Here is a 113,729-nt window from a genome sequence, read left to right on the forward strand (position 1 = left end):
CGCCGTGCGCCGCGGCGAGGTGGCGCTCGCCGGCCTGCGCGGCCGCAGCGGACACAAGCCCGTCGAACAGGTCGCCGAACTCGCGGTGCGTGCCGAGATCGCGGCGGGACTCGACGACCTCACAGTCCGATCCGAGAACGAAAATGCCTCGTCGGCAACCGATCCCACGTATGCGGGCGACGCGCTCGTCACCCACCGGGATGGCAGGAGCTGGCGGGTCACCGCGCGGACGGTCGCCTACGCCCCGCGTCAGGCCAGCTGCGGCGCGGCTCCGAAACCGGTCACCGCTCTCGTCGCCGACCCCATCCAGCCGCTGCCCTGATCTCCTGGGGCTGCCGCCTTCCTCGCCGCTATCTGTCGTCGCTTGCCGACGCGACACCGTTCGCGGCCCGAATATCTTGCGCGTCAACGCGCTTGCGACGCATCCAGCCCCGTACGACGCTGTCGGCGTCCCCTTCGCAACCGGTGGCCACACGTCGATTCGCAGACGTAAGTGCTTGTGCCATGGCAATTTGCGACAGTTCGGTGCCGAGTCGCTTCCCGGGTCCGTTGGTCCGCCGAGGTGCGGCTTCGGATACCGGCGCGGTCGGGTGCGGTGCGAAGCAGGTAATGTCCGGCGGAATCGCGCCGGTCGAGGGAGGGACGAGATGACGACACCGCCGTGGGGATCGCAGATGCCGGGGTACCCGCCCGGCCCACCGCACGGCGTGCCGGGATATCCGCCGCAACCCTACGGCGGGCCTCCTGCCCCGCCGCCCGGTGGATATCCCGTTCCGCCGCACGGCCATCCGGCTCCACCGCCGCACGGGCACGCGGTTCCGCTGCCCGGATGCCCTGCCCCGCCTCCGCAGGCCCCCGCGCTGCCCGGCTATCCGCCGCATGCCGCTCCACCACCTCCTGGCTACCCCGCTCCGCCGAATCTCGAATTGCCCGGCAGCACCCCTGCGGTCAAGGCGTATCTCGCCGCGGTGACGCACCACATGACCGTCGGCCGCATGCAGATCGCGCAGCACATGGTCGGTCCGCTGATGAGCATGGTCGGCGTCACCGCGGTGATCGCGACCGCGCTCAACCCGATCGATCTCGTGCTCTGCGTCGCCACCCTGGAGGAGATCTCCCCGGCCGCCGTGGACGACTTTCCGCGCCAGGTGAACGGTTTCGCCAAGAACCAGCGCAGGAGGAGCGTGTTCGGGGTGAAGGGCGGCGCGATGGGCGTGGCCGCGCTGGTGTCCGAACGCGTACATCCCGCGGCGGTGCAGGCGCTGCGTAATCGGCCGATGAGCTTCGGCTCGGTGGTGACGCCCGCGGTGGTGGATCTGGGGAACCGGCAGCTGCACATCGCCTCGAACACGCCCGCCATCGGCCTGGCGATGTGGCACGGCGTGCGCTCGCAGGCGCGGTCGTATCTGCCGGAGCCGCGCTTGGTGCTGGGGTAGTCCCTCGTCACCAGTGGGTGCCGGGGACCCAGCGCGCGGCGCGGCGCAGCACGGCGCCGGTGGCTCGGCGCGCGGTCGACGACTGCCGCGGTTCCGGTGACGTGGCAACGGGTTCCGCGTCGTCCTCGGTGTCGGTGACCTCGCCCTTGGCGGCGGGAGAGTCCGGCAGCGCGCGGTAGTAGCGGTGCAGGATACGGTCGCGGAGCTTGGGCGTCAGTAGCGCGCCGTACTCGGCGAAGGTGCCGATCGGGACATCGATGCGCTTGGGGCGCTCGGTGAGCGCGCGCACGATCGTGGCCGCCGCCCATTCGGGCGATTCCGACGGGCCCTGGTCGCCGCTCGGTGTGATCATCGGCGTGCGCACCAGCGGCATGTGGATGGTGGTGAAGGTGACGTCGTCGGCCATGGTCTCCACGGCGGCCACCTCGGTGAACTTGTCCAGCGCCGCCTTGCTGGCCAGGTACGCGGCGAATCGGGGGGTCGCGACCTGCACGCCCGCGCTGCTGATCTGGACGACGTGGCCGAACTTGCGTTCGCGCATCTGGGGCAGCAGGGCGAGCGTCATGCGTAGCGCGCCGAAGTAGTTGACCGCCATGGTGCGCTCGAAGTCGTGCAGGCGGTCGGTGGAGCGGTGGATGGCGCGGCGGATGGAGCGGCCCGCGTTGTTCACCAGCATGTCGACGTGGCCGTGCTCGTCGAGGATGGTCTTGACCGTGTGGTCGACGGAATCGGAATCGGTGACGTCGCACTGATATCCGTACGCCGAGCCGCCCGCGGCGCGGATCTCCTCGACCACGGTCGCGAGCTCGTCGCCGCGGCGGGCCAGCAGGAACACGGTGGCGCCCTTGGCGGCCACGGCCACCGCGGCGGCCCGGCCGATGCCGGAGGAGGCGCCGGTGATGAGAACGTGCCTGCCGGTCAGGTCCCGGTTGCGGCGGTTGTGTCGGATCTGCCCGCGCGCACCGGCGTCGTCGGCGGAAGCTTGGGTCATCGGGATTGCTCCTTTGTCGCGTCAACGGAGACGGCCAGGGTCGGCACGAACTTACTCTGAAGTAAGTTTACCCGCCAAGTGGCGCTCGTCACGCGCGAGGACGTGTTCGAAGGAACGTCGAATAGATCGAACATATGTGCGATACTCGTGCGCATGGCGGACGATCGGATGGCGGACATCTTTGCCGCGGTGCGGCTCGGCAGCGGAAACCCGGAAGCGGCGCGGCGTGCGCTCGGCGCGCTGTGGGCGGAATTGGGCCCGTCCGGTGATCCCTTGCAGCGCTGCGTGATCGCGCATCATCTAGCCGTCCTACAGGAAAAGGACGAGGACGCGCTGAGCTGGGATCAGCGCGCGCTCGCCGCGGTGTTCGGTCCGGGCATCCCGCTGGACGAGGGCCTGCGCTGCTTCCTGCCCTCGCTGTACCTGAATCTGGCCGACAGCCACCGCAGGCTCGGCGATTTCGACGGCGCGCGAATGCAATTGGCTATCGCTCGCGGCCACTTGCGGATCCTGGCCGACGACGCTTACGGCGAGATGATTCGCGACGGGCTCGACCGGGTGGACGCCGCGGTGGCGGCAGGCTCCACCGAACGCGTTCGCGAGGGCTGATCGTCCGGGGCGCGGACGGGCGGCGGATCGATGAGGGGTTCGCCGTCCGTCTGTTGCGACTCGGTATCCGTTGGGTATGCCCGTGCGCGTCCCTCCTTTATCGAATGTATGTTCGACGATGGAGGTGATACGTCATGGGTTGGAGCAACGGCCCCCCGACCTGGGCGGAACTGGAGCGGGTGCTCTCCGGACGACCCGGCCGGACCAGCCCCGACGCCATGTACCCGGGCGACGGCGGCGACAGCCCGGCGTGGTCGCGCAAGCGCGAGCCGTACGTGGCCGAGCCGATGCGCCCCTGCGGCGCGGCGGTGCCGTACGCGGAACTGCACGCGCACTCGGCCTACAGCTTCCTGGACGGCGCCAGTCAGCCCGAAGAGCTGGTGGAGGAGGCAGTGCGGCTGGGGCTGGAGGCGATCGCGCTCACCGATCACGACGGCTTCTACGGAACCGTGCGCTTCGCCGAGGCGGCCAAGGAATGGGGGATGGCGACGGTCTTCGGCGCGGAGCTTTCGCTGGGTCCGCCGGACGCGCGGCGGCGCGCGGCGAAAGCCGCCACGCATGCCGACGCGCCGGACTCGGCGCCGCGCACGGGCGCGCCTGACCCGGCCGGACCGCACCTGCTCGTGCTTGCCCGCGGCCAGGAGGGCTATCGGCGACTCTCCCGTGAGATCGCCGCCGCCCACCTGGCCGCAGGGGAGAAGGGCATCCTCCGCTACGACCTCGACGTCCTCACCGCGGCGGCGGGCGGGCACTGGCACATACTGACCGGCTGCCGCAAAGGTCATCTCCGCCGAGCACTCGCCGAGGACCTACGCGCGGGCGACACCCGCCTGGCGCGAGCCGAGGCCGCGCTGCGCGAACTCGCCGAACGCTTCGGCGCCGAACGGGTCGGCGTCGAACTCACCCACCACGGCGTCCCGGAGGACGACGAGCGCAACGCCCACCTGATCGACCTGGCCGACCGGCTCGGTCTTCCCGTGATCGCCACCACCGGAGCGCATTTCGCCGCTCCTGCGCAACGCCGCCGCGCCATGGCGCTGGCCGCCATCCGGGCCAGGCAGAGCCTGGACGACATCGCGGGCTGGCTGGCGCCAACCGGCGGCGCGCACCTGCGCTCTGGCGCGGAGATGGCGCGGCTGTTCGCGGCCTGCCCCGACGCGGTGGCCAATGCCGCGGCGCTGGCTCGCGAGTGCGCCTTCGACCTGCGCCTCATCGCGCCGCAGCTGCCGCCCTTCGACGTGCCGGACGGCCACGACGAGAACACTTGGCTGCGCGAACTCGCGCTCAGCGGCGCGGCCCGCCGCTACGGCTCGCCGCGGGAGAACCCGGCGGCCTACCGCCAGATCGAACACGAGCTCGAGGTGATCGAGCAGCTCGGCTTCCCCGGCTATTTCCTGGTGGTGCACGATATCGTCAGCTTCTGCGCGGACAACGACATCCTGTGCCAGGGCCGGGGTTCGGCGGCCAACTCCGCGGTCTGCTACGCCATCGGCATCACCAATGTCGATCCGGTAGCCAATCAGCTGCTGTTCGAACGCTTCCTCTCGCCGGAACGCGACGGGCCGCCCGATATCGACGTTGACATCGAATCCGATCGCCGGGAGGAGGCGATCCAGCACGTCTACGCCAAGTACGGCCGTGAGTACGCCGCCCAGGTGGCCAATGTGATCACCTATCGCGGCAAGTCCGCGGTGCGCGATGCCGCACGCGCGCTGGGCTTTTCGCCCGGACAGCAGGACGCGTGGAGCAAGCAGGTGAGCCGCTGGACGGGCGTCGGGGCCGAGACCGGCACCGATATCCCCGAGGAGGTCCTGCATTTGGCCGCCGACATCGAGGGTCTGCCGAGGCATCTCGGTATCCACTCCGGCGGCATGGTGATCTGCGACCGTCCCATCGCCGATGTGTGCCCGGTGGAGTGGGCGCGGATGGCGGGCCGCAGCGTATTGCAATGGGACAAGGACGATTGCGCCGCGGTCGGGCTGGTGAAGTTCGACATGCTCGGGCTCGGCATGCTCTCCGCGCTGCACTACATGATCGATCTGGTGCGCGAGCACAAGCGCGTCGAGGTGGAACTGCACAAGCTCGACCTGAAGGAAGCCGCCGTCTACGAAATGCTTTCGCGCGCCGACTCGGTCGGCGTCTTCCAGGTGGAGTCGCGGGCGCAGATGGCCACCTTGCCCCGGCTGAAGCCGCGTGATTTCTACGACCTGGTGGTGCAGGTCGCGCTGATCCGTCCAGGCCCGATCCAGGGCGGCTCGGTGCACCCCTACATCCGCCGCCGCAACGAGCGGGAGAAGTGGGACTACGACCATCCGGCGCTGGAGAATTCGCTCGGCCGCACCCTCGGCGTGCCGCTGTTCCAGGAACAGCTGATGCAGATGGCGGTCGACGTCGCCGGTTTCACCGCCGCCGAAGCCGATCAGCTGCGCCGCGCGATGGGTTCCAAACGTTCGCCGGAACGCATGGAACGGATCAAGGCCCGTCTTTACCAGGGCATGCGCGAGCTGCACGGCATCACCGGTGAGGTCGCCGACCGCATCTACGAGAAGCTCTACGCCTTCGCGAATTTCGGCTTCCCCGAGAGCCATTCGCAGAGTTTCGCCGCGCTGGTGTTCTACTCGGCGTGGTTCAAGCTGCACTATCCGGCCGCGTTCTGCGCCGGATTGCTGCGCGCCCAGCCGATGGGCTTCTATTCCCCGCAATCCTTGGTCGCAGACGCGCGCAGGCACGGGGTCGCGGTGCACGGCCCTGACATCAACGCCAGTCTCGCCGATGCCACCCTGGAGGCGACGGGCGACGAGGTCAGGCTCGGGCTGGCCGCGGTCCGTCATCTCGGCACGGAGGTTGCCGAGCGCATCGTCGCCGCTCGCCGCGAAAGTGGTCCGTACACTTCGTTTCTCGATCTGACCGGGCGGGTGCCGCTCACCGTCGCCCAAGCCGAATCGCTGGCGACCGCCGGTGCGCTCGGCAGTCTCGGCGTCAGCAGGCGCGAGGCGCTGTGGGCGGCGGGCGCCGCGGCGGGGGAACGCGCGGATCGGTTGCCCGGCACCGGGGCGGCGACCACAGCGCCCGCCCTGCCCGGCATGAGCGATCTGGAACTCGCCGCCGCCGACGTGTGGGCCACCGGGATATCGCCAGGCCGCTACCCGACCGAATTCCTGCGCCCCCAGCTCGACGCGCTCGGCGCCGTCCCCGCAGCCGGACTGCTCGCCGTCCCCGACGGTTCCCGCGTACTGGTCGGCGGCGCGGTCACCCACCGCCAGCGCCCCGCCACCGCCGAAGGCGTCACCTTCCTCAACCTGGAGGACGAGACCGGCATGGTGAACGTGGTCTGCTCGGTGGGTCTGTGGACCCGCCATCGCCGCTTGGCCCAGAGCGCCACCGCCCTGCTCATCCGCGGCCGGGTGCAGAACGCGGAGGGAGCGGTGAGCGTCGTAGCGGAACATCTTCAGCGATTGCATCTCCGGATCGAGGGGAAGTCACGCGACTTCCGGTGAGCGTGTCCACGTGAATCGGGCGCCGGCCAGCCGGCGCCGCACACGCTGCGGCGCATTTCGCGGGTGGTACCCTATATGGCATGATCAAGACGACCGTGTACCTCCCCGAAGATCTGGAGGTCCGGCTCGACGCCGAAGCCGCCGCGACGGGGGTGAGCAAGGCGGAACTCATTCGACGGGGGATCACCATGCTGCTCGACTCATCGGACAGGCCCAAGGATGATCGACCGCTGCCGGTCTTTCGCAGTGGTCGATCGCGTAGTGCGGACGAGATGGACGACGCGGTCTACGACCACATCAAGTCGCGGGCGGCGCGGCGGTGATCATCGTCGCCGATACTTCAGCCCTCTTCGCGGCTTTCGATCAGGACCAGGTGGAGCATGAGCAAGCGCTCCTGGTGATGGAAACCGAGACGTTGGTGATTTCGCCACTGGTCATGACCGAACTGGATCACCTCGTCCACCGCGACCTCGGATTCGAGGCGGCGATGCAGGTCACCGATGCTCTGCTGGGACGTCTGATCGACGGGCGCTACAAGCTCGCGGAGTTGAAGCACGTCGATCTTGCGGCCGCGCAGTCGATTCGCGCCAAATACGAGGGTCTCCGGCTCGACTTGGCGGACGCTGTCGGCGTCGCACTCGCCGACAAGTATCGGACGGATTGCATATTCACGTTGGACCAGCGCGACTTCCGGGCGATCGAGCCGCTGACGCCAGGCGTGGACACCTTCCGAATCCTGCCCGCGGACCTCTGACACTCCGGATCGAGGGGAAGTCACGCGACTTCCGGTGACCGGATCCACGCCCATCCGGCTCATGAACGCGGCGAACGAGTTCGGTGACCGGGTGCACCGTGACGGTTACGCTGCGAGCATGCGGAAGCTTGCTGTGCTGTGCGTCGGTCTGCTCGGGTTGGCGCTGCTCGTCGGCTGCGGCGCCGACAAGAATGCCGGGTCGGGGGGTTCGACGGCAGTGACGGCCGGGCCGGCGCCGGTGTCGCCGCCCGGGTTCAAGGAGCAGGCGCCCGCGCCGGGCGAGGGCCGCGGGCAGGACACCGGCACCGTAGACCGCAAGGAGGTCGTCACCGGAAGCATCGCGCTCACCGCGGGCGATCCGATCGCGGCCGCGGCACGGGTCGCCGAGCGGGTGCGCGAGGCGGGCGGCAGGCTGGACAGCCGCACCGAACAGCCCGGCACTGACGACATCGACCCCAGCGCCTCGCTGACCGTGCGGGTGCCCGCGGACAAGACCGACGCGTTCGTGAACGGTCTCGGCGGGATCGGCACCCTCACCAGGGTGAGCGTCAACCGCGACGACGTCACCATGCAGTGGGAGGACCTCGACGCCAGGATCAAGGCGCTGCAAGCCTCGGTCGACCGCCTGCGCGCGCTGATCACCAGCGCCGCGAGCACCGCCGACCTCATCGCCGCCGAGCAGGCGCTGTCCAGCCGCCAGGGTGAACTCGACAGCCTCACCGCGCAGAAACGTCTCCTCGACGATCAGGTCGCGCTTTCCACGCTCACCATCGAGATCACCACGACCGCAAAGGATTCCGACGAGGGACCGAGCAACTTCTGGGACGGCGTCGTCGCGGGCTGGAACTCCCTGGTCGACTGGCTGAAGGACGCGATCGTGTTCATCGGCAAGGCGATTCCCTGGCTCGGCTTCCTCGCGATCATCGGCGGCCTGGTCTTCGGCCTCGTCCGCGTCGTGCGCCGCAAGCGCCGAACCCCTTCCGCCCCCACCGGTCTCGCGCAGCCGACGACCGTGGCCGCCCAGACAGGAGCTCCCGATGCCACCGACAGTGGTCAGGGCGATCATAAAACCGAACAGCCGTAAAGGCCCGCTCGTGGAAGCCCTTCCCGACGGGACGCTCCAGCTCTACGTCCGCGCGCCCGCCGTGGAGGGCAAGGCCAACAAGGCCGCCATCGAACTGCTGGCCGACCACTACGACGTTCCCAAAACCGCCGTTCGCCTCACCGCGGGCGCCACGTCCCGGCACAAGCGCTTCGAAATCGGGGAGTGAGCGTCTCGCTCAGAACTCGAGTTCGGTCCACGGGATGCTGATCGGGAACGGGAAATCGAACTCGATACCGTCCAGGTCCTCACGGGTCCATTCACCGGTCAGCAGATAGTTGGAGGGGCGCAGCGGGCGAATTCCTTCGGGAAGCTGTCCGTATCCGGTTTCGAGTCCGTAGACCCGGACGGTGGCTATGGCGCTGTCGTCGCGGGCGAGTGTGATCTCCCAGTACCAGGGGATGCCGCCGCTCGCGTAGCGCGCTTTCTTGGCCTCGATGTCGGATTGAGCATTGCCCGGGGACAGCACTTCACCGACCAGCAGGACATCACCGGCGCGAACATCCTGGTAGGGCCGTTCCAGGCAGCGATGGACCAGGAAGTCGGGTGTCACGAAGTCGGACTTGCCGGTCCTGCCGAAGAAGACGTTGGTCTCGAGGTTCGCGCGCAAGCAATGCTCGGTATTCGACGACATGTATTTGCGTGCGCAGCGTTCGAGTGCTGCCCACATTCGGCCGGTGAATATCTGGTGTTCGCCGGGGCCGCGACGCAGCCAGACCACCCGCCCGTTCCACAGCTCGATCTGCGACGCGATCTCGGCAGGTAGCTTCTCCAGCTCCTCCCACGTCAGGTGGGTCGGGAGATTCGGCTGCTTGCGGTCCGGCTCGGTCATGCGTAAATGGTAGCCGCGCCGCGCTCAGGTCCCCCCGGAAAAGCCCAGTTGACGCCACGCTTCATAGACGGTGACGGCGGCGGCGTTGGACAGGTTCATCGAGCGGCGGCCCGGCAGCATCGGGATGCGCAGGTGTGCGGTGACGTGCGGGTCGTCCAGGACGTGATCGGGGAGGCCGGTGGGCTCGGTGCCGAAGAGCAGGACGTCGCCGGGCTGGTAGGCGACATCGGTGTACCGGGTCGTCGCCTTGGTGGTGAAGGCATAGACGCGCTCCGGGCGCAACGCCTCCCACGCCGCTGGCAGACTCTGGTGCACGGTCACCGAGGCCAGATCGTGGTAGTCCAGTCCGGCGCGGCGCAGCTTGGATTCCGAGAGATCGAAGCCGAGCGGCTCGATCAGATGCAGCTCGCAACCGGTCCCGGCGACCAGACGGATCGCGTTGCCGGTGTTCGGTGGAATGCACGGCTCGTGAAACATCAGGCGGAACACGGAATCAGTCAATCAGGCGCCGTCACCGCCCGGCCGCCGGGTCCACCGATGCGCCCTCGATCGAGGTTGCCTCCTCGGATTCCGCCACTGCCCCGCGGGTGTAGGTGTGATCGAGGCATATTTCCACAACCGCGGAAGAGGTGGGGATTGTGTGCGGACGGGCCTGGATGACTCGCATATCGACGGCGGTTTCCTGAAATTGCCGACTATTGTTTTCGCATCGGTCTCGCTGCCGTCTATCCATGTCCGGTATACGCGGTATGCGCCGCCGGGTCGGAACTTTCTGGAGCGAGTCGGCGAACAGCGATGGGTAGACTGCTCCGGCGGTAACGACAAAAATCGCCTAGCAGGCGGTGATGCATGACGTGACGTTCACCGAAACAGGTAGTCGTCCGACGCGCTCGCTCACTTCTTGGAAATGGGTCCGGGCATCGAATATCTGGGAACTCCGTAAAATCATCGGGTCGGTGGTGGGCGGGCGGCGGTAGATATTGCCTGGCGCAGGGCCGCTATACGTCTCGCCTGGTAAATGCCGCGGCGTCGAGACCGATCTTCTCGAAAGCGCGATCGATACTCTGGATGACGGCATTCGAGTGCGGGATTCGGGTGTCGTCGGTGTTGAGCGCGATGTGTATCTGATCGCGAGATCGCATCAGCCCGAACACGAAGGCCGCTCCGATGCAGGGTGCGACGGCGTACGCGGACCGCACCGGAACCGATCCGACGTCCATACTCGGAGGTGCGGCCAGATTGGTCGCGGCCACCGCGTTGCGCGCCGATCGCCCGTGCGCACATCTCGCGCGTAATCGGCCGGGCCAGACGCGGGGGCCGAAATCGAGGGCCTGGGCCCCGCTCGTAGCTATCTCGCGCGCCAAGGTCGCGTCGATGCTGATGGACGCGACGTTGTCGAGCGCAGGGCGTGCGGTGTCGACCGGCACGGACGCCACGTGGACCAGGTTTCGTCCGCCACGCTCGCGGACGCTTGATCTCCGCAGGTCCACCGGCATGCCGACATGCGTCACGCCGCGTGCCGCGCCGGTGACGGCGACCGCGTAGCTCGCCCAGATGTCGGCGCTCAGCGCCAAGTAGAGGTCGTTCACCCCGCCGCCGTGGCGGTGCGCCAGCTCTTGGAAGCGCGAAGCGTCGACGTCGACGAGGTAGGACCTGCGCGAGCGAGTGGTCGGAGTCGGTGCGCGAAAGTCCTGCCACGCCCGCACGGCCCGGCGCGCTCGCTCCCGAATTCCGGGTTCGCCGCCCCGGCGCGAAGTCCGGGCGCACGTCGCCGCAGGTGCTTCCATGAGCGAACCAGCCGGGGCTCCGGCGGGAGAAGGAAGGTCTCGATGTTCGATGCTAGCGCCGCACTCGCTCCCGGCGCCGGCCGACAACGCGAGGGTCCAGAGTGCGCCCATGGTCGCGCCGTCCGCCAAAGCATGGTGCATTTTGATCACACACATGGGCGGCATATCCGCCCCGCACAAAAGGGTGAAAGACCACGGAGGCCTACCGTCCGGCCATGCCGCACTCTGGATGGCGTCGACGATGCGCATCATGGTCGACGAATCGGATCCGTTCGGTAGTTCACGTCGCGTCACATGGTGCCTGATATCGAAATCATCCGTCGTGATCCAGGTCGGCACGGTCAGATCGAGCGCTGTCGGCTTGATTCGCTGACGCAGCCTTTCGGTGATCGAGCTGACGACGGCCAGTTTTCCGATCAGGTGCTCGAAATCGGGTTCACGCTCGAGCTCCAGTAGGCACACCATCGAGGTGTTCCCGTTGATGTACTTTTCCATGAAATAGAACTCGGCATCGACGGTGCCGAAATCAGTCTTGGTCGACAAATTATCCTCCCCCGGATCGAAGCGTGCCTCAGCGGCATCGAAGATCGCTTCTCGCGCCATGAATACTGGCACAGCAAAAGCGGGACGAGTAAGCCAGCGAAAGGACTGTGTCGTACATCACTTCGGCGGCCTCGTTCGATGATGCGGTCGCGGGGCGGTGGCTGTGTTTCGGAGCCGGTGTGGGTGGCGCGGGCAAGTCTGCAAGAATCGGTGCCGTGACCGATGTCGACACGTCCGGACGACACGCAGGCGGTAGCCGTGCCGCGCAGTTCCTGCGCTGTCACCTGCCGATGGTGGCCGTGATGCTGGTCGTTCTGGTCGCGGTGGTGTTCGTGGCCTCGGATCGCTGGCGCCGTGGCGCGCTGTTCTTCGGCGGTGCGACGCTGCTGGCCGCGACCTTCCGGCTGTGCCTGCCTTCCACGCGGGTGGGCCTGCTCGCCGTGCGCAGCAAGCCGTTCGACGTCGGCGCGCTGAGCCTGCTCGGCTCCTCGATCGTCTTCCTGGCCGCGACCATCAACACCCTCGGCGTCGGCTGATCCCACAGGGCATTACAGCCCCACCGCCCATGTGCGGCGTGTGTGGGACCGAACAGCGCGCGCGAAATCGTTGCGTCCCAGCTTGTCTCGCGGGCCGGTCTACCGGTTCTCGCGCGCCAGGCGCATGGTCTCGATGAGCAGCTTGGAAACGGCCGCGGCCTCGGTCAGGAATCCGTCGTGGCCGTCGCGAGAATGCACTACTTCCAGTCGATCGCAACCGGGTAGCGCGTCGGCCAGTTCCTGCTGGGTGCGCAGCGGGTAGAGGCGGTCGGAGTCGACGCCGCCCACCACGCATGGCACCGGTGTCGCGGCGAGCGCCGCTTCGATTCCGCCGCGTCCGCGACCGACGTCGTGCCGGTTCATCGCCTCGGTGAGCAGCACGTAGGTGGCGGGATCGAAACGCTTACAGAGCTTTTCGGCCTGGTGGTCCAGATAGCTCTGCACCGCGTAGCGGCCGCCGCTCCACGGGTCCTCCGAGCCCTGCGCCCGGTTCTCGAAGCGGTGGTCGAGTTCGCCCTCGGTGCGGTAGGTCAGGTGCGCGATGCGGCGGGCGATGCCCATGCCGGTCATCGGCGCGCGGCCGGTGTCGTGGTAGTCGCCGCCCCGCCAGTCCGGATCGGCCTTGATGGCCGCGATCTGGATGGTCTGGGTGCCGATCTGGTCGGCGGTGGCGCGGGCGCCGACGGCGAGCACCAGCGCCGCGGTCACCCGCTCGGGCGCGCCGATCATCCATTCCAGCACCCGCATGCCGCCCATCGAACCGCCGACCACCGCGGCCAGCCGCTCGATGCCGAGCAGATCCAGCAGCGCGGCCTCGGCGGTCACCTGATCGCGGATGGAGATCTCCGGGAAACGCGAGCCCCACGGCCTGCCGTCGGGCGCGGTCGAGGACGGGCCGGTGCTGCCTTTACAGCCGCCGAGCACGTTGGTCGCGATGACACACCATTCGTCGGTGTCCACCGGCGCGCCGGGCCCGACCATGCCCTCCCACCAGCCGGGCTGCGAGTGCACGTCGTCGGGGGTGCCGACGACGTGCGAGTCACCGGTCAGAGCGTGCTCGACGAGCACCACATTGTCCAGGGCGGGGGAGAGTTCGCCCCACCGCTGCACCGCGAGGTGCACGTCCGGGATCACCGCGCCGCTTTCCAGCCGCACGTCCCCGATGGCGATCACGCCCGGCCTGCCGTCCGGCGGCGGCAGCAGGCCGCCCCCGGACACCGGGCGGGCGGGGCTCCGATCGGTACTCACGGTCACGTCGTCGCCGCCGTGAATCCGGCGCGCAGATCGGCGAGGATGTCGTCGATTCCCTCGATACCGACGGCGAGACGAATCAGTCCAGGGGTGACGCCGGAGGCCAGTTGCTGCTCGGGCGTCAGCTGAGAGTGCGTGGTCGATGCCGGGTGGATCACGAGGGAACGCACATCCCCGATGTTGGCCACGTGGCTGTGCAGGACCAATGCGTCCACGAACTTCTTGCCCGCGTCGACGCCGCCGCGCAGCTCGAAGGAGACGATCGCGCCGGTACCCTTCGGCGCCAGCCGCTTGGCCCGTTCGTGCCATGGCGAGTCGGGCAGCCCGGCGTAGAAGACCGATTCGACGGCGGGGTGCTCCGCCAGGAATTCGGCGACCGCTCGCGCGTTGGCGACGTGGCGTTCGACGCGCAGGCTCAGCGTCTCGATGCCCTGCGCGATGAGGAAGGCGTTGAACGGCGAGACCGCCGCGCCCAGATCGCGCAGCAGTTGCACGCGGGCCTTCAGTGCGTAGGCGGGAGCGCCGAGATCGGCGAAGACCGCGCCGTGGTAGCTGGGGTCCGGGGTGGTGAAGCCGGGGAAGCGGGACTCGCCCTTGTCGTCGCGAACGGTCCAGTCGAAGGCGCCGCCGTCCACGATGACGCCAGCGACGGCCGTGCCGTGCCCGCCCAGGTACTTGGTCGCCGAGTGCACCACGATGTCGGCGCCGTGCGAGAGCGGCTGGATCAGGTACGGGGTCGCGACCGTGTTGTCCACGATGAGCGGGATACCGGCGGCGTGCGCGACCTCGGCGATGCCGGGGATGTCGAACACGGCGCTGCTCGGGTTGGCGATGGTCTCGCCGAAGAACGCCTTGGTGTTGGGCCGGATGGCGGCGCGCCACTGGTCGAGATCGTCCGGGTCGTCGACGAACGAGACCTCGATCCCGAGCTTGGGCAGCGAGTAGCGGAAGAGGTTGTAGGTGCCGCCGTAGAGGTGCGGGCTCGACACGATGTGGTCGCCCGCGGCGGCCAGGTTCAGGATCGCGTAGGTCTCGGCGGCCTGCCCCGAGGACAGCAGCAGCGCCGCGACGCCGCCTTCCAGGGCGGCGATGCGCTGCTCGACCACGTCCTGGGTCGGGTTCATGATCCGGGTGTAGATGTTGCCCGGTTCGGCGAGCCCGAACAGCGCGGCCGCGTGATCGGTGTCGCGGAAGGCGTAGGAGGTGGTCTGGTAGATCGGCAACGCGCGGGCGCCGGTGCTCTGATCGGGCGCTTGGCCCGCATGGATCTGCTTGGTCTCGAAGGACCACAGGGCAGGATCGAAATCGGCCGCGACAGGGTCGGTCATGTCATGCTCCACAAAGGTTATTCGCCGGAACCAACGGATCAGGGATGCGGTCTATCCACAACAACACATTTCCGGGAACCTCCTGACAGCGCGCTTGCCCTCGACTTTCGAGGGCCCGGTCATCACCCGGAGCACCCCACCGCTGCTGGAGGGTTGCCGGCCAGCGAGCCGGGGCTTGGCGCTGGCACTCATGACCTGACGGACATGGTAGCTGGCGGGCGGTCAATGACCGAAATCCGTTGCCGATCTCACTCCGGTGATTCGGCAGGCGGTTCGGTGCAGACCCGCATGAACTCCGCGTACGCGTCGAGCAGGGTCGCCCGCGTCGCGCGTCCCGCGGCGGCCGGATCGCCGTCCATGATCAGTTCGTTGTGCGCGTCCATCGCCAGATGACACAGCATCTGCCAGGTAGAGACGAGCAGCCGGACGGGAAGCGCCCCCTGCGTGGTGCCGAGGCGCTCGGCAAGCACCGCGGTGATGGCGTCGGATTTGTTGTCGGCGAACTCCAGCGCGCGGCTGTTGACCGAAGGACAGTCGCGCGCGATCCGCTGCATCTGCTGAAACCTGCGGAACGACGCCGGCGAGTTCTCGGCTGCCGCGTCATCGATCACCCGCAGATAGGCATTGCACAGCGCGCGCAGCTCGTTGCCGCCGCACGGCTCTTCTCGCAACTTGTCGGCAACCATTTCGCCGAAATCGAGGACGGGCGCGAGGACGATGTCCTCCTTCGTCTCGAAGTAGCGGTTCACGGTGCGCGGCGAGACATCGGCCGCGTTCGCGATCTGCTCGACCGTCGTCGCATCGAAGCCCTGGGCGTCGCAGAGCTCGAGAGCGATGTCGGTGATCCGCATCCTCGTCTGCTGCTTCTTGCGTTCGCGCAGGCCGATCGGCCGTTGTCGCACCGGGGTTTCGGCGCAGCCACGATTCGCAGGCGCGGCATCGTCCCCGGTCACGGCCGCATTGCGGGCCGTGTCCTGGCTCGCCGGCGTCGATGATTCGAGCATCTCCACACTGTAACCCAGGTCCCATCTCTGCTGTCAGATACAGGCAAATGTCTGACTACGACATTTTTCTATTGACGCCAAATGTCGGGCAATGACAGGATTGCGCCACGCCACTTCGGGACGATTGAGGAGACAAAGTGAGCGAGACTTCGACAGCCGTGCACGTGCCGGACGGCCGGCGCGACTCGGCACGCTGGCTGGCATTGGGGGTGATCGGTCTAGCCCAGCTGATGGTGGTCCTCGACGCGACCATCGTGACGATCGCGCTGCCGTTCGCGCAGCGCGACCTGGGCATCAGCGAGGGCGACAAACAGTGGGCCCTCACCGCGTACACGCTGATCTTCGGCGGTCTGCTGCTGCTCGGCGGCCGGCTGGCCGACTATCTCGGCCGCCGCCGGATCTTCCTGGTCGGCCTGATCGGCTTCGCGGGTGCGTCGGCGCTCGCGGGTCTGGCGCAGAACGGCGTCCAGTTCTTCGCCGGCCGCGGATTGCAAGGCGCGTTCGCCGCGCTGCTCGCACCCGCCGCGCTCGCGCTGGTTTCGGTGACGTTCACCGAAGCGAAGGAGCGGGCCCGCGCCTTCGCGGTGTTCGCGGGCATCTCGGCGGGTGGCGCGGCCATCGGGCTGATCGCGGGCGGCGCGCTCACCGAATACGCGTCCTGGCGGTGGACCCTGCTGGTCAACACCCCGATCGCGATCGTCGCGCTGGTCGGCGCGCTCGCGTTCGTGATCAAGGACGTGCCCGTTGCGCGGACCGGCGGCTACGACGTGCCCGGCGCCGTCACGGTGACGGCAGGCCTGATCGCCATCGTTTACGGCTTCAGCCGCGCCGCCGAGCACGGCTGGACCTCTGGCGGCACCCTCGGGCTGCTCGCCGCCGGACTCGCCCTGCTGATCGCGTTCGTCGCGATCGAGCGTCGTTCGTCGAATCCGCTGTTGCCGCTGCGCATTCCGGGTGAGACCAACCGCGGCGGCGCGCTGCTCGCCGCGCTGCTCATCCCCATCGCGATGTTCGCGATGTTCCTGTTCCTGAGCTTCTACTTCCAGGTCACGCTCGGCTACTCGCCGCTGAAGGCCGGTGTCGCGTTCCTGCCCTTCCCCGCTGGCATCGCGATCTCCGCGGGCGTCACCAGCGCGCTGCTGCCGAAGGTCGGACCGCGTCCGCTGATGGTGGCGGGCGCCGCGATGGGCGTGCTCGGCCTGCTCTGGCTCGCGCAGCTGAGCTACGGCGACAGCTACGCGGCCGGCGTGCTGCCCGCTCAGCTGCTGATCGCGCTCGGCATGGGACCGCTGTTCGTCGGGATGCAGGCGGTCGCGCTGCATCGGGTGGACGAGGCCGATGCCGGCGTCGCCAGCGCGTTGCTCAACGCGGCCCAGCAGGTCGGCGGCGCGGTGGGCACCGCGCTGCTCACCACGATCTCGGTTCAGGCGGCGAAGGACTACTTCGCCGACAACCCGACGGCAAGCGACCTCGCTGCCCGCGCCGCCATTCACAGTTACGACGTCGCGTTCTACGTCGGCGCGGGCTTCTTCCTCGCGGCGATCCCGGTGATCGCGTCGATGATCAAGGCTGGACCGGAGAACTTCGCCGAGGACGCGGAGGAAGGCGCTCGGATCCCGATCGCGGTCTGATTCGGACCGGGTATAGCCCGCGCATCGGATCCTCGGAGATCCGGTGCGCGGGCTGTGTCGCGTCCGGCGGCCATCCGGTTCCCGCCCAGGTCGGAGCGATCGATCGCCCCGGGATGACATCATGGAGAAAGTGGTTGGGGTCACATGGGTCTACTCGCCGGTAACTCGGCGCGTCGTCCGCACAGTGGGCCCTCCCCGCACGGTGAGATCGTCGGCAGCAGTACGCTTGTCTTGCTTGCACCACACGTCCCGCAAACAACGCGGTACATATACGTTGTCTGTTGAACAGCTGGGGTCCGCTCACAAGCGTGTTCGCCTGGCCGTGCAATAAGGGCACCATCCTAGGAGGACACGAAGATCCATGTCCAAGATCAAGGTTGAAGGCACCGTCGTCGAACTCGACGGTGATGAGATGACCCGGATCATCTGGCAGTTCATCAAGGACAAGCTGATCCACCCGTACCTCGATGTGAACCTCGAGTACTACGACCTGGGCATCGAATACCGGGACAAGACAGACGACCAGGTCACCATCGACGCGGCCAACGCGATCAAGCAGCACGGCGTCGGCGTGAAGTGCGCCACCATCACGCCGGACGAGGCCAGGGTCGAGGAGTTCGGCCTCAAGAAGATGTGGCGCTCGCCCAACGGCACCATCCGCAACATCCTCGGCGGCACCATCTTCCGCGCGCCGATCATCATCTCGAACGTTCCGCGACTGGTTCCCGGCTGGACCAAGCCGATCATCATCGGCCGCCACGCCTTCGGCGACCAGTACCGCGCCACCGACTTCAAGGTCTTCCAGGGCGGCACCGTCACCCTCACCTTCACCCCGGACGACGGCAGCGAGCCGATCGTGCACGAGGTCGTGAAGATGCCGGAGGACGGCGGCGTCGTCATGGGCATGTACAACTTCAAGAAGTCCATCGAGGATTTCGCGCGGGCGTCGTTCAACTACGGCCTGCAGCAGAACTACCCGGTGTACATGTCGACGAAGAACACCATCCTGAAGGCCTACGACGGCATGTTCAAGGACACCTTCCAGGAGATCTTCGACACCGAGTTCAAGAGCCAGTTCGACGCGGCGGGCCTGACCTACGAGCACCGTCTCATCGACGACATGGTCGCCTCCTCCATGAAGTGGGAGGGCGGCTACGTCTGGGCCTGCAAGAACTACGACGGCGACGTGCAGTCCGACACCGTGGCCCAGGGCTTCGGTTCGCTGGGTCTGATGACCTCGGTGCTGCTCACCCCGGACGGCAAGACCTGTGAGGCCGAGGCCGCGCACGGCACCGTCACCCGGCACTACCGCCAGCACCAGCAGGGCAAGCCGACCTCGACCAACCCGATCGCGTCGATCTTCGCCTGGACCCGCGGCCTCGAGCACCGCGGCAAGCTGGACAACACCCCCGAGGTGATCGGCTTCGCGCAGACCCTCGAGGACGTCGTCATCAAGACCGTCGAGGGCGGTCAGATGACCAAGGATTTGGCGCTGCTCGTCGGCGGCGACCAGGGTTACCTGACCACCGAGGAGTTCCTCGGCGCGCTCGACGCGAATCTGGCTCGCGCGCTGCGCTGAGTCCGTACCGGGGGCCGGCCGCGATCCGTCCGACCCCGACCGGCGCTGGGACATCCCAGCGCCGGAGGTTGAACCGGGCACCCGCCCACCTCGCGGTGGAACGGGTGCCCGACGTGTATCCGGAACATCCGCCGCGGAACTCGATGCCGCCGGCACGGGAGGGCGCAGGCGTAGCGCCGTGTGCTCAGCTCTCGGCAGGCGCCGGCGCTTCGATCAGTCCGGCGAATGCCCTGGTGAAGCTGGCGGTACCGTGCCCGCGTTCGACCTCGGCGTCGAACAGCCGCTGCAACGGATCGAGCAGATCCGTTGGCACGCCCTGGTTTCGGCTGGTGGCGCGGATGTCGGCGAGCCCGGTCGCGTTGACCGCGAGGTCCGAGAAGTTCACCGGAAACTCCCGCGAGTCGATCTCGGCGGCCAGCGTCGGCAGCATGTCGAGCAGTGAGCGCAACCAGGGCGCAAGGAACGCGTCGGTGAATTCGACCGCGGAGACCTGCTCGGTGTGCACCATCGCCGTCGCCTGGAAGAACCCGCCGAACAGCCCGTACATCCCGGCGAGCACCGCCATGTCGTGCAGCGCCGCCGAGCCCGCGTCGGCTCCCACGTACTTCGTCGCGCCCAGTTCCCTTATCACTTCGGCGAATTCGGCCTCGGCCTCGGCAGTTCCGCTGTAGACGAGCAGCGTCTCGGGTGTGCCAACCGTTTGCGGGACACCGAAGACGCCGCCGTCCATGAAGCGCGCGCCGTGCTCGGCGAGCCGGTCGGCCAGCTCTCGCGCGGTGTCGGGCCTGCCGGTGGCGACGTTCAATACCGTGCGTCCGTTCAGCGCCGCGCCAAGCGGGACCAGTTGCTTCCCCGCCGCCGCGGTGTCGGCGAGCACGGTGACGATCAGTTCGCCCGCCGCGACCGCGTCCGCGACACTGTCCGCGCGCCGTGCGCCCAGTTCGTCCAGGTGAATCGCCCTGTCCGGGGTGCGATTCCACACCGTGGTCGGGTGTCCGTTGCGCAGGAAGACCTCGGCGATCGCCGCGCCCATCCGTCCGAGACCAAGCACGGTGACCGATGCCTTGCTCATGATTCCTCCGTCGTGTCGTTCTGTCGGGTGGGCGCCCGCCGACCAGTCTCCGCGCCAGGGCCGCCGACCGGTGAGTGGCAGAACTGACGCCGATCGAACTATTCCTGCCATACTCGGTCGCGTGAGTCGAACCGTCGCCATGGCCATCGCCCCCGGCGCGCTGCACCCGTGGGATCTGTACGAATTGGGCGTCGTCGCCTCGATTTTCGGCACGCCGCAGCCGGATCTGGCCGACCCCTGGTACGAGCTGAAGGTGTGCTCGGTGGACGCGCGGCCGCAGACCCAGCCGATCGGCTTCGGCGCCTTCCTGCGCGCGGAGCACGGCCTCGACGATCTGCTCACCGCCGACACGGTGATAGTTCCCTCGGTGGCCGCCGAGTGCGTCACGGCCGAACGCGAACTGCCACCGGAACTGCTCGACGCGCTGGCGGCCGCGCATCGCGGGGGCGCGCGCATGGTCGGGCTCTGCGACGGCACCTTCGCGCTGGCTGCGGCGGGCCTGGTCGAGGGGCGGCGCGTGGCCGCGCACTGGGTGCACGCGGAAATGCTGGCGAAGCGCTTCCCCGGCATCGAGGTCGACGACTCGGTGCTCTACGTCGACGACGGCGACGTGCTCACCAGCGCGGGCATGACCGCGGCGGTCGACCTGTGCCTGCATCTGGTGCGGCGCGATCTGGGCGCCGCGGTGGCCAATCAGCTGGCGCGCCGCATGGTCATCCCGCCGCATCGGTCCGGCGGTCAGGCGCAGTACGTCGACCGGACGGTGCCCGCGCACCCGGCGGACGACCTCGGCGTGGTGCTCCAGTGGGCTGTCGAGCACCTCGACGAGCCGCTGACCGTTGAGACATTGGCGGCCAAAGCCAACATGAGTCCCCGCACCTTCCATCGCCGCCTGCACCGCTCCACCGGAGCCACCCCGATGCAGTGGCTGCTCAATCAGCGCCTCGCGCACGCTCAATCGCTGCTGGAGACCACCGACTTCAATATCGAGCGGATCAGCCGACTGTCCGGCCTCGGGACCGCGACCAACCTGCGCAGGCATTTCGCGTCCGTGATCGGCGTGACGCCCGCCGAGTACCGGCGAACCTTCGCGCGCCCGGAGCCGATCGGCTGAACCGTCCCGGTCGTCGAGATGTCGAGTGAGCTGGACGAATAGGGCGGCCGGTGGTGGTCGAACTCACGTCGGCTCGGGGAGCGATCCCGCCCCCGCGCCGGTTACATGAAGACGTGACGAGCCAGGTAGCAACCGATCAGCCCGCCCCGCCCGAGAAGGAGCGGACCGATTGGCATGTCCCCGCGATGCTGGCACTGGCCCTCGGCGGCTTCGGCATCGGCACAACCGAGTTCGTCACCATGGGTTTGCTGCCCGATATCGCGCAGGCCATGAATGTCCCCGAGCCGACCGCGGGTCACGCCGTGTCGGCCTACGCGCTCGGCGTGGTGATCGGCGCGCCGTCGCTGGCCGCGCTCTGCGCGCGGGTTCCGCGCAAGCGCCTGCTCATCGCCTTGATGATCGCGTTCACCGTTGGCAACGCGGCCACCGTTGTGGCGCCGAGTTTTCAGAGCTTGGTCGCCGCGCGCTTCGTCTCCGGTCTGCCGCACGGCGCCTACTTCGGCGTCGCCTCGCTGGCGGCGGCGACGCTCGCCCCAGCCGGCAGGCGCGCGAAAGCGGTTGCCGCGGTTATGCTGGGACTGAGCGCCGCCAACGTCGTCGGCGTTCCCGCAGCCACCTGGCTCGGCCAACACCTCGGCTGGCGGGACGCCTTCGTGGTGGTCGCGTTGATCGGCATCATCACGGTCGCGGCGCTCGTTCGATTCGTGCCGGAACTCACCGGCATCAAAACCACCAACCCGATGACCGAACTCGGCGCGCTGCGTCGCTCACAGGTGCTGCTGACCCTGGCGGTCGGGGCGGTCGGCTTCGGCGGCATGTTCGCCGTCTACACCTACATCACCACCACGCTGACCGATGTGGCAGGCATGTCGCTCGGCTTGGTGCCTGTCGTGCTGATGCTGTTCGGTCTCGGCATGGTGGCGGGCAATATCGTCGGCGGCGTGCTCGCCGATCGCGGCGTCGACCGCGCGATCCTGTTCGCTTCGGTGGCGATGGCCGTGGTGCTCGCGGCTTTCGTTGTCGCCGCCCGGAATCCATTCACCGCCGCGCTCTGTGCGTTCCTGGTCGGCGCGACCGGCGCTGCGCTCGCGCCCGGTTTACAGACGCGCCTGATGGACGTCGCCGCCGACGCGCAAACCCTCGCCGCCGCACTCAATCACGCGGCCTTGAACATCGCCAATGCGGCGGGCGCCTGGCTCGGCGGCCTCGTCATCGCCGCGGGACTCGGCTATACCGCGCCCGCCGCAGTCGGCGCGGGTCTCGCGGTGGTCGGTACGCTGCTGTTCGTCGTCACCGTGTGGATCGCCAGGCGCACATCAGAACATGCAGATCTGTATGTAAGTGTAGAATCACCGGAATGACCAGGACCGCCGCCGACAAGCCGCAGCGCCGAACCCAGGAGCAGCGCAGCAGCGAAATGCGCGTCCGGCTGCTCGACGCCACCATCGATTGCCTGGTCGAATACGGCTACGGCGGCACCACGACACCGCGGGTGGCCGAGCGCGCGGGAGTCACGCGCGGGGCGCAGGTGCACCACTTCGGATCCAAGAACGATCTCGTCGTCGCCGCGATCAGCCACTTGGCCCAGCGCCGCGCGGAGACCGCGATGCGGGAGATGGTCGAAGTCGAGAGCGGCGCCGATCCGGTCGCCGCGGCGCTGGACTTCTTGTGGGAGCTGCACCAGGGCCCGCTGTTCATCGCGACCGTCGAACTGTGGGTCGCGGGCCGGACCGACCCGGTGCTGGCCTCGGCCATGGAGAAGGTCGAGCCGTTCGTCAACAACGCGGTCCTGATGGCCGTGGCCCGCTTCGTCCCGGACGAGATGCGCCGCAAGGACGCTCGCGATTTCGTCTACACCGCGATGGACGCCCTGCGCGGGATTCTCATCTCGAACTTCATCGAGCCCGACACCGATCGGGCCCGCAGGCGCTGGGCTCGCGCGTCGGCCAATCTGCGCGCCGCCGCGGTGGCGAGTCTCATGCCGCGCAGCGAGTGACGCGCGATCGCGGCGTCGCTGAAGGACGGCCGATCGCGTCCGGTCGAATAGCTCGGATGCGGAATCGCGCTGTCGTCGAACAGGTCTGGCGCCGGCGCGCCGGATATCGACCGCCTGGCGTGCGCCGGCGTCGGACCCTCGCCGAGGCGGTGCTGCCGAATCTCGTTGGCGGCCAACGCTGCGACCACCGCGGCCGGTGGGCGTGGGCCTCGAACCCGTGCTGTACGGGCTGAGAACCCCATGATGGGCAGCGCTTCCGCGGGTCGGGGACGGCCGTCTGTCCGGTGATGCCGGGCGAGGCATTGCGGCGAATCGCGCCGCCGTTGGCCGGGGCTGGAACGGGCGCGTGTTCTCGTCCCGAGCTGTTGTCAGGTTGCCGGGTGATCACCCATTTCCGCCGACATATCAGCGACCGGTGGTTTCGGATACACAACTAGTTGTATGTCTGTCAACGCCTCGTTGACCTGGATATTCGGCGAGTCGAACCCCGAGCATCGGATAACTCTTGCGTGGTTACATACAGCTTTGTATGTTTGTTTCAGTCCGATCCGGTCGGATCGGCCGCTGATGTCCGCCGCCCGCGCCGCCGGTGCACCCGTCGCGGCGCTCGCAGGCACGAAGTAAGGAGTTCGATGGCGAACAAGGTCTACGTCGTCGGCGTCGGCATGACGAAATTCGAGAAGCCGGGCCGCCGCAAGAACGAGGACGGCACCGACTGGGACTACCCGGACATGGCCCGCGAATCGGGCACCAAGGCGCTCGCCGACGCGGGCATCGATTACCGCGAGGTGCAGCAGGCCTACGTCGGTTATGTCTACGGCGAGTCCACCTCCGGCCAGCGCGCGGTCTACGAGCTGGGCATGACCGGCATACCGGTCGTCAACGTCAACAACAACTGCTCGACCGGTTCGACCGCGCTGTACCTCGCGGCGCAGGCGATCCGGGGCGGGCTCGCCGACTGCACGCTCGCGCTCGGCTTCGAGAAGATGCAGCCGGGCTCGCTCGGCTCCACCTGGGACGACCGTGAGCAGCCGATGGCGAAGCACATCATGGCGCTCGCCGAGATCTCCGAGGTGCTCTTCCCGGTGGCGCCGTGGATGTTCGGCGCGGCGGGCCGCGAGCACATGAAGGAGTACGGCACCACCGCCGAGCACTTCGCCAAGATCGGCTACAAGAACCACAAGCATTCGGTGAACAACCCGTACTCCCAGTTCCAGGACGAGTACACCCTCGACGACATCCTCGGCGCGCGGATGATCTACGACCCGCTGACCAAGCTCCAGTGCTCGCCGACCTCCGACGGTTCCGGCGCGGTCGTCCTGGCGAGCGAGGACTTCGTGCACTCGCACGATCTCGCCGGGCAGGCCGTCGAGATCGTCGGCCAGGCCATGACCACCGACTTCGCCTCCACCTTCGACGGCACCGCGAAGAACCTGATCGGCTACGACATGAACGTCCAAGCCGCGCAACAGGTCTACCGGCAGGCTGGCCTCGGTCCTGATGACTTCCAGGTCATCGAACTGCATGACTGCTTCTCGGCCAACGAACTGCTGCTCTACGAGGCGCTCGGCCTGTGCGGCCCCGGCGAGGCCGGTGCGCTGATCGACGCCGACCAGACCACCTATGGCGGCAAGTGGGTCGTCAATCCCTCCGGCGGCCTGATCTCCAAGGGGCACCCGCTCGGCGCCACCGGTCTGGCGCAGTGCTCCGAACTCACCTGGCAGCTGCGCGGCGCGGCAGGCAAACGCCAGGTCGATGGCGTCACCGCAGCACTGCAGCACAACATCGGCCTCGGCGGCGCCGCGGTTGTGACCGCGTACCAGCGCGCCGACCGCTGATCGCCGAAACCCTTACCCGACAGGAGAAATCAATGGGACACATCGAAGCCACCAAGGACGTCAACGCCACCCCCGAAGCCCTGTGGGCGGTCGTCTCCGATCCGCAGACCTGGGACAAGTGGTTCACCATCCACGAGCGCTTCATGGAGGAGCCGCCCACCGCCTTGGCCGAGGGGTCCAAGCTGGTGGCCAAGATCGTCATGCTCGGCATGGCGAACAAGCTGGAATGGACCATCAAAGCGGTCGAGGCGCCGAACAAGCTGACCCTGGGGGGCACCGGAATGGCCGGGGTGAAGACCGAATTCACCTTCGATATCCAGCCCAAGGGCGCGGGCAGCACCATCGTGGTGTCCGGTGACTTCGAGGGCGCGCTGATCAAGGGCGCGCTCGGCAAGGCGGTCGAGAAGGACGGCATCAAGCAGCTGGACAAGTCGCTCGAGCAGCTCGACGCGCTGGCCTCGGCGTAGGGCGTCACGATGACAGCGGAACCCACCGTGTCCCGCGTCGTCGAATTCGACAACGCGGGCCTGGAAACCTGGTGCGACGAAGAACGTTTCGCCGTGACGGCGGAGCGGATCGCCGAATACGCAGCGGCCACCAACGATCCCATCGCGGCGCACCGCGCGGGCGAGGTGGCCTCGCCGGTGTTCGGCATCGTCCCGGTCTTCGAGGCCATGATGATGCCGGTGATCGACGTGGCGCCGATGGACATTTTCGGCCGGGTCGTGCACGGCGAGCAGGACTTTCACTTCCACCGGGCCATCCGGCCCGGCGACCGGCTGGTCACCCGCGCCAAGGCGGTCGGCTACGCGAGCAAGTCCAACGGCAGCACGATCACCATCCTGATCGAATGCCGCGACGAGGACGGGCAACTGGTCAACGAGCAGTACCTGACCGCGTTCTTCCGCAACATCGACGCGGGCAAGACCATCGGACAGGCCGCGCCCGCGCACAAGTTAGACGAGTCCTTGCGGGCGACCGAGCCGTTCGCGGTCGTTGCACAGCACGTGGACGACGATCAGACCTTCCGCTACGCACCGGCTTCCGGCGATCCGGTGCCGCTGCACCTGGACGAGCAGGTCGCCAAGGACGCCGGGCTGCCCGGCATCATCGCGCACGGTCTGTGCACCATGGCGTTCGCGTCGTGGGCGGTGCTCACCGAGGCCGCGGGCTCCGACGTGCATCGGCTGCGCCGCTTCGCGGTGCGCTTCGCCAAGATGGTCTTCCCCGGCGACGACCTGGAGACCCGGATCTGGAAGGTGGGCGCGGGCGACGGCGTCACCACCTACGCCTTCGAGACGGTGCGGGGCACGGATGTCGTGCTGAGCGACGGCCTCGCCGAGATCGCCGACTGAGCCGAGCTGCCCGCGGCTCGGACTGCCGCGGGCAGCTCTTTCGTCCGGCGCGAGCCGGCACCCCATACATCACACCCTCGCCCCATCCGGTGGGCGAGACACAGCACAGGAGACGCACACATGGGCGCATTGGCAGGAAAGGTCGCGGTCATCACCGGCGGAGGCCGGGGGATCGGCCGTGAGCACGCGCTGCTGTTCGCGAGCGAGGGCGCTCGCGTCGTCGTCAACGACCTCGGCGGCAGCAACGCGGGCGAGGGGACCGATTCCGGCCCGGCTCAGCAGGTGGTCGAGGAGATCGTCGCGGCGGGCGGCGAGGCGGTCGCCAACACCGACGACATCGCCTCATGGGAGGGCGCGCGCAACCTGGTCCAGCAGGCGGTGTCCGAGCTGGGCGGGCTCGACATCGTGGTCAACAACGCCGGCATCCTGCGCGACGCGTTCGTCGCGGGCATGGAAGAAGCCCAGTGGGACGCCGTGATCGCGGTGCACCTGAAGGGCCATGCCGCGGTGCTGCACCACGCGGCGGCCTACTGGAAAGAGCAGAGCAAGGCAGGCAACCAACCCAACGCGGCCGTGATCAACACGGCGTCCGCGTCGGGCACCACCGTCCCGAACGCGGGCCAGGCCAACTACGGCGCGGCCAAGGCGGGCATCGCCGCGCTGACCCTGGTCGCCGCCGACGAACTCGCCCGCTACGGCGTGCGGGTGAATGCGATCGCGCCGATCGCCAGGACCCGGCTCACCCTCGCCACGCCCGGCATGGGCGAGATGATGGCCGCCGAGGCCGAGGCCGTCGAGGAAGCGGGCGGATTCGATGCCTTCAGCCCCGCCAACATCTCCCCGTTGGTCGCATACTTGGCTTCGGACAAGTGCCCGATCACCGGCAAGGTGTTCGCGGTGCAGGGCGGCGCCATCTCCGAGCTGGCGGGCTGGCACGACGTGAAGACGATCGAGACCGACGGCCCCTGGCTCATCGACGACATCGCCGCTCGGCTGCCCTGAGACCGGGCCGCCAGAAAGGAGAACGACGATGTTCGAATGGTCCGAGACCGATGTGATGGTCCGCGACGCGGTGCGCACCTTCATCGACAAGGAGGTCCGCCCGCACCTGGACGCGCTCGACAGCGGCGAGATGCTGCCGTATCCGATCATCCGGAAGCTGTTCGCGGACTTCGGTATCGACGCGATGGGCGGTGAGGCGGTCGCGAAGCTGCTCGCCAAGCAGCGGGCCAAGGAGGAGGCACTCGCCGCCGGAGCGCCCGCGCCGGAGAAGAGCGAGAAACGTTCCGGCGCAAGCCCGTTCAGCGGCCAGGAGTCGCTGATGGCGGTGCTGATCAGCGAATTGTCCGGTGTCTGCATGGGTTTGGTCACCGCGATGGGCGTCAGCATCGGGCTCGGCGCGACCACCATCATGTCGCGCGGCACGCTGGCCCAGAAAGAGCGCTGGCTCGCCGACATCGTGACGATGCGGAAGGTCGCCGCCTGGGCGATCACCGAGCCCGACTCGGGCTCCGACGCGTTCGGCGGCATGAAGACCTACGTCAAGCGCGACGGCGAGGACTACATCCTCAACGGCCAGAAGACCTTCATCACCAACGGTCCCTTCGCCGACGTGATGATCGTCTACGCGAAGCTGGACGAGGGAGAAGGGGTGGATAAGCGCGAGCGCAAGGTGCTGACCTTCGTCCTGGACAAGGGCATGGAAGGCGTCACCCAGGGCAAGCCGTTCAAGAAGATGGGCCTGCACGCCTCGCCGACCGGTGAACTGTTCTTCGACAACGTGCGCGTCGGCCGGGACCGGCTGCTCGGCGAGACCGAGGAGCACAAGGGCGGAGACGGCCGCGAGTCCGCGCGCTCCAGCTTCACCGCCGAACGCATCGGGGTCGCGTTCATGGCGCTCGGCATCATCGACGAATGCCACCGGCTGTGCGTCGACTACGCCAAGAGCCGCAAGCTGTGGGGCCAGGAGATCGGGCGTTTCCAGCTGGTCCAGCTCAAGCTGGCCAAGATGGAGATCGCCAGGATCAACGTGCAGAACATGGTGTTCAACGCGCTAGAGCGCGGCCGCGCAGGCAAACCGCCGACCCTCGCCGAGGCCTCCGCCATGAAGCTCTACTGCTCCGAAGCCGCCACCGACGTGGCGATGGAAGCGGTCCAGCTCTTCGGCGGCAACGGCTACATGACCGAATACCGCGTCGAACAACTGGCCCGCGACGCCAAATCCCTGATGATCTACGCGGGCTCCAACGAAATCCAAGTAACCCACATCGCCAAGGCCCTCCTGGCCCCCTGACCCCGCACCCACGCCCCACCCAGGCGCCGCCTGCGTGGGGCGTGCGGAGAGTGGGTGACCTTCACGCCGCGAGAGGCCGGGTGCGTCTGGCCTCTACGCCGCCAGCGAGACCGACAGCTCGGTGTCGAGGGCGGCGGCGATCCGCTCCAGGGTGGTGATCGTCGGTACCACGTCACCTGCCTCGAGGCGGCTCACGGCGTGCTGGCGCATCCCGGCACGGTTGGCCAGTTCGGTCTGCGACCATCCGCGCGCTTCACGAGCTGCGCGGATCTGGCGGCCGAGTTCATACGCCAGCGCGTAGGCGCGGGCGGCTGCCTGGTACTCGGGAGTGGCGCGGGTCGCCTCTAGGTGGGCGTCGAAGTCCCTTTGGCTGGTCATGGTTCGGTGTCTCCGGTGGGGTCGAAGGTCGAGTGTGCCGGGTCGGTGTGCTCTGATTCGCACAGCTTGCGGGCCATTTTCGCGCGATCGATCTGGGCCGTCTCGCGTTGCTTCGTTTTTTGAAACACGGTCAGCAACACAGCTTTTCGGCTACCAGGGAACCAGTACGTGATCCGAGTGGCCCGGTTGCGGGTAAGGGTGAACCGCAGCTCGCGAACCCCGTCGCCGAGGTAGCGACAATACGGTTCACTGAGTTCAGGGCCGTAAGCGGCGAGGAGTCCGGCGGCGAAGTCCGCACGGGCCAGGTCGATCGGTGATAGTCCGGCCAGGAACGAGCGAACCTCGGGCTCTATCTCGATCGCATACAGCACGACCTGAGATTATCACATCTATGTGATGACGCTTTGCGGGTCGATTGGTCGGCCTACCTCCTCCTGCCTCACACCGCGCGGAGGTGGTTGCGGCTGGCGTAGACGTGTTCGGCGATGAGGGTGGCTATGCGGTCGGGGGCTTCGAGCATGGGGACGTGGCCGACGCCGTTGACGAGGATGCGGTCGGCGGAGTCGGGGAGTTCCTTCAGGTAGCGGCGGGCGTAGACACGGTTCGGGATGATGCGGTCGTACTCGGACAGCAGCAGGCGGACCGGGGTGACCAGGTCGGACAGGTCGGCCAAAGCGGGGGCGCGGAGGCCGCCCGCGATCATCGGCAGCATCGCTGTGCAGTTCAGCGCGGCGCGCAGCACATTGGCGATCTCGCGGCGCGGCACCGCGGAGGCGTGCTTGCTCAACAGGAACAGCGCGAACCGCTGGGGGATGACGTTGTCGGTTGCGAAACCGCCGAGCCGCCTGCCGATTCGCACGAGCGGAACCAGCGAGAGGAACTTCAGTCCCACCCGGAACTGGGTGAGCGAGGGGACGTTCCAGCCGCCCGCGGGCGCGATCAGCGTCAGCGTGCGGGCTCTGCCGCGGCGGGCGAGTTCGACGCCGACCCAGGCGCCGAGCGAGTTGCCCGCGATATGGCAGGTGCGCCAACCCATTTCGTCGAGCTGGGCCTCGATCGCGTCGGCCAGCGCGCCGACGCCGACGAGCCCGCGCTCGGCAGGCGGGCCGCCCCAGTGACCGGGCAGGGCGGGGGCGTACACCTCGCAGTGCGAGGACAACCGGTCCGCGGTGCGTTCCCAACAGTGCGGCGAGAGCATGAAGCCGTGCAAAAGCATCAGCGGATCGCCGGAGCCCAGGTGCAATGCTTTGATCGGTTTGTCGTCCGTGCGGGCGGCGGTTCGCGCTCGGGCGGAGCGCGGGGCGGCGGCCGTGGACTTGGAGGTGTCGGACGTCATCGTCAGCACCCCTTCCTGGACGGCAGTGTCCGGGGGCGGTATCTCTGACCAGCATTGTACGGTCGTTGCGTGCCCTACATCATCTCCACAGTCAATGTGAACGGCGTCCGAGCGGCCACGGGCAAGGGCATGCTCGACTGGCTCGCGGCCACCGAAGCGGACATCGTCTGCCTGCAGGAAACCCGCGCCACCGACGAGCAGACCCGCGCCGCGCTCGCGCCGGCATTGGCCGACGGCTGGTGGCTGGCGCACGCCGAGCCCGGGTCCAAGGGCAGGGCCGGTGTCGGCATCCTGTCCAGGCGGGAGCCGAAGGCGGTCCGGATCGGGTTCGGCAGCGCCGAGTTCGACGCCTCGGGGCGCTTTCTGGAGGCCGAATTCGACGAGGTGACCGTCGCCAGCGTGTACGTGCACTCCGGTGACGCGGGCACCGAGCGCCAGGACGAGAAGTACCGGTTCATGGCCGAGTTCGGCGCCTACCTGAAGACCCGTACCGGCGACTTCGTGGTCAGCGGCGACTGGAACATCGCGCACACCGAACGCGACCTGAAGAACTGGAAGGGCAACCTGAAGTCGGCCGGGTTCCTGCCCGAGGAACGCGCCTGGATCGACGAGCTGATCGCCGCCGGCTATGTCGACGTGGTGCGTCAGCTGCATCCGGGCGTCGACGGGCCGTACAGCTGGTGGTCCTACCGCGGCCGCGCCTTCGACAACGACTCGGGCTGGCGCATCGACCTTCAGCTGGCGCGCGGCGAGCTGCCGCGCCGCGCCAAGCAGGCCGTCGTCGAGCGGGCCGCCTCCTACGATCAGCGCTGGTCCGACCACGCTCCGGTCACGGTGCAGTACCGATGAACGGACGGAGTGAGCGAATCGTGTGCCGGCGCGCTTCGCGCTCGCCGGAGCCGAGTGCCCGCGAGATGTCGGCGTGACCGGCAAAGTGATCCGGGCGCTAGGGGCGCTCGGCGCGGTGGCGGTGGTGCTGTTGCTCGCGGTGCTCGCGTCACGCGGCGGCCCCGACACCGACCGCACGGCGGGCTCGGCCACCGCGACGACCCGCGCGACGGCGACCGCCTCGAGTGTCTCCGCGCGCCCGACCGGCGTCCCGCCCGTCGCGGTCACGGTCACGGTCACGGTCACGCCGAGCCGGGCGCAGGGCGTTCCGGACCGCGCCTACGTCACGCTGGCCGAGATAGACGCGGGCCGCTGGCCGGATTCGGCGAACGCGCCAGGCACCAAGGGCGGCGAGCGCTGGATGAACCGGGACGGCACGCTGCCGCGCACCGATGCCGCGGGCAGGTCGATCACGTATCAGGAGTGGGACGTCAACCCCAAGCAGCGCAACCGTTCCCGCGATGCCGAACGCATCGTCACCGGCAGCGACGGCACGGTCTGGTACACCGGCGACCACTACGAGACGTTCACGAGGATGCGCTGATGCCCCGTCCGGTTCCGCTCTCGCAGTTCCTCGCTCGCACCGTCGACGGCGCGCCCACCACCGTGTCCGAGCCGGTGCTCGGCGCGCTGCCCGTCGACGCGCCCGAATTGAGCGAGGTCCGCTATCGCGCGCCCGCCGGGTACCAGGTGCGCGAGTTGCGCGGGCGCAAGATGCACGACACCGCGGGCGTGTTCGACGAGTGGGCCTCGGCCTTCCAGTTCCCGTACTACTTCGGCGCGAACAAGGACGCCTTCGACGAATGCCTGCGCGACCTGGACGATTTCGTCGGCGAGGCGAGCGGTTACGTCGCCGTGGTGCGCGACGCGGCCGCGCTGCTCGACGATCAGCCCGAGGAGCGGGAGTGGTTCGAACAGGCGATGCGCGACTGCGCCGACTACTGGGCGCGTCGCGAGGTCGCGTTCCGCGTCGTCTATCAGGGCGCGCCGTTCTCGTCCGAGGTCATCGCGCTGTCACTGACCTGATCGGCCCTCGTCACGCGAGGCGGCCCGGTCTTCCAGGCGAACCGTCACCCGAGGCGGCGCGGTCATTCGAGGAGCCCCGGTCATTCGAGGAGCCAGGTCACCCGAGGCGGCGCGCCAGGTCCTCGCCGAGCAGGACGAATACATCCGTGGTGTGTTCGATGAGCTCCTCTTTGGTGAGCGGCATATCACCTTGTAGCCACGTCGTCAGCGTCTGCACCAGGCCGCCGACGAGGTAGGTCGCGCGAAAGAAGATGGCGGGATCCGGTTCGGGATCGGTGATGCCGTAGAAGTCGATGCCCTCGGCCGCGACCATGCGCGCGAACACCCGGATCGTCTCGGTGGTCCTGGCCCGCAGTTCCGGCGTGGCCATACCGGCGACCAGCGCGACCTTGGCCTTGCGCGGATCGTCGGTGAGCAGGTGGATGCCCGCGGCGATGGCGGCGTGTGCCTTGGCTCGCGAGTCATCAGGCGCGCCGCGCAGCCCGTCCAGGATCGCGATGGCCAGTTCCTCGGCGATCCGGTCGGTCAGCGCGGTGAGCACGGCGTCGCGGCTGTCGAAATTCTCGTAGTAGTACCGCTCGTTGAGCCCGGCCTGTGCGCACAGCCCGGAGACGGTGAGCTTCGCCAGGCCCTGGACGCCGATGATCTCGAGCGCGGCGTCCAGCAGTGCGGTGCGTCGCTGTGCCCGGCGTTGGTCGGCGGAGACGCCGCCGTAGGTCCGCTGCGCTGTCACAGCACGATTCTGGCACGGACACGATTCTGGCATTGAGTATTGCCAGAAGGTTGGATCTGGGGGATTCTATTGCCAGATGGTGTCGGTCCCGGCGCAGGCCGGGGCTTTCGATGAGGAGACAACGATGTCCGCACACTCGTCCCAGCCCGGATACTTCGCCGACAATTCGATGGCGCGACGCGTCATGAGCAAGCGTGCGGTCGGTCTCACCTACGGACAGCGGGCGCTGGTGATCGGAGCCGTGCACCCTCGCCTCTACGTCGGGACGGCCGAGAACACCGAACACCGCGACACGCCCTACACCCGGCTGGCGCTCACCGGGAAACTGTTCGAGGCCGTCTTCCTCGGTAGCAAGGAGGAGGCGGAACGGGCGCTGGCCTTCACCACCAAGAAGCACGCCAAGGTCGTCGGCGAGCTGCCCGAGGATGCCGGGCCGCGCCATCCGGCGGGCACGGCGTACTCGGCCCTCGATCCGCACCTGATGTTCATGACCATGGCGTTCACCTTCGATTCCGCCGAGGTCATGTACGACCTGCTCGTCCGCAGGCTGACCGACGGCGAGCGGGACGGGCTCTACCAGGACTACGTGCGCTGGGCCGAACTGTTCGGCATGCCGCGCGACGCCGCGCCCGCCGACTACCGCGCCTTCCGTCGCTTCTACGACGGCTACCTCGCCTCCGACGAGCTCTTCCTCACCGACGAGGCCCGGCTGGTCGGGTCCTACCTGGCGGGTCAGCGCGTCCCGTATCCGCAGCGGGCCCCGCTGCAACAGGTCGCCTCGGCGTTCTTCCTGCTGGTGCAGGGCAGTCTGCCGCCGCGCATCCGCGCCATGTACGGCATGCGCTGGGGAACGGCCGACGAGCTCGCCTTCCGCGCGCTGGCGGGCGGTGTGCGCACCGCGCATGTCGCGCCGCCGCTCGCCCCCAGGGTGCTGCGCGGCACGCTCGCCGGTCCGAGCGGACCGGTCTACCGATTGGTCTCCGAACGCGAGCGCAAGCTGACGCGGGCCGGCAGGCCGAGCATGCCCGGCGTCGACCCGCGCAACTGGGCGGCTCGAAATTCCGCTGGACTCGCATGGGAAGATCGAGGGCATGTCGAGTCCCGCATCAGCCCCGGCCGCCGAGCGTAAACAGCGTGTGCTGTCCGGGATCCAGCCGACCAGCTCCTCGTTCCACTTGGGCAACTACCTTGGGGCGCTGCAGTACTGGGTGACCATGCAGGACGACTACGAGGCGCTGTACTTCATCCCCGACATGCACGCCATCACGGTCCCGCAGGACCCGAAGGAACTGCGGGCGCGCACCAGGGCCGCGGCGGCGCAGCTGCTCGCGATCGGCATCGACCCCAAGAAGTCGACGCTGTTCGTGCAGAGCCAGGTGCCCGAGCACGCCGAGCTGGCCTGGGTCCTCAGCTGCATCACCGGTTTCGGCGAGGCCAGCCGGATGACCCAGTTCAAGGACAAGTCGGTCAAGCAGGGCGCGGAGAACGCCACCGTCGGCCTGTTCACCTACCCGGTGCTGATGGCCTCCGACATCCTGCTCTACCGCCCGCACCAGGTTCCGGTCGGCGAGGATCAGCGCCAGCATCTGGAGCTGACCCGAAACCTGGCGCAGCGCTTCAACACTCGCTTCAAGAAGACCTTCGTGGTGCCGGAGGCGCACATCGTCAAGGGCACCGCGAAGATCTACGACCTGCAGGATCCGACCGCCAAGATGAGCAAGTCGGCCGCCACCGACGCGGGCTTGATCAACCTGCTCGACGATCCGAAGATCACCGCCAAGAGGATCCGTTCGGCGGTCACCGACACCGAGCGCGAGATCCGCTACGACCCGGACGCGAAACCTGGCGTCAGCAATCTCCTGGTCATCCTGAGCTCGCTGGGTGGAACGCCGATCGTGACGCTGGAGAAGGATTACGAGGGTAAGGGTTACGGCGACCTGAAATCCGACGTGGCCGACGCGCTGGTGGAATTTGTGACGCCCTTGCGCGCCAAGGTGGAAGAGTATCTGGCGGACAAAGGCGAACTCGACCGTATCCTCGCTTTCGGTGCGGAGCGGGCGCGGGAGATCGCGGGCAACACTCTCGCGCAGGTCTACGACCGGGTGGGTTTCCTCGCCCGCTAGCCCGGGTACGACGCTTGCGAGGGTCGGGTGTGACTCCGCCTTCGCTTCGGCTGTGCGCGGGCAGGCGATGGACCGCGCCCGGCCGCGTCAATCGGGTGTCGAAGGGGCGAGCACGTGCAGGCGATCGACAACGTCAAAGCCGGGATCGAACGCCGCGTGCAGGCGCGGCCGTGGCTTGATCATCTGATCCGGGCCGGCGGCCGCTACGAGCGGCAGCGCGGCGACTACTACGCGGCCGGTATCACGTATTTCACCGTGCTGTCGCTGTTTCCATTGCTGATGGTGGCGTTCGCGGTCGCGGGCTTCGTGCTGGCGGGCAACGAGCAGCTGTTTCAAGAACTTCAGGACAAGGTCGTCGAGACCATCCCCGGCGAGCTGGGCACCCAGCTCAACGCGCTCATCGATCGGGCGGTCCGTTCCCGCGGCACGGTCGGTGTGCTCGGCCTGCTCGCCAGTCTGTACACCGGACTCGGCTGGATGGCGAATCTGCGCGCCGCGCTCACCGAGCAGTGGGAGCAGAAGACCGAGGAGGGGAACTGGTTGCGCACCAAGATCTCCGATCTCGGCGCGCTGATCGGGCTCGGCCTGGCCTTCGTGGTGTCGCTCGGATTTTCGGGGCTGGCCTCCAGCAATCTGGGCGCCCAGCTGCTGGCGCGCTACGGTCTCGACGAGCTACCCGGCGCCCGGCTGCTTTTGACGCTGCTGTCGATTCTGTTCGCGCTGCTGGCGAGCTGGGCGGTGTTCGCTTGGATCATCGCGCGGCTCCCGCGCGAGCCCGTCACGCTGGCCAGCGCCGCCAAGGCCGCGCTGCTCGCCGCGCTGGCGTTCGAGGTCTTCAAGTTCGTCGCGTCGATCTACCTGCAGATCGTGCTGCGCAGCCCGGCGGGCGCGGCCTTCGGTTCGATCATCGGTCTGATGGTGTTCACCTACATCACCTATCGCATCATCCTGTTCGCTACGGCGTGGGCCGCTACCGCTTCCGAGAACGAACCCGAGGTCGAGCCACCGACAGCCGGGGCCGTCATCCGGCCGCGGGTCGTCAACAGCGCCGGATCGTTCGGCAGCGGCGCGGCCTACTTCGGCGCGGGCGCGCTGGCAGCCCTCGGCCTGGCGACCTTGCGTAGGCGTCGCTGAGCAGGCCCGCGCCGGATCGGCGATGGCTCAGCGGCGTTGGCGATTGACGCGCCGCGCCTTGAGCAACAGGAACAGGATCAGCGCGAGGCCGCCGACCATCACCAGCGTGCGGGTACCGACGTGGTCGCGCTCGCGCGGCGGGCTCGCGAGCACGTCGCCGCCCTCGGTACGAGGCGGAGCCGCCAGTGTCGCAGGGGATTCGGCCTCGTTCGCCTCGGAGTTCGTTCCGTGATTCGGCAACAGTCCGATCTCGGTGCCGCGCGGTAGCGCGAAACCGTAGTCGAGCAGCCGGGCCGCCTGTTCCCAGGGGCGTATCGGGCGCACCTCGGCCTGCAACAGGGTGACCGCCAGCCTGCGCCCGTCGCGCTGCGCGGCCGCGACGAAGGTCTGCCTCGCGTCGTCGGTGTAGCCGGTCTTGCCGCCGAGCGCGCCCTCGTAGTTGTACAGCAGTTGGTTGTCGTTGCCGACCGCGAAGCCGGGGTGGTCTGGGTCGTTGGGAATCTTCGAATTCTTGGGATAGCCGGGGAAATCGATCTGTTCGGTCTGGATCAACTCGGCGAACAGCGGGATGGTCATCGCCTCGCGGAACAGCAGCGACAGGTCGTAGGCCGAGGTGCTCATGCCAGGCCCGTCGAGGCCGGAGGGTGTCGCCGCGCGAGTATCGAAGGCGTACAACGATTTCGCCAGCTGATTCATCTTCGTCACGGTCGCCTCGTCACCGCCGAGCTGGGCCGCGATGGCATGCGCCGCGTCGTTGCCCGAGGCCATGATCAGCGCCTGGAAGAGCTGCCTGTTGGTGTATTGACCGCCGGGGCCGATGCCGACGCGGGTGCCGTCGATGTCCGCGTCCTCCTGGGTACCCGTGACCACCGTGTCCAGTTTCAGCGCGCGCAGCGCGACGGTCGCCAGCAGCACCTTGATGGTGCTCGCGGGGCGATAGCGCCCGTGCGGGTCCTTGGCGGCGAGCACCTCGCCGGTATCGAGGTCCGACACCATCCACGCGGTCGCGGAGATGTCCCGCGGCGCGGGTGGCGCGCCTTTCGGCAGCACCACGCCGCATTCGCCCATCCTGGTCCCGCCCACCGGAGGCACGGGAACCGGCAGGGGGGCCGGTGTCGGTTTCCCCGGCGCGGGCGTCTCGGACGCGTCGATCGGCGCGGGCGGCTTGGTCTTCTGCGGGCAGTTGTCCGTGTTCGGGGTGGTGAACGGAGTGCTCGTCGGGGTCGGCGGCACCGCGAGAGCCGGTGCCGCGATCAGGCCGCCGAGCAGTGCGGCGGCAGCCAGCGCGCCCGCGAGGCGGCGCGTGGCGCAGTGGCGAGGATGCGGGATCTTCATCGGGAGCGAGCGTAACCGGCGTGATCGGTCGAGGCCCGTCAATCGCCCCCGCACTTGGCCGGACTAGGGCGGAGATACGCATAAACAGCACGGCCGCGCGTAAACCGGGGAACGCCGAGTATTGACAGCGACCATGAAATGGAAGCTACTATCAAAAAGTAGTAGCTTCCATTATCTGGAGGGAACATGAACTCGGATTCCCGGCGGTGGCTCGCCCTCGGCGCGTTGGCGCTCGCCATGCTGACCATCGGCCTCGACGTGACCGTCCTGACCGTCGCGCTGCCCACCCTCGCTATCGACCTGAACGCGAATACCGGTGCGCTGCAATGGTTCAGCTCCGCCTACACGCTGGCGCTCGCGGCCTTCATGCTGCCCGCGGGCGCGCTCGGCGACCGCTACGGCCGCAAGCGGATCCTGCTCGCGGCTCTGGTCTTGTTCGGCTCGGCCTCGCTTGCCTGCGCCTTCGCGGGCACCTCCGGTCAGCTGATCGCGGCGCGGGTGGTGCTCGGCATCGCGGCCGCGGCCATGATCCCGCTGTCCATGGCGGTGCTGCCGGTGCTGTTCCCCGAGCAGCGGGAGCGGGCCCGCGCCATGTCGATCTGGGTCACCGCCACCTCGCTCGGCCTGCCGCTCGGGCCGGTGCTCGGCGGCTGGCTCGTCGACAACTTCTGGTGGGGCTCGGTCTTCCTGATCAACGTGCCGATGGTGGTGGCCGGCGCGACGGCGGTGGCCGTGCTGGTGCCGGAATCGCGCAACCCCCAGCAGCTTCCGATCGATTTGCCGGGAGTGCTGCTGTCCATGCTCGGCATGCTCGGCGTCACCTACGGTTTCATCCGCTTCGGCGAACAGGGCTGGGGCGACCCGCTGGCCTGGGCGCCGCTCGTCTGCGGCGCGGCCATCACGGCGGCGTTCCTGCTGTGGCAGCGGCGCGGCCGCCATCCGCTGATCGACCTGGAGTTGTTCGGCAGCAAAGGTTTTCGCTGGGGCGCGGTGTTCGCCGTGCTGATCAACTTCGCGATGTTCGGCATGTTCTTCACCGTGCCGCAGTACTACCAGGAGGTGCTCGGCGCCGACGCCCTCGGCAGCGGACTGCGGCTGCTGCCGATGATCGGCGGCCTGGTCATCGGCGCGCGGCTGGGGGATCGGCTGCTGCCGGGCGCTGGTGCGCGTGTGGTGATCACCGCTGGTCTCGCGCTGCTCGGCGTCGGACTCGGATGGGGCGCGTTGACCGAGGTGGACACCGCCTACTGGGTCACCGCGTGCTGGATCACGCTGGTCGGCGCAGGCATGGGCATGGCGATGCCCGTCGCGATGTCGGTCGCGATCGACGATCTCGACGTCGCGCGTGCCGGTGTCGGATCGGCGCTGTTGCAGGCGTTGCGGCAGGCGGCGGGCACCGTCGGCGTCGCCCTCCTCGGCACCGTTCTGGTCACCCGGTACCGGGCCGAACTCGGCGCGCTGAACGTCGCGCCCTTCGACGACGGGGTGAGCAGCGGGGCGGCCGCGGCGAAGGCGAGCGGAAGCGCCGACGCGCTGGCGCAGGTCCAGTCGGCGTTCGTCGGTGGGATGAGCCTGATGCTGTGGGTCTGCGCGGCCGTCTGCGCGGTGTCGGTGCCGCTGGCGCTGTGGGCGCTGCCCCGTCGCGCGCCCGCGCCGGTGGACGCACCTGTCGTCGCCGCGGCGCCGGATGAGTCAGAATCGACACATGTCGGTTGAGTCATCGGGTGAGGGTGTCGCGGGGCCGGGACTACGAGAGCGCAAGAAGGAGCGGACCCGCCGGACGATTCGCACCGAGGCGTTCCGGCTGTTCCGCGAGCAGGGCTACAGCGAGACCACCATCGAGCAGATCGCCGCGGCGGCCGATGTCTCGCCGAGCACCTTCTTCCGCTACTTCCCGACCAAGGAGCAACTGGTCATCGTCGATGATCTCGATCCGGTGCTGATCGAGGAGGTCCGCAGTCAGCCGCGCGGGCTGCCCCCGATCCGCGCCTTCCGCAACGCGATCGAGGCGGCGATGGCCACCCTGACACCCGAGGAACTGGCCTTCGAACAGGAGCGCCAAGCCCTGCTCTACCACGTCCCCGAGCTGCGCGCCGCGATCGGCATCGAGCTCGAGCGCGGCATCGAGATGATCGTCGAACTGATCGCCGAGTACGTCGGCCGTCCCGCCGACGATTTCGAGGTGCGGGTGATGGCCGGTGCCATCGCCGGTGCCGGCCTTGCCGTTTCGCTGCGCGCGCCGATCAACGCGACGAATCTCGGGCGCGCGATGGAGTTCCTCGACGCCGGTCTCCCGCTCGGCGGCGCCGAGGAATAGCCGCCGTCAGCTCGCCTCGGCGACCGGCGGGCGCTTCTGGTCGCGCATCGCGCGCAGGGGCGTGTCGTCGTCCATCTCGGCGAAGAAGCCGCCGACCACGTCCTCGATCTCCGAGATCGACTCGGCGCAGTAGAGAATCGGCTGGTAGTGGGTGATGTCGTAGACGGCGGACCCCATCGCGACCACGTCGAGCGGCCGCATCTCGGCATGCCGGAACTCGTCCAGCTCGCCGTAAGAGGACAGCAATCCCGCTCCGTAGCATCGGATTTCGCCCCGTTCGCGAACCACGCCGAATTCCATCGAGAACCAGAACACGTCGGCGAGGAATTTCAGCGCCGTATCGGTGGTCAGCCTGGCGACCGCCGCGCCGACGGTCTCGTAGATGGCGGCGAAGCGCGGGCTGGCGATCTGATTGGCGTGCCCGATGATCTCGTGGATGGCGTCCGGTTCCGGGGTGTAGAGCGGCGCGGAGTGATGCCGGATGTACTGGGTGGAGTGGAACTCGCGTTCGGCGAAGGAGCCGAAGAACTCGCGCAGCGGCACGAGGCCTGCGGCGGGAACGTAGCGGAAACCGGTGAGCGGCGTCAGAGCCGCGGTCACATCGTCCAGTTGTGGAATGTGGTCTGCGGGCAGATCGAGCCGGGCCGCGGAGGCCAGTACCTCCGCGCAGGCGTAGGTGCGGTGTTTACGGGCCAGTTCGGCGGAGACGATCCGCCAGACCTGCTGCTCTTCGTCGGTGTAGTCGATCTTCGGTGCGGGTTCGCCCGGCGTGTAGGCCAGCGCGAGGGCGGCGATGGCATTGCGGCGGACACGGTACTCGGGGTCGTGTACGCCGGGGTGCTCGTCGCTCAGGTGCACCGTCACGTCGCCGTCACCGGTACGGGTGACCGGTGAGTACAGCTGAGCCTCGGTGAACATACTTCGATGCAAGCACCGCCTGATCGATCCGACAACGAAAGCCCGTCCAGCTGTACACACTGCCTAGCTGGCCGGATCGTTTCCGTCGCTTCCCGGCTTCGTGCATCGAAAATGATGGCAGTCGGCGATTCGCCGGCGGCCGTGCGCGTTGCTCCGCCTTCGCTGCGGCCGTCGACGGCCCTCCGCGGGGCGCCCTACCTGCGCCGGTGGCGCGAAATGTGCTGCGCGACCGGCGGCGGATGCCGGTGGGTGTCCGCGATTTGCCGGACATGAGCGGGGGTGATGGCGCAAGATGGCGAATGTACGAAGGAGGACGCATGCATACCGTGCGGATCGATCTCGACCAGAAGCTGTTGGCCGCCGCCGCCGAAATCATGGGGACGTCCAACAGCAACGCCACCGTCAACGAGGCGTTGCGCCGAATCGTGGTGCACGAGCGGCAACTCCATCACCTAGAGAAGCTGGCTGCGGGAGTGCTCTGTGCGCTACCGGCGCCGGAGGTCGCCGCCGTCGACGGTTAGACGGGCGCTGCCGACGAAGTCCGTCGACAGTCCCATGCAGGGCCGGGCCGAAGGCGGAGACCGGCCCGCCGCCTATCGTTGTTGTGCGCAGCGAGTGTCCGGCGGGGGAACGAGTTCGATCAGGTATTTCATGACCGGCTCGTCCACGCAGCGCACGCCCTTGAACGCGACGCCGTGCTGGGTGGCCTCGTAGGTGATCAGTGGTGCGTCGAGGGCTTCGGCCAGCCGCACGCCGCGCTGGTACGGCGTCGCCGGATCGCCGGTGGATGCCACCACGACCACTTTCGGCAGGCCCGTGATCACCGGCGGATGCGGCTGCCAATTCGGCGACACCGGCCAGAACGCACAGACGTCCAAGGGTGACTCGGTGATGGGCAGTCCGCTGTCGAAAATGGGGGCGACCTCGCGAATCCGGCGTTCCTGCTGGGTTACTTGTGCCCGGTCGGTGATTCTGACCTCCTCGAGGCACTTCACCGCCAAGTGCACGCCCAGCCCCACGGACTCGGAATGGCCGGTGATGATCGCCTGGAGCGCGTCGCCACGGCCTCGGCTCAGCTCGGCGAGGGCTGCGGTGAGGTCCGGCCAGAGTTTCGGGCTGTACATCGAGGCGACGACCCCGTCGACCGCATCGAAGAAGTCCACTCCTCGCTGATCCGTGGTGGCCGCGGGGTGGTCGATCAGCGGCAGAGTCAGCTTCCGGTAGACCTCGGTGGCCTGCCGGGGGTCGGTGCCGAGCGGACAGTCGGGTAACGTCGCGCAGTCCGCCGCGTAGGCCTCGAATGCCCGCTGGAACGCGGCGGCGTCGGCCACCGGATCACCCATGTTGGCCGCCGGATCGATGGGACCGTCCAGCACCATCGCCCGCACCCGGTCGGGGAACATCTCGGCAAAAGTGGAACCGAGGCGGGTGCCGTAGGAACCACCGAAGTATGTCAGCTTCTGCTCGCCGAGCACCGTCCTGATCACATCGAGATCCCTGGCCACATCGACGGTCCCGACATGCGCGAGCAGCTTCCGCCCCGAACCGGCAGCACACGAGACGGCGTAGTCCTCCGCCTCCTCTTCCAGTTGGTCGACCTCGCCGAAGGTATGGCCGACCCCGAGGATCAACTGCTCCGTCCGCATCTCCTCCGCGGACGGGCAGCGCACCAGCGGCGTCGAGGCGCCGAGTCCGCGCACATCCATGCCGATCACGTCGAAGCGTTCGGCCAGAGGCGTTTTCGCCAGCATCCTCGGCATGTCCAGGCCGGGTCCGCCAGGGCCGCCCGGGTTGACGAGGATCGCGGCGACACGCTCGCCGCGCGCCCGCAGCCGAGAGATGGCGATACGGGCGGTCTCGCCCACGGGATCGGCGTAGTCCAGCGGAACCATCACCCGCGCGCATTCTGTGCCCTCGGCGGAAAGCCCCGCGCCGCCGGGATAGTTCTCGCACGACTCCCAGGTGAGGGTCTGGCGGAGGAACGGTTCCAAGGTCGGAGCCGGTGCGACGAGCGGTTCATCGTCCGCGCACGCCGCCGTGGTGAGCAGCAGCGCCGCCAGCGCCGCGCGCGGAAACCACGACCGTGCCACTCCCTGAATTGTCCTGCGCCTTCGCACTATTCGCCTTTCCCCGGATGCCGGTTCGCCGAACAGTGTGCCCGAATCGGCGGTCGTCGCGCCTGCCGGGAGTCGCTCAGGCCGACCGACAGACCAGTCCTTCGGCGAGAGACATTCGACTCTCCCCGAGATTCGCTTCCCTTCATTTGTGCCCGAACCGCGCCCACCCGACCTGTCGGTGGCCGCTGGCATGATGCGAACCCTCCAACGCATTCGAGGGGGATTGTGATGTCGGTACCGATCGCCAGCCTGCCCTTCGGCCAGCGCCCGCGCGAGCGACTGCTCGCGGTCGGCCCCGCCGCGCTCAGCGACAGCGAGCTGCTCGCCCTGCTGCTCGGCCAGGGCCGCCGCGGCGAGAGCGCGCTGGAACTCGCCGCGGAGCTCCTCGCCGAATACGGCGGCATCCCCGGGCTGGCCGCGGCCCGGCCCGAGGAACTGTTTCGCAGGGCCGGGGTCGGTGTGGCCAAGGCCGCCGCGATCATCGCGGCCTTCCAGCTCGGCAGCAGAGCGCGCGCCGAACCCGAGGCGGCGCCGCGCCTGGAAAGCGCCGTCGACGTCGTCCGCATCGCCCGTCCGCTGTTCGACGGCGCCCGGGTCGAACGCATTCTCGTGCTGGTCTGCGACACCCAGAATCGCTTGCGGCAGAAGGTGTTCGTCGCCGAAGGCGCGGTCGACCAGGTCGCCGTCCCGATCCGCGAGATCCTCAACACCGTGCTGCGCCACGACGGCCGCGGCTTCGCCCTCGTCCACAACCACCCCTCCGGCACCGCCACCCCCAGCCTCGACGACCGCCGCACCACCACCCTCCTCATCGAAGCCGCCCGCACCGTAGGCCTCCGCTTCCTCGACCACGTCGTCCTCGCCGGCGAACAATGGTCCCGCGCCACCCCGACCACCCTCGGGCGCGAATGAGTCAGTTCAGGCTGCCCTGCGGGACCACCCACACCTGCGGTTGCCGAGTGACGGCCGCGATGTGCTCGAAGTCGGCGTCGTAGTGGACCAAGACCGCGCCGTGGAATTCGGCCACGGCGGCGGTGAGGAGGTCGATGATTCCGGCCGAACGGTGCTGACTCCTGCGCGCCATCAGGAGTTGAACCTCCCGGGCTCGGTCGGCAATGGTTTCGTTGATGGGCAGATTGATATACAGGGAGCGGCGTCGCTGGCCGATGTTCTGCACGTCGGCGAGGTTGCGACCGGAATAGCCGGCCTCGAGGTCGACGGTTATGCAGGTCGCGGCGGCTCGGTCGGCAATGAGGCCCGCGATGACGCTACGTACCGGTGGATGCTTTATCCGTGCGGCCGCCGAGGTATCGACGAGATGGAGCCGCAGCGGCGTCGTTTCGGTCAACGGCGAGCCTGGCGCATGATCTCCGGATCATCGATGTCCGGCCCGACCCCGAAGCCGTAGGGATCGTTCAGCACCTGCTCGATCCGTCGCCTGCGATCGGCCACGAACTCGAGCGCGGCGTTGACCGTGTCCTTCTTCGTGGTCGTGCCCAGCTCCTTGGCGGCCAGCGCCAACGCTTCGTCGTTGAGGTCGATCATGGTCTTCATGTGTCTCACGATAAATCCCCAGCTGTATGTCCAGCAATATCGATAGGTATTCGTAACTATCGGTGCGGTGGATCGGTGCCATGCTGGCCGTGAGGGTTTGAACGGCGAAGGCCGCCACCATCTTTCGATGGTGGCGGCCTTCGGGTGGCCGGTGGATCCGTGCGGATCCGGGAATCAGCGGGTGAAGAGCAGGGCGCGCTTGACTTCCTGGATGGCCTTGGTGACCTCGATGCCGCGGGGGCAGGCGTCGGTGCAGTTGAAGGTGGTGCGGCAGCGCCAGACGCCTTCGACGTCGTTGAGGATGTCGAGGCGCTCGCGGGCGCCTTCGTCTCGGCTGTCGAAGATGAAGCGGTGGGCGTTCACGATCGCGGCCGGGCCGAAGTAGCTGCCGTCGCTCCAGTACACGGGGCAGGAGGTGGTGCAGCAGGCGCACAGGATGCACTTGGTGGTGTCGTCGAACCTGGCGCGGTCGGCCTGGCTCTGGATGCGCTCGCGGGTGGGCTCGTTACCCGTGGTGATCAGGTACGGCTTCACCGCGCGGAACGCGTCGAAGAACGGCTCCATGTCCACCACGAGGTCCTTCTCCACGGGCAGGCCGCGGATCGGCTCGACGGTGACGGTGAGCGACTTGCCGCCCTTGGGCAGCATGTCCTTCATCAGCACCTTGCAGGCCAGCCGGTTCACGCCGTTGATCCGCATCGCGTCCGAACCGCAGACGCCGTGCGCGCACGAGCGGCGGAAGGTGAGCGTGCCGTCCAAGTAGGACTTGATGTAGATGAGCACGTTCAGGAAACGGTCGGTCGGCAGGACCGGCACCTGGAAAGACTCCCAGTGCGCGCCCTTCTCGTCCTCCGGGTTGAACCTGGCCACCTTGACGGTGATCATCACCGAGCCCTCGGGGACCGGAGCCGGCTTCTGCGAGGAGGGTGCTTCGGCTACAGCAGTCATCAGTACTTACGCTCCATCGGCTCGTAACGGGTCTGCACCACCGGCTTGAAGTCGAGGCGGATGTCGGAGATGAGTTCCGGGCTCTCCTTGTAGGCCATCGTGTGCCGCATGAAGTTCACGTCGTCGCGATCCGGGTAGTCCTCGCGGGCGTGGCCGCCGCGCGACTCCTTGCGGTTCAGCGCGCCGACGACGGTGACCTCGGCCAGTTCCAGCAGGAAGCCGAGCTCGACGGCCTCCAGCAGGTCGCTGTTGTACCGCTTGCCCTTGTCCTGCACGGTGATCCGCGCGTACCGCTCCTTGAGCGCGTGGATGTCGGTGAGGGCCTGCTTGAGCGTGTCCTCGGTGCGGAACACCGCGGCGTTCATGTCCATCGTGTACTGCAGCTCGGTGCGGATGTCTGCGACCCGCTCGTCGCCGTGCTCCGAGAGGAGCATTTCCAGCCACTCGGTCACCATCTGCGCCGGCTTCTCCGGCATGTCGACGAACTCGGTGCGCTGGGCGTACTCCGCGGCGGCGATGCCCGCGCGGCGTCCGAAGACGTTGATGTCGAGCAGCGAGTTGGTGCCGAGGCGGTTGGAGCCGTGCACCGAGACGCACGCGCACTCGCCCGCCGCGTAGAGGCCGGGGACGATGTCGGTGTTGTTGCGCAGCACCTCGCCGCGGATCCGGGTCGGGATACCGCCCATCACGTAGTGACAGGTCGGCATGACCGGCACCGGCTCCTTCACCGGGTCGACACCCAGGTAGGTGCGGGAGAACTCGGTGATGTCGGGCAGCTTCTCCTCGAGCACGTCCTCGCCGAGGTGGGTCACGTCGATGAGCACGTAGTCCTTGTTCGGACCCGCGCCGCGGCCCTCGAGCACCTCGAGCACCATCGAGCGGGCGACGATGTCGCGCGGCGCGAGGTCCTTGATGGTGGGGGCGTAACGCTCCATGAAGCGCTCGCCCGAGGCGTTGCGCAGGATGCCGCCCTCACCGCGGACCGCTTCCGAGATCAGGATGCCGAGGCCGGCCAGACCTGTCGGGTGGAACTGGTGGAACTCCATGTCCTCCAGCGGCAGACCCTTGCGGAACACGATCGCCATGCCGTCGCCGGTCAGCGTGTGCGCGTTCGAGGTGGTCTTGTACATCCGGCCCGAGCCGCCCGTGGCGAACACGATCGACTTGGCGTGGAAGACGTGCAGCTCGCCGGTGGCCAGCTCGTAGGCGACGACGCCGGTGGCGACCGGACCGCGCTCGGTCTCGGTGAGCACCAGGTCGAGCACGTAGAACTCGTTGTAGAACTCCACGTCGTGCTTGACACAGTTCTGGTACAGCGTCTGCAGGATCATGTGGCCGGTGCGGTCGGCGGCGTAGCACGCCCGACGGACCGGGGCCTTGCCGTGGTCGCGGGTGTGCCCGCCGAAGCGGCGCTGGTCGATCTTGCCCTCGGGGGTCCGGTTGAACGGCAGACCCATCTTCTCGAGGTCCATCACCGCGTCGATGGCCTCCTTGGCCATGATCTCCGCGGCGTCCTGGTCGACCAGGTAGTCACCACCCTTGACGGTGTCGAAGGTGTGCCATTCCCAGTTGTCCTCTTCGACGTTGGCCAGCGCGGCGCACATGCCGCCCTGGGCCGCGCCGGTGTGGCTACGGGTCGGGTACAGCTTGGTCAGCACCGCGGTGCGGACCCGGGGACCGGCCTCGATCGCCGCGCGCATGCCCGCGCCACCGGCACCGACGATGACGACGTCGTAGCGGTGTTCCTGAATCGGTCGCGATTCACTCATCGAGGGCCTGTTCCTAACTGATGTTGGGGTCGAAGGTGAAGATGACGTAGGTGCCGACGCCCATGACCAGGATCATCGAGATCACCAGCAGGGTCTTGAGCCAGAACCGGGTCGAGTCCTTGCGGGAGTAGTCGTCGATCACGGTGCGCAGGCCGTTGCCGCCGTGCAGCTGGGCCAGCCAAAGCATGGTGAGGTCCCAGATCTGCCAGAACGGGGAGGCCCAGCGGCCCGCGACGAAGGCGAAGTTCAGACGCTTCACGCCGCCGTCGATCATCAGCATGATGAACATGTGGCCGAACACGAGGACGATCAGCAGCAGGCCGGAGAAGCGCATGAACAGCCACGCGTACTTCTCGAAGTTGTTGCTGGAGCGAGCGCGCGGCGAGCGGGGCAGATCCAGGCTGGCCGGCCGGTCGTGAGACTTACCGAGGACGGGTGCGGTCATGCCTGCGCCTCGCTGACGCTCGGCTCCGGCATAACCGCAATGGCGGCTGCGTTCATGATTCCTTCGCTTCGCTCAGTCATTGGTGATCAGTGCTCCGTGAACAGGTAGAAGAACTGGCGGCCGACACCGGCGGCGGAGACCAGGACCCAGATGGCCAGCACGATCCAGAGCATCTGGCGCTGGAAGCGCGGGCCCTTGGACCAGAAGTCGACGAGGATCACGCGGACGCCGTTGAGCGCGTGGAACAGCACGCAGACCACGAGACCCATCTCCATCAGCGCGACGAGCGGGTTCTTGTAGGTCTCGATCGCCTGATCGTAGGTATCCGGGCTGACCCGGACGAGCGCGGTGTCCAAGACGTGCACGAAGAGGAAGAAGAAGATGGTGACACCGGTGATCCGGTGCAGCGCCCAGGACCACATTCCGGGGTCGCCTCGGTACAGCGTCTTCCGCTTCGGCTGGGCCGGAGCTTCGATCGTGGTCATAGAGTGCGGTGCCTCCAACGTCGTTGATGGACCCGGTTTCAGGTCCCGGGCCGGCCGCGTGAAGGGGGCGAATGCCCAGGTTGCTGCGCTGTGCTTCATGGGTGCCGTGGCACGTGCTGCATGTGTGCCGTGGCACGTGCTCCGTTTGCACGGGGCCCGCCGGGAACCTGAACCGATCTGTTGTGGACTCTAATCCTCTCGGATTCGCGGAACTAATTCGGCGTGCCGTGCGTTGCGCGACATTCAGCTGGGTTAGGTTTACCTTTGTTGATGCGTAATGGGGTGTGCGGCGGCCGTCGCGCGGCCTTGTGACGGTCGTTCGGCGGGAGGTTCAAGATGCCCAAAATCGAGTGGAATGTTTTGCGCGACAATGCTATTCGAGTTATGTGCAACGCCTATGCGCCCTACTCGCGTTTCCCGGTCGGCGCCGCTGCTCTCACTTCGGCCGGTCGAATTGTGAGCGGTTGCAATGTGGAAAATGTCTCATATGGATTGGGCCTCTGCGCCGAATGCGTACTCGTCGGTAACTTATTCGCGACTGGCGGCGGGCGTCTGACGGCCGTCTCGGTGTGCGATTCCCGCGGCGAAATCCTGATGCCGTGCGGTCGCTGCCGCCAACTTCTGCACGAGCACGGCGGCCCTGATCTCCTGGTCGATCACCACACCGGCCCCGTCCGGCTAGGCGCCTTGCTACCCGACGCCTTCGGCCCCGACGACCTGGAGGCCGGGCAGCAGTAGACGTCATCCGTCAACGGTCGGCTTCGAGCGTCTCCGGCGAGAACCCAGCCGTTCCGCGGTGTCGTGCCAGACTGGCCGGGTGACGGGTTCGGACGCGGTTTCCATCATTACGACCAAGCGCGACGGCGGGGAGCTCTCGGACGCGCAGATCGACTGGGTGGTAGACGGATTCACCCGAGGCGCGGTCGCAGACGAACAAATGTCGGCCCTGGCCATGGCCATCGTCTGGCGCGGCATGACGCGCAGGGAGACGGCCCGCTGGACCGCCGCGATGATCGCCTCGGGCCGACGGATGGACTTCACGGATCTGCCGCGCCCCACGGTCGACAAGCACTCCACGGGCGGAGTCGGGGACAAGATCACGCTGCCGCTCGCGCCGCTGGTCGCGGCCTGCGGCGCGGCCGTACCCCAGCTGTCCGGTCGTGGGCTCGGCCACACCGGCGGCACCCTGGACAAGCTCGAGTCGATCCCCGGCTGGCGGGCCGACCTGGCGACAACGCGTATGCGCGAGATCCTGGCCGATCCGAAGATCGGCGCGGTCGTCTGCGCCGCGGGCGCCGACCTCGCCCCGGCCGACAAGCGTCTCTACGCCTTGCGCGACGTCACCGGCACGGTCGAATCGATCCCGCTGATCGCCAGCTCGATCATGAGCAAGAAGATCGCCGAGGGCACCGGCGCGCTGGTGCTCGACGTGAAGGTGGGCGCGGGCGCGTTCATGAAGGATCTCGGCGCCGCCCGCGAACTCGCAACGACCATGGTCGAACTCGGCAAGGACGCGGGAGTGCGGACGGTCGCGCTGCTCACCGCGATGGACACACCGCTCGGCCGCACCGCGGGCAACGCGCTGGAGGTTGCCGAATCGGTCGAGGTGCTGGCGGGCGGCGGACCGGCCGATGTCGTGGCGCTCACCCTCGCGCTGGCGCGGGAGATGGTGGCGCTGGCCGGACTGGACGTCGATCCGGCCGACGTGCTCGCCGACGGCAGGGCGATGGACTACTGGCGCGCGATGATCCGCGCCCAGGGCGGCGACCCCGACGCGCCCCTGCCGCGAGCCAGGCACACCGAGACACTGCGCGCCGACCGCGACGGTGTGCTGACCCGCCTGGACGCCATGGGCGTCGGCATCGCCGCGTGGCGCCTCGGCGCGGGCCGCGCCCGCCAAGGCGATCCGGTGCAGTTCGGCGCGGGCATCGAGATGCACGCCAAGCCCGGCGAAACGGTCGCCGCCGGAGAACCGTTGCTCACCCTGCACACCGACACCCCGGAAGCGATCCCGGGAGCCGTTGCCGCACTGGCTGATTCGATCACCTTCGAGGAAGCCGCGCGCTCCGGCGAAGCCGCGTTGATCTTGGATCGGATCGTTTGCTGAGCGTGGGTTGCGTCCGGGCGGCCGGCCATGATCGGCAACGCCGCGTCGACGGGCTGTGGACCGCGTCGTAGCCGGACGGCAACGAGATGGTGCCACGCCGGAAGTTCGCTGCCGATTCCGCGCGGCGCGGCTAACGTGTGGTCATGACAGGACCGATGCCGCTCACCCTTGCCTCGATCCGCCAAGCTCCGAAGGCATTGCTGCACGATCACCTCGACGGTGGTCTGCGGCCCGCGACAGTGCTGGAGCTCGCCGCCGATTGCGGTTATGACGACCTACCCGCCACCGACGAGGCCGCCCTCGGTGACTGGTTCCGCGACGCGGCCGACAGCGGATCGCTCGAGCGCTACCTGGAGACCTTCGCGCACACCGTCGCGGTGATGCAGACGCCGAAGGGCCTGCGCCGGGTGGCCAGAGAATGCGCCGAGGACCTCGCCGCGGACGGCGTGGTGTACGCGGAGGTGCGTTTCGCGCCCGAGCAGCATCTGGAGCGCGGCCTGAGCCTCGACGAGGTGGTCGAGCACACCCTGGCCGGTTTCCGCGAGGGCGAGGCCGCGGCCGCCGAGGCGGGGCATTCCATCGTGGTGACCTGCCTGCTGACGGCCATGCGGCATGCGGCGCGGTCACGCGAGATCGCCGAGCTCGCGGTGCGCTGGCGCGATAGGGGCGTCGGCGGCTTCGACATCGCGGGCGCGGAGGCCGGCTTCCCGCCGAGCAGGCACCTGGACGCGTTCGAGTACATGCGGGCCAACAGCGCGCACTTCACCATCCACGCGGGCGAGGCGTTCGGGCTGCCGTCGATCCACGAGGCGCTGGCGTTCTGCGGCGCCGACCGGCTGGGGCACGGCGTGCGCATCACCGACGACATCCACGCGCCGGGCGCGCTGGCGGACGCGGAACTGGGACTGGTCGCGAACTACGTGCGTGACATGCGGATTCCGCTCGAGCTCTGTCCGTCGTCGAACGTGCAGACGGGCGCGGTGCCCGCGCTGGACAAGCACCCCTTCGACCTGCTGGCCCGGCTGCGTTTCCGCGTCACGGTCAACACCGACAACCGCCTGATGAGCGACACCACGATGAGTGCGGAGATGCTGAAGCTGGTCGAGACCTTCGGCTACGGCTGGAGCGATCTGGAGCGGTTCACCATCAACGCGATGAAGTCGGCCTTCATCCCGTTCCCGGAACGGCTGCGCATCATCGATGACATCATCAAGCCGGGGTACGCGGTACTGCTGGGCTGAGCGCCGACATCCGCCGCGGCCCGCCGGGGCGGTCTATCGTGGGATGTCGTGACGATGGTGCAGATTCCCGGTCGATTCAACGGCCCGCCGGATTCGGGTAACGGCGGGTACGTCGCCGGGCGCCTCGCCGAACACCGGGACGAGGACACGGTGACGGTCATGCTGCGCAACCCGGCCCCGCTCGACACGCCGTTGCGGCTGGAGGACGGCAAGTTGTTCGACGGTGAGCGTCTCATCGCCGAATCGCGGGCCGGGGCGTTCGAACGGGACACCCCGGGACCGGTCCCACGTGACCTGGCGGAGAAGGCTGCCAGCTCGTTCGAGACCAATGAGATGTTCGCGTACTGCTTCGTCTGCGGAAACGCGCGCGAGGACGGCCTGCGTTTGTGGCCGGGGCCGGTGCGCGCAGGCGTGGTCGCGGCCCCATGGACGCCGGACGAATCGCTGCCGATGGGCACGGCGCTGCTGTGGGCGACGCTGGACTGCCCAGGTGGCTGGTCGGTGCCGGACATGCTGTCCCAGCCCGCGCTGCTCGGCTCTATGACCGCCACGGTGCTCGACCTGCCCGAGGCGGGCGAGCCGTGCGTGGTGGTCGGAGAGAGTCAGGGCGAGCAGGGTCGCAAGATCTTCACCGCCGCCGCGGTGTACGGCGCCGACGAGCGGCTGCTCGGGCACTCCGAGCACATCTGGATCCGGCTGAAATAAGTTGGGGCCGAACGGATCCGGCCCCCACTCCGCGGACTACTGCGGCGCGAGCCGAGCCTCGAACGCGCGCTCGAGCTCGCGCCAGCTCTGCGCTTCCGCGGCGAACGGCGGGTTCGGCGCCATCCGGGTCGGGTCCGGATTGAGCAGGTAGGAGACGTACCAGCCAAGGGGAGTGGACTGGGCCAGCGCCTGCTCCACCGCGTCGTCCTCGGCGTAGTCGGCGGCATCGGTGAACAGTTCGACGGCCAGATCGAGCTGCTCGATGTCGACCGCCTCCGGGCCCTCGGCCAGATCGTCCGCCAGGCCGGGTAGCACGTAGACGTTCTCGTCGTCCACCTCGACCTCGAGCGAACCGTCCACGGCGGCGGTCTGTACCTCGGCGTAGGTGCTCACCTTCGCCAGATCGTGGTCGTGCTCGTCGGCCAGGTAGCGGGCGAGGGCGCGCTCGGAACCGAACACGGTGATCGTGCCGTTCTTGCCGAGGAAGATCGGCTCGTCGTCGAGGTAACAGCGCAGCGTGAAGTGGGTGCCATCCGCGGTCACGATCTTGACCGGGTCGATGCCGACCTCGTGCCAGAACGAGTCGTCCTCTTCCTCGTCTTCTTCCTCTTCGTCCAGGTCGACGGGCTCGAACTCCTCGTCCTCGTCGCTGTCGGCCGCGTCGTCGGCGTCGACCACGTTCTCCTCGGCGGCGAGCAATTCGGCTTCGGCGACCGCGACGGCCTCGGCGTCCACGTCCGGGGTGGCGACCACCGAGTCGATGGCGTCGAGCACCGCGTCCCAGTCCTTGGCGATGGCGGAGCCGATCTGGTCCCAGAGTTCCTCGCCGTCGCGCCCGACGAACGCGGTCACCCCGCCCGGCAGCGCGCCGAGCACGGGGTGCGAGCCGAAGAACTTGGTGACCGTCTCCAGCTCGCACACCTCACCGATGTTGCGGACCATGCCGAGGGTGTCCTCCAGCTCGGCGATGGTCTCCACGTCGGGGTCGCCCGCGGCCAGCTCGGGCACCGCGACCAGGTCGAAGCTGAAATTCTCCTCCGGCTCCAGTTCCACCGCCGACAGCCCGGCGACGACCTTCCACGCGGGATGGTCGACCAGATCGTTGTCGGAGTTGGTCCGGATGAACGCGGCAAGCTCGGCGACGGTATCGAAACCATAGAGGGAATCCTCGTGACCGAGGAATGCCATCCACTCGTCGTCACCGTCGCGCCAACGCGGTGCCCACAGGGTGACGAGATCGCCGTCGGTCAGGCCGAGCTCGATCGGGACGATGTCTCCAGAAGCCATGTGCGGAAGCCTATCGACCTTCCGGCTCAGGCACTATCCGGCCCGCCCCCAACGGCGCCCGCCGCGCCGCCGGGCGCCGGGGCGAACGACTCGTTCAGTGTCGCAACGACCTTCGACCGCTGCGCTCCGGCGTCCTCGGAGGCCTGCCGGCAGGCCCAGACGATCAGCTGGGAGACGTCGGCGGGCGCCATCGACGTGACCGCCTCGGACAGCGAAAGGCCGACCAGCGCACCCTCGCTGTTCACCTCGACGGTGACCGCGCCGTCCTCGGTCGTGAACTGGCCGCGCACCTGCTTGAGGCCGTACAGCGCGGCCTCCAGCGCCTCCAGTTTCTGGGTCGCGTTCGCGACGAGCGCGTCCATCTCTGCGCTCATGCCTGCACCTCGCTGACGCTCGGCTCCGGCATGCGCGCGGCGCGCTGGCACATGATTCGCTCACTGCGTTCGCTCATTGGGCCTGCACCTCGCTTCCCTCGGATCGCTCTCATACCGGCCTCATCCAGCTCGTCGGTCCCGTGTCGGCGTCGTCGATGCGATCCAGCTCGTCGACCGCCTGCTGCCGGGTGGGCAGTCCGAGCCGGTCGAGCACGTCCGCGGGCATGCCCGCCTCGGCGAGGACCTCGCGACGCTTGGCGCGCGCGGCGATGGCCGAGCGCTGGGTCAGGCGCAGGATCTCGTTGGCGAGAGCCTGTGCGCCGTAACGGTATTCGCTGCGTTCGAACTTGATCTCGACCGGCATGCCTTGATCGGTCGCACGCACCGCGATGGTGCCGGACCGGTTCTGGCTGACCGCGAGGGTGACGTTCGGAACCTGCTGATCGGTCATGCCGTCGGCCTGTAGAAGCCGTAGAACTCCATACCCATGTTCTCCGTTCGGATGGAACTGACCGAGACCGGATCGCCGGCCTCGACGAGTTGCCCGTTGCCGACGACCATGGCGACGTGACCGTCCCATACGGCCAGGTCACCGGGCATCAGATCGCCGGGCGAGACCTGCGGGTGCCCGATGTGCTGCTCCTGGGCCAAGCGCGGCAGTTCGACGCCCGCCTCGCCGTACGCGTATTTCGTCAGGCCGCTGCAGTCGATGCCGGCACCGGGGGAGTTGCCGCCCCAGACGTAGGGGGTGCCGACCGCGCTCAGCGCCGATTGGACCGCGGTCGCGGCCTTCTCGTTCGGCGCCTCGACGACGCTGCCATCGGGCAGGGTGATCTTCACGCCGTCCTTGCCGCTCGGCGTAGCGGTGGTGTTGCTGCCGGGCTTCTGCGAGTTGGACGAGCTCGAGTTGTTGCTGTTTCCCGGGCTCACCTTGGAGACGTTCTGCACCGAGCTGCTCGCGATGCTGGTGACCAGCGAACCGGCCTGGCCGACGACGCCCATCAGGCCCGAGATGCCGGAGCTCGCCGAGCTGGTCAGCGCGCTCGGCAGCGATGCGAGCGACGGGCTGGACGGTGGCGGGGTCAGCTGGGTCATCGACGCGGTCTGCGTGTCCAGCTCGTTGCGCACCCGGCCGACGACGCCGAGGCCCTGGTTCAGATGATCGATGGCGGTGCCGACCAGCGCCATGAATCCCGGCGGCGTCGTGATGGTCGGGCCGAGCGCCGTCGCGGTGCTCACGAAGGACTGCACGATGGTGTCGAGATCCTTCTGTCCGGTCTCGACCTCGGTGGCGGCCTGCTCGACGACGGTTGCCATCTCGTTGCCACGGTCCGAGATGTTGGCCGCGGAGGTCTGCACGCGCAGCGCTTTCGCGGTCGCCGCGTCGGCGGCGACGCCGTCCCACGCCGTGTTCATCTGATTGATGCTGTTGCGGCCCAACTGGTGCAGCTGATCCAGCGCCGCCGACGTGCTGGTCAGCGCGTCGGCCGGGCCGCCGGTGGGCAGCACGCCGGTGCCGAAGCTGCCGAGCAGATCGAGCAGTGGCTTGACGAGGAGGTTGACGTCGATCACCGGCTCATCCGTCCAGGTCGGCGGACCTCAGCGCGGCCGCGTTGTTCATGTCGGTCTCGGTGAGCACGGTCGCCGCGCCGGCCGCCGCGCCGCCCATGCTGGAAAGGACCGCGGACAGTTGCGCGATCGACGCGACGTGACCGGCGTGCGCCGCGGCGTACGCGGCCATGAAATCCCCGCCGATGAGGCCCATGATCGGACCGAGCAAGGCGGGCGAAGCGCCCGCGGCTCCCGTTGCGACACCGGCCATTTCACCGGCCATCACCTCGGCGGTGGCGCCGTAGGCAGCGATGCCTTCGGTGTCAGCCGACATCTTTGCCATAGTGCTTCCCCCATCTGTTCGTTCCCAGGCAGAGTACGTCATCCAATTGGTTCGACGCGCCGCCTTGCCATTCGGTTCCGCCGCGTCCGAAAAAATTCACGGAGACGTTCGACGCCGAACTCGCTTCGAACCTTATCGTTCCCTCATGCGTACGCACACCGTGGACCACCCACTCGCCGCCACACTGCTGACGACGATGCGCGACGCGCGCACGACGAACGCGGTCTTCCGTAACGCGCTGCGCGATCTCACCGGCATCCTCGTCTACGAAGCGCTGCGCGAGGCGCCCGTGACCAGGTACGAGATCGAGACTCCCGTGGCATTCGCCGAGGGCGTGCGGCTGGCCCATCCGCCGCTGCTCGTCCCGGTGTTGCGCGCCGGGCTCGGCATGGTCGACGCCGCGGCCGAGCTGATACCCAACGCACACGTCGGTTTCGTCGGCATCGCCAGGGACGAGACCACGCACCAGCCGGTGCCGTACATGGAGTCACTGCCCGCGGATCTCGCCGGAATCCCGGTGTACGTGCTGGACCCGATGGTGGCCACCGGCGGTTCCATGCGGCACACACTCGAACTGCTCGCCGCCCGCGGGGCGACGGACATCACCGCGGTCTGCGTCGTCGCCGCGCCGGAAGGCCTTGCCGTGCTGGAGAAGTCGGGGCTGCTGGAGCGACTGGTGACCGCGACCGTCGACGCGGGTCTGAACGCCGACGCCTACATCGTCCCCGGTCTCGGCGACGCGGGCGACCGCCAGTTCGGCCCGCGCTGACGCGCTCGACGTCGCGCGGCGAACAAGCGCTGCCCGGCTACAGCGCGCGGCAGAACTCGGAGAGCGCGGAGAGCCGTTGGGCGGCAGCGCTTCTCGCGGCGGGCAGCCCGGCGCGGTCGGCGACCGGCTCGACGACCTCCAGGTAGCACTTGAGTTTCGGTTCCGTACCGGACGGCCGGATCACCACCCGGGCGCCCGCGCCGTCGAAGACCAGCGCGTCGGTGCGCATCCGACCGCGCGCCTGGAGCAGGTCCGCGTATTTCATCGGCTCGCCCGCGATCTCGCCGGGCGGGTCGGCGCGCAGCCGCTCGACGACCGCAGCGGCGGCGTCGGCGTCGGCCAGCCGCAGTGCGACCTGATCGCCCGCGTGCAGCCCGAATTCGACGGCGAGATCGTCGAGTTCGTCGAGCAGCGTGCGCCGTTCGGTCTTCAGCCTTGCCACCAGGTCGGCGGTGAGCACGGCCGCCGAGATGCCGTCCTTGTCGCGAACGGCCGCCGGGTCGACGCAGTGACCGATGGCCTCCTCGTAGGCGTACACCAGGCCGTCGCCGGCGCGCGCCAGCCATTTGAAGCCGGTGAGCGTCTCGGCGTAGCGGGCCCCGCGGGCCTGCGCCAGCTTCGACAGCAGCCGCGAGGACACGATCGTGGTGGCCACCAGCGCATCCGGCGGGGCGGTGCGCAGCACGCAATCACCGAGCAGCACACCGGTTTCGTCGCCGCGCAGCATGCGCCAGCCGTCCGGCCCCGGCACGCCGACCGCGCAGCGATCCGCGTCGGGATCGAGCGCGATGGCCACATCGGCGTCCACTCGTTTGGCCAGCGCGAGCAGCAGATCGGCGGCGCCGGGCTCCTCCGGATTCGGGAAGGCCACGGTGGGGAAGTCGGGATCGGGCGCGAATTGCTCGGCCACTACGTGTACGTCGGAGAAGCCCGCCGCGGCCAGTGCTCGCACGGCGACCTCGCCGCCGACTCCGTGCAGCGGCGTCAGCGCGATTCGGACGTCGGCGCGCGGGCCGGGGCCGCCGACGAGTTCGGGGAGCCGGGCCACGCGCGCGAGATAGCGGCGCACGAGCTCGTCGTCGGACTCCGCGACGTGGACGCGCGGGATCGGCTCGCCGACCGCTTCGATGCAGCGCTCGATCTCGGTGTCGGCCGGGGCGATCAACTGCGAGCCGCCGTCGAGGTACAGCTTGTAGCCGTTGTCCGCGGGCGGATTGTGCGACGCGGTGATCTGCACACCGGCCACCGCGCCCAGTTCACGCACCGCGTACGCGACCACCGGCGTAGGCACCGCGCCGGGCAGCAGCGTGACCGGAAAGCCCGCCGCCGCAAAAATTTCCGCGACCGCGGCGGCGAAATCGGCGGAGCCGTGCCTTGCGTCGCGGCCAACAACGACGCGTCCGCCGCCGAGGCACCGGCCGCGCAACCAGTCGACGACGCCCGCCGTCGCCCTGCTCACGGTCGTCACGTTCATGCCGTCCGGGCCATCGCGCAGCGGCCCGCGCAGACCCGCGGTCCCGAATCGCAGCATCTAGAGCCGCTCCAGCACGCCGCGCAGCAGCTTGCCGAGCCGGGGCGCGGCCGCGTTGCCCTCGGCGAGCACCTCGGCGTGCGAGAGATGTTCGCCGGTCACGCCCGCGGCCAGGTTGGTCACCAGCGAGATGCCGAGTACCCGTGCGCCGAGCGAGCGACAGGCGATGGCCTCCAGCACCGTCGACATGCCGACCAGGTCGGCGCCGATGGTGCGCAGCATGCGGATCTCGGCGGGCGTCTCGTACTGCGGTCCGGTCAGGCCCGCGTAGACGCCCTCGGTCAGGCTCGGGTCGACTTCGCTTGCCAGCGCCCGCAATTCGGGGTCCCACGCGTCGACCAAGTCGACGAACGCGGCCCCCGCCAGCGGGGTGCGTCCGGTGAGATTGAGGTGGTCGCTGATCAGGACCGGCTCGCCGACCTGCAGGTCGGGCCGGATGCCGCCCGCCGCGTTGGTCAGTACCACGATCTCCGCGCCCGCCGCCACCGCGGCGGACACCGGGTGCACCACGTCGGCGGGCTGATAGCCCTCGTAGAGATGCTGGCGGCCCATCAGCAGCAGCACCGGCGTCTCGCCGACGTGCACCGAATGCACCATGCCGACGTGGCCCTGCGCGGTCGGTTCGCCGAATCCGGGCAGTTCCGGCATCGGTATCGACGCGGACGGCGCGCCGACCTCGGCCGCCGCGGGTTGCCACCCCGATCCCAACACGACGGCCACCCGGTGGCGCTCGACTCCCGTAAGTTCAGCGATCGCCTCGGCGGCCTGTTCGGCAAGCATGGGAAGAGTCTATGTTGCTGTGTCTGTGGCGCGCTGGCGCGCGCGGGGTTCGCGGCCCCTTATGTCTCGCTTCCCAGCAGCCGAGACTCGCGACTGCGTCGCATGCGTCTCGGCTGCTGGGAAGCGAGACGGCCGCGAACGGGCTCGTAAGACTCGCCCTGGGGTGGCTGGGAGGGCGAATATGTTGCGTTTGCGTCGCGTGTTCAGCGTTGGAAAGCTGGATTGTTCGCCGGGGAGCGATCTGTCTTTCCGGGGTTGCGTTCTCGCGGTGCGAGCGGTGCGTTACCCGCGAGTAGGAGTGGGCGCCGATGGCGATACGCTGCACGCATGCCGTATCTGGAGCGTCAAGGTGATGTGTTCGTGCTGTACCTCGGGAACGAGGGACAGACCGACAGCGAGAACCGCTTCCATCCGGACTGGATCGATCAGGTGCACGGGTTGTTCGACGAGGTCGAGGCGTCCGAGGGGCCCGCGGCGCTGGTCACAACGGCCACCGGCAAGTTCTTCAGCAACGGTCTCGACACCGACTGGCTGTTCGGCAACCTCGGCGAGATCCACGGCTACCTGGACAAGGTGCACTCCCTCTACACCCGCCTGCTCGCCTTCCCGATGCCCACGGTCGCCGCGATCAACGGGCACGCGTTCGGCGCGGGCGCGATGCTGGCCACCTCGCACGACTTCCGCGTCATGCGGGCCGATCGCGGCTTCTGGAGCCTGCCCGAGGTGCACCTGGGCATGCCGTTCACCGTCGGGATGAACGCCCTGCTCACCAACCGCCTGAGCAACCAGGTGTGCGTGCAGGCCATGACCACCGGCCACCGCTACCCGGCCGACCAGGCCGTCGCGGCGGCCATCGTGGACCAGGCCGCCGAAGCCGACGCATTGCTGGACACCGCCGTCGGGTACGCCGCGGCACTCGCGGGCAACCGCAAGCCGAACCTGCCGGTCATCAAGCGCGCGCTGCACGCCGACGCGCTGGCCGGACTCGCTGTGCCGACCACCAAGGAGAACCTGGCGTTCGCCGCCGGATAACCCCTGGTCCGGCCCCGATGTGACCGGACGCACCGGCACCGGCGCGCCCGAAGCGCGTCACAGTGCCAGACTGTGTCCCATGCCACCACCGAGCAGCGCCGACGACGCCGCGGCGGCGTCCGATGCCGCCGTGGCGGCCGCGGCCGAGCGGCTGATCGATCTGTCGCACGCCATTCACGCCGAGCCGGAGCTGGCTTTCGAGGAGACGCGCAGCGTCGCCAAGGTCATCGAGCCGCTCGCCGAGCGCGGTTTCGACGTCAGTACCGGCGTCGCAGACCTGCCGACGGCGTTTCGCGCGGGCTACGGAAGCGGGCCGCTGACGGTCGGCATCTGCGCCGAATACGACGCACTGCCCGGGATCGGGCACGCCTGCGGGCACAACATCATCGCCGCGTCGGCCGTCGGCGCCGCGCTCGGTCTCGCCGAGGTGGCCGACGAACTCGGCATCACCGTTGTGGTGCTCGGTACGCCCGCCGAGGAGAGCGGCGGCGGCAAGGTTCTCATGCTGGAGCGCGGCGTCTTCGACGACATCGCGATGGCGATGATGGTGCACCCGGGTCCGTACGACATCGCGGGCGCGCACTCGCTGGCCCTCGCCGACATCGGCGTGATCTTCCACGGGCACGAGGCGCACGCCAGCGCGGCACCTGAGCACGGCCGCAACGCGGGAGATGCGGTCACCGTCGCGCAGGTAGCTCTTGGTTTGCTGAGGCAGCATCTTCACCCTGGTCAGCAACTTCACGGTATAGTCAGCGACGGTGGCGTAGCCCCCAACATCGTGCCCGGACGTGCGGAACTGCTGTACTACCTACGCGCAGTCGACTCCGCATCTCTCGACGATCTGATGCGACGAGCGTCGGCTTGTTTCGAGGCGGGCGCCATCGCGACCGGCTGCACCCACGAAATCCGGACGCTCGCGCCGACATATACCGAGTTGACGCCCGATCCGGCGTTACTGTGTGCCTATCGCGAGCAGATCGCCGACCTCGGACGGGTGCCGATCGCACCGGAGCTCGAGGCGCAGCGACCGCTCGGCAGCACCGATATGGGCAATGTCACCAACGTCATCCCGGGCATTCATCCGGTCATCGGCATTGATGCCGGTGGGGCGGTGACACATCAACCGGGGTTCGCCGCGGCCAGTGTCAACGCCTCGGCGGATCGCGCCGTAACCGATGGCGCGGTCGCGCTCGCGCGTACCGCAATCGCCGTCGCCCGCGATGAAAAACACAGAGACAGGTTGTTGCAACGACTCGTTCAACGACAGGAGGACATTCGGTGAGCACTACAGGCCGACCGGCGGCGCGAGCGACGGGCCAGGAGGCGGCGCGCGCTACCACCGAGGGCCCCGCGAGTGCCGCATTGTCGAACACCTCGGCGCGAGCCACCGGGCCCAAGGGCGCGGCGTGCCTGAACCAGGAGGCGCCGGGCGGCGTCGCGACGAACAGCGTCGTGACCGGCCCGGATGCGGTCGATTCGTGGCTGGCCGAGCACGCGGTCGACCTCGTGCAATGGCGCAGGCACATCCACGCCAACCCCGAGTTGTCCCGCACCGAGTTCGGCACCACCGAGTTCGTCGCGGCCTGGCTGACCAAGGCGGGTCTCTCGCCGCAGAAGATGCCGGGCGGCACCGGTCTGATCTGCGACATCGGCCCCGATGGCCCGCGCATCGGCCTGCGCGCCGACATGGACGCGCTCCCGCTGCAGGAGTTCACCGGTCTCCCCTTCGCCTCGACCGTGCCCGGCGTCTCGCACGCCTGCGGCCACGACGCGCACACCACGATCCTGCTCGGCACCGCGCTCGCCCTCGCCGAGGTGCCCGATCTGCCGGTCGGCGTGCGGCTGGTTTTCCAGCCCGCCGAGGAAGTGATGCCGGGCGGCGCGATCGACCTGGTCGCCGCGGGTGTGATGGAAGGCGTGGAGCGGATCTTCGCGCTGCACTGCGATCCGCGCCTCGAGGTCGGCCGCGTCGGCATCCGCGTCGGCGCGATCACCTCGGCCGCCGACACCATCGAGCTGGTGCTCGACTCGCCGGGCGGCCACACCTCGCGGCCGCACCTGACGAGCGACCTCGTCTACGCGATCGGCACCGTGATCACCGGCCTGCCCGGCCTGCTCAGCCGCCGCATCGATCCGCGGACCAGCACCGTGATGGTGTGGGGCGCGGTGTCGGCGGGCAAGGCGCCGAACGCCATACCGCAGACGGGCATGCTCACCGGAACCGTCCGCACCGGTGACCACGCGACGTGGTCGCTGCTCGAGCCGATGGTGCACGAGATCGTCGACGGTCTGCTCGCGCCGACCGGGGTGCGATACCAGCTCAACTACCGCCGCGGCGTGCCGCCCGTGGTCAACGACGAGCACTCGACCAGGCTCTTCGAGGACGCGATCCGCGCGCTCGGCCCCGACGCGCTGGCCGACACCATCCAGTCCGGTGGCGGCGAGGATTTCTCCTGGTACCTGGAGGAGGTGCCGGGCGCGATGGCGCGCCTCGGCGTCTGGTCCGGCCACGGTGAACAGCTCGATCTGCACCAGCCGACCTTCGACCTCGACGAGCGCGCGCTCGAGGTGGGCGTGCGGGTGCTGTCGAACATCGTGCTCCAGCAGCCGCCGCGCTGAGTTCTCGCGAAGAGCCGAGTTCTCGCAGAAAGACTCGAGTAGTCGAAACGAGAGAACCCCGCCGCCCGGGTGAGCGCCCGGCGGCGGGGTTCTCTCGTTCGTTCTCAGATCGAGTAGTTTCCTGGTCCCACGTTGCGGCTGTTCCTGGTGCGTAGCGCGTGCACGTATTCCTCTGGCGCGCCCGCCTTTTCGGCCGCGTCCGCCATCACGCCGAGGTAGCGCGCGGAGGGTAGGCCGCCCTCGTAGGCGTCCAGCACGTACAGCCAGGCCAGCCGCGGCTCGGTGCCGCTGCCCGGACTGGGCGTGACGCGCAACCGGATCTTCTTGTGGATGCCGAAGTCCGAGCCCTCCCAGCGGTCGAGCAGTTGCTCGTCCTCGGGTGAGACGTCGTAGAGCACGACGAACACCCGCGACCCCGGATCCTCTACGACCGTCGCCAGCGGCCCTTCCCACCCGATGTCGTCGCCGGCGAAGGTCAATCGCCAGCCCTCCAACCAGCCGGTACCGGACATGGGGGAGTGCGGACAGCGCTCGAGCATTTGGGTCGAGTCCATGTTGGACCCGTAGGCGGCGTAGATCGGCACCTGCAAAGGGTAGCCAATGATGCCACCGGATCGCCGCTATCCCGCCCACATGACGCCGTGTTCCCGGCGCAACGGCCAGGTGTGGCGCGACCGACAACGGCCCGACCACTAACGTTAGCCAGGTACCGGAGATCCCGGTCGACAGCTCGAGCGGAGGTATCCATGACCCGCATTGCGATCATCGGTGGCGGACCGGCCGGTTATGAGGCGGCCCTCGTCGCGGCACAGCACGGCGCGGACGTGACACTGATCGACCGCGACGGCATCGGTGGCGCGTGTGTGTTGTGGGACTGCGTCCCTTCCAAGACCTTCATCGCCTCGACCGGAGTGCGCACGGATCTGCGCCGGGCCAGGGACCTCGGAATCACGCTCGATCCGAGCCAGGCGGGCGTCCAGCTGCCCGAGGTGAACGCGCGCGTCAAGGCGCTGGCACTGGCCCAGTCCTCCGATATCCGTTCCAAGCTGCAGTCCGCGGGCGTGACCGTGCTCTCCGGCTGCGCCAAGCTGGCCGAGAACGGGGGAGGCCGGGCGCCGCATCGCGTGCTGGTGAAGCTCGACGCGGGCCGCGAGCGCGAACGGACGATCGAGGCCGAGGTGGTGCTGATCGCCACCGGAGCGAGCCCGCGCGTGCTGCCAGGCGCCGAACCCGACGGCGAACGCATCCTGAACTGGCGTCAGCTCTACGACCTGCGCGAGCTGCCGGAGACCCTGGTGGTGGTCGGTTCCGGTGTGACCGGCGCCGAATTCGTCTCCGCCTACACGGAATTGGGCGTCCGGGTGAAGCTGGTGTCCAGCCGCGACCGGGTGCTGCCCCACGAGGACGCCGACGCCGCCCTCGTGCTGGAGGAAGCGCTGGCCGAGCGCGGCGTCGAGTTGGTGAAGCACGCGCGAGCCGACGCCGTCGAGCGCACCGCGGAAGGCATCGTGGTCAAGCTTTCCGACGGCCGCACCGTCGCGGGCACGCACGCGCTGATGACCGTCGGTTCCACACCGAACACCGAGGACCTCGGCCTGGAGGAGGCGGGCGTCGAGCTCGATCGCGGCGGCTACCTGCGGGTCGATCGCGTCTCGCGCACTTCGGTGTCCGGCATCTACGCCGCGGGCGACTGCACCGGCCTGCTTCCGCTCGCCTCGGTGGCCGCTATGCAGGGGCGCATCGCGATGTATCACGCGCTGGGTGAGGGCGTCAGCCCGATCCGGCTCAAGACCGTCGCCTCGGCCGTTTTTACCCGGCCGGAGATCGCCACGGTCGGCGTCAGCCAGAACGCGATCGACAACGGCGAGGTGCCCGCGCGCACCGTGATGCTGCCGCTGAACACCAACCCGCGGGCCAAGATGTCGAGTCTTCGCCGCGGCTTCGTCAAGATCTTCTGCCGCCCGGCCACCGGTGTGGTGATCGGCGGCGTCGTGGTCGCGCCGATCGCCTCCGAGCTGATCCTGCCGATCGCGCTCGCGGTGCAGAACAACCTGACCGTCAACGATCTCGCCCAGACCTTCTCGGTGTACCCGTCGCTGACCGGCTCGGTCACCGAGGCCGCCCGCCTCCTCATGCGCCACGACGATCTGGATTGACGCGCCGCGCCGCGGTTCTCGCGGCGCCATCGCTCGACGCGTCGAGTGACGTTGTCGGCTCGGGTATTTCACCGCGTTGCCTGCACGGCGCAACTGTGGTTGACTGCCCGCAGAGATGCGATCGGCGGGCGGTCGCGTGGTTCTGGTGTGGGGGGAAGGTCCTTTCCGAAACCGAACAGCGAACGGCCCTCGGGTAGTTCGGCGATCGCGGCGCGTCTCACCAGGGACAAAACTGAGTGCGACCGAATCGGCCGCACCCGGGAAAGGGATTGGCGAAAAGTGAAACATCGTAAGCCGAGTCGGGCGCAGCGAGCGATGGCTAGCACATCGTTGCCACTGGCCACCGCGGCCGCTGTGGCTACATTGTTCGCGGCGCCGGCGGGGGCAGTTCCGAACGATCCGAGCACACCGACCACACCGGCTCCGGTGCAGCCTGGCACCGAGACGCCGCAGGCCGAGAACACGCCGGAGACCACGCAGCCGCAGCCGGGCAAGCCCGAGCAGGCGGACCCGAACAAGCCGGAGGCGAAGCCGACGCCGAGCCAGCCGGGTGTCACCACTCCGGATCCGAACCAGGTGATGCCGGATCCGAAGAAGGACCCGAAGCTAGCGGCGCCGACCCAGCCGGGTGTCACCACGCCGCGCGTCGCGCCGCTGCCGGTGCCGGGGCAGGTCGAGCCCGTGCAGCCGGTCGTCGTCGTTCCCGGCACCGAGTCGAACGACCCGAAGCCGGGGCAGCCGGGCCAAACGCGGCCGGGCGGCGAGAGCGGTGCCCAGCCGGGTGGCGACGCCGACGCGCGCGCCGCGCAGCCGGAAAAGCCGCGCTCCGCAACGCCTTCGGAGTCGGAGACGCTGGTGCAGCAGCCGCGCTGGGAGGCCCCGCGCCTGCAGACCGCGCCCGCCGCGCCGGTCGTCGAAATGACCGGCCCGCACCAGGAATTCGGCGCCAACATCGACGGCGGCGCCGTGCTGCCCGGTTTCGTGGCCAACACCCACCACTTCCGGAACGAGGCCGGTTACGTCGGCACTGTCGGTTACAACACCCCGACCGGTAAGGGCGAGGCCGGTGTGTCGGTCGAGTTCGTCGACGTCAACACGATCAAGGTCACCAGCTACACCGGTGGCGAGGGTCTGGCGCCCAACACGAGCTCCTTCGTGCTCGACACCACCCAGGTGAACCTGGCCAAGGCGTCGGTCGAGCAGTGGATCGCCGCTCAGCCGGGTGGCGCCGCCGCGCTGGAAGCCGCCGCGCAGGTTAAACTTCCGCCGATTGTTCCGCCGGGCGAGTTGGCTCCGCAGACGGTCGACGTGGCTGGCGTGACCACGCAGTGGGGTGGCTCGTTCCAGTACTGACACGAGCTGTTCAACGGGTGGGGCGGTCGTTCTCGACCGCCCCACACGTGTGTTCTGGAAAGGATTGGGTGTGGGCTCCGAGGGTGACGCGAAGGACAACGAAGCCGACCGGCCCGGGTCACAGTTCGGTCCGCCGCTGAACGAGTTCGGCCCGCCGACCGGGGATTTCGGCCCGCCGGTCGGCGGCGGCTTCGGTCCGCCGGTGAGCGAGTTCGGTGGTCCACAGCTGGGCGAGGTCGGTCCGCAGTGGCCCGAGCCCGCGGGCGATCATCCGGACGTCGGCTGGCGGCCCGCCGCCGAATCGCCGCCCGTCCCGCCGACGCCGCCGCAGTATCGCGCGCCCGACGCCACGGTCTTCCCGGACACCCCGCCCGCACCGCCGGCGCGCCCCGCGCCCGAGGCCGAACGGGACGTGTCCTCCGATGCGACCGTCCGGCACACCGTCGCGCCCGCGGGCGCGACGCCAGAACGCTGGTGGAACAGCCCGAGCGAATCCGGCGAGGTGCCGAAGCCGCCGCCGAGCAAGTCCGACGCCGGGTTGTCCTGGGCCGACGATCCGATCGCCAAGCGGCTCGCGCCGAGTGCGCCCGTCGCGTCCTCCAGCAGCTCCGGCGGGAGCAACACCCGCTGGATCGTGCTGGGTGTCGCTGCCGCGCTCGCCGTGCTGATCGGTCTCGTTGTGACGATCGTCGCGGTCAACGGGGGCGATGACGAAGGCGCGACCGCCGCGCCGCCGCCTGTTTCTACCAGCGCCGCCGGAGGATGCCCGTCCGCCCGCGACGGCAATATGACCCGCGGCAACGGCCCTGGCGGCACCGACAGCGGCCCGGACGCCATCCTCGGCTTCCAGTACGCGTTCTATGTCGAGCGCAGCGGCGAGCGGGTGCGCAAGTTCGTCGCGCCGGACGCGGTGAACATCTCGACCGGCGAGGTCATCCAGAAGGCCATCGACGAGCTGATCCCGAAGGGGACGACGCACTGCCTCTGGATGTTCGAGGTCACGCCTGGCACCTACGAGGTGGACCTGCGTGAGCATCGTCCCGACGGCTCGACGATCGTCTACAAGCAGACCGTGACCACGGTGGAGAAGGACGGCAAGACCCTGGTCTCGTCCATCAAGGAGCGTCCGTAATTCTCATATTTTGAGATAGGAATTTCATATTCTGGTAGCGATGTGCGACAGTGGGATATCGCGTACCGTGGCGTTCCCCTGGGAGGTTTCCATGTCGCCGACTGTTCCACCGCTGGCAGGCAAGCTCGGCGGACTGAAGAGCTCGGCGATTCGTGACCTGCTCAAGCTGACCGCGCGGGCCGAGGTGATCAGCCTCGCGGGCGGACTGCCGGACGCGGAACTGATGCCGCGCGAGCGCATCGCGACGGCGGCCGATTCGGCGCTGCGCGGCAGCGGCTGCCTCCAGTACACCGAATCGCCCGGCTGGGCCCCGCTGCGCGACGTGCTCGCCGAGCGCGAGTCCGGCCGCCTCGGGCGCTCGGTGCCGCTCGACGAGGTGTTCGTGACGCACGGTTCGCAGCAGGCGCTGTCGCTGCTGGCCGAGGTGCTGCTCGATCCCGGCGCGCTGGTGGTCGTCGAGGACCCGGCGTACGTCGGCGCGCTCCAGGTCTTCCGCGCGGCCGGTGCGCGCATCGTCGCGGTGCCGCTGGACGGCGAGGGCATGCGCGTCGACGTGCTGCGCGATTTGCTCGCGCGCGGCGAGCGGCCCGCGGTCGTCCACACGGTGAGCAACTTCCACAACCCCGGCGGGGTGACCATGAGCAGCGCGCGTCGCCGCGAACTCGCCGAACTCGCGCAGGCCCAAGGCTTCTGGGTCATCGAGGACGACCCGTACGGTGAACTCTGGTTCGACCAGCCCGCCCCGGAACCGGTGGCGACCTACTCGCCCAACGTGATTCGGCTCTCCAGTGCGTCCAAGATCCTGTCGCCGAGCCTGCGGGTCGGTTGGATGGTCGCCCCCGACCCCGTGTGCAGGGCGGTGGAACTGCTGAAACAGGGCGCGGATCTGTGCGGTTCGGCGCTCACCCAGCAGATCGCCGCGGAGCTCCTCGCGGACCGGGACTGGCTCACCACTCACGTCGACCACGTCCGTGGCGTCTACGGCGAACGGGCCAAGGCCCTGGTGCACGCGGTGCGCGCCCGCTTCGGCGACCGCGTCGTCTGCACCGACGCCGCGGGCGGCATGTTCGTGTGGGCCGACTTCACCGATGGCACCGACACCCAGCTGCTGCTGCCGCGCGCCTTGGACGCGGGCGTCGCCTACGTGCCCGGCGCGGCGTTCGCCGTCGAGAACGGCTACCGCAACTCGATGCGCATGTGCTTCACCACCTCCGACGCGGCCGTGCTCGAGCAGGCGGTCGACCGGCTGGCCACGGCGCACGCCGGATGACGCGCCGCCCGCCCCGCGTTCAGTCGACCCAGTTGTAGGTGCGCTCGACCGCCTTGTTCCACGCCGCGATGTGCTCCTCGCGGTCCTCAGCGCTCATGCTCGGCTGCCAGGTGGTGTCGGCGGCCCAGTTGGCGCGGATGTCGTCGGTGCCGGACCAGTAGCCGACGGCGAGGCCCGCGGCGTAGGCAGCGCCGAGCGCGGTGGTCTCGGTGACGACCGGCCGGACCACAGGCACGTCCAGGATGTCGGACTGGAACTGCATGAGCAGGTCGTTGCCGGTCATGCCGCCGTCGACCTTCAGCGTGGTCAATTCCAGGTCGAGCCGCTGGGATTCGGCGTCGGCGCGCATCGCGTCGACCACCTCGAGGGTCTGGAACGCGGTGGATTCGAGAACCGCTCGCGCCAGGTGCGCCTTGTTGACGAATCGGGTGAGTCCGGCGATCACGCCGCGGGCGTCGGGCCGCCAGCGCGGCGCGAACAGCCCGGAGAACGCCGGCACGATGTAGGCGCCGCCGTTGTCGGCGACGCTGCTCGCCAGTTCCTCGATCTCCTCGGCGGAATCGATGATGCCGAGATTGTCGCGGAACCACTGCACCAGCGACCCGGTCACCGCGATGGAGCCTTCCAGGGCGTACACCGCGGGCTGGTCGCCGAGCCGGTAACAGACCGTGGTGAGCAGTCCGTGCTTGCTGAATACCGGGGTGGTTCCGGTGTTGAGCAGCATGAAATTGCCTGTGCCGTAGGTGTTCTTGGCCTCGCCTGGGATCAGGCAGGCCTGGCCGAAGGTGGCGGCCTGCTGGTCGCCGAGAATGCCGGCGACCGGAACGCCGCGCAGCGGACCGGAGGTGATCTCGCGGTACACCTCCGAGGAGCTGCGAATCTCGGGCAGCATCGCCTCCGGTATCCGGAATTCCGCGCAGATCTCCGAATCCCATTGCAGGGTGCGCAGATCCATCAGCATGGTGCGTGAGGCGTTGGTGACGTCGGTGATGTGCCGTCCGGTCAGGTTCCGCAGCACCCAGCTGTCGATGGTGCCGAAGCACAGCTCGCCCGCCTCGGCGCGCTCCTGCGCGCCCGGCACGTGGTCCAGGATCCAGCGCAGCTTGGGGCCGGCGAAGTAGGTGGACAGCGGCAGTCCGGTGCGGTCCTGATAGCGGGTCGGGCCCGCCTCGCCGCCGAGCTCGGTGACGAGCCGATCGGTGCGTGTGTCCTGCCAGACGATGGCATGGTGAATCGGCTTTCCGGTGGCGCGTTCCCAGACCACGGTGGTCTCCCGCTGATTGGTGACGCCGACGGCGGCGATGTCGTCCGCGCCGAGGCCGTTGCGCTCCAGCACCTCGCCGATCACCGATTCGGTATTGCGCCAGATGGTTTCGGCATCGTGTTCGACCCAGCCCGGCCGCGGGAAGAGCTGCTCGTGTTCGCGCTGGGCCACCCCGACGACGCGGCCACGCCGGTCGAAGACGATGCACCTGCTCGATGTCGTGCCTTGATCGATGGCGGCCACATAGCGACGCATTGCAGCAGGCTACTAAACGCCCAGCGCGCTCGGTATCACATCGCGGCATGATCGCCGCGGGATTAGGCTGAGGTGGTTACCGGCGAGTAGTTCCGCACGACACACGGAGCCGCGCCGACCGGCGCTCGGCGTGGCGATTCGCATAGCCTGTACGAGAACAGCTCGATCGGTGCCCGTGAAGACCCGTACGTCCGACGCAGGCGAGGCGGCTGGAGGAGTCGAGCATGACCATGAAACCGGAATCGCAGTTCCTCGGCCCGGAGCAGCGCCGTACGGCCTGGCAGCGGTTGGGCAAGGAACACTTCGACGTCATCGTCATCGGCGGCGGTGTGGTCGGCGCGGGAATCGCGCTGGACGCGGCGACCCGTGGTCTCTCGGTCGCGCTGGTGGAGGCGCGGGATCTGGCCTCTGGCACCTCGAGCAGGTCGTCGAAGATGTTCCACGGCGGGCTGCGGTATCTGGAACAGCTGGAGTTCGGTCTGGTGCGCGAGGCGCTGCGCGAGCGCGAGCTGGCGCTGGCCCGGCTGGCGCCGCACCTTGTGAAGCCGCTCCGCTTCCTCTATCCGCTGACCCGCAGGGTGTGGGAGCGGCCGTACGTCGCTTCCGGGCTGATGCTCTACGACACCATGGGCGGTGCGAAATCCGTTCCGGGGCAGCATCATCTGACGCGCGCGGGCGCGTTGCGGCTGGCTCCGGGTCTGCGTCGCGACTCGTTGATCGGCGGCGTCAGCTACTACGACACCGTCGTCGACGACGCCCGCCACACCATGATGGTGGCGCGGACGGCCGCGCACTACGGCGCGGTCATCCGGATGTCCACCCAGGTCGTCGGGTTCCTGCGGGAGTCGGATCGGATCGTGGGCGTACGGTTCCGCGACACCGAGGACGGCCGTTCCGGCGAGGCCAAGGGGCACGTGGTCATCAATGCGACCGGCGTGTGGACCGACGAGGTGCAGGCGCTCTCGCACAACCGCGGCCGGTTCCACGTGCGCGCGTCCAAAGGCGTGCACGTTGTGGTGCCGCGCGACCGGATCGTCAGCGACACCGCGATCATCCTGCGCACGGCCACTTCGGTGCTTTTCGTCATCCCGTGGGGCGCGTTCTGGATCATCGGCACCACCGACACCGACTGGAATCTGGACCTGGCGCACCCGGCCGCCACCAAGGCGGACATCGACTACCTGCTCGACCGGGTGAACCAGGTGCTCGTCACTCCGCTCACGAGCGAGGACATCACCGGCGTCTACGCGGGTCTGCGGCCGTTGCTCGCCGGTGAGAGCGAAGCCACCTCGAAACTTTCCAGGGAGCACGCCGTCGCCCGGATCGCGCCGGGTCTGGTCGCCATCGCGGGCGGCAAGTACACCACCTACCGTGTGATGGCCTACGACGCGATGGACGAAGCGGCGCAAGACATTCCGGCGCGGGTCTCGCCGTCGATCACCGAGAAGGTGCCGCTGCTCGGCGCGGACGGCTATTTCGCGCTGGTCAATCAGACGGTGCAGCTCGCCGAGGCGTACGGCGTGCATCCGTACCGGGTGAAGCACCTGCTCGATCGCTACGGGTCGCTCATCGACGAGGTGATGGCGATGGCCGCGGGCAAGCCGGAGCTGTTGCAGCCGATCACCGAAGCGCCCTCGTACCTCCAGGTGGAGGCGGTGTACGCGGCGGCGGCCGAGGGCGCGCTGCATCTGGACGACATTCTCGCCCGCCGCACCAGGATCTCCATCGAGTACTCGCACCGGGGCGCGTACTGCGCGGAGCAGGTGGCCAGGTTGGTCGCGCCGGTGCTCGGCTGGGACGAGGCCGAGATCGACCGCGAGATCAAGACCTATCAGGCCAGGGTCGAGGCCGAGATCCGCTCGCAGACCCAGCCGGACGACGCCGCGGCCGACGCGCTGCGAGCCGCCGCGCCCGAGCCCCGCGCGCAGATCCTGGAACCGGTGCCCACCGACGGCTAACCCGCCCGTTCACGGGCGATCGAGCGCACCGGGGCGGTCACCTCGACGCCGACCGCCCACTCCACCAGCGAGCGCAGGTAGCGCAGCACGAGTTCGTCGGGATGGGCGTTTCAGGCGGACACGCCTTGGAAGGCGCGGAGCTCGGCGGCGTTGTGCGCGGAGAAGATCCGCACCAGCTCGCCGTGATCACGGAGCAGATCGCGCAGGCGCTGTTGGTTCTCGCGCCGCGGTCCGCCGAGGGCCTCCACGCTGCGCTCGAACAGGGTGATGCCGAGCGGCTGGTGCGGATGGGTGAGGTCCAGTTGGCCGGGGTGGAAGTACGCGTCGCCCGCGGCCAGCAGCCAGCCGTCTCCGGTGTCGACGGCGATGCCCGCGTGGCCTCGGGTGTGCCCGGCCAGCGGCACCAGCAGGAGGCTCGGCGGCAGCCCGGCCAGTTCACGGACCGCCTCGAACCCGAACCACTGCTCACCGTGGTCGGCGTAGGACTGCCACTTCGGTCCGTGCTCGAATTGCGCCGCGCGGTAACGGAATCGCTCCTGCGCGGTGTGCGCGCCGCGGAAGGCGCGCAGCTCCTCGTCGTAGACGTGCACGGTGGCGTGCGGGAAGTCGGCGAGGCCGCCCGCGTGATCGAGATCGAGGTGGGTGAGCACGATGTCGCGCACGTCCTCGCGGCGGAAGCCGAGCGCCTCCACCTGCCGCACCGCGGTCTGCTCCAGGTCGAAGACCGGGCGGGTGAGGTTGATGAAGCGGCGGCCGAGCCATTCGTTGGGGCGGTGCACGCTCTGCTCGCCCATCCCGGTCTCGATCAGGACCAGCCGGTCGTCGAGTTCGAGAAGCAGGCAGTGGCAGACCATTTCGGATTTGCGCAGCAGGCCGGGCGCGCCGTCGAGCAGCTTTCCGCCGAAGGGACGCATGGTGCCGCAGTCGAGGTGATGGATGCGCATCAGGAGAGCTCCCGTTCGATGGTGGTGCGGAGGTGGGCGGCGACGGTGCGCAACGGGGTGACGTCGCGCTGGGTCTTGGCGAGCAGCAGCGCGCCTTCGAGGCTGGTCAGCGTGACGACCGAGAGTCCGGCGGCGTACGCCGCGTCGAGGCCTTTGTCCCGCAGGAATTCCTCGATCGCCGCGCGCCACGAGTCGAACCCGCTGACGCAGGCTTGCCGGATGGGTTCGCTCCCGGCGGCCGCGTCCAGTGCGACCGTCGCGAGCGGACAGCCGCGTTGGAAATCGGAAGCGAGCAGGTTCTGTTCGAGCGCGGCGAACACCGCGTCGGTATCGCCGTCGGCGAGCAGCGCGCGCAGGATGTCGCGCAGTCGGGCGCTGGATTGGGTCAGCGCCTCCGCCGCGAGCTGCTCCTTGCCGCCGGGGAAGTGGAAGTACAGCGAGCCCTTCGGGGCGCCGCCCGCGCTGACCAGCTCGTTGAGGCCCGTGGCGTGATAGGCCTTGGTGTGGAAGAGGTCGGCGGCGGCGTCGAGAAAACGCTGCCGCGAGTCGGTTCGTGGGGGCACGTGCCCACGGTACCTCGAGATATGACGACCGGTCTAGTTATGTTCAGCGCGGCGAGTGCTGGGTGACGCTCGACTGCGGGACCTCCGCGGTGCCCTTCGGCTGCGGCGGATGCAGGAGCAGGTAACCGAAGACGGCCGTCGCCAGCAGTGCGACCAGCGCTGCGACGTACTGCGCGGCAATCGCTCTGAGCGAGCGCGTGCACCGCGCCGATCGGGTCGTCATCTGTCCTGCTCCTGTCGGGTGTGTAGCGGTCGGCCGCAAGGGGCTGTCGTTGCCGAGGGCCGAACTGTTAGCAACTGAGTGGCAACTAACACTCCGCGGACGCGCGTAACCCTGCGGACCCGGCGCCGCGCCCTCCCCAGATGCCTGCCATGTGAACCGGAACGGTTTCCGACGCGGGCACGTCTCGCGCGTGAACTTCTCGTTCGAAACGCGGTGCGCCGCGGCGTGCCCGACGCTATCGCCCCACTAAGCGCGGTCTGCGCGTGCGCGCGCTACCTAACTGGAGTCGCCTCCATCGCCCGACTTGCTCTCGGCCCGAACCCCGGCCACACCAGGGGTAGTCGGGGTGACTTCGGTGCTGCGAAGGGCGTATTCACGGGCCGCCGTCGGCCGTTCGGTGAAGGATCGCGAGGTACTCGAATTCTTCTCGCAGGAGACCGACCAGGCCCGGATGCGATGCGACGGTCGAAGTCTTTTCTCCGACAACAATTGCGGTCAGCGTCAGGCCGGTTCCGCCGAGCAGGAGCATGAGGTCGGCGGGTGGGTGACATCCCGCGCCAGTCCGCTCGTGAAGTTCGCGCGGTCGCTGATCTCGACCGCGGTGACCTCGAATCCGGCCTGGGCGGAGGCCACAGCCGTCGTGCCGTATCCCGACCCCAACTCCAGAATTCGCCCGCCCGGAACACCCCTCCATTCGGTGTATCGCAGGTACGGGTCGACCCTGACCGGAACCCAGCCGGGGAAGGCTGCGCCGGAGCGTATATCCAGCGCGCGGGTCGGCGCGCGTCTCGGTGCGGCTTGTTAGCGGTCCCGATCAGTGTGGCGCTTCTCGCGCGAGCGGGCGAGGGTGTGGGCGGCTCTGAGTAGTTCCAGGACAGCTGTTTGCGTGCGCACGCCCGGATTCACCACCGCGAGCCAGCCCTGACTTCCGTAGACCGGGTGCGCCATGACGGTGTCGGTGGCGCTCGGGTCCGCGTCGTGTGGGGCGGGGTCGCGGGGTGTGCGGCCCGTCCAGCTCTGGAAGGCGTCTTTTCCGGCGAAGAAGTTGACGCGGAAGGTGTCGGGGCGGCTCAGGTGCGAGGATTCGTCGCCGGGGTAGTCCTTCGTCACGATCGTGGCGAAAGGTTGCGTTCGTGGGACGACGCCGTCGGGGGCGTAGTAGAAGAACGCGTCGCCCCAGGCGAGTTCGGGGGAACCGTCGCCGGGTTGCGGCTGCAATGTGAGGACTCCGTCGAGTGCCGCGACGAATTCGATGATCTCGTCCATCTTCATGTGTTCTAGCGTTTCATTCATGTGCTTGTGGAGACTTCACACCACTAACTCCGAGGTGCCAGGATGACAAGTCGCAAATCGCCTGGATTGCGCACCGTCGATGTCGCCAGACGGGCCGGGTGCTCGGTCCAGCAGGTGCGCAATCTCGAACGCGACGGGGTCCTGCCTCCGGCGACGCGCACCGCCGCCGGTTACCGGACCTACGCGCAGGCGCACGTGCATTCCGCGTTGGCTTATCGCGCCTTCGCGGCGGGCGCGGGCCCGGTCGAGGCCAAGCGAATCATGCGCGCCGCGCACGCTTATCCGGAATCGGATCTGCTCGCCCTCGTGGACGCCGCCCACGCTGGGCTCGACACCGAGCGCCGGGGACTGGAACTGGCCAAGCGGGCGGCGGGCGCGATCACCGTCGAGCCGATGGACGACGTGCGGCCCGCGGACTCGATGAGCGTCGCGGAGCTCGCCGGTGCGCTGGGCGTGCGGCCGTCGACGTTGCGGCACTGGGAATCCGAAGGTCTCCTCGTGCCCCGTCGCGGCACGCCACGAGGAACGCGCGAGTACACGCCGAGCGACGTCCGAGACGCGCGGATCGTCAATCAGCTGCGGCGGGCCGGTTACCGGATCGCCCCGCTGCGCGCCCTCATGCCCGAGCTGCGCCGCGCGAACAGATGGCACGAGATCTCCTCCGTGCTGGCGGCGCGAGACGCGAGCATCGCTGCCCGATCCCGCGCCCTGCTCGACGGCGCCGCCGCGCTCGGCATGCTGCTCGCGCCGACGTGATCGTTCGTGCCGGGGACGTGAGACGCGAACATCGGTGCCCGATCCCGCGCTCTGCCCGACTCCGCGGCAGCGAAACGACATGGTGCTCGCGTCGACGTGGGTCTCGCGGTCCCGGCCGGTCGCTCCGACGCGCAGGTCAGGCGACCGCGCTGGCGTTCCATACCTATTGCGCGCCAAAGGGAAGCGGGTTCACTCCGTGATCGAGCGGACCTGTTCCTCGTACTTCGCCCGCACGTCGGCGTCGGCGGGATGCAGCGCGCGGTTGCCGTCGAACAGTTTGCGAACCAGCTGAACCGCGCGTTCCGGCGCGGCGGCCAGGGCGACCTCGAGAGGGCCGAGGTAATTCGGCACGGCCACTTCGGCTTTGCGGGTCTGAAGCGTCTGGACGATGGCGGCGGCGACGTCTTCCGGTTCGACCGTTGGCATCCCGCGCCCGAGAGTCAGGCCGGACGACAGCCTGGTTCGCACCGCGGAGGGCAGCACGCAGCTGACGCTCACACCCTGCTCGGCGAACTCCAAACGTGTTGCGGCAGAAAGGCCGACGGCGGCGAACTTGCTGGCGTTGTAGACGGCGAGCCCGGGAATCGGGATCTTGCCCGCCAGGGAGGCGACATTCACGATGTGCCCGCGCCCGCGCGCGATCATCCCCGGCGCCACCGCGCGCATGCCGTGGATCAGGCCCCAGACATTGATGTCGATGGTGGCGCGGCCGACCGCGTCGGGCTCGTCGAGGAACGCGCCCGCGGGCATCACGCCCGCGTTGTTGACCAGGATGTCGACGCGACCGAGCTCGGCGACGGCCTTGTCCCACTGGTCGCGGACGCGCACATCGAGCTCGAAGGCACGCGCGCCGATGGACGCTGCCGCCGCTTCGGCCGCCGCGGTATCGACATCGGCGATGGCCACCTCCGCCCCGGCGTCGGCGAAGATCTGGGCGGTGGACAGGCCGATGCCGCGGCCGCCGCCGGTGATCAGCACCCTGGCGTCCCGCGCATCGATGGCGGGATATTCGTGTCCGAGAATTCTCATGCGAACGCTCCTTGTTCGAGGGCGCGGCGGGTGCTGCGCAGACTGTGCCGGAAGGTGTCGAGGCGGCGGCGGCCGTCCATGAAGTTGGGGCCCATCACCGCCAGGTCCTCGGCGGTCGCGCCGAGCATCAGCACCCGGGTGCCCGCGGCGCGCAATTCGGCGATCTCCGCGGCGAGCTGGGCGCTCATTCGGTCGCGCAGCTGACGTTCCAGGAAGTGGCCGGGGCCGGTGGCGGGGACGCGCGACGCGGACGCCATCGGCGCGAGAACCAGGACCTCGTCCAGCCCCTGCCCGGCGAGCAGATCCACCGACGCGGTGGACCCGGCGCCGCCGTCGACGAACCGGCGACCGGCGATCGAGACCGGCGGCAGCCAGCCGGGGATCGCCCATGACGCGCGCAGCGCCGCGCCGAGGGTGGCGCGGGGAGCGTCCGGCGCGCCGAACGGAACCCGTTGTCCGGTGGCGTAATCCATGGCGACGAGCCAGGTCGCTGGATGCGGCGTCCAGTCGCGGCCCGGGTTGAGCCGCTCGGCGAGCCGCTGCAACCGTCCGGCGTCGCCGCCGCCGATCGGCAGCAGGCCGCTGCCCGCGGTGAGCAGCCGCTGCGGCGAGCCCGTGGCGCGCAGACTCAGCCGTGGTGCGCCGAGGCGGGGACGGGGCAGCGGCGGGAACCGACCCGGCGCGTCGCGCATGTGCTCGAGCAGGGTCGGGTTCGTGCTGCGGCCTTCCTGCATGGCGGCCAGTTCCTCGACGCCGACGCCGCTGCCGAGCATGGTCACCAGCTCAGCGCCCGCCGATGTGCCGAGCAGGACGTCGGCCTCGCGCGGATCCCAGTCGAGCACGTCGCGCACCGCGGCGAGCGCGGCGACGATCCAGGCGGCGCCGACCGTGCCGCCGCAACCGATGGCCAGGCCACGTCGCTGTGACCCGTTGTTGTTACCCATGGTTTCGCACACTAGCAGAATTCAAATTCCCTCGGTATCCGAAATCTCAGGGTACGTAGAATCGCCGCATGGCACGACTGACCCGGTCCGAGAGTCAGGCCCGCACCAGGGCCGATCTGGTCGCCACAGCGCGCGACCTCTTCCTGACCGACGGGTACGCGAAGACCTCGATGGAACGGGTCGCGGAAGAAGCCGGCTACTCCAAGGGCGCGGTCTACTCCAACTTCCGCACCAAGAAGGAGCTGTGCCTCGAGGTGCTCGAGCACATCCACGCCACCAAGTTCGGCGAGGTCGCCGAACTCGTCGCCGCGGAAGAGAGCCTGGACGACCGGCTCGCGCGGCTCCAGGACTGGGCCGAACGCACGCTCGGCGACATCGGCTGGACCATGCTCGAATTCGAATTCGCCACGCTTTCCCGCGACGACCCCGAGTTGCGAGCCGCGCTGGTGTCCAATCTCGGGGCGGTGCGCGGCGCGGTGGCCGCGCAGTTGCAGATCCTGGCCGACAGTCTCGGGTTGGTCTTGCCGATGCCCGCCGAGGACGCGGCGGCCACGGTGCTGAGCCTCGGCCTCGGGCTCGGCATTCAGCGCGCCATCGACCCGTCCCTGTCGGCCCGGTTGATCACCGACGCGGTGCGGCTGCTGCTGAGCGTCGCCGAACGGTCGACGCCGGTGCGCGCCGCCGAATGAGCGAACGTAGTGAGCGAATCATGTGCCGGTGCGCATTCGCGCGTGCCGGAGCCGAGCGCCCCTGCGAGGCGCAGGCATGAGCGCGGGCCGCGCTCACGGGGGAAAGTGCAGGGTCCACTCGCCGCGATAGTGCAGCCGGGTGACGCTGCCGGGCGGAATGTCGATCCGCCAGAACGATTTCGGCGGGGCGTCCAGCGTCACAAGCAGCGCCGCGCGGATCACGGCGGGATGGGTCACCGCGACGGTGGACATGCCCCCGGACGCGATCTCGGCCATCCAGTACCTGGTCCGCTCGATCACGTCCGTCACCGATTCGCCGCCGTGCCCGCGGAACTGCGGGTTGGTCAGCCAGGCGTAGAGCTCGTCCTGCGGCACCGACATCAGCTCGCCGCCGCGCCACGCGCCCGCGTCCAAATCGCGCAGCCGGTCGTCCTCCTCGCCGGGCAGGCCGAGCAGGGCGGCGGTCTCGACGGTGCGACGCTCCGGTCCGGTGAGCACCCGCGGCGCGGTCAACGGCATGCAGGCGGCGATGGCGCGGCGGCCGGCCTCGGTGAGAGATTCATCGACTGGAAAGCGTGCCTTTCGCATCGCCTCGGTCATGCCATGGCTGACCAGGTCGAGTCTTAGCACCTTCTGCACGGTGGAAGCGTACGATGCGGCGCCTGCCGGCGGACCCTTATCCCTCGCTAGGGCGGCTCGACGTGCGCTGTCGGGTAGCGCTCGATTTGCCCACCGGTGGCCAGGACGGTTCGCCGCGCGCCTCGATGACGCAGGTCCCTCCGAAGCCGCCGGTTGCCGCCGCGCGGCCGGGTGCCTGTCGGTGCCGGGGTGCAGACTGATCGCATGGCCACGTTCTCCACCGCCATGTTCTCCCGCGCGACCCAGGAATGGTTCGACGGCGCCTTCCCCGCGCCGACCTCGGCCCAGCTCGGCGCGTGGCAGGCCATCGCGGCCGGAGAACACACCCTGGTTGTCGCGCCGACCGGTTCGGGCAAGACGCTCTCCGCGTTCCTCTGGGCGATCGACGAACTGGCCGCGCGGGAGCGGCAGGAGGCCGAGCAGGCCGAGCGCAGGAGGCGGCGCCGAGCCGGCGATACCGAAAACGGCAAGGTCGAGCACGCGGGAACCACGGTGCTGTACGTGTCGCCGCTGAAGGCGCTCGCGGTGGACGTGGAGCGCAACCTGCGCGCGCCCCTGGTCGGCGTCACCCAGACCGCCAAACGGCTCGGCCTCGACCCGCCCGACATCACCGTCGGCGTTCGCTCGGGCGATACCAGCGCCGCCGACCGCCGCGCCATGCAGCGCACCCCGCCCGACATTCTGATCACCACGCCGGAGTCGCTGTTCCTCATGCTCACCTCCGCGGCGCGCGAGACCCTGCGCACCGTGCGGACGGTGATCGTGGACGAGGTGCACGCTATCGCCGGTTCCAAGCGCGGCTCACACCTGGCGCTGTCGCTGGCCCGGCTGGATCTGATGACCGAGCGGCCCGCCCAGCGCATCGGGCTCTCGGCCACCGTGCGCCCGCCGGAGGAGGTGGGCCGGTTCCTGGTGGGCAACGCGCCGATCACCATCGTGTCCCCGCCCGCGCCGAAGACCTTCGACCTTTCGGTGCGGGTGCCGGTGCCGGACATGACCGAGCCGGGCGAATCCGATCAGCCGGGCTCGATCTGGCCGCACGTCGACGAGGCCATCGTCGATCTCGTCCTCGACCACAACTCCTCGATCGTGTTCGCGAATTCGCGCAGGCTGGCCGAACGGCTCACGGCCCGGCTCAACGAGGCGTACTCCGCCCGGCTCGGCGATCCGATCGACACCGCGCACGCGCCGCCCGCGCAGCTGGGCCCGTCCACCCAGGTGATTCACGGGGCCGATCAGCTGCTGGCGCGCGCGCACCACGGTTCGGTGAGCAAGGAGCAGCGCGCGCTGATCGAGGACGACCTGAAGAGCGGTCGCCTGCGCTGCGTGGTCGCGACGAGCAGCCTGGAGCTCGGTATCGACATGGGCGCGGTAGACCTGGTGGTGCAGGTCGAGGCGCCGCCCTCGGTGGCGAGCGGCTTGCAGCGCATCGGGCGGGCGGGTCATCAGGTCGGCGAGATCTCGCGCGGGGTGCTTTTCCCGAAGCACCGCACCGACGTCATCCACTGCGCCGTCGCCGCGCAGCGGATGGTGACCGGGCAGATCGAGGCGATCCAGATCCCGGCGCACCCGCTCGACATCCTGGCCCAGCAGACCGTCGCGGCCTGCGCGCTCGAGCCGATCGACGTGGACGCCTGGTTCGACACCGTGCGCGGGACCGGCAGCTACGCCGGGCTGCCACGCTCGGCCTACGAGTCGGTGCTCGACCTGCTCTCCGGCCGTTATCCCTCCGATGAATTCGCGGAACTGCGTCCCCGGCTGGTGTGGGATCGCGACGCGGGCACCCTCACCGGCCGCCCCGGCGCGCAGCGGCTGGCAGTGACCTCCGGCGGTGCGATTCCGGACCGCGGCATGTTCGCGGTGTACATGGTGGGCGAACGGAATTCGCGGGTCGGCGAACTCGACGAGGAGATGGTCTACGAATCCCGCGTCGGCGACGTGTTCGCCCTCGGCGCGACCAGCTGGCGCATCGAGGAGATCACCTTCGACCGGGTCATGGTGACGCCCGCCTTCGGGCAGCCGGGCAGACTCCCGTTCTGGCACGGCGACGGGCTCGGCAGGCCCGCCGAATTAGGCGCCGCGCTCGGCGAATTCATTCGTAAGGCGGGCCGGGAGTCCGCCGAGGCGCTCACCAGGTCGGTCGAGCCGACTGCCGCCGATGCGCCTTCCGCATCCAGGAAGGTCACGTCCCAGCGCGTCGGAAAAGGGGGCACCGCAGGCGATTCGGCGCCGAACGTGGCGACCGACGGACTCGGCCGCATCGTCGCCGCCGCCGGACTCGACGACAATGCCACCGCGAATCTCGTCACGCTGCTGGAGGATCAGCGCACCGCCACCGGTCAGCTGCCCACCGACCGCACGCTGATCGTCGAGCGGTTCCGCGACGAACTGGGCGACTGGCGGCTGGTGCTGCACTCGCCGTACGGTCTGCCGGTGCACGCGCCGTGGGCGCTGGCGGTCGGCTCCCGGCTGCGCGAGCGATTCGGCGTCGACGCCGCGCCGACCGCCTCCGACGACGGCATCGTCGTGCGGCTGCCCGACACCACCGACGATCCGCCCGGCGCGGAGCTTTTCGTTTTCGAGCAGGACGAGATCGACGACATCGTCACCGAACAGGTCGGCGGCTCCGCGCTTTTCGCGTCCCGGTTCCGCGAATGCGCGGCGCGGGCGTTGCTGCTGCCGCGGCGCGATCCGGGCAAGCGTGCGCCGCTGTGGCAGCAGCGGCAGCGCTCGGCGCAGCTACTGGACGTGGCACGCAAGTTCCCCGACTTCCCGATCCTGCTGGAGACGGTGCGCGAATGCTTGCGTGACGTCTACGACCTGCCGAATCTCCGGGACCTGCTCGGCCGGGTCGCGCGCAGGCAGGTGCGCCTCGTCGAGGTGGAGACCGCGACGCCGTCGCCGTTCGCCAGCGCGCTGCTGTTCGACTACATCGGCCAGTTCATGTACGAGGGCGACAGCCCGCTGGCCGAGCGAAGGGCCGCCGCGCTGTCACTGGATTCCGGTCTGCTCGCCGAATTGCTCGGCCGCGTGGAGCTGCGCGAATTGCTCGACCCGGTGGTGCTGGAACAGACCGAGCGCGAACTGCAACGGCTCACGCCGGAACGACGCGCCCGCGACGCCGAAGGGCTCGCCGATCTGCTACGTCTGCTCGGGCCGCTGACTGCCGAAGAAGCGGCGGTGCGTTGTGTCGGTGTAGTACGGCCGCCCGGTGTCGATGATGCGATGTCGCACGGTGACGCGCTGGCGCAGGGTGCTGGTGACGCGCTGACGCACGGTACCGGTGACACGGCGCCGGGCGGCGCCGACGGGTGGACGGCGGATGCGGGTGCGGCCGACGAGCCGGCGCCACCGGTCGGCGATCCGCGTCCCTGGTTCGCCGAACTCGCGAAAGCCCGCCGCGCGCTGGAAGTCTCGTTCGCGGGCAAGACCTGGTGGGTGGCCGTCGAGGACGCCTCACGCCTGCGCGACGCGCTCGGCGTCCCGCTGCCGATCGGCACGCCCGCCGCGTTCATCGAACCGGTCGCCGACCCGCTCGGCGACCTGGTCGGCCGCTACGCCCGCACGCACGGGCCGTTCACCACCGAGGCCGTCGCGGCGCGCTTCGGCATCGGCCCCGCTGTCGCCGCCGCGGCACTGCATCGCCTGGTGGCCGAAAAGCGCGCGGTGGAAGGTGAATTCACGCCGGGTGCCAGCGGCGCCGAATGGTGCGACACCCAGGTGCTGCGGCGGCTGCGACGGCGGTCGCTCGCCGCGGCGCGGCACGAGGTGGAACCCGTCGCGACCGCGGCATTCGGACGCTTTCTGCCGTCCTGGCAGCACGTCGAGACCAGCGAGCTGCGCGGCGTCGACGGCGTCGCGGCCGTGGTGGAACAGCTTGCCGGAGTGCCCATTCCGGCCTCGGCGTGGGAGTCGCTGATCCTGCCCGCCCGCGTCCGCGACTATTCGCCCGCGATGTTGGACGAGCTGATGGCCGCCGGTGAGGTGGTGTGGTCGGGGCACGGCGCCATCACGGCCAAGGACGGGTGGATCGCGCTGCACTTGGCCGAGCAGGCCTCGTTCACGCTGGCGCCGCCGGACGAGATCGAGCTCTCCGAGGCGCACCTCCGTTTGCTCGACGCGCTGGGTGCGACATTGGCGCCGCGCACGTCGCTGATCTCGGACTCGCCGGGCCGAGACGACGTGGCGCCACTCGCCGCCGACGCGCCGACGAAATCCGCCGGGGAGGCGGCGGTGTCACTCGATGGGGACAAAAGCCCGGCAGGTGATCGCGCGCGGCTCGGCGAGCCCGTTCGGCTGCCCCCCGTCTTGCACGGTGGCGGCGCGTATTTCTTCCGTCAGCTCTCCGACGCCACCGGCCTGCTGGACGATACGGCGGTGGCCGCGGCGCTGTGGGAACTGGTGTGGGCGGGCGTGGTTTCCGGCGACACCTTCGCACCGGTGCGCGCCTTGCTCGCCGGCACCTCGCGCACCACGACCGCGCATCGGACCCCGCGTCGCGCGCCGCGCGGCCGCGCCTACCTGCCCCGGCCGAGCATGCCGACCCGGTCCGGCCCGCCCGCGGTCGCCGGGCGCTGGTCGCTGCTGCCGGAACGCGTCGCCGACAACACGATTCGCGCGCACGCGACGGCGGACATGCTTCTGGAGCGCTACGGCGTGCTGACCAGGGGGTCGGTGCAGAACGAGGGCGTCGCGGGCGGTTTCGCGCTGATGTACCGGGTGCTCACCGAATTCGAGGACCGCGGCCGCTGCCGCCGCGGCTATTTCGTCGACTCGCTCGGCGGCGCGCAGTTCTCCACCACCGACGTGGTCGACCGGCTGCGCTCCTTCGACACCGACCGCGCCCGCTCCGGCGATACGGCGCGGCAGGGCAATGCGCTGGCGCTGGCGGCTTGCGACCCCGCCAATCCGTATGGCGCGGCCCTCGGCTGGCCGAAGGGTGATGGCGACAGCGGCCACCGCCCCGGCCGCAAGGCGGGGGCGCTCGTCGTGCTGGTGGACGGCGAGCTCGTGCTCTATCTGGAGCGCGGCGGCAAGACGTTGCTCACCTTCACCGAGGACCCGAACGCGCGCCAAGCCGCCGCCGCGGAACTCGCCGAGCTGGTCCGTCGCCGCCGGGTCGACTCACTGGTGATCGACCGGGTGGACGGAGAATCGGTGCACGGCAATACCTTCGCGGCTTTCCTCATCGAGGCGGGCTTCTCCGCGACGCCGCGCGGGCTGCGATTGCGGAGGCAACTGTGACGACGGGAGCGGTGCATGCCTGAGGGGGACACCGTCTTTCTGACCGCGCACCGGCTGCGGCTCGCGCTCGTCGGAAAGACGCTGGTGCGCAGCGATTTCCGGGTACCGCGTTACGCGACGGTGGATCTCGTCGGCGACCTGGTCGAAGAGGTCGGCAGCTACGGCAAGCACCTGTTCATCCGCACCACCACCGCGAGCATCCACACTCATTTGAAGATGGAGGGGGAGTGGCGTACCTATTGCGCGGGTGAGCGCTGGACGCGTCCGCGGGTGCACGCGCGGGTGGTGCTCGGCACCGACGACACCGAGGCCGTCGGCTTCTCGCTGGGCACCGTCGAGGTGTTGCGCCGCGCCGACGAGCACACCGCGACCGATCACCTCGGCCCCGACCTGCTCGGCCCGAATTGGGATGCGGCCGAGGCCGTTCGGCGGTTGGCGCGGCATCCCGCGCAACCCGTCGGCCTCGCCCTGCTCGATCAGCGCAATCTGGCAGGCATCGGCAACATTTACCGCAGCGAGGTGTGCTTCCTCCGCAAAGTGCATCCGGCCACCCCGATCGACGCGGTGCCGGATCTACTGGCCCTGGTCAACGAGGCGCACCGGGTGCTCACCGAGGCGGCGCACCGGCCACCGTGGCGAGCGCTGGTCTACGGCCGCCAGCGCCGTCCCTGCCAGCGCTGCGGCACCCGGATCGAGGTGCGGCCGCTCGCCGAGACGAACCCGGCCTCGGATCGCATCACGCAGCGCGAGCGCGGCATCTACTATTGCCCTCGCTGCCAACCGGAACCGGCCTGAGAGCGCCGCGCGACAGCCGTCCGGAAAGTTGTTCCGCATTCTCGGTTGATGCTGACCTTGTTCGGGTCAACGTGGTTGCTAATCTGTCTTTACGCCCGTAAATCTCCAGAGTAGGGTTCGAGCTCATCGAACTTATGTGAGCCGCAATTCCAATTGCGGCGCACATGTTTCCGGTCTCGGGGAGCAAACCATGGAACTCACGGCAGGGCAGCGGGCGGCGCTGGAGCTGATCTGCGACACGTTCGCGCCCGGCGACGGTCTCGCGCTGCCGCCCGCCTCCGAACTCGGGGTCGCCGACGTGGTGGTCCAACTGCTCTCCCGCAATCCGCGCGAGGCCGAACGCAAACAGGTGACGACGCTGCTCGGTCTATGGGATTCGCCGGCGCTCGGCCTGCTCGCAGGCATGGGTCCGCGCCGGTTCTCGACCCGCTCACAGGCCGATCGCGAACGGCTGCTGCTTCGCCTCGGCGAATCGCGGTTCGGGGCCAAGCGCGCGATCTTCCAGGCGCTCAAACAGGCCGCGCTGCTGGCGTACTACACAACGCCGGGACCCGACGGCAGCAATCCGCTGTGGAAGGAGATGGGCTATCCCGCTCCGCCCGGCCCGTTGCCAGGCGCGCCGAAGCCCGCCCTGCATCCGGTGCGGCCCGAGGCGGGCGGCACGCTCGACTGCGATGTGGTCGTCGTCGGTTCCGGCGCGGGCGGCGGCGCGGCTGCGGCGGTGCTCGCCGAGGCGGGTCTGGACGTGATCGTGCTGGAGCGCGGCGAGTACTACGACGACGCCGATTTCGGCGCGGGCGAACTCGACGCGCTGCTGCGGCTGTACGCGCCGGGCCCATCGGCCACCGCGGAAGGTCAGCTCACTCTGGTGGCGGGCACGTGCCTCGGCGGCGGCACGGTGGTCAACTGGAGCACGTCGCTGCGCACACCGGACGAGGTGCGCGCGGAATGGGCGAGTCTGGGCGCCACCCAGTTCGCCGAGGACGAATACGGCGCCGCGCTGGACGCCGTCGAAGGACGGCTCGGCGTCACCTACGACCGCTCACCCGGCTCGGCGCGTGACGGAGTGCTCGAGCGCGGACTCGCGGCGCTCGGCTGGGATGTCTCGCCGCTGCCACGCAATGTCACCGCGTCCTGCGACGCGGGCGTGGAATGCGGTCGCTGCGGCTACGGCTGCCGGCTCGGCGCGAAGCAGACCGTGACCAAGACCTGGCTGGCCGACGCGGCCGCGCGCGGCGCTCGCCTGGTGATCGGCGCCGACGTCCGGCGCGTCGAGGTCTCCGGCGGACGCGCCGAAGGCGTCAGCGCGGTCACCGCCGACGGCGCGGAGTTCACGGTTCGCGCCCGCGCCGTTGTGGTCGCCGCCGGCGCGGTGCAGACGCCCGCGCTGCTGCGCCGCTCCGGGTTGCGGAACAAGAACATCGGCGATTACCTGCGGCTGCATCCGGCCTCGGCGGTGTTCGGCGTCTTCGACGAGGAGATCCGGCCGTGGGAGGGCGGGTTGCAGACCAGGATCTCGCGCAGGCACAGCGATCTCGACGAGCGCGGCTACGGCGTGATCTACGAGACCGGCCCGCTGCACCCCGGCCTGCTGGTCGGCTTCATGAACTGGCGGGGCGGGACCGAACACCGCGCCGCCATGCTGGATCTGGCCCGCACCGCGGCCGTCGGCGTCATCACCCGCGACCGCGACCACGGGCGGGTCACAGTGGACCGGGCGGGCGAGCCCGTCGTCCGCTACCGGCTCTCCGAGCGCGACCGGGCGCACCTGCACACCGGAATCGCCGGCGCGGCGAGCATTCTCGAGGCGGCGGGCGCGCGACGCGTGTTCTCCGGCCATCAGGCGGGCGCGGCGTACGAGCCCGGGGTCAGCGGCTCGCACGAGGAATTCGTCGCGGCCTGCCTCGCGGCCGGATACGAACCGGGTCGCTGCGGCATGGGCGCGCTGCACATCATGGGCTCGGCGCGGATGGGCGGCTCCCGCGACATGTCGGCGACCGATCCCGACGGCGCGACCTGGGAGGTGCCCAACATCGTCGTCGCGGACGCGTCCTGCTTCCCGACGGCGTCCGGGGTGAACCCGATGGTGTCGATCGAGGCGATCGCCCTCATGAACGCGAAACGTCTTGTCGCGCGGCTGAGTTGAGCGCGGGTCCGGTCACCACCGCCAGCGTCGGCGACATGATCACCACCCGCGAAAACGCCTACCGGCTGCGGATCTCGGCGACCGATCACGTCCGCAACGGCTACCGCTGGAGGGTGCGCACCGTGCACCCGGATGGTCGTATCACCGCCGCCCACGTCGGATCCGGGCGTCTGGTGACCCTGCCCGCGGACTACGTCACGACCCGCACCACCCTCGGCTACGCCTCCACCATCGACGCCGCCAGGGTTTGACCGTCGACACCGCCCACACCGTGCTGACTGGCGGCGAATCCCGCCAGCAGACCTACGTCGCGCTCACCCGTAGCCGCCGCGAAAACCACATGTACGTCGCGACCGCTCACACCGGCGACGCCGCCGCCCCGCAAACCTTCGAGGCGATCAACCCGGCCATCTACCTCGACGTGCTCACCGGCAAATGGCACCCGACCTCGACGAACGACAGAGCGAGGACGTCGAGGCTTTCGCCCGCGCTCTGTCGACCGTGCGATCCGCGCCGACGAGGTCCAGCAGCGCCGGTCAGAAACCAACCGTGCACGCGATGAGCGCCACCTCGACAACGCACTCGCCGAACAGCAACGCCGCGCCGAACTCCCCGAACACCACCGCGACCTCGAGAACCGGGCCCGCGCGCATCTCGACCACGAAGCCGAGCACGCAGTCGACACCCCGACGCCGAAGAAGACGCCGCGCAAGACGCGCAGCTATACCCCGCGTACCTGGCGCGCCTTTCCGACCCACGACCACGGAATCGGCGGCGGCCGCGGAGTCGGCGGCGGCGGAATCGGCCCGTAGCACCGAGAGGGAGCTCCTCGGCACCTTGCGTTGTCGCGTGCAGGTAAGCCTGTGCGTCCCCAGCGGCCGAAACGCCTCTACCGATGCGATATAAACACCCCCGCCGGTAGACGAAAATCTGTCGTGTCGGGTGTAGACATTACGTGCAGGCCGATATAGAGTCGCTGTCGTTCGAATTAATGCAGTCCAGAAGGCCGGGCAGGTGAACTGCCCGGAGAAGTAAGTTCCACCGTCCCCTTCCGGCGGCACGAGACAGACATCCGGTGCAGTCGGCCGGACCCGCCGGAAGGGGACGAAGCAACAGGCGAACAAGCGAGTCCGCAAACACTGTAGGAAGACCGGCGATCCAGGAGGTGGTCACTGAGTAGTCAGTTATCGATTCCGCATCCTGGGAGGCACCGGATGCGGTGTGTGAGAGCGGCCCTGACGGGCCGGTGAAAGCAATGAAATCATTCCCCCCTTCGTAGATCCCAGGCCCCGGCGCTACCGCGCCGGGGCCTGTCGGCGTTGACCCGAGAGGCCCTGTGCAACAACCGAACCCCCACCCCACCAGCGGCCCCAGTGCCGCCGACAAACTCGACGACGACGACTACCCCGCCTACTCGATGGGACGCGCCGCGGAAATCCTCGGCGTCACCCAAGCGTTCCTGCGCGGTCTCGACGCCGCCGAACTGCTGACCCCGCAACGGTCACCAGGCGGGCACCGCCGCTACTCGCGCTACCAGCTGCGCATCGCCGCCCGCGTGCGCGAACTCGTCGACGCCGGCAACGCCCTCGACGCCGCCTGCCGCATCGTCATCCTCGAAGACCAGCTCGCCGAGGCGCAACGCCTCAACACCGAACTGCAACACACCCTCGACCAGCGCACCGACCCCCACTGACGGCGCGATACCGGAGCACAGCGACGATCAGAGCGCCTCGATCCCTTTGAGCACGGCGCGCAGTACATCCATGTCCCGCGGACCGGCCTCGGGCGTCGGCTCGGGATCGCGGAAGTCGAGCAGGCCGTCGTCGATGAGGTCGCCGACCAGGATCTTGGTCGAGGTCAACGGCAGGTTCAGCTGCGCGGCCAGCTCGGCGACCGACTGCGGTTCGCGGGCGAGCCGCATGATCTCGGCGTATTCGGGTTCGTTGCGCCGCAGCGTCCGCGATCCGGCGCGCACCACGAGGGTGAGCATGTTCAGCTCGGCGCGGCCGCCGCCGGAACGCCCGTTGGTGACCGCGTAGAGGCGGACGAGGGGACCGGCCTCCTCGTCGAACCAGGACTCCCGCCGGTCGTTCATGGCCGTCGCGAACCGACCCCGTCGAGCGGTTGCGGACGCGGGTCGACCGACAGGTGCGCGCCGACGCGCTGCACGGTTTGGTTCATCTCGTAGGCGACCATGCCCATGTTCGCGTTCTCCGCGGTGAGCACGGCAAGGCACGCGTTGTCGCCCGCGGCGGTGATGAACAGCACCGCGCGGTCGAGCTCCACCACCGTCTGACACACACCGCCCGCGTCGAAATGGCTACCGGCGCTGCGCGCCACGCCGTGCAGGGTGGAGGCCATCGCACAGAAGCGTTCGGCGTCAGAGCGATTCATCGCCGTGCTGTGGCCGAGAAGCAATCCGTCGGTCGACAGCACGACGGCGTAGCGGACGTCGAGCAGCCGTTCGACGAGATCGTCTAGCAACCAGTCGAGACTACGGGGCTTGGAGGTCGTCACCGGCGCCTTCCTGCGGGTTGGAGTTGGTTGCGGTCGGGTCGTCGACGCGGTTCAGGCGACCCTGCCGGGTGCCGTTCTCGATGGCCGACATCAGCGTGCGCGCCTCCTCGGCGGTGCGCGGGCGAGTACCCGCCGCGCCGCCGGGCAGAGCGGCGGGCTCGGCGGAGCCGTCGGAGCGGCGGCGCCGCGGCAGCGCCGGTCGATCTCCTCCGGTGTTCGAGGCGGGCGGGATCTCGATGGGACTGGGTGCGGCGAGGACGGGAACGGGCGCGAAGCCGTTGAACGTCCCGTTGCTCGCCAGCGCGTGCTTTTCCTGGACGGGCTGGCTGTTGCGTACGGGCAGTTCTTGGCCGGTGGCGATCACCGCCGTCGGCACCAGCACGATGGCTCGCACTCCGCCGTAGTCGGATTCGGTCAGCCGCACCGAGATGCCCTGGCGCGCGGCCAGTTTTCCGACCACGAACAGGCCGAGCCTGGCATCGCTGGAGAGCGTGGCGACGCTGAAGTCGGGCGGGGAGGCCAGCGAGGCATTGCGTTCGGCCAGTTCGGCTTCCGGCATGCCGAGCCCCTGGTCGATGATCTCGACGGCCACGCCCTTGCCGACCAGCGTGCCGGTCACCTCGACCCGCGATTCGGGCGGGGAGAAGGCCGTCGCGTTGTCGGTCAGCTCCGCGATCAGATGCATCACGTCGGCCACCGCGGCGCCGGAGACGCGCACGTCGGGCAGCTTGCCGATCTGAATCCTGGTGTAGTCGAGGCTTTCCGCGACCGCGCTGCGCACCACCTCGACCAGCGGCACCGGATTGCGCCAGCGACGGCCCGGCTGCTCGCCGCCGAGGATGACGAGGTTCTCGGCGTTGCGCCGCGCCCTGGTGGCCAGGTGGTCGAGCTGGAAGAGCACGTCGAGCCGGTCGGGGTCCTCCTCTTGGCGTTCGGCCTTGTCCAGCAGCGCCAGCTGGCGGTGCACCATCACCTGGTTGCGGTGCGCGATGTTGAGGAAGACCGCGGCGACGCCCGCTCGCGTCTTCGCCTCGGCGACCGCAGCCGACACCGCCGCCTGGTGGGCGCGGTTGAACGCGTCGGCCACCTGACCGATCTCGTCGCCGCCGTAATCGAGGCGCGCGAGTTCCCGCGCGTCGACATCGGCACCCTCGCCGAGCTGACGGATGGTCTCGGGCAGCCGCTCGTCGGCCAGCTCGAGGGTGTCGCGGCGCAGCCGCTGCATGCGGCCGATGAAGCGGTTGGCCAGCAGCAGGGCGGAGAGGAAGGCGAGCAGCGTCAGCGCGAGCACGGCGAGGCCGCCGTAGAGGGAGTTGCGCGCGACGTCCTCACCGACGCGCTCCGCGGTGCGGTGGGCGTCGCGGCTCTGGTCCTCCCACAGCTTCAGCAGCTGCGAGCGAACGGCGGTGGCGGCCTGCTGCCATTCGCCGACGCCGAGCGGCAGCGGCGGCGGGGTGTCGGCCGCGCGAGTGGTGCGAGAGGTCGACTGCCTGCCGGAACTGTCGCTGGTGGAGCTGCTCGATGCGTCGGAATTCCCGGTCTTGGTGCCCCGCTGGAGGATCGCGTCCTCCATCGCGGTCAGCTGCCGCCAGGTGGGGCTCGCGGTGATCTCTTGCAGCTGCGCCTGCCGCTTGCCGGTCAGCACCGTGGTCGCGTAGCCGACCTCACCGCGGGCGTCGCCGACGTAGCCGCTGAACTCGCTGAACTGTTCGGGGCTGAACTGGTCGGCGATGAGCGCCGCCGAGCCGAGCGCGCTCGCCCGCGACACCGCTTCGGCCGCACGCAGCGCGTGCACCGCCTTGTACAGGTCGACGGCGATCTCGGCGTCCGGCGCCACCTCGGCGGCCAGCAGCGAGGCGAGCACGATGGTGTCGATGATCCGGTTGAAGGCGAGGAACACCTGCGCCGAGGGCACGGCGTGCGCGTCGATGCCGCTGCGCAGCGCGGGCAGCTGCTTGTAGAGCACGTCGTAGCTGTCGATCTCGCCCGCCACGTCGGGACGCAGTTCGGAGGCGGTCTCACCGAGCGAATCCAGCGCGGCCAGCGCGTCGTCGGAATTCTTGCGTGCGGTGGGCAGCGTGTGGGTCGCGTCGTCGTCGCCGGCCAAGTGCAGCAGCGAGGCGCGACGCTCCTCCTGGAACGCCTCGATCATCAGGATCGCCGGGGTGGTGACGGAAGTGGCCAGCTCGGCCCAAGATGCCGCGTTGCGACCGGATTTCACCAGGTACGCCGTGGCGCCGATGCCGAGCGCGAGCAGGGCGACGCTGGGAATGAGGACGATCGCCAGCAGCCTGGTTCGGACGCCGAGGGGGCGGGACCACATGCCGGTCGGTAATACGCTTTTGGTTTCGCTGCTTATCACCGATGTTCTTGCCTACCTCTGGGCGTCGCTGCCCCCGTGCGTAACCGGCCTGTGCCAGGTCGAGAACCGGCATAGCGCCGAGTACCCCGTGTCACCCTAGTCACTGAAAGATCGGCGACGCAATAATTTTCATCGAGCAAAGAGCAGGGTAATCGGCGGTCCCGGCATTCGGGTAACCCGGGGATATATTCGCAAGTGCTACCAATGTGAATGCGGTGGTCGCAATGTGTTTCGCGGGGAATTCCGCGAAACCTTACGTGCTGCAGCCGCCCTGGCGTTCGCCGGGATTCGCTGTGCTTGGCCAGGCGAATGCCGATCCGGCGGAGTATGCGGCGGCAAGATCGCCGACCAGGGTGGTGGCCCGCCTCGATCTTCCGCGGGCGATCGGTTTCGAGGCTGGCGGACAGACCCGCATCCGTATCCAGCGCGCATCGACGCGAGCTTCCGTGTCACCGGCCGGACGACGCCCGCTTCCGCGCCAAGCGGGCCCTTGGTCCAGATGACGCGCTCGGATTCGCGGCGTCTCCAGGTAGGCGTTGGCCCGGGCTGGGCAGAGGAACCGGTTGTGGGCGCCGGGCATCGGTCGCCGTCTCCGGCAGTGAGCCGATTCGGTACGCGCCCGGTTGGGTCTGGACGGTCGGGCGGTATCGCCGATATCGGCCGACACGCGTGAGTCCGTGATCGGCGGTTCGCCGCGGATCGTGGTAGCGGTCACATCGATCTCGCATCGTGCATAGCGTGTGCCCAGCGCTGACGGTTGGAATTGAGCAGAATGCTCAACTTATAGACTATCTATTGTTCATTCAGCGCTTTGGAGACAGGATGTCGGCACCAAGTGCTCAACGATGCGAAGCGCCCCGATCGGGCGCGGAGCGGATGGGTGGACCGATGACCGAGCTCGCCGACCGCGATCTGATCACCGCGCCGTACGACCTCGCCGACCGCTACCGGGTCGGCTCCGGCGCCGTCGTACTCACCGGAGTACAGGCGATCGCGCGCCAACTGGTGGAACAACATGTGCGCGATCTGCGGGCGGGTCTGCGGGTCGGCACTTTCGTCTCCGGCTATCAGGGCAGCCCGCTGGGCGGCGTGGACAAGCTGCTCGGCGGAATGCCCACCGTGCTCGCCGAACACGACATTTCCTTCGTGCCCGGCCTTAACGAGGAACTCGCCGCGACCTCGGTGTGGGGGAGTCAGGCGGAATTGCCCGCGGGCAACGCGACGCACGACGGCGTCGTCGGGGTCTGGTACGGAAAGGGTCCCGGCCTCGATCGCGCGACCGACGCGTTGCGCCACGCGAATATGTACGGCGCGAACGCGCGCGGCGGAATGCTGTTGCTGGTCGGCGACGATCCGGCCGCGAAATCCTCGACCGTGCCCGCGGTGAGCGAACGGTCGCTGGCCGCGATGAACATTCCGGTGCTCTTTCCCCGCAACGCGCGCGAGATCATCACCATGGGCCTGCACGGCGTCGCGCTGTCGCGGGCGTCCGGCTGCCTGGTTGCGCTGAAGATCGTCGCCGATGTGGCCGATGGCGCCTGGACGGTGGACGGTTCGGTCGGCGATGTCGCCATCACGGTGCCCGAGATCGAATGGGAAGGCGGACCCTTCACCTACCGGCAGCGGCCGATGGCGGCGCCCACCGACAGCGTCATCGCCGAGGCGAATCTGTACGGGCCGCGCTGGGAACTGGTGAAGGCCTACGCCACCGTCAACGAGCTGGACGCGATCGAGGTGAACCCGGCGCACGCCAGGATCGGCGTCGCCGCCACCGGAACCACCTTCGACGCGATGCGCCAGGCCCTGCTCGATCTCGGCGTGGACGACGCCGCGTTGTCGCGGGCCGGGGTCAGGTTGCTGCGTATCGGGATGCCGTTCCCGATCGCGCCCGAGCGGGTGCGGCAGTTCGCCGACGGGCTGGAGCGGATCGTCGTGGTGGAGGACAAGACCGCGTTCGTCGAGACGCAGATCCGTGAGATCCTCTACGGCCGCGCGGGTGCGCCGGAGATCGTCGGGAAGACCGACGGCGACGGGCGCACGCTGTTCGGTCCGGACGGCGAGCTCACCTCTGGTCGCATCGCCGGACCGCTGCGCCGGGCGCTCGACGGATACCTGGAGATGAAAAGGCCGCTGCCGCAGGCGCTGTCGCTGTCGGTGCTGCCCGCCAAGCGCGCGGCGTACTTCTGTAGCGGCTGCCCGCACAACCGCTCCACCGCGGTGCCGGAGGGCTCGCTGGCCGGTGGCGGCATCGGCTGCCACACCTTGGTGACCATGTCCGGCCGAGCCGACAGCGCGGTCACCGGCTTGACCCAGATGGGCGGCGAAGGCGCGCAGTGGATCGGGCAGGCGCCCTTCACCGACGTGGGCCACCTGTTCCAGAACATCGGTGACGGAACCTATTTCCACTCCGGCCAGCTCGCCGTGCAGGCGTGTGTCGCTGCCGGGGTGAACATCACCTTCAAGCTGCTGCACAACGACGTCGTCGCGATGACCGGCGCACAGGACGCCGAGGGCTCGCTGGGCGTACCGAAACTCACCCACAAGCTGAGCGTCGAAGGTGTGCGGCGGATCGTCGTCTGCGCCGACGAGCCGAAGCGTTACCGCAAGCGCGATCTCGCGCCTGGCACCCTGCTGTGGCACCGCGACCGGCTCGACGAGGCCCAGCGCATGCTGCGCGAGATTCCCGGCGTCACCGTGCTCATCTACGACCAGCACTGCGCGGCCGACGCCCGCCGCAAGCGCAAGCGCGGCGAGCTGCCGGTGCGCCGGGCCAGGGTGATCGTCAACGAGGCGGTCTGTGAGGGCTGCGGCGATTGCGGCGTCAAGAGCAACTGCCTTTCGGTGCAGCCGGTCGACACCGAGTTCGGCCGCAAGACGCGCATCGATCAGACCTCGTGCAACACCGACTACAGCTGCCTGGACGGCAACTGCCCGTCCTTCGTCACCGTCGAGCTGCCCGACCCGGCGAAGCGCGAGCGGCGCAAGGAAATTCGCCGCCCCGAGCCGCCGCGCCTGCCCGAGCTCGCGTTCGAGGCGCCGACCGGAACGCAGAACGTCTTCCTGGCCGGGATCGGCGGCACCGGCATCGTCACCGTGAACCAGGTGCTCGCCACCGCCGCGCTGCGCGCCGGATACGACGTGGCGAGCCTCGATCAGATCGGCCTCAGCCAGAAGGCCGGACCGGTCGTGTCGCACCTGCGCTTCGCGGCGGACGCGCTCGAGCCCGCCAACCGGCTCGCCCCTGCCTCCGCGAATTGCATCATCGCCTTCGACCTGCTCGCCGCGACCGACGCCAAGAACCTGGCCTACGGCTCGCCGACCGCGACCGTCGCGGTGGCCTCGACCAGCAAGACCCCGACCGGCGACATGGTCTACGACAAGTCCGTCGCCTACCCGGACGAGGCCTCGCTGCTGGCCCGGCTGGCGCGGGCGGCGAGGCTGGCGGGTTCGTTCGACGCGCTCGCCGCCGCCGAGGCGATCTTCGGCAACACCGCGGCCGCCAATTTCCTGCTGGTCGGCGCCGCGCACCAGAGCGGGGGACTGCGGCTGCCCGCGGCGGCGATCGAGGAGGCCATCGAGATCAACGGTGTCGCCGTCGCCGCCAACATCGCCGCCTTCCGCTGGGGCAGGCTCGCGATCGCCCGTCCCGCGGAATTCGCCGCCGCCACCGTGCGTCGCAAGACCGCGCCCGCGCGAGTGGCGCCGCCCGCGAACCTCTTCGACGGATTGACCGCGACCGGCGAGACACGGCGGTTGGTGGAGTTGCGGGCGGCCGAGCTGATCGGATTCCAGAGCGTCGCGGTGGCCCGCGACTACGTGCGCACCGTGCAGCGCGTCTGGGAGACCGAACGGCGGGTCACCGACCGCACCGAGTTCAGCGAGCAGGTGGCGCGCGGCCTCTACAAGTTCACCGCGTACAAGGACGAGTACGAGGTCGCGCGGCGGCTGACCGACCCGGCCTTCCTCGCCGAGGTCGCCGACCAGGTGCCCGAGGGCGCGAACCTCACCTATCGCCTGCACCCGCCCGCGCTCCGGGCGCTCGGCAGGCGGAAGAAGATCGGCATGGGTCCGCGCAGCCACTTCGCGCTGCGGGTACTCGCGAAGGGAAAGCGCTTGCGCGGCAGCAAGTTCGACCCCTTCGGCTACGCGCACATGCGCCGTGTCGAGCGGGAACTGCGCGCGCACTACGTCGGCATGGTGACCGATCTGGCCACCACCTTGGACGCGGCGGGCTACGACCGAGCCGTTCGCGCGGCTGGCCTCACCGACGTCGTGCGCGGCTACGAGGACGTGAAGCTCGCCAATATCGCGATCTACGCCGAGCAGTTGCGCGAACTCGGCATCGAGCCGCCGAGGATCTGAGGCCCGATGCCGGTCGCGCCGGTATCACGGCACTCGGCCGTGCAGCGCCATGCCCAGCGCGGCGTACTCGACGGCCCGCACCAGGTCGGCGCCCCGCGATGAAGTCGCCGGTGCCAGGCGCTTTCGGCGGCGATGTCTTTACCGGGAGCGAGAATACGGAGCGCGACGACGGCCTGGCGGCCGGGGTGGGCCGGATCGTCACCGATTCCTCGTTTCATCACTACGTCGACGTGAACCTGATCGGTGACCCCTGCGGCTCGACGCCGGACCGCCGCCGCGGGTTCGGTACGCCCTACCGCCCACCCGCACCGGGAAGCGTGCTCGCCGATCTCGGGACCTGCTACGTCAACACCGTACGGTGGCTCGCCGGATCGGGATAGTGCGAGAAAGGGCTCAGGCCAGAGAGATCGAATCTCTCTGGCCTGAGCCGTTTGTAGCGGGGACAGGATTTGAACCTGCGACCTCTGGGTTATGAGCCCAGCGAGCTACCGAGCTGCTCCACCCCGCGTCGGTGATTCCAACCTTACACATGCACAGGGCTTGGCGCCTAATCGGCTGGTCGGAAGGGGTTTCAGCCGAACTGGATGCCTTGGGCGAGGGGCAGTTCGGCGGAGTAGTTGACGGTGTTGGTGGCGCGGCGCATATAGGCCTTCCACGAGTCCGACCCGGATTCGCGGCCGCCGCCGGTGTGCTTCTCACCGCCGAACGCGCCGCCGATCTCGGCGCCGGAGGTGCCGATGTTGACGTTGGCGATGCCGCAGTCGGAGCCGTCGGCGGCCAGGAAGCGTTCGGCCTCGCGCTGGTCGCCGGTGAAGATCGCGGACGAAAGTCCTTGCGGCACCGCGTTGTGCAGCGCCACGGCGTGCTCGAAGTCGTGGTAGGTGAGCACGTAGAGGATCGGCGCGAAGGTCTCCTCGCGCACCACGGCGGTCTGCGCGGGCATCCGCACGATGGCCGGGCGCACGTAGTGGGCGTGCTCGCTGAAGCCGGGCACCGGCTCACCGCCGCAGATCAGTTCGCCGCCGTCGTCGAGGGCGCGGTCGATCGCCGCCCGCATTCCGCTGCGCGCGGATTCGTTGATCAGCGGGCCGACGAGGACTCCCTCGTCGAGCGGATTGCCCACGCGCAGTTGGCGATACGCGTTCGAAACCCGATCGAGCAGCGGCCCGACCACGTCGGCGTGCACGATCAGCCGCCGCAGGGTGGTGCACCGCTGCCCCGCGGTGCCCGCCGCCGCGAACACGATGGCCCGCGCGGCCAGCTCCAGATCGGCCGACGGCGTCACGATCGCGCCGTTGTTGCCGCCGAGTTCCAGCAGGCAGCGGCCGAAGCGCGCGGCCACCCGCGGCGCGACGATCCGGCCCATCCGCACCGAGCCGGTCGCGCTGAGCAGCGCGACCCGCTCGTCGTCCACCAGCCGGGCGCCTGCCTCGGAGCCGCCCTGAATCAGTTGGTGCACTTGCGGATCCGCGCCCACGTCGGCGGCGGCGCGGCGCAGCAACGTGTGACAGGCCAGCGCGGTGAGCGGGGTGGTCTCGGAAGGCTTCCACACCACCGTGTCGCCGCACACCAGCGCAATCGCGGTGTTCCACGCCCAGACCGCGACCGGGAAGTTGAAGGCCGAGATCACCCCGACGACGCCGAGCGGATGCCAGGTCTCCATCAGCCGGTGGCCCGGCCGCTCGGAGGGCATGGTGCGGCCGTACAGCTGGCGGGAGAGTCCGATGGCGAACTCGCAGATATCGATCATCTCCTGCACCTCGCCAACCGCCTCGGGGCCGATCTTGCCCGCCTCGAGGGTGACCAGCTGCGCCAGCTCGGACTTGTGCGCGGTGAGCAGCTCGGCGAGCCTGCGCACCACGGCGGCCCTTGCGGGCGCGGGCACCGTACGCCAGGCGCCGAACGCGGCGGCGGCGCGTCCGATCGCGGCGTCGACGGCTTCGGGCGGGTCGGCGGGCAGGGTGGCGAGCACGCCGCCTGTGATGGGAGTGCGGGCCGTCAGCTCACCCGGCTCGGGCGGCTCGGCGCCGAGACCGCGCAACAGGGTTGCCGCGCGGTCGGCGAGATCGCGGGTCAGCTGATCGCTCAGGGTGTTCGTCATCGGTTGCTCCGCTTCGGCTTTGGGTTCTGCTCGGGGCGTGCACCCGGTGCTGCCGGGTTGCCGGAAGTGAACGAGTCGGGGTTTTCGACACGAGCCGCGCTCGCTGGGTTAGCCTCCACTGATGGCGGATACACCGGCAAGACCCGTACTCGATGACATCGATCGCCTGCTGATTCGTGAACTGATGGCCGATGGTCGCGCCACCCTGTCGAACCTGGCCGAGAAGGCGAGCCTATCGGTCTCCGCGGTGCAGTCCCGGGTGCGCAGGTTGGAAGCGCGCGGCGTGATCCGCGGCTACACCGCGCACGTCGATCCGGAGGCCCTTGGACAGCTGCTCTCCGCATTCGTCGCGATCACTCCTCTCGACCCGTCGCAGCCGGATGACGCCCCCGCTGTGCTGCAACATATCCCGGGAATCGAGGCATGCCACTCGGTGGCGGGTGACGAGAGCTACGTGTTGCTGGTGCGGGTCGCTTCGCCGCGCCACTTGGAGCAGTTGCTCCAGGAGATCAGGGCGACCGCCAACGTCCGGACGCGCAGCACCATCATCTTGCAGACATTCTACGACAGGTAGCGATTTGGTGTAATTCCTACACAATGTTGTAGAGATTCCGTAAATATTTTCGTACCCTACTGGTGTGACCATCGAACTGGAGCGCACCCGATCGGGTGGTGACACGGCACCGGTCATCCCCGCGACCCGGGTACACGAGATCCTGTCGGCGCACATCCTCGCCGACGGCTTCGATTTGGTGCTGGACTTGAAGAACTCCCGCGGCTGCCGCCTCGTCGACGAACGCGACGGCAGCACCTATCTCGACATGTTCGGCTTCTTCGCGTCCAACGCGCTCGGGATGAACCATCCCGCGTTGGCCGACGATCCGGACTTCTGCGCGGAGCTGGCGACGGCCGCGCTGAACAAGCCGTCCAACTCCGATATCTACACCGTGGAGATGGCGCGGTTCGTCGAGACGTTCGTTCGTGTGCTCGGCGATACGCGGCTACCGCACCTGTTCTTCATCGACGGCGGCGCCGTCGCCGTGGAGAACGCGCTCAAGGTGGCGTTCGACTGGAAGAGCAGGCACAACGAATCCCACGGCAAATCAAGGGATCTCGGCACGAAGGTGCTGCACCTGACCGGAGCGTTCCACGGCCGGACCGGCTACACCATGTCGCTGACCAATACCGACCCGGTCAAGACCGACCGTTTCCCGAAGTTCGATTGGCCCCGCGTCGACACGCCCTACCTGGCGGCAGGCCGCGACATCGAGGCCGCCGAGGCGAACGCGCTGGACCAGATGCGCGGCGCGTTCGCCGAGAATCCGCACGACATAGCGTGTTTCATCGCCGAGCCGATCCAGGGCGAGGGCGGCGACCGGCACCTGCGAGCGGAGTTCCTGCTCGCCGTGCAGCGGCTCTGTCACGAGAACGACGCGCTGTTCGTCCTCGACGAGGTGCAGACCGGCGTCGGAATGACCGGAACCCCTTGGGCTTACCAGCAACTCGGCCTCTCGCCCGACGTGGTTGCCTTCGGCAAGAGGACCCAGGTGTGCGGCGTGATGGCGGGCGGGCGGGTCGACGAGATCGCCGACCACGTGTTCGCGGTCGGCTCGCGGCTCAACTCCACCTGGGGCGGCAACCTGGCCGATATGGTCCGCGCCCGCCGCATTCTGGAGGTGATCGAGCGCGAGGAACTCATCGAGCGGTCCAAGCCGCTCGGCGAGCACCTGCTGCGCAGGCTGGAGGAGCTGGCTGCGGCGCACCCGAGGGTCACCGAGGCGCGCGGGCGCGGCCTGATGTGCGCGATCGACCTGGCGACGGCGGAACTGCGCGACGCGGTGCTGACCGCGCTGCGCGAGTGCGAGCATGTGCTGATCATCGGCACCGGCGAGCGCGGCATCCGATTCCGGCCGCCGCTCACGGTCAGCGCGGCGCAACTGGACGCCGCCGTCGACGCCGTGGACAGGGTGCTGGGCTCGGTCGACTGACACGCGGGCCTCGGCGCTGATCGCGTGGATAGCCCGGAAATCGCTGTCCGGCCCGTAGGCTTCGCTCACATGTCGTCTCACTCCTCCCAGGCACGGTGCAGGCGCGTGAACCGACGTGGCGCACCCCGCGTATTCTTCGCGTCTTTGGCCGCTGTGGCGGCGGTGACCAGCTGTACGACGAGCGAGGCCGGCGTCGTCGTCACCGAATCGACGAGTTCGGCCGCCGCGGCGGCGCCGGGTGCTGACGCTCCACCCCCGCATATCGCCAATCTGTTGCCGGGCATGCCGCCGCCCCTTTCGCCGACCGACATGTACGCGGCCAACCGGGAGTTGAGCGCCTCGGTAGCCGATCACCGGCCGTTGGTGTACGTGCCCAACAGCCAGTCACACACCATCTCGGTGATCGACCCGAACACCTTCCAGGTGATCGATACGTTTCCGGCGGGCGGGCAGGAGCCCCAGCACGTGGTGCCGTCTTACGACATGCAGACGCTCTACATCACCAACGATCTGCCGATCGGCGGCGGCAGCCTGCGGCCGATCGACCCGCGCACCGGCCTGCCCGGCGAGCCTTTCCCGGTCCGCGACCCCTACAACATGTACTACACACCCGACGGCCAATTCGCCCTCGTCGTCGCCGAAGCGGAGAGGTCGCTGGACTTCTACGATCCGCAGACCTGGCAGAAGGTGCACTCCCTCTCGGTGCCGGATTGCGCGGGCATCGACCACATGGACTTCACGGCCGACGGCCGCTTCGCCCTGGCCAGCTGCGAATTCATCGGCCGCATGCAGGTATTCGACGTCGCTGAGCGCAAGCTGGTCAAGACCATCGACCTCGCGGGCGGTCGCTCGGGCAAGCCTCAGGACGTGAAGCTCTCGCCGGACGGGCGGACCTTCTACGTGGCCGATATGGCGGCGGGTGGCCTCTACGTCTTCGACGCGCTCACCTTCGAGAGCAAGGGCTTCGTGCCCACCGGCGACGGCGCGCACGGTCTCTACGTCACCCGCGACTCCAAGCAGATGCTCGTCACGAACCGGCACGAGGGCAGCATCTCGGTGTGGGACTTCGGGGAGAACCGCTTGGTGCACAAGTGGTCCGTGCCGGGCGGCGGCAGCCCCGACATGGGCAATCTCTCCGCCGACGGAAGGGTGTTCTGGGCCTCGGGGCGCCACCACGGTGAGGTCTACGCGATCGACATCGTCGAGTGGAAACTGCTGGCCCGCATCCCGGTCGGGCGGGGACCGCACGGGCTCACCATCTGGCCGCAGCCGGGGCGCTACTCGACGGGTCACACCGGGGTCATGCGTTAGGAATAGGTTCGTGTTCCCTCCGGCCGCGCGCTCGTCTCGTCGACCAGCCCACGACAGGATCATGCGTTAGGCGTACCTCCGCCGCCGCTGCGGTGGTGCCTTCCCTCGCCGACCAGGCTGCGACGGGTCGATCTACGGCGCTCGCTGCGGCGCGTCTCAGCTGGTCTCGGCCAGGCGCAGCCCGAGGCCGCCCTCGACGAATCGGCCGACCGCCGTGCGCCCGGCGTCGAGCGCGGGCTCGTAGCCGGCGCGCGACCAGCCGGTCAGCTCGGCGGTACCGTCCGAGGCGGGGGTCACGACGATCTCGGCGACCATTTCCGCAGTGGTGGGTTCGCAGACCGCCCAGGAGTAGTGGGTTTCCTTGTCCCACTGGGCACTTCGATTGGCGACGTACTCGGGGTCGGTGATACCGCCCGCCGCGAGCGCGGGACGGTCGTCGATCCGCTCGTCGGCGCGCAGTGCGCGCAGGTACCAGCTGCCCGCGTTGATCTCGATGGGTTCCATCAGTGCTCTCCATGTCGGTCGCCGAACGGCAGGGCGCGGCCCATCGCGCGCTCCCGCACGGGAGCGCCGATCCGGATCTCGGGCGGCTCGTCCACCGGGAAAGGCTAGCGTGAGCCGCCCCGGCCGCCGCGCGGGCGGGGTCGGGCAGCTCACAGCAGTCGAGACGGCCAGGGCGGGGTACGCTCCCTGTTAAGGCTGGGCCCGCGACGACAATGTCGTGAGCTGGACTTTCGGTGGTGTACCCCGGCATTCGGGAGTCCGCGTCGGCGCGGCGGATGTCGACGGTGACTGGGAGGTTCGCGATGACAGCGGCGCGGTTCGGTCGTTATCGGCTGGAACGGCTGCTCGGCAAGGGCGGCATGGGCCAGGTCTGGCTGGCCTACGACACCTCCGACCGCAGGCACGTCGCGCTGAAACTGCTGCCCGCCGAGCTCGCGGCGGACGCGGTCTACCGGAAGCGCTTCGAACGCGAGGCCCAGGTCGCCGCCGCGCTGCGCGATCCGCACATCGTGCCCATTCACCGGCACGGCGCCGTCGACGGGCGGCTGTACATCGAGATGGACTTCGTCCAAGGCACCGACCTGGCGGCGCGGCTGTCCGAGGGCGGACCGCTCGCGGCGGGCGTTGCGCTCGACATCCTCGGGCAGGTCGCCGCCGCCTTGGACGCCGCGCATCGCGCCGGGCTGGTGCATCGCGACGTCAAGCCCTCCAACATCCTGGTGGCGCCCGGCGGCTTCACCTATCTCATCGACTTCGGCATCGCCCGCGGCGCCGGTCAGACCTCGGTCACCACAACGGGTCTGGCGATCGGCACCTGGGCCTATATGGCTCCGGAGCGCTTCAGCGGTCATGCCGACGCGCGCGCGGACGTCTATTCTCTCGCCTGCGTCCTTTACGAGACGCTCACCGGCCGCCGCCCGTACGGCGACACCGACCCGGCTCGGCAGATGCACGGGCACCTGATGACCGACCCGCCGAACGCGTCCGCGGCGAACCCGGACGTTCCGTCCGGGCTCGACGCGGTCATCGCGCGGGGGATGGCGAAGGAGCCGGAAGATCGGTACGCCAGCGCGGGGGAGTTCGTTCGGGCGGCGCGCGAGGTGATCTCGCCGATGCCCGGCGCACCTTGTTCTCCGTACCCGACCCGGGTGCTCCAGCCGCCGGGGCTACCGCCGACGCGGGTCGAGACGGCCGGGCCCGATGCGTCCGCAGACGATCGGATGCCGACTCCGGTCGCGGCGGAGACCGGCGCCCCGAAACCGATGCCCGCGTCCGCTCGATCGTCGAGCCCGGCCGCCGCGAAGGTCCGTCCTCGGACGAAGGTGATGCCCGCGCCGGGACCAACGCCGACGCTCGTGCAGACCAGGGTCGCGCCGCAGGATGTTCAGCCGCAGGGGTATTCGGCGGGTGTCGTGCCTCCGAGTCCGGTGGCATCCCAGTCGCCGCAGAGCCTCGTCCCGGTGGGCTATGCGCCCGGCATGCCGCCATCGGCCGCGGCCCCACCCGCCGTGCACCCTTATGGCAAGCGGTGGTACCTGCGGCGCAAGCCGGTCTCCGCGGTTCGGCGTCCACGGTCGCTCGGGCCGGTGTGGCCGTCGCGCGGGCCCGGGTACGTCGCGCCGCCTCGGCCGCAGGCACCGCCCCGGCGCAAGCGAGGCGGGGTGCTGCGGAAGGTGATCGGCGCGTTGGTCGTGATCTTCTTGGCGCCCTTCGTCTTGGCCGCTGGGTGCCTGGCGTTGATCGCCGCCGTGAGCGGGAACGAGTCCGCGACCACGCCGCCGCCGACCGCGATGGTCGAGGAGCATCCGGGGCCCGCGCCGAACCCGGGCGTGCCGGCCCCCGCGTACAGCGCGGTGCGGGATGGCAAGTTCGAATTCGCGGTGACCGACGTGAAGTCGGGCGTCTCGCGCGTCGGTCTACAGTCGGCGCGCGGCGCGTTCGTGGTCGTCACGCTGGCCGTACGGAACATCTCCGACGAGGTGAAGTGGTTCCTGCCTTTCGGTCAGAAGCTCATCGACGCCCAGGGCAACGCGGTCGACCACGACACCACGGCCACGGCTTGGCAGGCGATGCAGTCGCGTCTCGGGTACTCCTTCGAGCTGCGTCCCGGCGCGTCGGCGACCACCGTGCTGGTCTTCGACGTGCCCGCGGGCAGCACACCGGCCCACCTCGAACTGCACGACTTCGTGCTTTCGAACGGCGTCAGCGTCGCGCTCGACTGAGCGGTCCGGCCGCCCCTCCAGTCTCGGATCGCGCCGTCCGATCGCCCGGCCGCGGGTAACAGCCTGTTGCCTGCCGGATCGGCCCCTTGTCCGCACTGTGACGCGCCCGGTCGGCAAGCAGCAACGCGCACGGTAGGTGGCGATCGCCGAGACGGCGTGCCGCAGCTTGCGCCGGACTTCAGGCCGCGTCTACGCGGGCCAAGGTCGTGAGGACGGACTGGCGGCCGATCTCGAGCGCCTCGGTGAGCAGTGCGGTGTCGCGGGCGGTGCCATCGACGGTGGGCGCGCCGGCGGGCGGACGGATTTGCAGGGCTTTGTCGCCGAGATCCGCCAAGAGAGTGTTCTCCGCCTCTTCCTGTTGCGGGCGGCGCAGCCAGGCGCGGTAGGCGCCGGGGGCACGCAGGCGAAGATAGTTGCCGCCGACCAGCTGGTGCAGGCGCGAGGCGGGCGGACGGGTCTCGTCGGCGCGGCGGGTGCGCAGCACCAGGCAGTGGGTCGCGCCGCCGCGGACCGCGCTGTGGATGGGGATCGGCTCGGCTATGCCGCCGTCGAGATAGGGCACGCCGTCCAGCACGACCGGCGGACCGGCCAGGATCGGCAGATTCGCGCTGGCCCGCAGCGCCCGCATCAGGGTGCGCTTGTCGTAGATGTGCGGGCGCAGGTCGATGGCGTTGCCGGTGCGGATGTCGGTGCCGATCGGATGGAAGGTGGTGGGGTTGCTCAGGATCGCCGGAAAGTCCATCGGTTCCAAGCCGTCGTAGACCCGGTGCACCAGGTACCGCACGTCGAAGGCGGCGCCGCCGCGCAGCAGCCTGCTCGGATCGATGACCCGCCGCATGATGTCCGGATTGGACCAGGAACGCATCCCCGGCACGGCCCGCCCGCACAGCAGCCACGCGCCGTTGATCGCGCCGGCCGAGGTGCCGTAGACCGCGTCGAAGACCCCGGAGAGGCCGAGCTCCTCGAGCGCCTGCACCATGCCGCTGGAATAGACGCCGCGGCTGCCGCCGCCCTCGATGACGAGCGCGAGCCGATGCCCGTCCGCGCGGGAACCTGTGGCGCTGCGGCCGCGAATGATCTCGGCCACGGTAGAGCTTGTCACCGGACCACGATACGACAAGAGCGGGCGCGGATTCCGTTGTCCATCGCCCGCTCTCGCGAGGTGCGCCTTACTTGATCTCGGCCAGCACCGTGCCCTGGGTGATCGCGGCGCCCGCCTCGACGGACAGACCGGTCACGACGCCCGCCTTGTGCGCGTTGACGGGGTTCTCCATCTTCATGGCCTCGAGCACCACGATCAGGTCGCCCGCTTCCACGGACTGGCCCTCTTCGACGGCCACCTTCACGACGGTGCCCTGCATCGGCGCGGTGACCGCGTCACCGGAGGCGGCGCCGCCGCCAGCGCCGCCACGCTTGCGCGGCTTCGGCTTCTTGCGGATCACACCGGCGCCGTTGCTCGCGGCGCCCGCGGCGCCCGCGCCCACGGTGAAGTTGCCGGGCAGCGAGACCTCGACGCGACGGCCGCCGACCTCGACGACGACCTTCTGCCGTGGCAGTTCCTCGTCCTCGTCGGCCGGGACGCCGCTACCGGTGTAGGGCTCGATGTTGTTGGTCCACTCGGTTTCGATCCACTTGGTGTAGACGTCGAACTTCTCGCCGTCACCGATGAACGCGGGATCCTCGACGATCGCGCGGTGGAACGGGATGACGGTGGCGAGGCCCTCGACCTGGAACTCGGCCAGTGCGCGCCGCGCGCGCTCCAGCGCCTGGGTGCGGTTCTCGCCGGTGACGATCAGCTTGGCCAGCATCGAGTCGAACTGTCCGCCGATCACGCTGCCCGCGACAACGCCCGAGTCGACGCGCACACCGGGGCCCGACGGCTCGCGGTAGACCTCGACCGGACCGGGGGCGGGCAGGAAGCCGCGGCCCGCGTCCTCGCCGTTGATGCGGAACTCGAAGGAGTGGCCGCGCGGGGTCGGGTCTTCCTTGATCTCCAACTCTTCGCCGTTGGCGATGCGGAACTGCTGACGCACCAAGTCGATGCCAGCGGTCTCCTCGGTGACCGGGTGCTCGACCTGCAGGCGGGTGTTCACCTCGAGGAACGACACGGTCTCGCCCTGCACCAGGTACTCCACGGTGCCTGCACCGTAGTAGTGGGCCTCGCGGCAGATCCGCTTGGCCGACTCGTGGATCTTGGCGCGCACCTCGTCCGACAGGAACGGCGCGGGCGCTTCCTCGACCAGCTTCTGGAACCGGCGCTGCAGCGAGCAGTCGCGGGTGCCCGCGACCACGACGTTGCCGTGCTTGTCGGCGATCACCTGCGCCTCGACGTGGCGGGCCTTGTCCAGGTACTGCTCCACGAAGCACTCACCGCGGCCGAACGCGGCGGTCGCCTCGCGGGTGGCCGAATCGAACAGCTCGGGGATCTCCTCGATGGAGTGCGCGACCTTCATGCCGCGACCACCGCCGCCGAACGCGGCCTTGATCGCGACCGGCACGCCGTACTTCTCGGCGAACTCGACCACTTCCGCGGCGTTCTTCACCGGGTCCTTGGTGCCGGCGGCCATCGGCGCGTTGGCGCGCTCGGCGATGTGCCTGGCGGTCACCTTGTCACCCAGATCGCGGATGGACTGCGGCGAAGGGCCGATCCAGATCAGACCGGCGTCGATCACGGCCTGGGCGAAGTCGGCGTTCTCCGAGAGGAAGCCGTAGCCCGGGTGGATGGCGTCCGCGCCCGACTTGGCGGCGGCGTCGAGGATCTTGTCGAACACGAGGTACGACTCGGCCGAGGTCTGGCCGCCCAGGGCGAAGGCCTCGTCGGCGAGCTTCACGAAGGGCGCATCGGCGTCGGGCTCGGCGTACACCGCGACACTGGCGATGCCGGCGTCTTTGGCCGCCCGGATCACACGCACGGCGATCTCGCCTCGATTAGCTACGAGTACCTTCGTGATCCGCGCGCTGGCATGGCTGGGCACTGAGCCTCCTGGTTGCAATCTTCTGGTCGCTTCGCGGGATGGGGCCGCGCATGACCCGTTCCCGGTAGGGGTCGGAACACCGCGCAGGCTCCGTGCCCGTGACGACAGTTTTCGTCTGGGGCGAGTGTAGGCAGTCTGCCAACAGACGCCGAACTCGGATAGCCCTACTGGACAGTAGGTCGTGCATCACACAATCGCATCCGATGTGATCAAGCCCCGATTGGGCGCTGACGGACGCGTCCGCCGCCGGGTCTGCGCGTGGCCGGAGCGAAGGCGGAGGGATACGCCGATCGGACGCAGCCGGACGGAGTCCGCCGACAGCCCGCGCATGGCCGGAGCGAAGGCGGAGGTACGCCTATTTTCCGCGGCCCCGCCGAGGGGCCGCCGCCGGAACCTCGCCCGGTTCAGTCCCCTTGGCGATGGGCATCCGGACCGAGTTGCCCCACTCGGTCCACGAGCCGTCGTAGTTGCGGACCGTACCGTAGCCGAGCAGGTAGGTCAGCACGAACCAGGTGTGGCTGGAGCGCTCGCCGACGCGGCTGTAGACGACCAGGTCGTCGGCGCCGTCGACGGGCGCGTAGATGGTATCCAGCTCGGCGCGCGAACGGAAACGTCCGTCCGAGCCGAGCGAACGGTCCCACGGGATGTTCAGCGCCGTGGGGATGTGGCCGCCGCGCAGCGCCGCGTCCTCGGGATTGTCCGGCTTGGGGGTGAGCTCGCCGGAGTACTCCTCGGGGGAGCGCACGTCGAGCAGTGGCTTGCCGAGGTGGGCGAGCACGTCGTCGCGGAAAGCGCGGGCGGTCGCGTCGTCGCGGCGCACCGTCGGGTAGTCGCTCGGCGGGAGGTTCGGTGTGTCGAAGGTGGTGTCGCGCTCCTCGGAGATCCACGCCGCGCGCCCGCCGTCGAGCAGCCGTACGTCCTCGTGCCCGAAGAGGGTGAACAGCCACAACGTGTGCGCCGCCTGCGCATTGCCCCGATCCCCGTAGATGACCACCGTGTCGTCGCGCGTGATGCCCTTGGCCCGCATCAGTTCGGTGAAACGGGCGCCGTCGATATAGTCACGCGTGACCGGATCGTTGAGATCGCCGCGCCAATCGATCTTGACGGCCCCCGGCACATGTCCGATGTCGTAGAGCAAGATGTCCTCGTTGGACTCCACGATCCTGAGCCCCGGCGCGCCTATGTTTGCCGACAGCCACTCTGTGGTTACTAGTCGGTGAGGATGTGCGTACGTTCCGAATGAGGGATGAGCGTCCGGGGCAACGGGCACGATATGGGTCCTTCACACGAGGTAGACGGGTGGTTACGGCGGTTCGGGTCTCACTGCGATGTTAAATGTGAGGCGGTAGTGAGACTCGTTTCAGATCACGAATCGGCTGATTGGGCGAATAAATCGCACCCTCATCCGATAAAGTCTCCCGGGAGGAGGGGTGAGCATGTCCGATTCTTGGCCGCGGCGGCGACTGCTCGCGATCCTACGTGGCGCAAGCGAGCCTCTCGACGCTCAGGAACTGGCCAGAATCACCGGACAGCACGTCACGACGGTGCGGTTTCACCTCGATGTGCTCACCAAGGAATCCCTCGTTCGGCAATTCCAGCAACCTCCGCGCGGCCGCGGCAGACCGCGCATCGGTTACAGCGCGGTGCAGCGCTCGGTCGGATATCAGGAACTGGCGCAGGTGCTCGCCGATCAGCTCGGTCTCGACCCGCGCCGCCGCTCGGAGGCCGCCGTCGCGGCCGGGCGCGCCTGGGGCGGCAGACTCGACGCCGGTGATCATCCCGTGGAGTCGCTGGAGGACGCCAGAGACCTCACGCTGACGTTGCTCTCGGAACTCGGGTTCGCGCCGGAACGCGATCCGGCCGCGGAGGACGACGATCACGTCCTGATCCGGATGACCGCCTGCCCGCTGCGCGAACTGGCCCGCACCCACTCCGAGGTGGTGTGCGGCGTGCATCTCGGGTTGATCAGAGAAGTGCTCGACCGCAACGGCGCGCGCGGCGAGGTGAACGTCCGGCTGCACCCATTCGTGGAACCGGAGCTGTGCCTGACCCGGCTCGAGAACATGGCCCGCCGGAATCAGGAGAATCGCGAGACGGCGTCGGTGCCCGTCGGCGCCGAGCAGGGCGGCACGGAACCGCCGCTCACGCCGCCGCTACTGGGCCGTGTGGCGCCACAACTGCGCAATGCCGACCCCAACGTCGCCAAGCAGTCGGCGCAGCAGTGGTAGACCGATACCGATGACGCTCGACGGATCGCCGTCGATCCGGTCGACGAACCAGCCGCCGAGCCCGTCCAACGTGAACGCGCCCGCCACCTGGAGCGGCTCGCCCGTGGCGATGTAGGCGTCCAGCTCGCCGGGTTCCGGCTTCGCGAAATGCACCGTGGTGGCACTGCAATCCACGGCCTCGGCGACGATCTCGCCGCCACGCATCCGCAGTACGCAATGTCCGGTGATCAGATCGGCGCTGCGCCCGGCCATATCGGCCCAGCGGGCCCGCGCCACCTCGGGGGTGTGCGGCTTGCCCTGTAGGACGCCATCCACCAGCAGCATCGAATCGCAGCCGACCACAACGCAATCGGCGGCGAATTCGGGAATGGTGGCGGCGACTGCGGCCGCCTTGGCCCTGGCCAGCTCGACGACGACGGTCTGCGGCGCAGTTCCAGCGGGCAGGGCCGCCGCGACCATGTCCTCGTCCACGTCGGAGACACGGACGACCGGGTCGATGCCCGCCGAGCGCAACACCTCTCGGCGGGCGGGTGACGCGGACGCGAGAATCAGCGTCGTCGTCACCGAAGGTGCGACAGCTGCGGGAAGGCGTACGGCGAGAACGGCGACGTGCCGCGGTGCATCATGGTCGGGCGTCCCCACCCGTCGGCCGGGCCGGTCGGGCCCGAAGCGCCCGAGGCGTTCGCGGCGGCGGAGAACACGCACACCAACGCGGCGATCTCCTCGTCGCTCGGCGAGCCCTTGACGATTCGAATGAACGGCTGCTCGCCCGCCTCGGCGGCGGCGTCGACGGTGACCGCCTCGACCTCTTCCGCGATCGGATCGACTGCGAGATCCAACTCGGCGGCGGTCAACACGTCTTCCTCTGCCACGGTCGTCACAGTGCCAGATCCTTCCTCTAGCTCGATCGGGCGTAGTCCCTCACCCGAAACGGGATGACGCGATAATCATCCTCGGTTTCACTCATTGCGTCTCTGCAACCAGTGTGCGCGGCTCACCGAGGTTATCGCCGAATCAGAGCGGGATGTTGCCGTGCTTCTTCGGCGGAAGGGTCACCATCTTGCGTTCCAGCAGTCGCAGCGCGGACACGATCTGACCGCGGGTGTGCGACGGCGGGATGACCGCGTCCACGTAACCGCGCTCGGCGGCGACGTAGGGGTTCACGAGGGTGTCCTCGTACTCGTTCTGCAGCTCGAGCCGCAGCGCATCGACGTCGTTGCCGTCCTTGGCGGCCTGCTGCAGCTGCTTGCGGTAGACGAATCCGACGGCGCCGGAAGCGCCCATCACGGCGATCTGAGCGGTCGGCCAGGCCAGGTTCACGTCGGCGCCCATGTGCTTGGAACCCATGACGTCGTAGGCGCCGCCGTAGGCCTTGCGGGTGATGATCGTGATTTTGCCCACAGTGGCCTCACCGTAGGCGTAGAGCAGCTTCGCGCCGCGCCGGATGATGCCGTTGTACTCCTGGCCGGTGCCGGGCAGGAAGCCGGGAACGTCGACCAGGGTGATGATCGGGATGTTGAACGCGTCACAGGTGCGCACGAAGCGCGCGGCCTTCTCCGAGGCGTCGATGTCGAGGCAGCCGGCGAACTGGGTGGGCTGGTTGGCCACGATGCCGACGCTGCGGCCGTCCACGCGACCGAAGCCGACGATGATGTTCATCGCGCGCTCGGCCTGCACCTCGAGGAACTCGTCGTCGTCGAGCAGGCGACGGATCACCTCGTGCATGTCGTACGGCTGGTTCGGCGAGTCGGGGATGATCGTGTCCAGCTCGAGGTCCTCCTCGGTGAGAGAGTCCTCGATGGCGCCGTCGATCGGGTCTGTGGGCGCGAAGCGCGGGGCCTCGGCGCGGTTGTTGCTCGGCAGGTAGCTCAGCAGATCCTTGACGTAGTCCAGCGCGTCCTGCTCGCCGGAGGCCACGTAGTGCGCCACACCGGACTTGGTCATGTGGGTGTGTGCGCCGCCCAGGTCCTCCATGGTGACGTCTTCGCCGGTGACCGTCTTGATGACGTCGGGACCGGTGACGAACATCTGGCTGGTGCCGTCGACCATCACCACGAAGTCGGTCAGCGCGGGCGAGTAGACGTGGCCACCCGCGGCCGGGCCCATGATCAGCGAGATCTGCGGGATCACGCCGGAGGCCTGGATGTTGCGGTGGAAGATCTCGCCGTAGAGGCCGAGCGAGACGACGCCCTCCTGGATGCGAGCGCCCGCGCCCTCGTTGATGCCGATCAGCGGACGGCCCGTCTTGAGCGCCAGGTCCATGACCTTGACGATCTTCTCGCCGTACACCTCGCCGAGGCTGCCGCCGAAGACGGTGACGTCCTGGCTGAAGATGCACACGTCGCGGCCGTCGATGGTGCCGTAACCGGTCACGACGCCGTCGCCGAGCGGGCGGTTGTTCTCCAGGCCGAAGTTGACGCTGCGGTGGCGGGCCAGCGCGTCGAGTTCAACGAACGAGCCCTCGTCCAGCAGTGCGAGGATGCGTTCCCGGGCGGTCATCTTGCCCTTGGCGTGCACCTTGTCGACTGCCGCCTCACCCATCGGGTGCTTGGCCTCTTCCAGCCGATTCCGCAGGTCAGCCAGCTTCCCGGCCGTGGTGTGGATATCGGGTTCGCCCGCCGAACCGGATGCGGACTGCTGCTGGACACTCGTCATGGCTCGGAGTGTAACCAGTAGCAGTTGGTCTTTCTAACCCAGTAGGGGCTACCCGCGAGTAGAAAAGCCCAGGTGGACAAGGGCTCAGAGGGCATTTTCACGGCCGTTTCACGAGGCACCGGAGGGGTGGCCGGGACCGGCTGTGACGAGGCGTCGCGGTGGCGCCGGAAAATTCGGTTTCGTCGATGTGCGACGTCCGGATACCCTCGCTGAGTCCATTTTTCGGCTCATGGGGAGGAGCCAGACATGTGGGAGTGGGGTAGAACCGTCGCCGAGTACGCCACGGCGGCGGCATGGACGAATCGGCGGGTTCGCGAGGCCGAGCCGACCATCCTCGATCCGGAAACGGATGAGGAGGAGGCGGCCGCGGACAACGGGGCGCGCGGGGAACGAGAGCCGGGCATGATCGTGGCCGGCTACGACCTCGCGGGCTGACGCCGTTCGCTCCCGTCTCGGCCCGGGACGGGAGCTAGTAGCCTGCACGTTCGTGCAGACGCCACCGCCAGATACAGCGCATCGACCGCCTTTGGATGCCGAGCAGTTGCGGCGGGGTCTCGCCGAGAGCGGCCACGCGGCCTTCTTCTCGCGCGTGGAAGTGGTGGAATCCACCGGTTCCACCAACGCCGATCTCATCGCCGCGGCCGCGACATCCGATGACCACCGCGTCCTGATCGCCGAAGCGCAGGAGGCGGGCCGCGGTCGGCACGCGCGTACCTGGGTGAGCCCGCCGCGGGCGCAGATCGCCCTGTCGATGCTGGTGCGACTGCCCGGCATCGACCCCGCGGCGCTCGGCTGGCTGCCGCTGCTCACCGGGGTGGCCGCGGTGGACGCGCTGCGCGCGACGGCGGGTGTGGACGCGGTCCTGAAATGGCCCAACGACGTCCTGATCGGCGGTCGCAAGGTGGCGGGCATCCTCGCCGAGGTGGCCGAGGGCGGCGATGCGCCCGCGGTGGTGGTCGGGGTCGGCGTGAACGTCAGCCTCACCGAGGCCGAATTGCCGGTGCCGCATGCCATCTCGCTCACGCTGGCCGGCGCCGCGCGGACCGACCGCACCCTGGTCGCGCAGTCGCTGCTGATCGAGTTCGCACGCCGCTTCACCGAGTGGCGAGACGCGTCGTGGGCGACCGGCGAGCTGGCCGACGCCTACCGCGAGCGCTGCGCCACGCTCGGTATGGATGTGCGCGCCGAACTGCCCGGTGGGCAGATCCGCACGGGTGTCGCGACCGGTGTCGACGCGAGCGGGCGTTTGCTGATCGGGAACTACGCGGTATCGGCCGGCGACGTCACCCATTTGCGCGCCGACTACTGAGATCGCCGTCAGGCCCGCTGCAGGTCTCCCTTCGCCGCCTCCCTGGCGAACATGCGGTCGCGCTGCTCCTCGAACTTGAGCACGTCGCGGCCGAGCTTCTCGATGAACGCGCCGAGCTGCTCGCGCGCCTGCTCGCCGCTCGGCCCGAA

General features: G+C 69.0%; 106 protein-coding genes, 1 tRNA gene, 3 pseudogenes and 1 riboswitch (1 of these 111 running past the window's edge). Of the genes and pseudogenes, 59 read left to right on the plus strand and 51 right to left on the minus strand.

The window, feature by feature from the left end; all coding sequences use genetic code 11:
* Both NX1_RS36960 and NX1_RS36415 read left to right on the plus strand, forming a co-directional pair.
* A pseudogene (locus NX1_RS36960) lies at positions 1-322 on the plus strand (sucrase ferredoxin); the annotation flags it as partial.
* Positions 323-647: 325 nt separating this feature from the next.
* Positions 648-1,436, plus strand: a complete 789-nt coding sequence (locus NX1_RS36415) for a hypothetical protein (protein ID WP_157119846.1) — start codon at positions 648-650, stop codon at positions 1,434-1,436.
* A 7-nt stretch (positions 1,437-1,443) separates the two neighbouring features.
* On the opposite strand, the gene NX1_RS18780 is transcribed toward NX1_RS36415, so the two are convergent.
* Positions 1,444-2,427, minus strand: coding sequence for an SDR family NAD(P)-dependent oxidoreductase (locus NX1_RS18780; protein ID WP_068060876.1), 984 nt, complete (start codon positions 2,425-2,427; stop codon positions 1,444-1,446).
* A gap of 153 nt (positions 2,428-2,580) precedes the next feature.
* Here NX1_RS18780 and NX1_RS18785 point away from each other — a divergent pair, with 153 nt between their 5' ends.
* The 6 genes from NX1_RS18785 (at position 2,581) to NX1_RS18810 (ending at position 8,558) form a co-directional block, all read left to right on the plus strand.
* Entirely contained in the window at positions 2,581-3,036 is a 456-nt protein-coding gene (locus tag NX1_RS18785; RefSeq protein ID WP_068060880.1) for a hypothetical protein, read from the plus strand.
* Positions 3,037-3,170: 134 nt separating this feature from the next.
* Positions 3,171-6,533 carry an error-prone DNA polymerase gene (locus NX1_RS18790; protein ID WP_068060882.1) on the plus strand — a complete coding sequence of 1,121 codons (3,363 nt, stop codon included), beginning with the start codon at positions 3,171-3,173 and terminating at the stop codon, positions 6,531-6,533.
* Between the two features lie 80 nt (positions 6,534-6,613).
* Positions 6,614-6,856: a ribbon-helix-helix domain-containing protein gene (locus tag NX1_RS18795; protein WP_068060885.1), complete on the plus strand. Its 243-nt coding sequence runs from the start codon at positions 6,614-6,616 to the stop codon at positions 6,854-6,856.
* The gene (locus NX1_RS18800) at positions 6,853-7,287 is read left to right on the plus strand and encodes a type II toxin-antitoxin system VapC family toxin (RefSeq protein ID WP_068060888.1); all 435 of its coding nucleotides are present in this window, start codon (positions 6,853-6,855) and stop codon (positions 7,285-7,287) included. Before NX1_RS18795 ends, NX1_RS18800 begins: the two co-directional genes overlap by 4 nt.
* A gap of 118 nt (positions 7,288-7,405) precedes the next feature.
* Positions 7,406-8,371, plus strand: coding sequence for a DUF4349 domain-containing protein (locus NX1_RS18805; protein ID WP_068061154.1), 966 nt, complete (start codon positions 7,406-7,408; stop codon positions 8,369-8,371).
* Entirely contained in the window at positions 8,325-8,558 is a 234-nt protein-coding gene (locus NX1_RS18810) for a DUF167 domain-containing protein (RefSeq protein WP_068060894.1), read from the plus strand. The genes NX1_RS18805 and NX1_RS18810 overlap by 47 nt, the downstream gene beginning before the upstream one ends.
* Positions 8,559-8,567: 9 nt before the next feature.
* Here the strand turns inward: NX1_RS18810 and NX1_RS18815 are convergent, their stop codons facing one another.
* The 3 genes from NX1_RS18815 to NX1_RS18825 form a co-directional block, all read right to left on the minus strand.
* Complete coding sequence (locus NX1_RS18815; protein ID WP_068060897.1) at positions 8,568-9,221, minus strand: Uma2 family endonuclease; 654 nt, start codon at positions 9,219-9,221, stop codon at positions 8,568-8,570.
* Between the two features lie 24 nt (positions 9,222-9,245).
* Positions 9,246-9,710, minus strand: coding sequence for a tRNA (cytidine(34)-2'-O)-methyltransferase (locus tag NX1_RS18820; RefSeq protein ID WP_068061157.1), 465 nt, complete (start codon positions 9,708-9,710; stop codon positions 9,246-9,248).
* Between the two features lie 509 nt (positions 9,711-10,219).
* Positions 10,220-11,551 carry a wax ester/triacylglycerol synthase domain-containing protein gene (locus NX1_RS18825; RefSeq protein ID WP_068060900.1) on the minus strand — a complete coding sequence of 444 codons (1,332 nt, stop codon included), beginning with the start codon at positions 11,549-11,551 and terminating at the stop codon, positions 10,220-10,222.
* A gap of 290 nt (positions 11,552-11,841) precedes the next feature.
* On the opposite strand from NX1_RS18825, the gene NX1_RS18830 reads away from it, so the two are divergent.
* On the plus strand, positions 11,842-12,087 hold the full coding sequence (locus NX1_RS18830) for a DUF3017 domain-containing protein (protein WP_068061160.1): 246 nt from the start codon (positions 11,842-11,844) through the stop codon (positions 12,085-12,087).
* A gap of 99 nt (positions 12,088-12,186) precedes the next feature.
* Here NX1_RS18830 and metX read toward each other — a convergent pair whose 3' ends face one another.
* From metX to NX1_RS18845, 3 genes are all read right to left on the minus strand, one after another.
* A complete protein-coding gene (metX, locus tag NX1_RS18835; protein ID WP_373864887.1) occupies positions 12,187-13,335 on the minus strand; it encodes a homoserine O-acetyltransferase MetX in 1,149 nt (382 codons plus the stop codon).
* Between the two features lie 2 nt (positions 13,336-13,337).
* Positions 13,338-14,666 carry a bifunctional o-acetylhomoserine/o-acetylserine sulfhydrylase gene (locus tag NX1_RS18840; RefSeq protein WP_068060905.1) on the minus strand — a complete coding sequence of 443 codons (1,329 nt, stop codon included), beginning with the start codon at positions 14,664-14,666 and terminating at the stop codon, positions 13,338-13,340.
* An 85-nt stretch (positions 14,667-14,751) separates the two neighbouring features.
* A riboswitch (SAM riboswitch) is annotated at positions 14,752-14,862 on the minus strand.
* Positions 14,863-14,914: 52 nt separating this feature from the next.
* Complete coding sequence (locus tag NX1_RS18845) at positions 14,915-15,670, minus strand: TetR/AcrR family transcriptional regulator (RefSeq protein ID WP_157119849.1); 756 nt, start codon at positions 15,668-15,670, stop codon at positions 14,915-14,917.
* Positions 15,671-15,807: 137 nt separating this feature from the next.
* Here NX1_RS18845 and NX1_RS18850 point away from each other — a divergent pair, with 137 nt between their 5' ends.
* Positions 15,808-17,301 (plus strand): MFS transporter, encoded by a 1,494-nt coding sequence (locus NX1_RS18850; RefSeq protein WP_068060915.1) that lies wholly within the window; start codon positions 15,808-15,810, stop codon positions 17,299-17,301.
* Positions 17,302-17,662: 361 nt separating this feature from the next.
* Positions 17,663-18,880, plus strand: coding sequence for an NADP-dependent isocitrate dehydrogenase (locus NX1_RS18855; protein ID WP_068060917.1), 1,218 nt, complete (start codon positions 17,663-17,665; stop codon positions 18,878-18,880).
* Between the two features lie 184 nt (positions 18,881-19,064).
* Here the strand turns inward: NX1_RS18855 and NX1_RS18860 are convergent, their stop codons facing one another.
* Complete coding sequence (locus NX1_RS18860; protein WP_068060920.1) at positions 19,065-19,952, minus strand: NAD(P)-dependent oxidoreductase; 888 nt, start codon at positions 19,950-19,952, stop codon at positions 19,065-19,067.
* A gap of 121 nt (positions 19,953-20,073) precedes the next feature.
* Here NX1_RS18860 and NX1_RS18865 point away from each other — a divergent pair, with 121 nt between their 5' ends.
* From NX1_RS18865 to NX1_RS18900, 8 genes are all read left to right on the plus strand, one after another.
* Positions 20,074-21,066, plus strand: coding sequence for a helix-turn-helix domain-containing protein (locus NX1_RS18865; RefSeq protein WP_245668570.1), 993 nt, complete (start codon positions 20,074-20,076; stop codon positions 21,064-21,066).
* A 113-nt stretch (positions 21,067-21,179) separates the two neighbouring features.
* Entirely contained in the window at positions 21,180-22,427 is a 1,248-nt protein-coding gene (locus tag NX1_RS18870) for an MFS transporter (protein ID WP_245668571.1), read from the plus strand.
* Entirely contained in the window at positions 22,424-23,062 is a 639-nt protein-coding gene (locus tag NX1_RS18875) for a TetR/AcrR family transcriptional regulator (RefSeq protein ID WP_068060926.1), read from the plus strand. The genes NX1_RS18870 and NX1_RS18875 overlap by 4 nt, the downstream gene beginning before the upstream one ends.
* A gap of 632 nt (positions 23,063-23,694) precedes the next feature.
* The gene (locus tag NX1_RS18880) at positions 23,695-24,900 is read left to right on the plus strand and encodes a lipid-transfer protein (protein ID WP_068060928.1); all 1,206 of its coding nucleotides are present in this window, start codon (positions 23,695-23,697) and stop codon (positions 24,898-24,900) included.
* 32 nt (positions 24,901-24,932) lie between these two features.
* Positions 24,933-25,367 carry a type II toxin-antitoxin system Rv0910 family toxin gene (locus tag NX1_RS18885; RefSeq protein WP_068060930.1) on the plus strand — a complete coding sequence of 145 codons (435 nt, stop codon included), beginning with the start codon at positions 24,933-24,935 and terminating at the stop codon, positions 25,365-25,367.
* Between the two features lie 9 nt (positions 25,368-25,376).
* Entirely contained in the window at positions 25,377-26,255 is an 879-nt protein-coding gene (locus NX1_RS18890) for a MaoC/PaaZ C-terminal domain-containing protein (RefSeq protein ID WP_068060933.1), read from the plus strand.
* Between the two features lie 120 nt (positions 26,256-26,375).
* Complete coding sequence (locus tag NX1_RS18895; RefSeq protein ID WP_068060936.1) at positions 26,376-27,257, plus strand: SDR family oxidoreductase; 882 nt, start codon at positions 26,376-26,378, stop codon at positions 27,255-27,257.
* A gap of 28 nt (positions 27,258-27,285) precedes the next feature.
* The gene (locus NX1_RS18900) at positions 27,286-28,548 is read left to right on the plus strand and encodes an acyl-CoA dehydrogenase family protein (RefSeq protein WP_068060938.1); all 1,263 of its coding nucleotides are present in this window, start codon (positions 27,286-27,288) and stop codon (positions 28,546-28,548) included.
* A 93-nt stretch (positions 28,549-28,641) separates the two neighbouring features.
* Here NX1_RS18900 and NX1_RS18905 read toward each other — a convergent pair whose 3' ends face one another.
* The 3 genes from NX1_RS18905 to ephH all read right to left on the minus strand — a co-directional run bounded on the left by NX1_RS18905 (position 28,642) and on the right by ephH (position 30,262).
* A complete protein-coding gene (locus NX1_RS18905) occupies positions 28,642-28,926 on the minus strand; it encodes a helix-turn-helix domain-containing protein (RefSeq protein ID WP_068060941.1) in 285 nt (94 codons plus the stop codon).
* Positions 28,923-29,297 (minus strand): type II toxin-antitoxin system RelE/ParE family toxin, encoded by a 375-nt coding sequence (locus NX1_RS18910; RefSeq protein ID WP_068060948.1) that lies wholly within the window; start codon positions 29,295-29,297, stop codon positions 28,923-28,925. The genes NX1_RS18905 and NX1_RS18910 overlap by 4 nt, the downstream gene beginning before the upstream one ends.
* A 68-nt stretch (positions 29,298-29,365) precedes the next feature.
* A complete protein-coding gene (ephH, locus tag NX1_RS18915; protein ID WP_084501562.1) occupies positions 29,366-30,262 on the minus strand; it encodes an epoxide hydrolase EphH in 897 nt (298 codons plus the stop codon).
* Positions 30,263-30,331: 69 nt separating this feature from the next.
* On the opposite strand from ephH, the gene NX1_RS18920 reads away from it, so the two are divergent.
* The 3 genes from NX1_RS18920 to NX1_RS18930 all read left to right on the plus strand — a co-directional run bounded on the left by NX1_RS18920 (position 30,332) and on the right by NX1_RS18930 (position 32,176).
* Positions 30,332-31,111, plus strand: coding sequence for an exodeoxyribonuclease III (locus tag NX1_RS18920; RefSeq protein ID WP_068060952.1), 780 nt, complete (start codon positions 30,332-30,334; stop codon positions 31,109-31,111).
* Between the two features lie 73 nt (positions 31,112-31,184).
* Entirely contained in the window at positions 31,185-31,694 is a 510-nt protein-coding gene (locus NX1_RS18925) for a ribonuclease domain-containing protein (RefSeq protein ID WP_245668572.1), read from the plus strand.
* Positions 31,694-32,176, plus strand: coding sequence for a barstar family protein (locus NX1_RS18930; protein ID WP_068060953.1), 483 nt, complete (start codon positions 31,694-31,696; stop codon positions 32,174-32,176). Before NX1_RS18925 ends, NX1_RS18930 begins: the two co-directional genes overlap by 1 nt.
* A gap of 97 nt (positions 32,177-32,273) precedes the next feature.
* Here NX1_RS18930 and NX1_RS18935 read toward each other — a convergent pair whose 3' ends face one another.
* Positions 32,274-32,909, minus strand: coding sequence for a TetR/AcrR family transcriptional regulator (locus tag NX1_RS18935; protein ID WP_245668573.1), 636 nt, complete (start codon positions 32,907-32,909; stop codon positions 32,274-32,276).
* A 124-nt stretch (positions 32,910-33,033) separates the two neighbouring features.
* Between NX1_RS18935 and NX1_RS18940 the strand changes: the two genes are divergently transcribed.
* From NX1_RS18940 to yhjD, 3 genes are all read left to right on the plus strand, one after another.
* Positions 33,034-34,038 carry an oxygenase MpaB family protein gene (locus NX1_RS18940; RefSeq protein WP_084501554.1) on the plus strand — a complete coding sequence of 335 codons (1,005 nt, stop codon included), beginning with the start codon at positions 33,034-33,036 and terminating at the stop codon, positions 34,036-34,038.
* The gene (gene trpS, locus NX1_RS18945; RefSeq protein ID WP_068060957.1) at positions 34,001-35,032 is read left to right on the plus strand and encodes a tryptophan--tRNA ligase; all 1,032 of its coding nucleotides are present in this window, start codon (positions 34,001-34,003) and stop codon (positions 35,030-35,032) included. The genes NX1_RS18940 and trpS overlap by 38 nt, the downstream gene beginning before the upstream one ends.
* A 114-nt stretch (positions 35,033-35,146) precedes the next feature.
* On the plus strand, positions 35,147-36,166 hold the full coding sequence (gene yhjD / locus NX1_RS18950; protein WP_068060962.1) for an inner membrane protein YhjD: 1,020 nt from the start codon (positions 35,147-35,149) through the stop codon (positions 36,164-36,166).
* Positions 36,167-36,193: 27 nt separating this feature from the next.
* Here the strand turns inward: yhjD and NX1_RS18955 are convergent, their stop codons facing one another.
* Positions 36,194-37,501, minus strand: a complete 1,308-nt coding sequence (locus NX1_RS18955) for a D-alanyl-D-alanine carboxypeptidase family protein (protein ID WP_068060969.1) — start codon at positions 37,499-37,501, stop codon at positions 36,194-36,196.
* Between the two features lie 186 nt (positions 37,502-37,687).
* Between NX1_RS18955 and NX1_RS18960 the strand changes: the two genes are divergently transcribed.
* Both NX1_RS18960 and NX1_RS18965 read left to right on the plus strand, forming a co-directional pair.
* Positions 37,688-39,217: an MFS transporter gene (locus NX1_RS18960; protein WP_068060972.1), complete on the plus strand. Its 1,530-nt coding sequence runs from the start codon at positions 37,688-37,690 to the stop codon at positions 39,215-39,217.
* The gene (locus tag NX1_RS18965) at positions 39,207-39,818 is read left to right on the plus strand and encodes a TetR family transcriptional regulator (RefSeq protein WP_068060977.1); all 612 of its coding nucleotides are present in this window, start codon (positions 39,207-39,209) and stop codon (positions 39,816-39,818) included. Before NX1_RS18960 ends, NX1_RS18965 begins: the two co-directional genes overlap by 11 nt.
* A 6-nt stretch (positions 39,819-39,824) precedes the next feature.
* On the opposite strand, the gene NX1_RS18970 is transcribed toward NX1_RS18965, so the two are convergent.
* Positions 39,825-40,736: a phenylalanine 4-monooxygenase gene (locus NX1_RS18970; protein WP_068060984.1), complete on the minus strand. Its 912-nt coding sequence runs from the start codon at positions 40,734-40,736 to the stop codon at positions 39,825-39,827.
* A 317-nt stretch (positions 40,737-41,053) separates the two neighbouring features.
* Between NX1_RS18970 and NX1_RS18975 the strand changes: the two genes are divergently transcribed.
* Positions 41,054-41,257 (plus strand): type II toxin-antitoxin system VapB family antitoxin, encoded by a 204-nt coding sequence (locus tag NX1_RS18975; RefSeq protein ID WP_068060987.1) that lies wholly within the window; start codon positions 41,054-41,056, stop codon positions 41,255-41,257.
* A 72-nt stretch (positions 41,258-41,329) separates the two neighbouring features.
* Here the strand turns inward: NX1_RS18975 and NX1_RS18980 are convergent, their stop codons facing one another.
* Positions 41,330-42,826, minus strand: a complete 1,497-nt coding sequence (locus NX1_RS18980) for an alpha/beta hydrolase (RefSeq protein WP_245668574.1) — start codon at positions 42,824-42,826, stop codon at positions 41,330-41,332.
* A gap of 255 nt (positions 42,827-43,081) precedes the next feature.
* Between NX1_RS18980 and NX1_RS18985 the strand changes: the two genes are divergently transcribed.
* Positions 43,082-43,765 (plus strand): JAB domain-containing protein, encoded by a 684-nt coding sequence (locus tag NX1_RS18985; protein WP_068060993.1) that lies wholly within the window; start codon positions 43,082-43,084, stop codon positions 43,763-43,765.
* A gap of 1 nt (position 43,766) precedes the next feature.
* Here NX1_RS18985 and NX1_RS18990 read toward each other — a convergent pair whose 3' ends face one another.
* The 6 genes from NX1_RS18990 to sdhC all read right to left on the minus strand — a co-directional run bounded on the left by NX1_RS18990 (position 43,767) and on the right by sdhC (position 48,054).
* Positions 43,767-44,201 (minus strand): PIN domain nuclease, encoded by a 435-nt coding sequence (locus tag NX1_RS18990; RefSeq protein WP_084501556.1) that lies wholly within the window; start codon positions 44,199-44,201, stop codon positions 43,767-43,769.
* On the minus strand, positions 44,198-44,407 hold the full coding sequence (locus NX1_RS38550; protein WP_084501563.1) for a type II toxin-antitoxin system VapB family antitoxin: 210 nt from the start codon (positions 44,405-44,407) through the stop codon (positions 44,198-44,200). The genes NX1_RS18990 and NX1_RS38550 overlap by 4 nt, the downstream gene beginning before the upstream one ends.
* Positions 44,408-44,581: 174 nt before the next feature.
* Positions 44,582-45,355 (minus strand): succinate dehydrogenase iron-sulfur subunit, encoded by a 774-nt coding sequence (locus NX1_RS19000; protein WP_068060995.1) that lies wholly within the window; start codon positions 45,353-45,355, stop codon positions 44,582-44,584.
* Positions 45,355-47,124, minus strand: coding sequence for a succinate dehydrogenase flavoprotein subunit (gene sdhA, locus NX1_RS19005; protein ID WP_157119851.1), 1,770 nt, complete (start codon positions 47,122-47,124; stop codon positions 45,355-45,357). Before sdhA ends, NX1_RS19000 begins: the two co-directional genes overlap by 1 nt.
* Before the next feature lie 13 nt (positions 47,125-47,137).
* A complete protein-coding gene (locus NX1_RS19010) occupies positions 47,138-47,569 on the minus strand; it encodes a succinate dehydrogenase hydrophobic membrane anchor subunit (RefSeq protein ID WP_068060998.1) in 432 nt (143 codons plus the stop codon).
* A gap of 86 nt (positions 47,570-47,655) precedes the next feature.
* Positions 47,656-48,054, minus strand: a complete 399-nt coding sequence (gene sdhC / locus NX1_RS19015) for a succinate dehydrogenase, cytochrome b556 subunit (RefSeq protein WP_068061001.1) — start codon at positions 48,052-48,054, stop codon at positions 47,656-47,658.
* Between the two features lie 336 nt (positions 48,055-48,390).
* Here sdhC and NX1_RS35505 point away from each other — a divergent pair, with 336 nt between their 5' ends.
* The 4 genes from NX1_RS35505 to NX1_RS19030 all read left to right on the plus strand — a co-directional run bounded on the left by NX1_RS35505 (position 48,391) and on the right by NX1_RS19030 (position 52,107).
* Positions 48,391-48,792 (plus strand): cytidine deaminase, encoded by a 402-nt coding sequence (locus tag NX1_RS35505; RefSeq protein WP_084501557.1) that lies wholly within the window; start codon positions 48,391-48,393, stop codon positions 48,790-48,792.
* A gap of 79 nt (positions 48,793-48,871) precedes the next feature.
* On the plus strand, positions 48,872-50,161 hold the full coding sequence (locus tag NX1_RS19020) for a thymidine phosphorylase (protein WP_068061004.1): 1,290 nt from the start codon (positions 48,872-48,874) through the stop codon (positions 50,159-50,161).
* Positions 50,162-50,304: 143 nt separating this feature from the next.
* Positions 50,305-51,402 (plus strand): adenosine deaminase, encoded by a 1,098-nt coding sequence (locus tag NX1_RS19025; RefSeq protein WP_068061007.1) that lies wholly within the window; start codon positions 50,305-50,307, stop codon positions 51,400-51,402.
* Between the two features lie 54 nt (positions 51,403-51,456).
* On the plus strand, positions 51,457-52,107 hold the full coding sequence (locus tag NX1_RS19030; RefSeq protein ID WP_068061014.1) for a hypothetical protein: 651 nt from the start codon (positions 51,457-51,459) through the stop codon (positions 52,105-52,107).
* A gap of 36 nt (positions 52,108-52,143) precedes the next feature.
* Here NX1_RS19030 and NX1_RS19035 read toward each other — a convergent pair whose 3' ends face one another.
* The 5 genes from NX1_RS19035 to NX1_RS19055 all read right to left on the minus strand — a co-directional run bounded on the left by NX1_RS19035 (position 52,144) and on the right by NX1_RS19055 (position 55,653).
* On the minus strand, positions 52,144-53,394 hold the full coding sequence (locus tag NX1_RS19035) for a SatS C-terminal domain-containing protein (protein WP_068061017.1): 1,251 nt from the start codon (positions 53,392-53,394) through the stop codon (positions 52,144-52,146).
* Between the two features lie 26 nt (positions 53,395-53,420).
* The gene (locus NX1_RS19040; RefSeq protein WP_068061020.1) at positions 53,421-53,768 is read right to left on the minus strand and encodes a YbaB/EbfC family nucleoid-associated protein; all 348 of its coding nucleotides are present in this window, start codon (positions 53,766-53,768) and stop codon (positions 53,421-53,423) included.
* Between the two features lie 109 nt (positions 53,769-53,877).
* Positions 53,878-54,219, minus strand: coding sequence for a hypothetical protein (locus tag NX1_RS19045; protein ID WP_068061023.1), 342 nt, complete (start codon positions 54,217-54,219; stop codon positions 53,878-53,880).
* On the minus strand, positions 54,216-55,340 hold the full coding sequence (locus NX1_RS19050; RefSeq protein ID WP_068061027.1) for a C40 family peptidase: 1,125 nt from the start codon (positions 55,338-55,340) through the stop codon (positions 54,216-54,218). Before NX1_RS19050 ends, NX1_RS19045 begins: the two co-directional genes overlap by 4 nt.
* 4 nt (positions 55,341-55,344) lie before the next feature.
* Positions 55,345-55,653, minus strand: a complete 309-nt coding sequence (locus NX1_RS19055) for a hypothetical protein (protein ID WP_245668575.1) — start codon at positions 55,651-55,653, stop codon at positions 55,345-55,347.
* 154 nt (positions 55,654-55,807) lie between these two features.
* Here NX1_RS19055 and upp point away from each other — a divergent pair, with 154 nt between their 5' ends.
* Positions 55,808-56,431: a uracil phosphoribosyltransferase gene (upp, locus tag NX1_RS19060; RefSeq protein WP_068061032.1), complete on the plus strand. Its 624-nt coding sequence runs from the start codon at positions 55,808-55,810 to the stop codon at positions 56,429-56,431.
* 37 nt (positions 56,432-56,468) lie between these two features.
* Here upp and NX1_RS19065 read toward each other — a convergent pair whose 3' ends face one another.
* Both NX1_RS19065 and NX1_RS19070 read right to left on the minus strand, forming a co-directional pair.
* Positions 56,469-57,962, minus strand: a complete 1,494-nt coding sequence (locus tag NX1_RS19065) for a phospho-sugar mutase (protein ID WP_068061035.1) — start codon at positions 57,960-57,962, stop codon at positions 56,469-56,471.
* On the minus strand, positions 57,963-58,742 hold the full coding sequence (locus NX1_RS19070; protein ID WP_068061038.1) for a purine-nucleoside phosphorylase: 780 nt from the start codon (positions 58,740-58,742) through the stop codon (positions 57,963-57,965).
* 327 nt (positions 58,743-59,069) lie between these two features.
* On the opposite strand from NX1_RS19070, the gene NX1_RS19075 reads away from it, so the two are divergent.
* The 3 genes from NX1_RS19075 (at position 59,070) to NX1_RS19085 (ending at position 62,393) form a co-directional block, all read left to right on the plus strand.
* Entirely contained in the window at positions 59,070-59,774 is a 705-nt protein-coding gene (locus NX1_RS19075; RefSeq protein ID WP_068061040.1) for an enoyl-CoA hydratase-related protein, read from the plus strand.
* Between the two features lie 79 nt (positions 59,775-59,853).
* Complete coding sequence (locus NX1_RS19080) at positions 59,854-61,056, plus strand: M20 family metallopeptidase (protein WP_068061182.1); 1,203 nt, start codon at positions 59,854-59,856, stop codon at positions 61,054-61,056.
* A gap of 170 nt (positions 61,057-61,226) precedes the next feature.
* The gene (locus NX1_RS19085) at positions 61,227-62,393 is read left to right on the plus strand and encodes a M20 family metallopeptidase (protein ID WP_068061189.1); all 1,167 of its coding nucleotides are present in this window, start codon (positions 61,227-61,229) and stop codon (positions 62,391-62,393) included.
* Positions 62,394-62,497: 104 nt separating this feature from the next.
* On the opposite strand, the gene NX1_RS19090 is transcribed toward NX1_RS19085, so the two are convergent.
* Positions 62,498-62,977: a gamma-glutamylcyclotransferase family protein gene (locus NX1_RS19090; protein ID WP_068061192.1), complete on the minus strand. Its 480-nt coding sequence runs from the start codon at positions 62,975-62,977 to the stop codon at positions 62,498-62,500.
* A gap of 162 nt (positions 62,978-63,139) precedes the next feature.
* Here NX1_RS19090 and NX1_RS19095 point away from each other — a divergent pair, with 162 nt between their 5' ends.
* The 4 genes from NX1_RS19095 (at position 63,140) to NX1_RS19110 (ending at position 68,304) form a co-directional block, all read left to right on the plus strand.
* Positions 63,140-64,549, plus strand: coding sequence for an NAD(P)H-quinone dehydrogenase (locus NX1_RS19095; protein WP_068061043.1), 1,410 nt, complete (start codon positions 63,140-63,142; stop codon positions 64,547-64,549).
* A gap of 426 nt (positions 64,550-64,975) precedes the next feature.
* Entirely contained in the window at positions 64,976-65,902 is a 927-nt protein-coding gene (locus NX1_RS19100) for a hypothetical protein (protein ID WP_245668576.1), read from the plus strand.
* 70 nt (positions 65,903-65,972) lie between these two features.
* The gene (locus tag NX1_RS19105) at positions 65,973-67,034 is read left to right on the plus strand and encodes a DUF8176 domain-containing protein (protein WP_245668577.1); all 1,062 of its coding nucleotides are present in this window, start codon (positions 65,973-65,975) and stop codon (positions 67,032-67,034) included.
* A gap of 91 nt (positions 67,035-67,125) precedes the next feature.
* The gene (locus NX1_RS19110; protein WP_068061198.1) at positions 67,126-68,304 is read left to right on the plus strand and encodes an aminotransferase-like domain-containing protein; all 1,179 of its coding nucleotides are present in this window, start codon (positions 67,126-67,128) and stop codon (positions 68,302-68,304) included.
* 19 nt (positions 68,305-68,323) lie between these two features.
* Here the strand turns inward: NX1_RS19110 and glpK are convergent, their stop codons facing one another.
* Positions 68,324-69,823: a glycerol kinase GlpK gene (glpK, locus tag NX1_RS19115; RefSeq protein WP_068061049.1), complete on the minus strand. Its 1,500-nt coding sequence runs from the start codon at positions 69,821-69,823 to the stop codon at positions 68,324-68,326.
* Between the two features lie 224 nt (positions 69,824-70,047).
* On the opposite strand from glpK, the gene NX1_RS19120 reads away from it, so the two are divergent.
* Entirely contained in the window at positions 70,048-71,781 is a 1,734-nt protein-coding gene (locus NX1_RS19120; RefSeq protein ID WP_068061052.1) for a glycerol-3-phosphate dehydrogenase/oxidase, read from the plus strand.
* 110 nt (positions 71,782-71,891) lie between these two features.
* On the opposite strand, the gene NX1_RS19125 is transcribed toward NX1_RS19120, so the two are convergent.
* The 4 genes from NX1_RS19125 to NX1_RS19145 all read right to left on the minus strand — a co-directional run bounded on the left by NX1_RS19125 (position 71,892) and on the right by NX1_RS19145 (position 74,783).
* Positions 71,892-72,725, minus strand: a complete 834-nt coding sequence (locus NX1_RS19125; RefSeq protein WP_068061054.1) for an MBL fold metallo-hydrolase — start codon at positions 72,723-72,725, stop codon at positions 71,892-71,894.
* The gene (locus tag NX1_RS19130) at positions 72,725-73,288 is read right to left on the minus strand and encodes a TetR/AcrR family transcriptional regulator (protein WP_068061056.1); all 564 of its coding nucleotides are present in this window, start codon (positions 73,286-73,288) and stop codon (positions 72,725-72,727) included. The genes NX1_RS19125 and NX1_RS19130 overlap by 1 nt, the downstream gene beginning before the upstream one ends.
* Positions 73,289-73,331: 43 nt before the next feature.
* On the minus strand, positions 73,332-73,511 hold the full coding sequence (locus NX1_RS19135; RefSeq protein WP_068061059.1) for a hypothetical protein: 180 nt from the start codon (positions 73,509-73,511) through the stop codon (positions 73,332-73,334).
* Between the two features lie 801 nt (positions 73,512-74,312).
* Positions 74,313-74,783 (minus strand): DUF6194 family protein, encoded by a 471-nt coding sequence (locus tag NX1_RS19145; RefSeq protein ID WP_068061066.1) that lies wholly within the window; start codon positions 74,781-74,783, stop codon positions 74,313-74,315.
* A gap of 63 nt (positions 74,784-74,846) precedes the next feature.
* Here NX1_RS19145 and NX1_RS19150 point away from each other — a divergent pair, with 63 nt between their 5' ends.
* Positions 74,847-75,560: a MerR family transcriptional regulator gene (locus NX1_RS19150; protein WP_068061067.1), complete on the plus strand. Its 714-nt coding sequence runs from the start codon at positions 74,847-74,849 to the stop codon at positions 75,558-75,560.
* A 189-nt stretch (positions 75,561-75,749) separates the two neighbouring features.
* On the opposite strand, the gene NX1_RS19155 is transcribed toward NX1_RS19150, so the two are convergent.
* The gene (locus NX1_RS19155; protein WP_068061069.1) at positions 75,750-76,589 is read right to left on the minus strand and encodes an SDR family oxidoreductase; all 840 of its coding nucleotides are present in this window, start codon (positions 76,587-76,589) and stop codon (positions 75,750-75,752) included.
* Positions 76,586-77,533, minus strand: coding sequence for a patatin-like phospholipase family protein (locus tag NX1_RS19160; RefSeq protein WP_068061072.1), 948 nt, complete (start codon positions 77,531-77,533; stop codon positions 76,586-76,588). The genes NX1_RS19155 and NX1_RS19160 overlap by 4 nt, the downstream gene beginning before the upstream one ends.
* Positions 77,534-77,601: 68 nt before the next feature.
* Here NX1_RS19160 and NX1_RS19165 point away from each other — a divergent pair, with 68 nt between their 5' ends.
* Positions 77,602-78,222 (plus strand): TetR/AcrR family transcriptional regulator, encoded by a 621-nt coding sequence (locus NX1_RS19165; RefSeq protein WP_068061075.1) that lies wholly within the window; start codon positions 77,602-77,604, stop codon positions 78,220-78,222.
* A gap of 93 nt (positions 78,223-78,315) precedes the next feature.
* On the opposite strand, the gene NX1_RS19170 is transcribed toward NX1_RS19165, so the two are convergent.
* Positions 78,316-78,861, minus strand: coding sequence for a histidine phosphatase family protein (locus NX1_RS19170; RefSeq protein ID WP_068061078.1), 546 nt, complete (start codon positions 78,859-78,861; stop codon positions 78,316-78,318).
* 225 nt (positions 78,862-79,086) lie between these two features.
* Between NX1_RS19170 and NX1_RS38820 the strand changes: the two are divergent.
* From NX1_RS38820 to NX1_RS19190, 5 genes and pseudogenes are all read left to right on the plus strand, one after another.
* A pseudogene (locus NX1_RS38820) lies at positions 79,087-81,996 on the plus strand (DEAD/DEAH box helicase); the annotation flags it as partial.
* A gap of 216 nt (positions 81,997-82,212) precedes the next feature.
* Positions 82,213-84,105, plus strand: a pseudogene (locus NX1_RS38825) (Lhr family ATP-dependent helicase); the annotation flags it as partial.
* A gap of 15 nt (positions 84,106-84,120) precedes the next feature.
* Positions 84,121-84,900, plus strand: a complete 780-nt coding sequence (locus NX1_RS19180; RefSeq protein WP_068061084.1) for a DNA-formamidopyrimidine glycosylase family protein — start codon at positions 84,121-84,123, stop codon at positions 84,898-84,900.
* A 190-nt stretch (positions 84,901-85,090) separates the two neighbouring features.
* A complete protein-coding gene (locus NX1_RS19185; protein ID WP_068061087.1) occupies positions 85,091-87,046 on the plus strand; it encodes an FAD-dependent oxidoreductase in 1,956 nt (651 codons plus the stop codon).
* Positions 87,043-87,297, plus strand: a complete 255-nt coding sequence (locus NX1_RS19190) for a hypothetical protein (RefSeq protein WP_068061091.1) — start codon at positions 87,043-87,045, stop codon at positions 87,295-87,297. Before NX1_RS19185 ends, NX1_RS19190 begins: the two co-directional genes overlap by 4 nt.
* A gap of 285 nt (positions 87,298-87,582) precedes the next feature.
* Here NX1_RS19190 and NX1_RS36420 read toward each other — a convergent pair whose 3' ends face one another.
* The gene (locus NX1_RS36420; protein WP_157119857.1) at positions 87,583-87,720 is read right to left on the minus strand and encodes a hypothetical protein; all 138 of its coding nucleotides are present in this window, start codon (positions 87,718-87,720) and stop codon (positions 87,583-87,585) included.
* A 662-nt stretch (positions 87,721-88,382) separates the two neighbouring features.
* Between NX1_RS36420 and NX1_RS19200 the strand changes: the two genes are divergently transcribed.
* Complete coding sequence (locus tag NX1_RS19200) at positions 88,383-88,739, plus strand: helix-turn-helix domain-containing protein (protein ID WP_068061097.1); 357 nt, start codon at positions 88,383-88,385, stop codon at positions 88,737-88,739.
* A gap of 27 nt (positions 88,740-88,766) precedes the next feature.
* On the opposite strand, the gene NX1_RS19205 is transcribed toward NX1_RS19200, so the two are convergent.
* From NX1_RS19205 to NX1_RS19215, 3 genes are read right to left on the minus strand one after another with little or no spacing between them, the layout of a single operon-like run.
* Positions 88,767-89,141, minus strand: a complete 375-nt coding sequence (locus NX1_RS19205; RefSeq protein WP_068061099.1) for a DUF742 domain-containing protein — start codon at positions 89,139-89,141, stop codon at positions 88,767-88,769.
* On the minus strand, positions 89,138-89,563 hold the full coding sequence (locus NX1_RS19210) for a roadblock/LC7 domain-containing protein (protein WP_068061101.1): 426 nt from the start codon (positions 89,561-89,563) through the stop codon (positions 89,138-89,140). Before NX1_RS19210 ends, NX1_RS19205 begins: the two co-directional genes overlap by 4 nt.
* Entirely contained in the window at positions 89,541-91,886 is a 2,346-nt protein-coding gene (locus NX1_RS19215) for a sensor histidine kinase (RefSeq protein WP_068061104.1), read from the minus strand. Before NX1_RS19215 ends, NX1_RS19210 begins: the two co-directional genes overlap by 23 nt.
* A 927-nt stretch (positions 91,887-92,813) precedes the next feature.
* Between NX1_RS19215 and NX1_RS19220 the strand changes: the two genes are divergently transcribed.
* Both NX1_RS19220 and NX1_RS19225 read left to right on the plus strand, forming a co-directional pair.
* Positions 92,814-96,287 carry an indolepyruvate ferredoxin oxidoreductase family protein gene (locus NX1_RS19220; RefSeq protein WP_068061206.1) on the plus strand — a complete coding sequence of 1,158 codons (3,474 nt, stop codon included), beginning with the start codon at positions 92,814-92,816 and terminating at the stop codon, positions 96,285-96,287.
* A 98-nt stretch (positions 96,288-96,385) separates the two neighbouring features.
* The gene (locus tag NX1_RS19225; protein ID WP_068061107.1) at positions 96,386-96,667 is read left to right on the plus strand and encodes a hypothetical protein; all 282 of its coding nucleotides are present in this window, start codon (positions 96,386-96,388) and stop codon (positions 96,665-96,667) included.
* Between the two features lie 54 nt (positions 96,668-96,721).
* Here NX1_RS19225 and NX1_RS19230 read toward each other — a convergent pair.
* Positions 96,722-96,795, minus strand: a tRNA-Met gene (locus tag NX1_RS19230).
* 63 nt (positions 96,796-96,858) lie between these two features.
* A complete protein-coding gene (gene amaB / locus NX1_RS19235) occupies positions 96,859-98,388 on the minus strand; it encodes an L-piperidine-6-carboxylate dehydrogenase (protein ID WP_068061110.1) in 1,530 nt (509 codons plus the stop codon).
* Positions 98,389-98,509: 121 nt separating this feature from the next.
* Between amaB and NX1_RS19240 the strand changes: the two genes are divergently transcribed.
* The 3 genes from NX1_RS19240 (at position 98,510) to NX1_RS19250 (ending at position 101,687) form a co-directional block, all read left to right on the plus strand.
* Positions 98,510-98,962: an Lrp/AsnC family transcriptional regulator gene (locus tag NX1_RS19240; protein ID WP_040686931.1), complete on the plus strand. Its 453-nt coding sequence runs from the start codon at positions 98,510-98,512 to the stop codon at positions 98,960-98,962.
* 64 nt (positions 98,963-99,026) lie between these two features.
* Complete coding sequence (gene lat, locus NX1_RS19245; protein ID WP_068061113.1) at positions 99,027-100,376, plus strand: L-lysine 6-transaminase; 1,350 nt, start codon at positions 99,027-99,029, stop codon at positions 100,374-100,376.
* Between the two features lie 153 nt (positions 100,377-100,529).
* Positions 100,530-101,687 carry a YncE family protein gene (locus NX1_RS19250; RefSeq protein WP_218024147.1) on the plus strand — a complete coding sequence of 386 codons (1,158 nt, stop codon included), beginning with the start codon at positions 100,530-100,532 and terminating at the stop codon, positions 101,685-101,687.
* Between the two features lie 156 nt (positions 101,688-101,843).
* Here the strand turns inward: NX1_RS19250 and NX1_RS19255 are convergent, their stop codons facing one another.
* Positions 101,844-102,191: a hypothetical protein gene (locus NX1_RS19255; RefSeq protein WP_068061118.1), complete on the minus strand. Its 348-nt coding sequence runs from the start codon at positions 102,189-102,191 to the stop codon at positions 101,844-101,846.
* A gap of 302 nt (positions 102,192-102,493) precedes the next feature.
* Between NX1_RS19255 and NX1_RS19260 the strand changes: the two genes are divergently transcribed.
* Positions 102,494-104,413, plus strand: a complete 1,920-nt coding sequence (locus NX1_RS19260; protein ID WP_068061120.1) for a serine/threonine-protein kinase — start codon at positions 102,494-102,496, stop codon at positions 104,411-104,413.
* 178 nt (positions 104,414-104,591) lie between these two features.
* On the opposite strand, the gene NX1_RS19265 is transcribed toward NX1_RS19260, so the two are convergent.
* The 3 genes from NX1_RS19265 to NX1_RS19275 form a co-directional block, all read right to left on the minus strand.
* Positions 104,592-105,515, minus strand: coding sequence for a patatin-like phospholipase family protein (locus NX1_RS19265; RefSeq protein WP_068061123.1), 924 nt, complete (start codon positions 105,513-105,515; stop codon positions 104,592-104,594).
* A gap of 67 nt (positions 105,516-105,582) precedes the next feature.
* Positions 105,583-107,388, minus strand: a complete 1,806-nt coding sequence (locus NX1_RS19270) for an acetyl/propionyl/methylcrotonyl-CoA carboxylase subunit alpha (RefSeq protein ID WP_068061126.1) — start codon at positions 107,386-107,388, stop codon at positions 105,583-105,585.
* 355 nt (positions 107,389-107,743) lie between these two features.
* Positions 107,744-108,658: a sulfurtransferase gene (locus NX1_RS19275; protein ID WP_068061129.1), complete on the minus strand. Its 915-nt coding sequence runs from the start codon at positions 108,656-108,658 to the stop codon at positions 107,744-107,746.
* 166 nt (positions 108,659-108,824) lie between these two features.
* Here NX1_RS19275 and NX1_RS19280 point away from each other — a divergent pair, with 166 nt between their 5' ends.
* Positions 108,825-109,616 carry a helix-turn-helix transcriptional regulator gene (locus tag NX1_RS19280; RefSeq protein WP_068061132.1) on the plus strand — a complete coding sequence of 264 codons (792 nt, stop codon included), beginning with the start codon at positions 108,825-108,827 and terminating at the stop codon, positions 109,614-109,616.
* Here NX1_RS19280 and NX1_RS19285 read toward each other — a convergent pair.
* The 3 genes from NX1_RS19285 to NX1_RS19295 all read right to left on the minus strand — a co-directional run bounded on the left by NX1_RS19285 (position 109,542) and on the right by NX1_RS19295 (position 112,271).
* Positions 109,542-110,180: a nucleoside triphosphate pyrophosphatase gene (locus tag NX1_RS19285; RefSeq protein WP_068061135.1), complete on the minus strand. Its 639-nt coding sequence runs from the start codon at positions 110,178-110,180 to the stop codon at positions 109,542-109,544. The two genes, NX1_RS19280 and NX1_RS19285, sit on opposite strands and share 75 nt — an antisense overlap.
* On the minus strand, positions 110,177-110,497 hold the full coding sequence (locus tag NX1_RS19290) for an acyl-CoA carboxylase subunit epsilon (protein WP_068061138.1): 321 nt from the start codon (positions 110,495-110,497) through the stop codon (positions 110,177-110,179). Before NX1_RS19290 ends, NX1_RS19285 begins: the two co-directional genes overlap by 4 nt.
* Positions 110,498-110,630: 133 nt before the next feature.
* The gene (locus NX1_RS19295; protein WP_068061142.1) at positions 110,631-112,271 is read right to left on the minus strand and encodes an acyl-CoA carboxylase subunit beta; all 1,641 of its coding nucleotides are present in this window, start codon (positions 112,269-112,271) and stop codon (positions 110,631-110,633) included.
* A 246-nt stretch (positions 112,272-112,517) separates the two neighbouring features.
* Between NX1_RS19295 and NX1_RS19300 the strand changes: the two genes are divergently transcribed.
* Both NX1_RS19300 and NX1_RS19305 read left to right on the plus strand, forming a co-directional pair.
* Positions 112,518-112,706 carry a hypothetical protein gene (locus tag NX1_RS19300; protein ID WP_068061144.1) on the plus strand — a complete coding sequence of 63 codons (189 nt, stop codon included), beginning with the start codon at positions 112,518-112,520 and terminating at the stop codon, positions 112,704-112,706.
* Between the two features lie 91 nt (positions 112,707-112,797).
* Positions 112,798-113,580, plus strand: a complete 783-nt coding sequence (locus tag NX1_RS19305; protein WP_245668578.1) for a biotin--[acetyl-CoA-carboxylase] ligase — start codon at positions 112,798-112,800, stop codon at positions 113,578-113,580.
* Positions 113,581-113,588: 8 nt separating this feature from the next.
* Here NX1_RS19305 and NX1_RS19310 read toward each other — a convergent pair whose 3' ends face one another.
* Positions 113,589-113,729, minus strand: partial view of an acyl-ACP desaturase gene (locus NX1_RS19310; protein WP_373864888.1) — the final stretch only. It continues 810 nt past the right edge of the window; the window shows 141 of its 951 coding nt (coding positions 811-951); its start codon lies beyond the right edge, outside the window; it ends in the stop codon at positions 113,589-113,591.

It is taken from the genome of Nocardia xishanensis NBRC 101358 (assembly GCF_001613365.1).
Lineage (GTDB): Bacteria > Actinomycetota > Actinomycetes > Mycobacteriales > Mycobacteriaceae > Nocardia > Nocardia xishanensis.

Bases quoted from the DNA above. Each gene is read 5' to 3' on its own strand.
- upp (WP_068061032.1), top strand. From the start codon at position 55,808: ATGCGTACGCACACCGTGGACCACCCACTCGCCGCCACACTGCTGACG.
- glpK (WP_068061049.1), bottom strand. From the start codon at position 69,823: ATGCGTCGCTATGTGGCCGCCATCGATCAAGGCACGACATCGAGCAGG.
- NX1_RS18985 (WP_068060993.1), top strand. From the start codon at position 43,082: ATGTCGGTACCGATCGCCAGCCTGCCCTTCGGCCAGCGCCCGCGCGAG.
- NX1_RS19185 (WP_068061087.1), top strand. From the start codon at position 85,091: ATGGAACTCACGGCAGGGCAGCGGGCGGCGCTGGAGCTGATCTGCGAC.
- NX1_RS18895 (WP_068060936.1), top strand. From the start codon at position 26,376: ATGGGCGCATTGGCAGGAAAGGTCGCGGTCATCACCGGCGGAGGCCGG.
- NX1_RS18845 (WP_157119849.1), bottom strand. From the start codon at position 15,670: ATGCTCGAATCATCGACGCCGGCGAGCCAGGACACGGCCCGCAATGCG.
- NX1_RS19125 (WP_068061054.1), bottom strand. From the start codon at position 72,725: ATGCGCATCCATCACCTCGACTGCGGCACCATGCGTCCCTTCGGCGGA.
- NX1_RS19120 (WP_068061052.1), top strand. From the start codon at position 70,048: ATGACCATGAAACCGGAATCGCAGTTCCTCGGCCCGGAGCAGCGCCGT.
- NX1_RS18785 (WP_068060880.1), top strand. From the start codon at position 2,581: ATGGCGGACGATCGGATGGCGGACATCTTTGCCGCGGTGCGGCTCGGC.
- sdhA (WP_157119851.1), bottom strand. From the start codon at position 47,124: ATGAGTGAATCGCGACCGATTCAGGAACACCGCTACGACGTCGTCATC.
- NX1_RS19215 (WP_068061104.1), bottom strand. From the start codon at position 91,886: ATGTGGTCCCGCCCCCTCGGCGTCCGAACCAGGCTGCTGGCGATCGTC.
- NX1_RS18940 (WP_084501554.1), top strand. From the start codon at position 33,034: ATGTCCGCACACTCGTCCCAGCCCGGATACTTCGCCGACAATTCGATG.
- NX1_RS19065 (WP_068061035.1), bottom strand. From the start codon at position 57,962: ATGCTGCGATTCGGGACCGCGGGTCTGCGCGGGCCGCTGCGCGATGGC.
- NX1_RS35505 (WP_084501557.1), top strand. From the start codon at position 48,391: ATGCCCAAAATCGAGTGGAATGTTTTGCGCGACAATGCTATTCGAGTT.
- NX1_RS19095 (WP_068061043.1), top strand. From the start codon at position 63,140: ATGACCCGCATTGCGATCATCGGTGGCGGACCGGCCGGTTATGAGGCG.
- NX1_RS18885 (WP_068060930.1), top strand. From the start codon at position 24,933: ATGGGACACATCGAAGCCACCAAGGACGTCAACGCCACCCCCGAAGCC.
- NX1_RS19240 (WP_040686931.1), top strand. From the start codon at position 98,510: ATGGCGGATACACCGGCAAGACCCGTACTCGATGACATCGATCGCCTG.
- NX1_RS18880 (WP_068060928.1), top strand. From the start codon at position 23,695: ATGGCGAACAAGGTCTACGTCGTCGGCGTCGGCATGACGAAATTCGAG.
- NX1_RS19070 (WP_068061038.1), bottom strand. From the start codon at position 58,742: ATGCTTGCCGAACAGGCCGCCGAGGCGATCGCTGAACTTACGGGAGTC.
- NX1_RS18795 (WP_068060885.1), top strand. From the start codon at position 6,614: ATGATCAAGACGACCGTGTACCTCCCCGAAGATCTGGAGGTCCGGCTC.
- NX1_RS19080 (WP_068061182.1), top strand. From the start codon at position 59,854: ATGCCACCACCGAGCAGCGCCGACGACGCCGCGGCGGCGTCCGATGCC.
- NX1_RS19075 (WP_068061040.1), top strand. From the start codon at position 59,070: ATGCCGTATCTGGAGCGTCAAGGTGATGTGTTCGTGCTGTACCTCGGG.
- NX1_RS19055 (WP_245668575.1), bottom strand. From the start codon at position 55,653: ATGTCGGCTGACACCGAAGGCATCGCTGCCTACGGCGCCACCGCCGAG.
- NX1_RS18960 (WP_068060972.1), top strand. From the start codon at position 37,688: ATGAACTCGGATTCCCGGCGGTGGCTCGCCCTCGGCGCGTTGGCGCTC.
- NX1_RS19030 (WP_068061014.1), top strand. From the start codon at position 51,457: ATGGTGCAGATTCCCGGTCGATTCAACGGCCCGCCGGATTCGGGTAAC.
- NX1_RS19300 (WP_068061144.1), top strand. From the start codon at position 112,518: ATGTGGGAGTGGGGTAGAACCGTCGCCGAGTACGCCACGGCGGCGGCA.
- NX1_RS19225 (WP_068061107.1), top strand. From the start codon at position 96,386: ATGAAGTCGCCGGTGCCAGGCGCTTTCGGCGGCGATGTCTTTACCGGG.
- trpS (WP_068060957.1), top strand. From the start codon at position 34,001: ATGTCGAGTCCCGCATCAGCCCCGGCCGCCGAGCGTAAACAGCGTGTG.
- NX1_RS19035 (WP_068061017.1), bottom strand. From the start codon at position 53,394: ATGGCTTCTGGAGACATCGTCCCGATCGAGCTCGGCCTGACCGACGGC.
- NX1_RS19135 (WP_068061059.1), bottom strand. From the start codon at position 73,511: ATGACGACCCGATCGGCGCGGTGCACGCGCTCGCTCAGAGCGATTGCC.
- NX1_RS19150 (WP_068061067.1), top strand. From the start codon at position 74,847: ATGACAAGTCGCAAATCGCCTGGATTGCGCACCGTCGATGTCGCCAGA.
- NX1_RS19255 (WP_068061118.1), bottom strand. From the start codon at position 102,191: ATGGAACCCATCGAGATCAACGCGGGCAGCTGGTACCTGCGCGCACTG.
- NX1_RS19040 (WP_068061020.1), bottom strand. From the start codon at position 53,768: ATGAGCGCAGAGATGGACGCGCTCGTCGCGAACGCGACCCAGAAACTG.
- NX1_RS18840 (WP_068060905.1), bottom strand. From the start codon at position 14,666: ATGACCGACCCTGTCGCGGCCGATTTCGATCCTGCCCTGTGGTCCTTC.
- NX1_RS19145 (WP_068061066.1), bottom strand. From the start codon at position 74,783: ATGAAGATGGACGAGATCATCGAATTCGTCGCGGCACTCGACGGAGTC.
- NX1_RS19280 (WP_068061132.1), top strand. From the start codon at position 108,825: ATGTCCGATTCTTGGCCGCGGCGGCGACTGCTCGCGATCCTACGTGGC.
- NX1_RS18975 (WP_068060987.1), top strand. From the start codon at position 41,054: ATGCATACCGTGCGGATCGATCTCGACCAGAAGCTGTTGGCCGCCGCC.
- NX1_RS19260 (WP_068061120.1), top strand. From the start codon at position 102,494: ATGACAGCGGCGCGGTTCGGTCGTTATCGGCTGGAACGGCTGCTCGGC.
- NX1_RS19025 (WP_068061007.1), top strand. From the start codon at position 50,305: ATGACAGGACCGATGCCGCTCACCCTTGCCTCGATCCGCCAAGCTCCG.
- NX1_RS18815 (WP_068060897.1), bottom strand. From the start codon at position 9,221: ATGACCGAGCCGGACCGCAAGCAGCCGAATCTCCCGACCCACCTGACG.
- NX1_RS19295 (WP_068061142.1), bottom strand. From the start codon at position 112,271: ATGACGAGTGTCCAGCAGCAGTCCGCATCCGGTTCGGCGGGCGAACCC.
- NX1_RS18830 (WP_068061160.1), top strand. From the start codon at position 11,842: ATGGTGGCCGTGATGCTGGTCGTTCTGGTCGCGGTGGTGTTCGTGGCC.
- NX1_RS18905 (WP_068060941.1), bottom strand. From the start codon at position 28,926: ATGACCAGCCAAAGGGACTTCGACGCCCACCTAGAGGCGACCCGCGCC.
- NX1_RS18810 (WP_068060894.1), top strand. From the start codon at position 8,325: ATGCCACCGACAGTGGTCAGGGCGATCATAAAACCGAACAGCCGTAAA.
- NX1_RS18955 (WP_068060969.1), bottom strand. From the start codon at position 37,501: ATGAAGATCCCGCATCCTCGCCACTGCGCCACGCGCCGCCTCGCGGGC.
- NX1_RS18930 (WP_068060953.1), top strand. From the start codon at position 31,694: ATGCCCCGTCCGGTTCCGCTCTCGCAGTTCCTCGCTCGCACCGTCGAC.
- NX1_RS18875 (WP_068060926.1), top strand. From the start codon at position 22,424: ATGACCAGGACCGCCGCCGACAAGCCGCAGCGCCGAACCCAGGAGCAG.
- NX1_RS19155 (WP_068061069.1), bottom strand. From the start codon at position 76,589: ATGAGAATTCTCGGACACGAATATCCCGCCATCGATGCGCGGGACGCC.
- NX1_RS38550 (WP_084501563.1), bottom strand. From the start codon at position 44,407: ATGAAGACCATGATCGACCTCAACGACGAAGCGTTGGCGCTGGCCGCC.
- NX1_RS18790 (WP_068060882.1), top strand. From the start codon at position 3,171: ATGGGTTGGAGCAACGGCCCCCCGACCTGGGCGGAACTGGAGCGGGTG.
- NX1_RS19010 (WP_068060998.1), bottom strand. From the start codon at position 47,569: ATGACCGCACCCGTCCTCGGTAAGTCTCACGACCGGCCGGCCAGCCTG.
- NX1_RS19160 (WP_068061072.1), bottom strand. From the start codon at position 77,533: ATGGGTAACAACAACGGGTCACAGCGACGTGGCCTGGCCATCGGTTGC.
- NX1_RS18855 (WP_068060917.1), top strand. From the start codon at position 17,663: ATGTCCAAGATCAAGGTTGAAGGCACCGTCGTCGAACTCGACGGTGAT.
- NX1_RS36415 (WP_157119846.1), top strand. From the start codon at position 648: ATGACGACACCGCCGTGGGGATCGCAGATGCCGGGGTACCCGCCCGGC.
- NX1_RS19180 (WP_068061084.1), top strand. From the start codon at position 84,121: ATGCCTGAGGGGGACACCGTCTTTCTGACCGCGCACCGGCTGCGGCTC.
- NX1_RS18805 (WP_068061154.1), top strand. From the start codon at position 7,406: ATGCGGAAGCTTGCTGTGCTGTGCGTCGGTCTGCTCGGGTTGGCGCTG.
- sdhC (WP_068061001.1), bottom strand. From the start codon at position 48,054: ATGACCACGATCGAAGCTCCGGCCCAGCCGAAGCGGAAGACGCTGTAC.
- NX1_RS19165 (WP_068061075.1), top strand. From the start codon at position 77,602: ATGGCACGACTGACCCGGTCCGAGAGTCAGGCCCGCACCAGGGCCGAT.
- NX1_RS18970 (WP_068060984.1), bottom strand. From the start codon at position 40,736: ATGTTCACCGAGGCTCAGCTGTACTCACCGGTCACCCGTACCGGTGAC.
- NX1_RS19205 (WP_068061099.1), bottom strand. From the start codon at position 89,141: ATGAACGACCGGCGGGAGTCCTGGTTCGACGAGGAGGCCGGTCCCCTC.
- NX1_RS19220 (WP_068061206.1), top strand. From the start codon at position 92,814: ATGACCGAGCTCGCCGACCGCGATCTGATCACCGCGCCGTACGACCTC.
- NX1_RS18860 (WP_068060920.1), bottom strand. From the start codon at position 19,952: ATGAGCAAGGCATCGGTCACCGTGCTTGGTCTCGGACGGATGGGCGCG.
- ephH (WP_084501562.1), bottom strand. From the start codon at position 30,262: ATGACGTCCGACACCTCCAAGTCCACGGCCGCCGCCCCGCGCTCCGCC.
- NX1_RS19000 (WP_068060995.1), bottom strand. From the start codon at position 45,355: ATGACTGCTGTAGCCGAAGCACCCTCCTCGCAGAAGCCGGCTCCGGTC.
- NX1_RS19045 (WP_068061023.1), bottom strand. From the start codon at position 54,219: ATGACCGATCAGCAGGTTCCGAACGTCACCCTCGCGGTCAGCCAGAAC.
- NX1_RS18780 (WP_068060876.1), bottom strand. From the start codon at position 2,427: ATGACCCAAGCTTCCGCCGACGACGCCGGTGCGCGCGGGCAGATCCGA.
- amaB (WP_068061110.1), bottom strand. From the start codon at position 98,388: ATGACGAACACCCTGAGCGATCAGCTGACCCGCGATCTCGCCGACCGC.
- NX1_RS18965 (WP_068060977.1), top strand. From the start codon at position 39,207: ATGTCGGTTGAGTCATCGGGTGAGGGTGTCGCGGGGCCGGGACTACGA.
- NX1_RS19110 (WP_068061198.1), top strand. From the start codon at position 67,126: ATGTCGCCGACTGTTCCACCGCTGGCAGGCAAGCTCGGCGGACTGAAG.
- NX1_RS18900 (WP_068060938.1), top strand. From the start codon at position 27,286: ATGTTCGAATGGTCCGAGACCGATGTGATGGTCCGCGACGCGGTGCGC.
- NX1_RS18890 (WP_068060933.1), top strand. From the start codon at position 25,377: ATGACAGCGGAACCCACCGTGTCCCGCGTCGTCGAATTCGACAACGCG.